Annotated in this window: 95 protein-coding genes and 2 pseudogenes (2 of these 97 only partly in view); 51 read left to right on the forward strand and 46 right to left on the reverse strand. The window is 72.6% G+C overall.

Going from position 1 to position 115,343, the window contains the following annotated elements:
• A protein-coding gene (locus OG823_RS02905) for a SpoIIE family protein phosphatase (RefSeq protein WP_371477217.1) crosses the window boundary here: on the forward strand, positions 1-1,262 show its 3' portion. It extends 1,246 nt beyond the left edge of the window; only the last 1,262 of its 2,508 coding nucleotides appear in the window; its start codon lies off the left edge, out of view; its stop codon occupies positions 1,260-1,262.
• Between the two features lie 205 nt (positions 1,263-1,467).
• Here OG823_RS02905 and OG823_RS02910 read toward each other — a convergent pair whose 3' ends face one another.
• Positions 1,468-1,818 (reverse strand): PRC-barrel domain containing protein, encoded by a 351-nt coding sequence (locus OG823_RS02910; protein WP_371477218.1) that lies wholly within the window; start codon positions 1,816-1,818, stop codon positions 1,468-1,470.
• A 410-nt stretch (positions 1,819-2,228) separates the two neighbouring features.
• Between OG823_RS02910 and OG823_RS02915 the strand changes: the two genes are divergently transcribed.
• From OG823_RS02915 to OG823_RS02935, 5 genes are all read left to right on the forward strand, one after another.
• Positions 2,229-2,432 (forward strand): cold-shock protein, encoded by a 204-nt coding sequence (locus tag OG823_RS02915; protein WP_034090357.1) that lies wholly within the window; start codon positions 2,229-2,231, stop codon positions 2,430-2,432.
• 542 nt (positions 2,433-2,974) lie between these two features.
• On the forward strand, positions 2,975-4,456 hold the full coding sequence (locus tag OG823_RS02920; protein ID WP_371477221.1) for a DEAD/DEAH box helicase: 1,482 nt from the start codon (positions 2,975-2,977) through the stop codon (positions 4,454-4,456).
• A gap of 97 nt (positions 4,457-4,553) precedes the next feature.
• Positions 4,554-8,279, forward strand: coding sequence for a SpoIIE family protein phosphatase (locus tag OG823_RS02925; protein WP_371477224.1), 3,726 nt, complete (start codon positions 4,554-4,556; stop codon positions 8,277-8,279).
• Between the two features lie 196 nt (positions 8,280-8,475).
• Positions 8,476-9,282, forward strand: a complete 807-nt coding sequence (locus tag OG823_RS02930) for an SAVMC3_10250 family protein (protein ID WP_371477226.1) — start codon at positions 8,476-8,478, stop codon at positions 9,280-9,282.
• Positions 9,283-9,963: 681 nt separating this feature from the next.
• Positions 9,964-11,508: a M1 family metallopeptidase gene (locus tag OG823_RS02935; RefSeq protein WP_371477229.1), complete on the forward strand. Its 1,545-nt coding sequence runs from the start codon at positions 9,964-9,966 to the stop codon at positions 11,506-11,508.
• A gap of 231 nt (positions 11,509-11,739) precedes the next feature.
• Here the strand turns inward: OG823_RS02935 and OG823_RS02940 are convergent, their stop codons facing one another.
• The 4 genes from OG823_RS02940 to OG823_RS02955 all read right to left on the reverse strand — a co-directional run bounded on the left by OG823_RS02940 (position 11,740) and on the right by OG823_RS02955 (position 14,105).
• Entirely contained in the window at positions 11,740-12,129 is a 390-nt protein-coding gene (locus OG823_RS02940) for a DoxX family protein (RefSeq protein ID WP_371477231.1), read from the reverse strand.
• Between the two features lie 210 nt (positions 12,130-12,339).
• Positions 12,340-12,597, reverse strand: a complete 258-nt coding sequence (locus tag OG823_RS02945; RefSeq protein WP_371477234.1) for a hypothetical protein — start codon at positions 12,595-12,597, stop codon at positions 12,340-12,342.
• The gene (locus tag OG823_RS02950) at positions 12,594-12,722 is read right to left on the reverse strand and encodes a hypothetical protein (protein WP_371477235.1); all 129 of its coding nucleotides are present in this window, start codon (positions 12,720-12,722) and stop codon (positions 12,594-12,596) included. Before OG823_RS02950 ends, OG823_RS02945 begins: the two co-directional genes overlap by 4 nt.
• Positions 12,723-13,004: 282 nt before the next feature.
• Positions 13,005-14,105, reverse strand: a complete 1,101-nt coding sequence (locus tag OG823_RS02955; RefSeq protein ID WP_371477237.1) for a chemotaxis protein — start codon at positions 14,103-14,105, stop codon at positions 13,005-13,007.
• Positions 14,106-14,316: 211 nt separating this feature from the next.
• On the opposite strand from OG823_RS02955, the gene OG823_RS02960 reads away from it, so the two are divergent.
• Complete coding sequence (locus OG823_RS02960) at positions 14,317-14,919, forward strand: hypothetical protein (protein WP_371477239.1); 603 nt, start codon at positions 14,317-14,319, stop codon at positions 14,917-14,919.
• Between the two features lie 61 nt (positions 14,920-14,980).
• Here OG823_RS02960 and OG823_RS02965 read toward each other — a convergent pair whose 3' ends face one another.
• Positions 14,981-15,238: a hypothetical protein gene (locus OG823_RS02965; protein ID WP_371477242.1), complete on the reverse strand. Its 258-nt coding sequence runs from the start codon at positions 15,236-15,238 to the stop codon at positions 14,981-14,983.
• Positions 15,239-15,430: 192 nt separating this feature from the next.
• Between OG823_RS02965 and OG823_RS02970 the strand changes: the two genes are divergently transcribed.
• From OG823_RS02970 to OG823_RS02990, 5 genes are all read left to right on the forward strand, one after another.
• Positions 15,431-15,640 carry a hypothetical protein gene (locus OG823_RS02970; RefSeq protein WP_371477243.1) on the forward strand — a complete coding sequence of 70 codons (210 nt, stop codon included), beginning with the start codon at positions 15,431-15,433 and terminating at the stop codon, positions 15,638-15,640.
• A 352-nt stretch (positions 15,641-15,992) separates the two neighbouring features.
• Positions 15,993-16,193 (forward strand): ferredoxin, encoded by a 201-nt coding sequence (locus tag OG823_RS02975; RefSeq protein ID WP_371477244.1) that lies wholly within the window; start codon positions 15,993-15,995, stop codon positions 16,191-16,193.
• A gap of 317 nt (positions 16,194-16,510) precedes the next feature.
• Positions 16,511-17,716 (forward strand): cytochrome P450, encoded by a 1,206-nt coding sequence (locus tag OG823_RS02980; protein WP_371484278.1) that lies wholly within the window; start codon positions 16,511-16,513, stop codon positions 17,714-17,716.
• 168 nt (positions 17,717-17,884) lie between these two features.
• Positions 17,885-18,037 (forward strand): hypothetical protein, encoded by a 153-nt coding sequence (locus OG823_RS02985; protein ID WP_371477245.1) that lies wholly within the window; start codon positions 17,885-17,887, stop codon positions 18,035-18,037.
• Positions 18,038-18,329: 292 nt separating this feature from the next.
• The gene (locus OG823_RS02990; RefSeq protein WP_371477247.1) at positions 18,330-18,605 is read left to right on the forward strand and encodes a hypothetical protein; all 276 of its coding nucleotides are present in this window, start codon (positions 18,330-18,332) and stop codon (positions 18,603-18,605) included.
• Between the two features lie 52 nt (positions 18,606-18,657).
• Here the strand turns inward: OG823_RS02990 and OG823_RS02995 are convergent, their stop codons facing one another.
• The 3 genes from OG823_RS02995 to OG823_RS03005 all read right to left on the reverse strand — a co-directional run bounded on the left by OG823_RS02995 (position 18,658) and on the right by OG823_RS03005 (position 22,064).
• On the reverse strand, positions 18,658-19,488 hold the full coding sequence (locus tag OG823_RS02995) for a hypothetical protein (RefSeq protein WP_371477249.1): 831 nt from the start codon (positions 19,486-19,488) through the stop codon (positions 18,658-18,660).
• 582 nt (positions 19,489-20,070) lie between these two features.
• On the reverse strand, positions 20,071-20,787 hold the full coding sequence (locus OG823_RS03000; protein WP_371477251.1) for a response regulator: 717 nt from the start codon (positions 20,785-20,787) through the stop codon (positions 20,071-20,073).
• Positions 20,784-22,064 (reverse strand): sensor histidine kinase, encoded by a 1,281-nt coding sequence (locus tag OG823_RS03005; protein WP_371477253.1) that lies wholly within the window; start codon positions 22,062-22,064, stop codon positions 20,784-20,786. Before OG823_RS03005 ends, OG823_RS03000 begins: the two co-directional genes overlap by 4 nt.
• A 203-nt stretch (positions 22,065-22,267) precedes the next feature.
• On the opposite strand from OG823_RS03005, the gene OG823_RS03010 reads away from it, so the two are divergent.
• Complete coding sequence (locus OG823_RS03010) at positions 22,268-22,960, forward strand: ABC transporter ATP-binding protein (protein WP_371484279.1); 693 nt, start codon at positions 22,268-22,270, stop codon at positions 22,958-22,960.
• Positions 22,957-25,374 (forward strand): FtsX-like permease family protein, encoded by a 2,418-nt coding sequence (locus tag OG823_RS03015; RefSeq protein WP_371477255.1) that lies wholly within the window; start codon positions 22,957-22,959, stop codon positions 25,372-25,374. The genes OG823_RS03010 and OG823_RS03015 overlap by 4 nt, the downstream gene beginning before the upstream one ends.
• Positions 25,375-25,544: 170 nt before the next feature.
• On the opposite strand, the gene OG823_RS03020 is transcribed toward OG823_RS03015, so the two are convergent.
• Positions 25,545-25,781 (reverse strand): DUF6296 family protein, encoded by a 237-nt coding sequence (locus OG823_RS03020; RefSeq protein ID WP_371477257.1) that lies wholly within the window; start codon positions 25,779-25,781, stop codon positions 25,545-25,547.
• 36 nt (positions 25,782-25,817) lie between these two features.
• Positions 25,818-26,042: a DUF2277 domain-containing protein gene (locus OG823_RS03025; RefSeq protein ID WP_371477258.1), complete on the reverse strand. Its 225-nt coding sequence runs from the start codon at positions 26,040-26,042 to the stop codon at positions 25,818-25,820.
• Positions 26,043-26,610: 568 nt separating this feature from the next.
• On the opposite strand from OG823_RS03025, the gene OG823_RS03030 reads away from it, so the two are divergent.
• Positions 26,611-27,864: an MFS transporter gene (locus OG823_RS03030; RefSeq protein ID WP_371477260.1), complete on the forward strand. Its 1,254-nt coding sequence runs from the start codon at positions 26,611-26,613 to the stop codon at positions 27,862-27,864.
• Between the two features lie 269 nt (positions 27,865-28,133).
• Here the strand turns inward: OG823_RS03030 and OG823_RS03035 are convergent.
• The 4 genes and pseudogenes from OG823_RS03035 to OG823_RS03050 form a co-directional block, all read right to left on the reverse strand.
• Positions 28,134-28,472, reverse strand: a pseudogene (locus OG823_RS03035) (gamma carbonic anhydrase family protein); the annotation flags it as partial.
• 74 nt (positions 28,473-28,546) lie between these two features.
• Positions 28,547-30,334, reverse strand: a complete 1,788-nt coding sequence (gene ltrA, locus OG823_RS03040; RefSeq protein WP_371477261.1) for a group II intron reverse transcriptase/maturase — start codon at positions 30,332-30,334, stop codon at positions 28,547-28,549.
• Positions 30,335-30,955: 621 nt separating this feature from the next.
• The gene (locus OG823_RS03045) at positions 30,956-31,177 is read right to left on the reverse strand and encodes a hypothetical protein (protein ID WP_371477263.1); all 222 of its coding nucleotides are present in this window, start codon (positions 31,175-31,177) and stop codon (positions 30,956-30,958) included.
• A gap of 244 nt (positions 31,178-31,421) precedes the next feature.
• Positions 31,422-31,988 carry a DJ-1/PfpI family protein gene (locus OG823_RS03050; protein ID WP_371477265.1) on the reverse strand — a complete coding sequence of 189 codons (567 nt, stop codon included), beginning with the start codon at positions 31,986-31,988 and terminating at the stop codon, positions 31,422-31,424.
• Between the two features lie 274 nt (positions 31,989-32,262).
• On the opposite strand from OG823_RS03050, the gene OG823_RS03055 reads away from it, so the two are divergent.
• Both OG823_RS03055 and OG823_RS03060 read left to right on the forward strand, forming a co-directional pair.
• Positions 32,263-32,808 carry an RBBP9/YdeN family alpha/beta hydrolase gene (locus tag OG823_RS03055; RefSeq protein WP_371477266.1) on the forward strand — a complete coding sequence of 182 codons (546 nt, stop codon included), beginning with the start codon at positions 32,263-32,265 and terminating at the stop codon, positions 32,806-32,808.
• Positions 32,809-33,187: 379 nt separating this feature from the next.
• Positions 33,188-34,450, forward strand: coding sequence for a glycerophosphodiester phosphodiesterase (locus tag OG823_RS03060; RefSeq protein WP_371477267.1), 1,263 nt, complete (start codon positions 33,188-33,190; stop codon positions 34,448-34,450).
• 240 nt (positions 34,451-34,690) lie between these two features.
• Here OG823_RS03060 and OG823_RS03065 read toward each other — a convergent pair whose 3' ends face one another.
• The 7 genes from OG823_RS03065 to OG823_RS03095 all read right to left on the reverse strand — a co-directional run bounded on the left by OG823_RS03065 (position 34,691) and on the right by OG823_RS03095 (position 43,258).
• Positions 34,691-35,758 (reverse strand): hypothetical protein, encoded by a 1,068-nt coding sequence (locus OG823_RS03065; protein ID WP_371477269.1) that lies wholly within the window; start codon positions 35,756-35,758, stop codon positions 34,691-34,693.
• A 55-nt stretch (positions 35,759-35,813) separates the two neighbouring features.
• The gene (locus tag OG823_RS03070; protein ID WP_371477270.1) at positions 35,814-36,113 is read right to left on the reverse strand and encodes an MTH1187 family thiamine-binding protein; all 300 of its coding nucleotides are present in this window, start codon (positions 36,111-36,113) and stop codon (positions 35,814-35,816) included.
• Between the two features lie 176 nt (positions 36,114-36,289).
• Entirely contained in the window at positions 36,290-36,553 is a 264-nt protein-coding gene (locus tag OG823_RS03075; RefSeq protein WP_371477272.1) for a hypothetical protein, read from the reverse strand.
• Between the two features lie 222 nt (positions 36,554-36,775).
• Positions 36,776-37,090: a hypothetical protein gene (locus OG823_RS03080; RefSeq protein ID WP_371477274.1), complete on the reverse strand. Its 315-nt coding sequence runs from the start codon at positions 37,088-37,090 to the stop codon at positions 36,776-36,778.
• Positions 37,091-37,717: 627 nt separating this feature from the next.
• Positions 37,718-38,776, reverse strand: a complete 1,059-nt coding sequence (locus OG823_RS03085) for a LacI family DNA-binding transcriptional regulator (RefSeq protein WP_371477277.1) — start codon at positions 38,774-38,776, stop codon at positions 37,718-37,720.
• Between the two features lie 205 nt (positions 38,777-38,981).
• Complete coding sequence (locus OG823_RS03090; RefSeq protein ID WP_371477279.1) at positions 38,982-41,552, reverse strand: discoidin domain-containing protein; 2,571 nt, start codon at positions 41,550-41,552, stop codon at positions 38,982-38,984.
• Positions 41,553-41,992: 440 nt separating this feature from the next.
• Positions 41,993-43,258 (reverse strand): ROK family protein, encoded by a 1,266-nt coding sequence (locus OG823_RS03095; RefSeq protein WP_371477280.1) that lies wholly within the window; start codon positions 43,256-43,258, stop codon positions 41,993-41,995.
• A gap of 152 nt (positions 43,259-43,410) precedes the next feature.
• On the opposite strand from OG823_RS03095, the gene OG823_RS03100 reads away from it, so the two are divergent.
• The 5 genes and pseudogenes from OG823_RS03100 to gcl all read left to right on the forward strand — a co-directional run bounded on the left by OG823_RS03100 (position 43,411) and on the right by gcl (position 50,087).
• On the forward strand, positions 43,411-44,730 hold the full coding sequence (locus tag OG823_RS03100; RefSeq protein ID WP_371477282.1) for a sugar ABC transporter substrate-binding protein: 1,320 nt from the start codon (positions 43,411-43,413) through the stop codon (positions 44,728-44,730).
• Between the two features lie 34 nt (positions 44,731-44,764).
• Positions 44,765-45,661: pseudogene (locus OG823_RS03105) on the forward strand (carbohydrate ABC transporter permease); the annotation flags it as partial.
• 16 nt (positions 45,662-45,677) lie between these two features.
• Positions 45,678-46,517 carry a carbohydrate ABC transporter permease gene (locus OG823_RS03110; RefSeq protein ID WP_371484281.1) on the forward strand — a complete coding sequence of 280 codons (840 nt, stop codon included), beginning with the start codon at positions 45,678-45,680 and terminating at the stop codon, positions 46,515-46,517.
• A gap of 20 nt (positions 46,518-46,537) precedes the next feature.
• Positions 46,538-47,893: a GH1 family beta-glucosidase gene (locus tag OG823_RS03115; RefSeq protein WP_371484282.1), complete on the forward strand. Its 1,356-nt coding sequence runs from the start codon at positions 46,538-46,540 to the stop codon at positions 47,891-47,893.
• Between the two features lie 406 nt (positions 47,894-48,299).
• Complete coding sequence (gcl, locus tag OG823_RS03120) at positions 48,300-50,087, forward strand: glyoxylate carboligase (protein ID WP_371477284.1); 1,788 nt, start codon at positions 48,300-48,302, stop codon at positions 50,085-50,087.
• A 118-nt stretch (positions 50,088-50,205) separates the two neighbouring features.
• On the opposite strand, the gene OG823_RS03125 is transcribed toward gcl, so the two are convergent.
• Positions 50,206-51,078, reverse strand: a complete 873-nt coding sequence (locus OG823_RS03125; protein ID WP_371477285.1) for a hypothetical protein — start codon at positions 51,076-51,078, stop codon at positions 50,206-50,208.
• A 29-nt stretch (positions 51,079-51,107) separates the two neighbouring features.
• Entirely contained in the window at positions 51,108-52,838 is a 1,731-nt protein-coding gene (locus OG823_RS03130) for a serine/threonine-protein kinase (protein WP_371477286.1), read from the reverse strand.
• 273 nt (positions 52,839-53,111) lie between these two features.
• Here OG823_RS03130 and OG823_RS03135 point away from each other — a divergent pair, with 273 nt between their 5' ends.
• Entirely contained in the window at positions 53,112-53,600 is a 489-nt protein-coding gene (locus OG823_RS03135) for a glutathione peroxidase (protein WP_371477287.1), read from the forward strand.
• Positions 53,601-53,844: 244 nt separating this feature from the next.
• Here OG823_RS03135 and OG823_RS03140 read toward each other — a convergent pair whose 3' ends face one another.
• Positions 53,845-54,765, reverse strand: coding sequence for a LysR family transcriptional regulator (locus tag OG823_RS03140; protein WP_371477288.1), 921 nt, complete (start codon positions 54,763-54,765; stop codon positions 53,845-53,847).
• A gap of 82 nt (positions 54,766-54,847) precedes the next feature.
• On the opposite strand from OG823_RS03140, the gene OG823_RS03145 reads away from it, so the two are divergent.
• The 7 genes from OG823_RS03145 to OG823_RS03175 all read left to right on the forward strand — a co-directional run bounded on the left by OG823_RS03145 (position 54,848) and on the right by OG823_RS03175 (position 62,590).
• Positions 54,848-55,552 (forward strand): succinate dehydrogenase cytochrome b subunit, encoded by a 705-nt coding sequence (locus tag OG823_RS03145; protein WP_371477289.1) that lies wholly within the window; start codon positions 54,848-54,850, stop codon positions 55,550-55,552.
• On the forward strand, positions 55,549-57,513 hold the full coding sequence (locus OG823_RS03150; protein WP_371477290.1) for a fumarate reductase/succinate dehydrogenase flavoprotein subunit: 1,965 nt from the start codon (positions 55,549-55,551) through the stop codon (positions 57,511-57,513). The genes OG823_RS03145 and OG823_RS03150 overlap by 4 nt, the downstream gene beginning before the upstream one ends.
• Positions 57,510-58,244 (forward strand): succinate dehydrogenase/fumarate reductase iron-sulfur subunit, encoded by a 735-nt coding sequence (locus tag OG823_RS03155; protein ID WP_371477292.1) that lies wholly within the window; start codon positions 57,510-57,512, stop codon positions 58,242-58,244. The genes OG823_RS03150 and OG823_RS03155 overlap by 4 nt, the downstream gene beginning before the upstream one ends.
• Positions 58,245-58,558: 314 nt before the next feature.
• Positions 58,559-59,134: a dihydrofolate reductase family protein gene (locus OG823_RS03160; RefSeq protein WP_371477293.1), complete on the forward strand. Its 576-nt coding sequence runs from the start codon at positions 58,559-58,561 to the stop codon at positions 59,132-59,134.
• Positions 59,135-59,220: 86 nt separating this feature from the next.
• The gene (locus tag OG823_RS03165) at positions 59,221-59,463 is read left to right on the forward strand and encodes a hypothetical protein (RefSeq protein WP_371477294.1); all 243 of its coding nucleotides are present in this window, start codon (positions 59,221-59,223) and stop codon (positions 59,461-59,463) included.
• A 329-nt stretch (positions 59,464-59,792) separates the two neighbouring features.
• Positions 59,793-60,092, forward strand: a complete 300-nt coding sequence (locus tag OG823_RS03170; protein WP_371477295.1) for a putative quinol monooxygenase — start codon at positions 59,793-59,795, stop codon at positions 60,090-60,092.
• A gap of 344 nt (positions 60,093-60,436) precedes the next feature.
• The gene (locus tag OG823_RS03175) at positions 60,437-62,590 is read left to right on the forward strand and encodes a restriction endonuclease (protein WP_371477296.1); all 2,154 of its coding nucleotides are present in this window, start codon (positions 60,437-60,439) and stop codon (positions 62,588-62,590) included.
• A gap of 82 nt (positions 62,591-62,672) precedes the next feature.
• Here OG823_RS03175 and OG823_RS03180 read toward each other — a convergent pair whose 3' ends face one another.
• Together OG823_RS03180 and OG823_RS03185 are read right to left on the reverse strand one after the other, a co-directional pair.
• Complete coding sequence (locus tag OG823_RS03180) at positions 62,673-63,320, reverse strand: HNH endonuclease family protein (RefSeq protein ID WP_371477297.1); 648 nt, start codon at positions 63,318-63,320, stop codon at positions 62,673-62,675.
• 341 nt (positions 63,321-63,661) lie between these two features.
• On the reverse strand, positions 63,662-64,135 hold the full coding sequence (locus OG823_RS03185) for a winged helix-turn-helix transcriptional regulator (RefSeq protein WP_371477299.1): 474 nt from the start codon (positions 64,133-64,135) through the stop codon (positions 63,662-63,664).
• A gap of 88 nt (positions 64,136-64,223) precedes the next feature.
• Here OG823_RS03185 and OG823_RS03190 point away from each other — a divergent pair, with 88 nt between their 5' ends.
• On the forward strand, positions 64,224-65,060 hold the full coding sequence (locus tag OG823_RS03190; RefSeq protein WP_371477301.1) for an enoyl-CoA hydratase/isomerase family protein: 837 nt from the start codon (positions 64,224-64,226) through the stop codon (positions 65,058-65,060).
• A 203-nt stretch (positions 65,061-65,263) separates the two neighbouring features.
• Here the strand turns inward: OG823_RS03190 and efeU are convergent, their stop codons facing one another.
• From efeU to deoC, 5 genes are all read right to left on the reverse strand, one after another.
• Positions 65,264-66,157 (reverse strand): iron uptake transporter permease EfeU, encoded by an 894-nt coding sequence (gene efeU / locus OG823_RS03195; protein ID WP_371477303.1) that lies wholly within the window; start codon positions 66,155-66,157, stop codon positions 65,264-65,266.
• 58 nt (positions 66,158-66,215) lie between these two features.
• Complete coding sequence (gene efeB / locus OG823_RS03200) at positions 66,216-67,529, reverse strand: iron uptake transporter deferrochelatase/peroxidase subunit (protein ID WP_371477304.1); 1,314 nt, start codon at positions 67,527-67,529, stop codon at positions 66,216-66,218.
• A 129-nt stretch (positions 67,530-67,658) separates the two neighbouring features.
• A complete protein-coding gene (efeO, locus tag OG823_RS03205) occupies positions 67,659-68,795 on the reverse strand; it encodes an iron uptake system protein EfeO (protein WP_371477305.1) in 1,137 nt (378 codons plus the stop codon).
• Positions 68,796-69,126: 331 nt separating this feature from the next.
• Positions 69,127-70,002, reverse strand: coding sequence for an ABC transporter ATP-binding protein (locus OG823_RS03210; RefSeq protein ID WP_371477306.1), 876 nt, complete (start codon positions 70,000-70,002; stop codon positions 69,127-69,129).
• A 343-nt stretch (positions 70,003-70,345) separates the two neighbouring features.
• Positions 70,346-71,053: a deoxyribose-phosphate aldolase gene (gene deoC / locus OG823_RS03215; RefSeq protein ID WP_371477307.1), complete on the reverse strand. Its 708-nt coding sequence runs from the start codon at positions 71,051-71,053 to the stop codon at positions 70,346-70,348.
• A gap of 353 nt (positions 71,054-71,406) precedes the next feature.
• On the opposite strand from deoC, the gene OG823_RS03220 reads away from it, so the two are divergent.
• From OG823_RS03220 to OG823_RS03240, 5 genes are all read left to right on the forward strand, one after another.
• The gene (locus OG823_RS03220; protein ID WP_371477309.1) at positions 71,407-72,141 is read left to right on the forward strand and encodes a GntR family transcriptional regulator; all 735 of its coding nucleotides are present in this window, start codon (positions 71,407-71,409) and stop codon (positions 72,139-72,141) included.
• Between the two features lie 268 nt (positions 72,142-72,409).
• On the forward strand, positions 72,410-73,558 hold the full coding sequence (locus OG823_RS03225; protein ID WP_371477311.1) for a zinc-binding dehydrogenase: 1,149 nt from the start codon (positions 72,410-72,412) through the stop codon (positions 73,556-73,558).
• The gene (locus tag OG823_RS03230; RefSeq protein WP_371477313.1) at positions 73,555-74,802 is read left to right on the forward strand and encodes a sugar MFS transporter; all 1,248 of its coding nucleotides are present in this window, start codon (positions 73,555-73,557) and stop codon (positions 74,800-74,802) included. Before OG823_RS03225 ends, OG823_RS03230 begins: the two co-directional genes overlap by 4 nt.
• Positions 74,796-76,127, forward strand: coding sequence for an amylo-alpha-1,6-glucosidase (locus tag OG823_RS03235; protein ID WP_371477314.1), 1,332 nt, complete (start codon positions 74,796-74,798; stop codon positions 76,125-76,127). The genes OG823_RS03230 and OG823_RS03235 overlap by 7 nt, the downstream gene beginning before the upstream one ends.
• Positions 76,128-76,129: 2 nt before the next feature.
• Positions 76,130-77,116 carry a Gfo/Idh/MocA family protein gene (locus OG823_RS03240; RefSeq protein ID WP_371477316.1) on the forward strand — a complete coding sequence of 329 codons (987 nt, stop codon included), beginning with the start codon at positions 76,130-76,132 and terminating at the stop codon, positions 77,114-77,116.
• Between the two features lie 206 nt (positions 77,117-77,322).
• On the opposite strand, the gene OG823_RS03245 is transcribed toward OG823_RS03240, so the two are convergent.
• The 4 genes from OG823_RS03245 to OG823_RS03260 form a co-directional block, all read right to left on the reverse strand.
• Positions 77,323-79,548, reverse strand: coding sequence for an FtsX-like permease family protein (locus OG823_RS03245; RefSeq protein WP_371477317.1), 2,226 nt, complete (start codon positions 79,546-79,548; stop codon positions 77,323-77,325).
• Complete coding sequence (locus OG823_RS03250; RefSeq protein ID WP_371477319.1) at positions 79,545-80,231, reverse strand: ABC transporter ATP-binding protein; 687 nt, start codon at positions 80,229-80,231, stop codon at positions 79,545-79,547. Before OG823_RS03250 ends, OG823_RS03245 begins: the two co-directional genes overlap by 4 nt.
• Positions 80,228-80,752: a PadR family transcriptional regulator gene (locus tag OG823_RS03255; protein ID WP_371477320.1), complete on the reverse strand. Its 525-nt coding sequence runs from the start codon at positions 80,750-80,752 to the stop codon at positions 80,228-80,230. Before OG823_RS03255 ends, OG823_RS03250 begins: the two co-directional genes overlap by 4 nt.
• A gap of 202 nt (positions 80,753-80,954) precedes the next feature.
• Positions 80,955-82,553 carry an MFS transporter gene (locus OG823_RS03260; RefSeq protein ID WP_371477322.1) on the reverse strand — a complete coding sequence of 533 codons (1,599 nt, stop codon included), beginning with the start codon at positions 82,551-82,553 and terminating at the stop codon, positions 80,955-80,957.
• Between the two features lie 251 nt (positions 82,554-82,804).
• Here OG823_RS03260 and OG823_RS03265 point away from each other — a divergent pair, with 251 nt between their 5' ends.
• The 3 genes from OG823_RS03265 to OG823_RS03275 all read left to right on the forward strand — a co-directional run bounded on the left by OG823_RS03265 (position 82,805) and on the right by OG823_RS03275 (position 86,095).
• Positions 82,805-83,398 carry a GNAT family N-acetyltransferase gene (locus OG823_RS03265; protein WP_371477324.1) on the forward strand — a complete coding sequence of 198 codons (594 nt, stop codon included), beginning with the start codon at positions 82,805-82,807 and terminating at the stop codon, positions 83,396-83,398.
• Positions 83,399-83,625: 227 nt separating this feature from the next.
• Positions 83,626-83,991 carry a hypothetical protein gene (locus tag OG823_RS03270; RefSeq protein ID WP_371477325.1) on the forward strand — a complete coding sequence of 122 codons (366 nt, stop codon included), beginning with the start codon at positions 83,626-83,628 and terminating at the stop codon, positions 83,989-83,991.
• Positions 83,992-84,856: 865 nt separating this feature from the next.
• On the forward strand, positions 84,857-86,095 hold the full coding sequence (locus OG823_RS03275) for a cytochrome P450 (RefSeq protein WP_371477327.1): 1,239 nt from the start codon (positions 84,857-84,859) through the stop codon (positions 86,093-86,095).
• 443 nt (positions 86,096-86,538) lie between these two features.
• Here OG823_RS03275 and dmpI read toward each other — a convergent pair whose 3' ends face one another.
• The gene (gene dmpI, locus OG823_RS03280; protein WP_371477328.1) at positions 86,539-86,721 is read right to left on the reverse strand and encodes a 4-oxalocrotonate tautomerase DmpI; all 183 of its coding nucleotides are present in this window, start codon (positions 86,719-86,721) and stop codon (positions 86,539-86,541) included.
• 117 nt (positions 86,722-86,838) lie between these two features.
• Complete coding sequence (locus tag OG823_RS03285) at positions 86,839-87,759, reverse strand: LysR family transcriptional regulator (RefSeq protein WP_371477329.1); 921 nt, start codon at positions 87,757-87,759, stop codon at positions 86,839-86,841.
• Positions 87,760-88,624: 865 nt separating this feature from the next.
• On the opposite strand from OG823_RS03285, the gene OG823_RS03290 reads away from it, so the two are divergent.
• Together OG823_RS03290 and OG823_RS03295 are read left to right on the forward strand one after the other, a co-directional pair.
• Positions 88,625-91,996 (forward strand): glycoside hydrolase family 3 C-terminal domain-containing protein, encoded by a 3,372-nt coding sequence (locus OG823_RS03290; protein ID WP_371477330.1) that lies wholly within the window; start codon positions 88,625-88,627, stop codon positions 91,994-91,996.
• A gap of 357 nt (positions 91,997-92,353) precedes the next feature.
• Entirely contained in the window at positions 92,354-93,511 is a 1,158-nt protein-coding gene (locus OG823_RS03295) for an AI-2E family transporter (protein ID WP_371477331.1), read from the forward strand.
• Between the two features lie 83 nt (positions 93,512-93,594).
• Here the strand turns inward: OG823_RS03295 and OG823_RS03300 are convergent, their stop codons facing one another.
• A complete protein-coding gene (locus OG823_RS03300) occupies positions 93,595-95,490 on the reverse strand; it encodes an RICIN domain-containing protein (RefSeq protein WP_371477332.1) in 1,896 nt (631 codons plus the stop codon).
• 491 nt (positions 95,491-95,981) lie between these two features.
• On the opposite strand from OG823_RS03300, the gene OG823_RS03305 reads away from it, so the two are divergent.
• From OG823_RS03305 to OG823_RS03320, 4 genes are all read left to right on the forward strand, one after another.
• Positions 95,982-97,394 (forward strand): ricin-type beta-trefoil lectin domain protein, encoded by a 1,413-nt coding sequence (locus OG823_RS03305; RefSeq protein WP_371477334.1) that lies wholly within the window; start codon positions 95,982-95,984, stop codon positions 97,392-97,394.
• A gap of 34 nt (positions 97,395-97,428) precedes the next feature.
• Positions 97,429-98,613, forward strand: a complete 1,185-nt coding sequence (locus OG823_RS03310; RefSeq protein ID WP_371477336.1) for an alginate lyase family protein — start codon at positions 97,429-97,431, stop codon at positions 98,611-98,613.
• A 589-nt stretch (positions 98,614-99,202) separates the two neighbouring features.
• On the forward strand, positions 99,203-99,832 hold the full coding sequence (locus tag OG823_RS03315) for a hypothetical protein (protein WP_371477338.1): 630 nt from the start codon (positions 99,203-99,205) through the stop codon (positions 99,830-99,832).
• 256 nt (positions 99,833-100,088) lie between these two features.
• Positions 100,089-101,027: an NADP-dependent oxidoreductase gene (locus OG823_RS03320; RefSeq protein ID WP_371477339.1), complete on the forward strand. Its 939-nt coding sequence runs from the start codon at positions 100,089-100,091 to the stop codon at positions 101,025-101,027.
• 94 nt (positions 101,028-101,121) lie between these two features.
• Here the strand turns inward: OG823_RS03320 and OG823_RS03325 are convergent, their stop codons facing one another.
• The 4 genes from OG823_RS03325 to OG823_RS03340 all read right to left on the reverse strand — a co-directional run bounded on the left by OG823_RS03325 (position 101,122) and on the right by OG823_RS03340 (position 105,703).
• Positions 101,122-102,330 carry a serine hydrolase domain-containing protein gene (locus OG823_RS03325; RefSeq protein ID WP_371477341.1) on the reverse strand — a complete coding sequence of 403 codons (1,209 nt, stop codon included), beginning with the start codon at positions 102,328-102,330 and terminating at the stop codon, positions 101,122-101,124.
• 331 nt (positions 102,331-102,661) lie between these two features.
• On the reverse strand, positions 102,662-103,618 hold the full coding sequence (locus tag OG823_RS03330) for a SigB/SigF/SigG family RNA polymerase sigma factor (protein WP_371477342.1): 957 nt from the start codon (positions 103,616-103,618) through the stop codon (positions 102,662-102,664).
• Between the two features lie 277 nt (positions 103,619-103,895).
• Positions 103,896-104,426 (reverse strand): bacterioferritin, encoded by a 531-nt coding sequence (locus OG823_RS03335; RefSeq protein WP_371477344.1) that lies wholly within the window; start codon positions 104,424-104,426, stop codon positions 103,896-103,898.
• Positions 104,427-104,533: 107 nt separating this feature from the next.
• On the reverse strand, positions 104,534-105,703 hold the full coding sequence (locus tag OG823_RS03340) for a YihY/virulence factor BrkB family protein (RefSeq protein ID WP_371477345.1): 1,170 nt from the start codon (positions 105,701-105,703) through the stop codon (positions 104,534-104,536).
• 237 nt (positions 105,704-105,940) lie between these two features.
• On the opposite strand from OG823_RS03340, the gene OG823_RS03345 reads away from it, so the two are divergent.
• The 5 genes from OG823_RS03345 to OG823_RS03365 all read left to right on the forward strand — a co-directional run bounded on the left by OG823_RS03345 (position 105,941) and on the right by OG823_RS03365 (position 111,636).
• Positions 105,941-107,809: a diacylglycerol kinase family protein gene (locus OG823_RS03345; RefSeq protein ID WP_371477347.1), complete on the forward strand. Its 1,869-nt coding sequence runs from the start codon at positions 105,941-105,943 to the stop codon at positions 107,807-107,809.
• The gene (locus tag OG823_RS03350) at positions 107,809-108,762 is read left to right on the forward strand and encodes a YihY/virulence factor BrkB family protein (RefSeq protein ID WP_371477349.1); all 954 of its coding nucleotides are present in this window, start codon (positions 107,809-107,811) and stop codon (positions 108,760-108,762) included. The genes OG823_RS03345 and OG823_RS03350 overlap by 1 nt, the downstream gene beginning before the upstream one ends.
• Positions 108,763-108,867: 105 nt before the next feature.
• Complete coding sequence (locus tag OG823_RS03355) at positions 108,868-109,647, forward strand: phosphatase PAP2 family protein (protein WP_371477351.1); 780 nt, start codon at positions 108,868-108,870, stop codon at positions 109,645-109,647.
• Positions 109,648-109,819: 172 nt separating this feature from the next.
• Positions 109,820-111,016 carry a phosphatidylserine/phosphatidylglycerophosphate/cardiolipin synthase family protein gene (locus OG823_RS03360; protein ID WP_371484284.1) on the forward strand — a complete coding sequence of 399 codons (1,197 nt, stop codon included), beginning with the start codon at positions 109,820-109,822 and terminating at the stop codon, positions 111,014-111,016.
• 185 nt (positions 111,017-111,201) lie between these two features.
• Positions 111,202-111,636 carry a VOC family protein gene (locus tag OG823_RS03365; RefSeq protein ID WP_371477353.1) on the forward strand — a complete coding sequence of 145 codons (435 nt, stop codon included), beginning with the start codon at positions 111,202-111,204 and terminating at the stop codon, positions 111,634-111,636.
• A 109-nt stretch (positions 111,637-111,745) separates the two neighbouring features.
• Here the strand turns inward: OG823_RS03365 and OG823_RS03370 are convergent, their stop codons facing one another.
• From OG823_RS03370 to OG823_RS03380, 3 genes are read right to left on the reverse strand one after another with little or no spacing between them, the layout of a single operon-like run.
• Positions 111,746-112,189 carry a hypothetical protein gene (locus OG823_RS03370; RefSeq protein ID WP_371477354.1) on the reverse strand — a complete coding sequence of 148 codons (444 nt, stop codon included), beginning with the start codon at positions 112,187-112,189 and terminating at the stop codon, positions 111,746-111,748.
• Positions 112,190-112,240: 51 nt separating this feature from the next.
• Positions 112,241-112,582, reverse strand: a complete 342-nt coding sequence (locus tag OG823_RS03375; RefSeq protein ID WP_371477356.1) for a hypothetical protein — start codon at positions 112,580-112,582, stop codon at positions 112,241-112,243.
• Between the two features lie 48 nt (positions 112,583-112,630).
• On the reverse strand, positions 112,631-114,298 hold the full coding sequence (locus tag OG823_RS03380; protein WP_371477357.1) for a sodium:solute symporter family protein: 1,668 nt from the start codon (positions 114,296-114,298) through the stop codon (positions 112,631-112,633).
• Positions 114,299-114,512: 214 nt separating this feature from the next.
• Here OG823_RS03380 and OG823_RS03385 point away from each other — a divergent pair, with 214 nt between their 5' ends.
• Positions 114,513-115,343, forward strand: partial view of an ABC transporter ATP-binding protein gene (locus tag OG823_RS03385; protein ID WP_371477359.1) — the 5' end (the start) only. Its footprint extends 936 nt past the window's final position; the window shows 831 of its 1,767 coding nt (coding positions 1-831); its start codon is at positions 114,513-114,515; its stop codon lies beyond the right edge, outside the window.

Genomic DNA, 115,343 nt, shown 5'->3' on the forward strand with positions numbered 1-115,343 from the left:
TGACCCTGTCCGCGGTGGTCGGCCAGGTGCCGCTGAGCACCGTCGCCGACGTCAGCCTCACCCGTCAGGGCGGCGCGGTCCTGCTGATCTGGCGGATCAAGGACGAGGCCGCCCGCGTCGCCGAACTGCTCCAGCACGCCCAGCGGCTGGGCCGGATCGGCGGTTTCGAGGAGAGCATCAGCACCGGCGAGATCACCTGGAACAGCCCGCTGTTCGATCTTTACGGCCTCAGTGCCTCGGCCGCGCCGATCCCGATCGACCAACTGCGCGCCCACGCGCACGACGACGACGCCGAGGCGATCGGACGCTTCCTGCGCACCCTGCTGCACCGGCAGCTGCCCGCCTCCACGGCCTTCCGGCTGCAGCGTCCGGACGGCATCGCGCGTCACATCCGGGTGGTCGCCGAACCCGTCCTCGACCCGGACGGACGGCTCACCGCGGTACGCGGGGCCTACCAGGACATCTCCGCCCAGCACTGGACGGAGGTCGCGCTGGCCGCCACCCGGGACCAGCTCGCGCAGAGCGAGCAGCACGCGGCCGAGCGCAACCGTCTCGCACGCCAGCTCCAGCACGCCATCATGCCGCCCACCCGGGGCCCGATGGACGCCTCCGGCCTGCGGATCGGCGTCCGGTACCGGCCCGCCGAGAAGGACCACCTGGTCGGCGGGGACTGGTACGACGCGGTGGTGCTGCCCTCCAAGCAGATCCTGCTCTGCGTCGGCGACGTCGCCGGCCACGGCATCGAGGCCGCCACCGGCATGGTCGCCCTGCGCAACGCCCTGCGCGGGCTGGCGGCGACCGGAGCGGGCCCCGGGCAGCTGCTGGCCTGGTTGAACGTGGTGGCGCACCATCTGACCGACAACGTGACTGCCACGGCCGTCTGCGGGCTCTTCGACCCGGTCACCCACACCCTGCGCTGGGCGAGGGCCGGGCACCTTCCGCCGGTCCTGCTCCGGGACGGGCGGGCGGCCACGCTGCCGCTGGTCGGCGGACTGCTGCTCGGCGCGATCGCGGAGGCCGACTACGAGGAGGCCGAGGTCCAGCTGCGGCCCGACGACACCCTGCTGATGTACACCGACGGGCTGATCGAGCGCCGGGACCGCTCCGTCCAGGACTCGCTGGACCGGCTGCTCGTCATCGCCCACGGCGCGGCCGGGCCCGGTGGGGCCCAGGGGCTGGAGAAGCGGCTCGACCACCTGCTGACCCACACCAACTCCGACACCGACGACGACACCTGCCTGATCGGCATCCAGCTGCTCTGAGGGCCGCCCGGCGCGGCCGGGGCCCCGAGCGGCCTGGGTGCCCGGGCCGGGGCTGCCGGGCGGCGGGCCACGCGACGGGGGGCCACGCGACGGGGGGCCACGCGACGGGGGGCCACGCGACGGGGGGCCACGCGACGGGGGGCCACGCGACGGGGGCGCGGTGCCCGATCGGCACCGCGCCCCCGTCCGTCGCCGTCGCGGGCTGCTACAGCACCCGGCCGGAGTAGTAGTCGCCCAGGGTCAGACGGTAGTCCGGGGCCTCGGTGTGGTGGTCCCGGTGGAACTCCGGCGCGCCCTTGACGTCCTCCTTGGTCCGGTTCAGGAACACCGTCCCGTTGGGGTGGTCGACAGCCGAGATGCACCCGGCGGGCAGCAGGATCTCCTTGCCGAAGATCCACACGCCGGTGTCGACGATGATGTTCGCCCCGTCCGCCTCGGCGGTGTGCTTGTCGACCTTGCCGATGTGGCCGTCGATGGCCTCGACCCGGTAGCCGGCCAGGTCGGTCCCGGTGACATAGCCGCTCTCGGGCCGGTGCTCCCACAGGTTCTCGCTCACGACACACTCCCCTTCCGATGCGCTCGGCCCCGCCGGCACCCGGCCGCTCACGGCCGGACGGGTGAACCGCCGGTCCGTCAGAGACCCGCCGGGCGACGGGGATCCGACCGGTCGACTGCCCCGGTTCCTGCGGCGCATGCACGGCCGTCGCCCGCTCGGGGGCCGACCGGTGCCCGCGCCGGGCGCGGAGGCGGCAAGATCCCACAGCCCGGTGATCCCCCGCTCGGTCCGCGATGCTGCTACAGTCGAATCAGTTGCGGTTTTGGTTCCCATGAAATTTGTGTGCGCCTGCTGGTTCCAACCGACAGGCGCATTTTTGTTTCCCCGGATTTCCCCCGGACGTGGCATCATCGCAGCAACGCGAAGTTCGCAAGTGGCGGGCTTCGTACAGTTCTGAAGGAGATTTCTATATGGCTACTGGCACCGTGAAGTGGTTCAACGCGGAAAAGGGCTTTGGCTTCATCGAGCAGGACGGTGGCGGCGCCGACGTGTTCGCCCACTACTCGAACATCAACGCCCAGGGCTTCCGCGAGCTGCTTGAGGGCCAGAAGGTCGAGTTCGACGTCACGCAGGGCCAGAAGGGCCCGCAGGCGGAGAACATTCGCCCCCTCTGACTTCCACTGCACCGGCATCTGCCATCGCAGCAGGGGCCCGTACCGTGTACACGCACGGTACGGGCCTCTGGCCGTTCCCGATGAAACAGCAGGGGCCTTGATCGCCCCGCGATTTCATCGACGCGACATGTTTCCACACGCATCGCACACGCCTCGCGCAGGCCGTACACGCCTTGACCGCGTTTTCGCCTGCGCCGCTCCCGGCGCTCCCCCAAGGACTCCGCTCCCCGGTCGGTGACACAGCCGCCCCGGGGCCCGCACCACCTCCGCGCAGCCGCACTGCCCGCGTACCCGAACCCCGGTACGGCCGGCAGCAGCGCGCCCGGCCCGGTGGACCGGACACGGCCCCGGCCGCCACGAGTCCCCGCACGGAGTCCCCCGCCGCTCCCGTCGAGCGGCGGACGCAGGTGACCAGGTGACGTGCGGCACGGTTCGACCGCCCACGCCCGGCTCCACATCTCCGGCCCGTTCTTGCGGCCTCCCCACGGCTCACTGCCGGGAGTCCCCCTCGTGACGTGCCCTCCGAGGAAGGTCCTCCCGCCATGACCCGTCCCGTCCGCTCGTCCTTCGCCGGATCCGCCCGCAGCGGCTCCGGTGGCCGCCCGTCCGCCGGCCCGCGCCGCTCCGGGGGCCCCGGCAACCGCCACCGCGGTTCCGTGCAGGGCGAGTTCAGCCTTCCCGAGACCATCACCCCGGCGCTGCCCGCGGTGGAGGCGTTCGAGGCGATGGAGCTCCCGGGCCCACTGCTGGCGACGCTGACCCGTCGAGGGGTGAGCGCGCCGTTCCCGATCCAGGCCGCCACCCTGCCCAACGCGCTGGCCGGGCGCGACGTGCTCGGCCGGGGTCGCACCGGCTCCGGGAAGACCCTGGCCTTCGGCCTGGCACTGCTCTCCCGCACCACCGGGCGGCGCGCGGAGCCCCACCGGCCGCTGGCGCTGGTCCTCGTGCCGACCCGCGAGCTCGCGCAGCAGGTCACCGAGGCGCTGACCCCGTACGCGCACTCCGTGCGGCTGCGACTGGCGACCGTCGTCGGCGGCATGCCGATCAGGCAGCAGGCCTACCAGCTCGGCCGGGGTGCGGAGGTCGTGGTGGCGACCCCGGGCCGCCTGAAGGACCTGGTGGAGCGGGGCGACTGCCGGCTGGACGAGGTGTCGGTGACCGTCCTGGACGAGGCCGACCAGATGGCCGACATGGGCTTCCTTCCGCAGGTCACCGAGCTGCTGGAGCAGGTGGAGGCGGACGGTCAGACGATGCTCTTCTCCGCCACCCTGGACCGCAACGTCGACCGGCTGGTGCGCCGCTTCCTCAAGGACCCGGTGACCCACTCGGTCGACCCCTCCACCGCCACGGTCAGCACGATGGAGCACCACCTGCTGCACGTGCAGCACCACGACAAGAACACCGCGATCGCCCACATCGCCTCCCGTGACGGCGGGGTGATCATGTTCACGGACACCAAGGACTCCGCCGACCGCCTGGTGGAGGAGTTGCTCGCGAGTGGCGTGCGGGCGGCCGCCCTGCACGGCGGGAAGTCCCAGCCGCAGCGCTCGCGCACCCTGGAGCAGTTCCGGTCCGGCCAGGTCACCGCGCTGATCGCGACGAACGTCGCGGCACGCGGCATCCACATCGACGGGCTCGACCTGGTGGTCAACATCGATCCGCCGACCGACCACAAGGACTACCTGCACCGTGGCGGGCGCACCGCGCGGGCCGGCGAGTCCGGCACGGTCGTCACCCTCGTCCTGCCCAAGCAGCGCCGGGGCACGGCCCGCATGATGGCCTCGGCGGGCATCACCCCGCACTCGGTGCAGGTCCGCTCCGGCGACGCCGAGCTCACCCGGATCACCGGCGCGTGCGTGCCCACCGGCGTGCCCGTGACGGTGCCGGACCCGGTGATCGAGCGCCCGCGCCGCCGCCCGTACGCCGGTGCGCGTGGCCAGAGCGGCCGCCCGTCCCGCCCCGCCCGCGCGGGCGCGCAGCCCGTGCGCTCCGGCGCCCCGCGGCGCAGCGGGCCCGGCGCGTGACGCCACCGACCGGCCGTCGCCGCCCACCCGGGTGGCGGCGGCCGGTCGGTGCGAAGATGGCAGGGCGGATATTCGACCTCCGGGCGGTTTCCTGGCCATGCAGCGGTACGAGCACACCGACGGACGGGGCGCGCTGACGGGCGCCCGTCCGGCCCGGCCCGACGAGCGGACCGTCCAGGGCGGTCTGCTGTCCGTGCCGATCGCGACCGCTCTGATCGCGGGCGACGGCCGGATCCTGCACTGGAGCGCCGACGCGCAGGCCCTGCTCGGCTACACGGCCGCCGAGGCCGTCGGGACGCCCGCCGCCGACATCCTGGTGACCGAGGAGCAGCGGCCCGAGGTGATCGAGCTGTTCGACAGCATCCTGCGCGGGCGCGGCTGGTCGGGCGTGTTCCCGGTGCGCCACCGCGAGGGCCACCACGTGAACCTGGAGTTCCGTACCCACCCGATCACCGGTCCGGACGGTCGGCCGCTGGTGCTGGCGGTGGCCTCGGACGTGAGCGCGCTGCGGCGGGTGGAATCCGATCTGGCGGTCCTCGACGGGTTCTTCACCCAGTCCCCCATCGGCATGGCGGTCTACGACCGCGAGCTGCGGTACGTCCGGCTGAACGACGCCCTGGCGCGCGCGAACGGCCTGACCGTGCCCGAGCACCTGGGGCGCAGGGTGACGGACGTGCTGCCGGGGATCAACGGCACGGAGATCGAAGCGGTGATGCGGGAGGTGCTGGGCACCGGCCGCCCGGTGATAGACGCCCGCTCGCACGGCCTCACGCCCGGGGATCCCGACCGCGAGCACGCCTGGTCGGCCTCCTACTTCCGGCTGGAGGAGCCGAGCGGGAACGTGCTCGGCGTCAGCTCGACCATCGTGGACGTGACCGAGCACTTCCGGGCCGAGGAGCTGGCCGCCAGCGCCCAGGAGCGGCTGACCCTGCTGGTGGACGCCGCCGCCTCGATCGGCACCACGCTGGACCTGCGGCAGACCGCGCGGGAGCTGGCGCAGGCCATGGTGCCCCGGGTGGCCGATACCTGCGGGGTGTTCGCGCTGGAGAAGCCGGTGCCGGAGAGCGCGGCCGCGACGCTGGGCAGCACCCTGCCGTTGCGGGTGCGCCGGCTCGCGACGGCCGCCTCGGAGGCCGACTACCCGCTGGAGGACCTGCCGACCGACGCGGTGCTGACGATCCCGCCCGATTCGGCGTACGCACAGGCGCTGGCGAGCGGACTGCCGGTGGTGGCACCCTCCTGGGAGCTGCCGCTGCTGGCGGTGGGGATGGCGCCGGAGCGGTTGCGGACCTACCGGGGCCTGCGTCCGCGGCCGGTGCGGATCGCCCCGTTGGTCGCCCGGGGCGAGGTGCTCGGCATGGTCGTCTACTCGCGGCGCGGGGACCGCGAGTCCTTCGCGGAGGCGGACTTCACGCTCGGTGACGAACTGGCCGGCCGGGCGGCGGTGGCCATCGACAACGCCCTGCTGTACCTGCGCCGCGAGCAGGTGCTGAAGGCCAGGGCGCAGGCGCTGCGGGACGCGAAGGCCGCGCAGGAGCGGCTGGCGGTGGTCAACTCGGCGTCCACCCGGATCGGCACCACGCTCGACCTCGGGCAGACCGCCCGGGAGCTGGCCGAGGTCGCCACTCCCCGGCTCGCGGACGCGGTCGTGGTGGAGGTGCTCGACTCGCTGTTGCACGGGGAGCGCGAGCAGTTCAGCCCGGCCGACCGCTCGGCCTCACTGCGCCGGATGGCCTTCCACGCGACGCCCGGCGCGGGGATCGTGCCGATCGCGTCGATCGGTGACGTCCGGCGGTTCCACCCGAGCACGCCCCGGTCGTGGAGCCTGACGCACCGCCGCGCGGTGCTGGTGCCGCGCCTGGACGACGAGGAGCTGGCCTGGCTCGCCGAGGATCCGGTGCGGGCCGCGGCCGCCCAGGAGCAGGGTGTGCACACCTTCATGGTGGTGCCGCTGATCGCCCGTGGCGCGGCCGTGGGCATCGCCGCGTTCTACCGCACCATCACGGCGCGCCCCTACGACGAGGAGGATCTCGCGCTGGCCCGTGAGCTGACCGCGCGGGCGGCGGTCTCGATCGACAACGCCCTGCTGTACACCCGCGAGCGGGACGCCGCACGGCAGCGCCAGCTCGCCCTGGAGGAGGGCGACGCGGCCCGTCAGCGGCTCGCCCTGCTGAACGAGGCGTCCACCAGGATCGGCACCACGCTGGATCTGCAGCGCACCGCCCAGGAGCTGGTGGACGTGGTGATCCCCCGCTTCGCCGACTTCGTGACGGTCGACCTGCTGGACAGTGTGCTGGAGGGGGACGAACTGACGCCGCCGCCGTCGACCGAGCGGGCGGTACGGCTGCGCGCGGTGGCGGTCGGCGAGCTGGCCTCGGACGGGGTGATGGCCAGGGCCGCCGACCCGGTCGGCCAGTCGTCGACCTCCGCCGAGGTCTACGCCGAGAGCCTGCGCACCGGGCGCTCGATCCTGGTGCCGGAGGTGGACGAGGCGGCGCTGCGCCGGATCGTCGCCTCGCCGGACCGGGTGGAACCGAGTCTGGCGGCCGGCGTGCACTCGTACCTGATGGTGCCGTTGCTGGCGCGCGGTGTGGTGCTGGGCGGCGCCGAGTTCATCCGGACCCGCAACCCGGAGCCCTTCACGCCGGCGGACGTCTCGCTCGCGGAGGAGCTGGTGGCCCGCGCCGCGGTCTGCATCGACAACGCCCGGCTGTACCGGCGCGAGCGGGACACCGCGCTGACCCTCCAGCGCAGCCTGTTGCCGCAGGAGGTGCACCACACGGTCGGGCTGGAGATCGCCTACCGGTATCTGCCCAGCAGTGTCAGCAGCGAGGTCGGCGGGGACTGGTTCGACGTGGTGCCGCTCTCCTGCGGCCGGGTCGCGCTGGTGGTCGGCGACGTGATGGGCCACGGCATCCGGGCCGCCGCCACGATGGGGCAGCTCCGGACGGTGGCGCGCACCCTGATCACCCTGGACATGGACCCCGCCCGGGTGTTGCGCAGGCTGGACGAGGCGACAGCGGCGATCGGCGAGGGGCAGTTCGCCACCGGTGTCTGCCTGGTCTACGACCCGGTCGACCGCACCTGCACCGCGGCGAACGCCGGCCATCTGCCGCCGGTGCTGGCCACGCCCGACGGCTCGGCCCGGCTGATACCGCTGCCGCCCGGGGCACCGCTGGGCGTGGGCGGGGTGCCGTTCGAGACCGTCGAGTTCACCCTCCCGCAGGACGCCATCCTGGTGCTGTACACCGACGGGCTGGTGGAGCGCCGCAGGCGCGATCTGGACGAGGGCATCGAGCTGCTGCGCCGCACGATGACCGGGCGGACGTTCTCGCTGGAGCGGACCTGCGACGCGGTGCTGACGGCGCTCGACGCCCCCGCCAGTGAGGACGACATCGCCGTGATCATGGCGCGCTGCCGCCCGGTCGGCGCGGACCGGATCGCCACACTCGCGCTGACCGGCGACCACGCGCTGGTCCGGCACGCCCGCCGGTTCGCCCGCCGGACGCTCACCACCTGGGGCCTGGCCGGCCTGGTTGACCTCACCGAACTGCTGACCAGCGAACTCATCACCAACGCGCTGCTGCACGCGGGCTCGCCGACCCAGCTGAGGATCTTCCGCAACCGGTACCTGACCGTGGAGGTCGCCGACCTGGACGCCCGCGAGCCCCGCCCCCGCCGGGCCGGTGAGGGCGACGAGGGCGGGCGGGGCATGACCCTGGTGGACGAGCTGGCGCATCGCTGGGGCAGTCGGAGCACCGGCCACGGCAAGGTGGTCTGGTTCGAGGTCGACCTGCCCGGTGCGGGCGGGGAGGACGACTGACCGTGCGGCGCCGGCGACGGCCGAGGCACTGGTCCGCCGGCGACTCCGGTTCGGAGCCGGCCGGCGCAAGCAGCAGGGGTTGCCGTGTCCGACCTGCGAGGCGGAGCTGAGGCGGGGCTGAGGCGGGGCTGAGGCCGGGCTGAGGCCGGGCTGAGGCCGGGCTGAGGCCGGGCTGTTGTCGGTGCGAGATGGCAGGATGGGCCCGGCGGAAGCAAGTGCCGATGGGCAGAGCAGTCGGGGGGCTCCAGTGCGTGAGGTTGTCTACTTGTCCGAGGGCAAGCTGAACGAGTTCCTGCCGGAGCCGCGACGCGCTCTCCCCGCCGTCAAGCTGCACGCCGGCGTGTCCCTCGCCGGGATCAACGTGGAGACCCCCGCGTCGAACAGCGTCCAGGATCTGCGGCGCCACCTCAAGCGGGTGGAGAAGGCGATGGCACGCCACACGCCCCGGCACACGGAGTCCGAGCTCGCGCCGGGCCGGTGGGTCAGGTTCGAGGCCGCACTGGACTGGGTCACGCTCCGGGGCAGGTACCAGGACTTGGTGCTGTTCGTGGACCGGGCCCCGGACCGGGCGCGCCCCGACCCGGCCGGGGCCACCCGCCGGGTCCTGCTGCACGGCTCCGCCCGGCACCTGCTCGGTCGTCCGCCGGTCCAGGTCGACGGCCCCGCGCTGACCGGCCTCGACGGCGGCGGCCACAGCGCCGGCACCGCCTTCGTCACCAATGCCGGACACGCCGTCAGCGCACTGGCCGGCGCCAGTGATCCGCTCGAACCGGAGAGCGGGGCGGACGGGGGAACCCCACCCGAGCCGGCCGCTCCCCTGCATCGCGCCGGCATCCGTGACCTCCTGGCAGCCCTCGACGCCGAGAGGACCGAGGTCAGCACTTCTGCCGTCATGACCGGCTACGCCCGGGTCAGCGCGTTGCTGCCCGAGACCGCCACCGAGGCGAGCTGCCTGGTGGCGAGCCCGCTGATCGTGGAATACGTCAATTGGTCCGCACGGTGATCCCGGGTGGCTGCCGGAGACGGGCGGACGGCGCTCGGTCGTGCCACCCCGGCCACGGTGTCCCGACGTCAAACGCCGCTCGGCGCTCGGCGGGTCTTCGCAGCGCGGGTCTTCGCAGCGCGGATCTTCGCAGCGCAGAGTGACCGTCGTGCGGCTGCACGCTGACGACCCGACTCGGGAGCACGTGTGTGCGCGAGCCGAAGCGGAGCTCGGCGCGAGCGGGGGACTGAGCCGCGGGGACTGAGCGAGCGGGGAATGAGCACGCGGGGCATGGGAACGGCCGCCGGACCTGGCCAGGTTCTCCGGCGGCCGTGGCCCCGGCCGTCAGGGGCCGGGACATCTGTGAGCCTACGGACACCGCCGGTCACCCGCCAGACGACTGGGCCGTACGGATGACGGGGGCCGCCGACGGCGCTGTCCTCCGCCCGGCCGATCACCTCCGCGGCCTCCCCCCAGGGGTCCTTTCGGGTACGAAGCGGCGTCGACAGGGGTCGTCCGCCCGGTGCCGCGGGTAGCGATCGAGCACCGGGACCGGCCACTCGGCGAGCAACCGCTCGGAGCCGACCCCTCGGAAGCCGACCCCTCGGAAGCCGACCCCTCGGAAGCCGACCGCTCGACTGCCGACGGTTCGGCACCCGAAGCTCAGAACCGGCCGCCTCGCACCGCGGCCGCCCCGACGAGATGGTGATCGCACTGTTCCTCTCCCGCACCTGTCTCGCCGCCGTCCTCGCACTCACCGCGGCCTGCGGATCCGGCTCACTGCCCGAGGCCACCCGGCCACGACCGACGCCCCCGAACGCCTTCCTCGGCAACCCGCCGCCCGATCCGGGCGACCCGGTCTTCCCGGGGCTCGGCAATGCCGGGTACGACGCCCTGCGGTACGACCTGGCCTTCGACTACCGGGCCGACACCCGGACGGTGGAGGCGAGCGCGACCGTCACCGCGCGCGCCACTCGGGACCTGTCCGCCTTCGGGTTCGACGCCCTCGGCCTGGCGGTGCACGGCGTGCGGGTGGACGGCAGGGCCGCCGCCTTCGTGCTGCACGACGAGAAGCTGGACGTCTCCCCGGCCCGGCCGGTGGGACGCGGCGCCACCATGACGGTGGTGGTCGACTACTCGGCCGATCCGCGCGCCCGGCTCCCCCACACCGCCTGGGTGCCGACCGCCGACGGATTCGCGATCGCCGGCCAGCCCAACGGCGCGCACACCGTGTTCCCCTGCAACGACGTACCCGCCGACAAGGCGTCCTTCAGCGTCCGGATCAGCGCGCCGAACCACACCCTCGGCGTGGCCGGGGGCACCCTGGCCGACAGCGCGGAGAAGGAGGGGCGGACCACCCGCACGTACGTCTCGCGCGATCCGATGGCCACCGAGCTGCTCCAGCTCTCGGTCGGCGACTACACGGTGAGAGAGCGCCGGGGGCCGGGCGGCCTGCCGCTGCGCGACGTGGTCCCGGTGAGCCGTGCCGAGGCCGTGCAGCCCGCCCTGGCGCTCACCGACGGTCAGCTGGCCTGGATCGGGCGGCACCTCGGGGAGTTCCCCTTCGAGACGTACGGCCTGATGCCCGCCGACAGCGACGATCCGGCGGCCTTCGGCTTCACCGGCCTGGAGACCCAGACGCTGACCCTCTACAAGCCCGGCTACCTAGCCCAGCCCGAGCAGCGGATCGCCCCGCACATGATGCACGAGCTGGTGCACGCCTGGTTCGGCGACAGCGTCTCGCCGCGCACCTGGGCCGATCTCTGGCTGAACGAGGGCCACGCCGACTACTACGGCCTGCTGTACCGCTACGAGCAGGGCTGGCCCGACGGTCTCGGCCTGACCTCTCTGGAGGCCGCCATGCGCGACACGTACACCCAGGGCGACCAGTGGCGGCTCGACTCCGGCCCGGTGGCCGCACCGACCGCCGCGAACCTCTTCGACAGCCAGCGCTACGCCGGGGGCGTGCTCGTGCTGTACGCGCTGCACGAGAGGGTCGGCCAGGCGGCCTTCGAGCGGATCGAGCAGAGCTTCCTGGAGCGCTACCGGCACGGCGCGGCCGGCACCCGGGATTTCATCCGTACCGCGTCCGAGGCGTCCGGGGAGGATCTCGGCCCGTTCCTGGAGGAGTGGCTCTACGGGAGCCGGACCCCGCCGATGCCGGGCCACCCCGACTGGCGGGTCGCCCCCGCCGTGCCGCAGGAGCGCGGCACCCCGGCGGCGCCGCAGGGCACGTCCACCCTCTGACCCCGCCCCGTTCCCGGCCACTCCCGCCGCTCTGTGCTCGTGCGCCCCTGTGTACGCCCGTGCCGTGCTGCGCCGCGCCGTCCGCGCGCCGGTACCGGGGCGGCGGCCCGAGGCGCATCGTGGTCGCCACGGCCCGTCCGCCGACCGGCTTCGCTCCGGACGGCGCGCGGGCCGTCCAACTGTGCCGACCAACTGGGCCGACCGGCCGGCGCCCTTGCGGCAGCACCCCGGTCAGACCTTGCGGCCGGCCCGCATCGCCCACCAGACCAGGGGCAGCTGCAACGGCACCCGGGCCCAGGCGATCTCCTTGTACGGCGTCGGGCGGTGGCGCCAGTCGGCCGCCATCTTCACGTTGGCGGGCAGGACCGCGACGAAGAATCCGGCCGCGGCGAGCGCGCCGAGCCGGCGGGTCCTCGGAGCGGCCACCGCGGCGCCCAGCGCGAGTTCGGCGACTCCGCTGGCGTAGGTCCAGGCCCGCGGGGTGCCCGGCAGCGAACGCGGGACGATGGCGTCGAAGGTCCGGGGCCGGGCGAAGTGCGCCGCCCCCGCCACGAGCAGGAGCGCCGCCAACGGGCGCGCGGCCCGGCCGGTCGAGGGTCGGGACGCCTGGGTCGGTGACACGGGTACCTCCGGAATGCGGGCGGACGGAATCCGCCCAGGTTACTGGAGAGTAGCTACCTGGGTGGAGCCCTTGCGTACACATCCGGTGAAGATCGGCTCCGGCGGTGGCCGACCGCGACCCGGCAGGAGTCCTGGCCGAGAGCCCGTCCGGGCCGCGCCGACCGCCCGGTGGACGCCCGCCGCCCGGCACCTGGTCAGAGCGGCACCTGGTCAGAGCGGCTGCGGTTCCCGTTCGGCCGGGCCGGCCGGCAACAACCGCGCGAAGCGCCTGGACTGACTGGCCGCCAGCGGCCCGAGCAGCGCCAGCACGAGGACGTGGCCCGCGATGAACGGGCCCAGTCGGGCGTCCAGCCCGGCGGTGGCGGCCATCGCACCGGGGACGAGGGCGAACTCGCCCCGGGAGAGCAGGGTCAGGCCGATCGCCGCGGCCTCCGCCCGGCCCATCCCGGGGAGGCGCGCGGCGATCACCCCGGCCACCACGCCGCCTGGCCCAGGAAGGTGACGACCAGGAGCTCGTTGTCGTCGGTCGACACCAGCCGGTCGACCACCCCGGTGCCCCAGTGGGCCGGCGCGAGCGCCTCGGCGAGCGCCACACCCGGCAGCCCGCGGCGAGCACCAGCAGGAAGGCGGACGCCTTGCCGACCTGGAGCAGGGCGTCCAGCGGAAGGTGGAACTCCAGCCCCAGATAGAACAGCAGACCGGCGGGGGGGCGCCACCCGGTCGGGCCGAGGGCGGCGCCGACGCACCGCGGTGCCGGACCTCCTCCGGATCGGCACCCGGGGCGGCCCGCCGCCGTCCACCTGGGCGGCGGTCACACAAGTGGCCCTGACGGACGGCGACCGGGGCGCGTTGCCCGCCGCCCGGTGACGCGGCGTTCAGTACCGCAGTACGGCGGCGATCCGCCCCAGGTCGGCCAGCTCGCCGGTCGGCACGAACGTGACCTGCGCACCGGTGTCCAGGGCTCGCTCCACGATCTCGTCGACCATGTCCTCACGGACGTCCGGCTCCCCGGCCGCGGCCGGCACCAGGTGGTCGTCCGTGACCCTGACCGCTTCGAAGTAGTCCTCCTCGACCACCAGCAGCGCGCCCCGGCCCTCCGACACGCTGCGCCAGACCTCGTCGATCCCGGCCGCCCGAGTCTTGGCGCCCTGGGCCTGGTCCAACCGCTCCTTCGCCCGGGCGACCTCGCGCCGTCCCTGCTCCTCGACGGCGCCGCGCACCGCCTCGCGCACCACCGCGGCCGACGCGCGCGCGAGGCCGCCCCTGGGCACCTGGGCCGCGGCCGACTTGGCGGCGGTCCCGACCTCGTCGAGCACCGCGAGGGCCGCGGCCTCGCCGAGCACGTACAGCGGGCGCGGCTCGACCTCCAACAGCGCGGCCAGCGCGGTGTCCGCCTCACGTACGAAGTGGCGGGTCTGCTCGTCGCGGAAGGTGCTCGGGACGTCGCCGATGCGCTCCTTGCGCTCGACGTCCGGCAGGTCCGGTACGTACTCCAGCGGGAATCCGTGTCCGGTGTGCTCGGTCAGCTTGCTTCCGCTGCCGCTGAACAGCGTCGCCCGCTCGGCCGACACGGTGAACACCCAGTACGGGGCCCCGGCGGCGCGGGTCGAGACCAGGTTGCGGGTCAGGAACGTGTCGGAGAAGACCACGCGCGCGGGCACCGCGCGCGGGATGGACCACACCTGGTGCTCGCCCGGAGCGACGAAGATCACCAGGCCGTCCTCCGCGTGCACGAGATCGACGTCGGCCACCGCGCGGTCCAACTGCTCCAGCAGGTCGAGGCGGTCCGCCCGCGAGACCGCCTCGTCGGCGTGCAACCGGCTCTTCGCCTCGGCGACGAGGTTGCGCAGCCGCACCGGGTCCTGGGTGTTCTCGGGCTCACTGCGATGGGTGGGCATCAGTACGGACAGCGCCGGGTAGCGGCGCGGCCGGCGGAGCTCGGCGAGGACGGTCGGCGTGAGCTCGGCAGAGCGCATGAGAAGCCCTTCTTGTCGGAAACATCCCTTGCACTCCTCCCCTCAACCGGTTGGCGATATTCGGGCAAACCAGGAAAACCTCTCCGCAATTTCGCCGGATGCCGACGCCACCCGGTTGGCGGACCAACCCGGGCGAACGCCGGTGATCGGTTGCAGCGTGGTCCCTGCGGGGGCGAGAAGGCCACCCGGACCGCGACATCAGGAGTGCCTCGTGAAAGACACCGGCGGCCGAACGACCGTTCGCACCCACCGTCTCGACCCGCTGCGGATCGGTGCGGCAACGGCCCTGTTGGTCGTCACCGCCACCGCCGTCGCGGCCTGCGGAAGCAGTTCCGACGGCACCTCCACCCCCACACCCGCGCGGCCGACCGTCCAGGGCACCCCGCCGTCCTCCTTGCTGCCGTCGGCCCTGCTCTCCTCCGCGGCCGCCCTCGCATCCGGTGCGTCCGTCGCGGCCTCCGCCTTCCAGTCCTCGGTGTCGGCCGAGGTGTCCAGCGCGAACGCTTCGGCCTCCGCCGCCCTGGCGGGGGTCTCGGGCACCGGGAACGCCCTGTCCGACGTCACCCTGACGGGCGTTCCGACGGCGGACTCCGGAGGCCGCCGGGCCGCCGTGGTGACGATCGTGAACAGCACCGGCTCGGCTGCGTCCTACGCCGTCCAGGTGGATTTCGTCGATGCCTCCGGTGCGGTCGTGGACAGCACCGTCGTCGGCGCCCAGAACCTCCAGCCCGGCGCGAAGGCCTCGCCGGTGGCCTTCGGCGGCAACGAGAGCCTGGCCGCCACACCCAGGGTGGCCAAGGCCCAGCGCTACTGAGCAGCCGCCCGGGCGCCACCACTGTCGGCGGCGTGGACGGCGCCACCGGAGGTTCTCACTGCTAGCCCGGGCCCACGGCGGCCGGCCCGGCGGCGTGGCGGCCGCGCCGCCGACCGCTCGGCGCGGCCGCGGCCCGCGCAGGGCCGAGCGGGACGCTCGGCAGGGCGGCCGACAAACCGCGGACGGCGGGCCGGGCGTGGTGTGCGCCGGGCCGGGACGACTGCGCGCCCCGGCGGGCACCGCGCCCGTCCCGGTGGGCGCCGGCCAGGAGTGCGGCGAGGAGAAGAGGAACGGTCAGCAGGAGCAGGGTCAGTGTCATGCCGGTGCACCTTTCCGATCGGGTCGAGTACGAACGTGTCCATCCCGCCGGACCGGAAACCCCGAGCACGGCCGTTCGGACGATCCACTCACTCCCACGGGTGGGGTCCGGTCCCGTCGAACGGGTGAACCCTTTCCGGGGTCTTCGGACTGCTGGGCGTGACCTCGGACATCCACGGTCGTTGGGACGGGCATGAAGAAGCGCAGCATGCTCGCCGTCGCATCCCTGGCCGCCGGCGTCGTCGCCTCCCTGGTCGCCCCGAGCGCGCACGCGGGCCCCGTGCACGACAACCTGGGTGCCACCGGCCTCCCGAACGCCAACGGCACCCTGGACGCCTTCGCCGACCAGGCGGACGCCGCGGCCGGTCCGACCGTCAGCGGCCTCGGCGACCTCCGGCACTGACACCTCCGACACCCCTTTCCTCGGCCGTCCGTGGCGTCGCCACGGACGCAGCCTCTGCCCGCCTCGGGGCGCGGCGACCGCGCGCGGGCCCGAGCCCGGCGGCGCTGCGCGCTCCGCCGTCCTCCAGTGCCCCCCTCGTAGGAACGCCTTCCCCGCCGGAGGACTTGAACTCCCCTCCCGTCCCCCATGACGGATTCAGCCGATTCGGACCGGACCGCACCGGTCCGAATCGGCCATTCTGCTGTGACCCGCCGCAGCACTCTTCGTGTGCGACACAGTGACGGATAAGTTGGCTGCACCGCAGGGACGAGCGGCCCGCCGAGGCCGCCGCCGCGCCACGGAGGTGTCGGACATGCAGGTGAACGTCGATCAGGACCGTTGTTGCAGCTCGGGACAGTGCGTCCTGGCCGCGCCCGAGGTGTTCGACCAGAGCGACGACGACGGCCTGGTGAGACTGCGACAGCCGAGCCCCGGTCCGGACCTCGCCGCCGACGTCCGGCTGGCCGCGGCGCTCTGCCCCGGCGGCGCCATCTCCGTCACCGGGGACAGCTGAGACCCGGGGCCGCCCCGGCGCGCGCCCCGAGGACACGCCCGCGGCCCACCCTCGACGACCGGATCCCGACGACGAATCCCGACCGCCGATCCCGATTACCGAATCCCGACCGCCGATCCCGGGGCGCAGACCCCCGCCCGGGCTCGGTGCATCCCGACAGCCTCGACGCACGAACCTCGGCCGCACCAACCCTCGGCCGCACGAACCTCCGCACCCGAGCCGCGGTGAACCGAGCCGCCCCACGCGAGCCACCTGAAGACCGCACCGTGCCGCCGGTGGTGACGCCGCCCCGGGCCCGGTCACCGGAAGGAGACGTCATCGTGACGAGCACACCCATCGCGCCGCCCACCGTTCTCCCCGCCGCCCCCGGCGGCGCCTGCCCGTTCGACCCGCCCTCGGCCTATCGGCAGGCCGGTCTGGAGGGCCCGGTCACCGCCGGTGAGCTGCCGGACGGCAGCTTCTGCTGGCTCGTCACCGGCCATCAGGAGGTGCGCACCGTCCTGTCCGACCACCGCTTCAGCGCGGACGCCCGCCGGCCCGGTTTCCCCTTTCTCTCGCCGGGGCGGCGCAGCCTCGCTGTCAACAGTCCGAGCTTCATCCGGATGGACGACCCGGAGCACTCCCGGCTGCGCCGGATGGTGACCAAGGACTTCCTGGTCAAGCGGGTCGAAGCGATGCGCCCCGGGATCAAACTCATCGTGGACGAGGCCATCGACCGGATGACCGAAGGGGCCGGCGCGGCGGATCTGGTCGCCGACTTCGCCCTGCCGGTGCCCTCGCTGGTGATCTGCCTGCTGCTCGGCGTCCCGTACGAGGACCACGAGCTGTTCCAGTCGCGCAGCCGGACACTGCTCGACACCACCGCGTCCCAGCAGGCGGTCGAGACCGCGATGGACGAGCTGCTGGCCTATCTGACCGGCCTGGCCACCGACAAGCACCGCCACCCCGGGGACGACATCCTCAGTCGGCTCGCGGTCCGCGAGGACCTCAGCCCCGAGGAGACCGCCGCCACGGGACTGCTGCTCCTGGTCGCGGGGCACGAGACGACGGCCAACATGATCTCCCTCAGCACGCTGGCACTGCTGCGCCGACCGGAGCAGGCCGCCCGACTGCGGGCCGATCCCGGGCTGGTCAGGGGCGCCGTGGAGGAGCTGCTGCGCTACGTCACCATCATCCAGTCCGGGCTTCCCCGGCTGGCGACCGAGGACGTCGAGCTCGGTGGGAGGACGGTCAGGGCCGGCGACGGCCTGATCTGCATGCTGTCCACCGCCAACCGGGACGAGAGCATGTTCGAGGCGTCCGACGAGCTGGACGTGGAGCGCGACGCCCGTCGGCACCTCGCGTTCGGCTTCGGCGTCCACCAGTGCCTGGGGCAGCCGCTGGCCCGGGTGGAGCTGCAGATCGCGCTGGAGAGTCTGCTGCGCCGCCTCCCGGACCTGCGGGTCGCGGTGCCGCCGGAGGAGCTGGTCTTCCGCACCGACACCATCGTGTACGGGCTCGCCTCACTGCCGGTGGCCTGGTGAGGCGGGCCGGCCCCGTTCGGCCGGGACCAGCCGATTCCCCTGCCGAGCCGGTTGGCCCCGGACCCACCTCGGAGGCACATTGGAGTCAGGCACAGACCCGGCCCGGCGTCCGCCCCTAGCGGCGGGCCGTCCCGGCCGGCCGAGGAGACGGAGCTCGCCATGACGGACATGAGCGCACGATCCCAGGTCAGCGGCGACCAGGAGGAGGACGTCCGCGCGGCGGACCCGGAGGAGGGCATCACCTCGATGCAGAACGTGCACGCACAGGACACCTCGCAGGCCGAGGGTGAGACCTACGACGAGACGGAGGGACTCTCCTGAGCGCGGCATGGGGGGCCACCGGGCGCGGGACCGGGGCGCGGGGGGCCGTGGCGAATGCGGCGGTCCTGCGGGGCCGGGCCCGGCACTGGCCTGGAGCCGAGGCCGGGGCGCGGCGGGCCGGGCCCCGGGGGGATGCGGTACGGGGAGCCACGGCGCTGGAGGCCGGGGCGCTGAAAGCCGGGGCGCGAGCGTGTGCCGTGCGGGCCCCCACGGGGCCGGCGGCCCCTGTCGACTTCCGGGCGGCTCCGGCTTCCCGGACCCACGAACGGCCGGAATCGGATGGTGGGGCCTCGTGAACACCTGGGCGACCTGGACCACCCAGAGCATCATCAGCGGCCCCGGCGGGGTGGAGACCGTCGAAGTCGGACCGATCACCGGGGATCTCACCGTGCACACCACCTGGGTCGACGGTGAGGCACGGCTGACCGTGCAGTACACCGGTGCGCTCGACTGGTACACGGTCGTGGGCAGCCCGGTCCCCGCCGGCGACGAAACGACGGCTCGTGCCGTGCACCAGTCGATGGTGCACGGTGTCAAGGCCGGGCACGGGGCGCACGCGCCTACCTGAGCGCGGGCTGCCGGCGGCGACCCGGCGCGCCGGCCGCGACCGCCCCTGGATCTCAACGCTTGCGCCGGCCCCTGGCTCCGTCGACGACGGGGCCGGGGGCGGCCGCCGTCCAGTACGACGGATCGGCCGGGATCCGCCCGCGCAGGTCGGCCCGGACCGCCTTGGCCAGCTTGCGGGTGTCCCTGCGGTTGATGTTGGCGCCGATGCCCGCTCCGATCAGCAGCGGTGTCAGCGACGGCAGCCGCCGCAGCGAGCTGCGGGTCAGGCGTTTGCGCAGTTGCTGACGGACCTCGCTGCCGACCGCCATCGCGGCCAGCCCCGCGGGCTTGAGCAACGCCGTGCGGTCGATGCCACGCCGGTTGGCCCAGGCCGTGACATAGGCGCCGGCCCGCTGCGTCGCGTTGCCTGCCGCGGGCACCCCGTACGCCTCGTGCAGTTCGGCGATCAGCTTGATCTCCACGGCGGCCACGGCGAGCGTCTCGGCGGCGATCTCCACCGGCATGGCGGGCGGCACCGGGAGCATCGCCGCAGCGCCGACGCCCGCGCCGAGCGCAGCGGACGCCCGGCAGGCGCCGAGGACCAGCAGGTCGGCGAGCTGCTCCGGGTCGGCGACCCCCGGGTGCTGGGCCCGCAAGGTGGCCAGATTGCGGACCGGGATCCGGGGGGCTGCCACCAGGAGGCGGTCGGCCAGCGCGCGACCACCGTGACCGGCTCCCCTGGCCGCCACCAGACCGCCTCGGCCGAGCACACTCATCGTCGACCGGAGCAGTCTGGCCGCCCGCTGCCGCCCGCGCTCCTGCCGGCGGTCCGGCAGGTCGGACGGCTCGGTGCCCGCCGGGCCGCGCTCCATCACCTCGACCAGTCCGGCAAGCTCCTCGGCCAATTCGCCGGTGGCCTCTCCCGAGGCAGCTACTCCCGGGACCAGCTCGCCCCGGCCCGGTTCTCCCAAGACCGGTGCTCCCGCACTGGACTCTCCCGGGATGGGCTCTCTCCGTGGTTGCTCATCCGGCAGGTGGTTCTCGGGCTTCTGCTGTCCCGGGGGCGGCCCATCGGGCGGGCCGGCTGTGCCGTCCGCTGCGCGGTCCCGACGGGACTTCCTGAAGATTGCCATGCCGTGCGCCTACCCGAACTGGTGCTCGGGCACGCCTGGCAGGCGACTGCGGCCGTCGGACACCACCCGGTCGGCAGCGACCGACCCGCCTGTGCGGCGGAAGATCTGCACGGCCGACGATCTGAGCGCAGGTCGACGCTACGCAACGGCCGGCCCGCGCGACCCGATCTGCAGGTCGACCGATCTGTATGTCGACCGATCTGCACGGCTGACGATCTGAGCGGCGACCGGATCCACCGTGGTTGGTGTGACAGCGGGGCGTGTCCACGCGGTCGACGCCACCTGCCCGGCAGCGGCCGATGCGTTCCGGCGGCCTCGTCCGCCCGGACTCCTTTCCGACGGGTACGCCGCCCGTCAAGCCTGCTGCCGACCGACGACGCGGAGCGGGGCCCCGGTACCGGCGGGGACGACCAGGCCACTCTCGTAGGCAGCGACGACCGCCTGGGCGCGATCGCGCAGCCCGAGCTTGCCGAGGATCCGGGCGACATGGGTCTTCACCGTGGCCTCTGACAGTTGCAGGCCGGCGGCGAGTTCGGCGTTGCTCCGGCCCTGGGCGAGCAGACCGAGTACTTCGAGCTCACGCGGCGTGAGGGAGGAGAGGTCGCGGTGGACCGCGACGGCGCCGGCATCGCGACGGGCGAAGCGTTCGACCAGTCGACGGGTGATCGCCGGCGCAAGCAGCGCGTCACCCGCGCGGACCATGCGCACGGCGGCGGCGAGGTGCTCGGGCGTGACGTCCTTGAGAAGGAAGCCGCTCGCACCCGCCGCCAGTGCCGCGTAGACGTAGTGGTCGAGGTCGAACGTGGTCAGGATGATCACGCGGGTGCCCTCGCCACCCGTGTCCGGGGGGCCCGCGAGAATGCGCCGGGTGGCCTCCAGGCCGTCCATCTCCGGCATCCGGATGTCCATCAGGACTACGTCGGGCCTGGTTCGCCGCACTGCATCGATCGCCTCGACACCGTTGGTCGCCTCAGCCACCACATCGATGCCCTCGGCCGTAAGGATCATCCGGAAGCCGGTCCGGACCAGAACCTGGTCGTCGGCGACCACCACGCGCAACGGCTCGCTCACGATGCCTCCAAGGGGATCAGTGCTCTGACGCGGTAGCCGCCTGCCGGGCGGCGCCCGGCCTGCAACGTCCCACCGTAGACAGCGATTCGCTCCCGCAGACCGATCAACCCGCGGCCGCTGCCCACGGACACGGCCACGGCCGGCCGGCCGCCGGTGTCGATGACATCCACCCGGAGGCGGTCGGCGGTGTAGTCGAGGGCCACCACGGCGCTGGCCCCTGCGGCGTGCTTCACCATGTTGGTCAACCCCTCCTGCACGACGCGGTAGACGGCGAGTTCGACACCGGACGGCACCTGCTGCGGCTGCCCGCCCACCGTCAGCTCGACCGGCACGCCGGTGGCGCGGACACCCGCGATGAGGGCCTCCAACCGGCTGAGGCCCGGCTGCGGCACGAGATCGACGTCGCCCGGGCCGGCCGTCGAGCTGTGCTCCACATCCTCCTCCTGATCCATCGTGAGGAGCCCCATCACGTGGCGCAGCTCGGTCATGGCCGTCCTCCCGCCGGCCTCTACCGCGAGCAGCGCCTCCCGGGCCTGGTCGGGGGCGACCTCCAGGACCTTGCGGGCGGCGCCGGCCTGGATCACCATCATGCTGACGTTGTGCGTGACGATGTCGTGCAATTCGCGCGCTATCCGGGCCCGTTCCTGCTCGACGGCCCGTCGCAGCGCCTCGACCCGCTCGCGTTGCAGCGCCTCGACCCGTGCACGCTCCTGATCGGAACGGTCCGTCCAGGTCCGGATCGTGTGGGCCGCCACCACGATCGGGATCAGGACGAGGAACGGAACGTACTTGTCCGGCACGCTGTACGAGTCGGACCCTCGGAACAGGCTGACCAGGAGCGCCACCGCCGGCAGGCTCGCCACCACCGGTACCCGGTACGGGCTGTGCGCCGCCGCGCTGTAGGCCGCGATCACGCCTGCGTAGAAGGCGCCCCGCGGTGCGTCGTGCATGCCCAGCACGGTGGCCCCCATGACGACCCACAGCACGGCCAGCGGGTAGCGGCGACGGAGCAGCAGGGCCGCCGAGGTGACCAGCGCGACCAGCGGCGGGCTCAGCAGGCCACTCGTCGTGGTGCTGCACGGGTGCAGCACCTGGCACTCGCTGCGCGCGACTTCGACGTGGCCTAGCGCGGCGCTGACCGAGAACAGGCCCATCGCCAGCGCCAGGATCGTGTCGAAGGCCAGATTGCGCAGCGTGGGCCTGGGCAGCCGACCGGTCGGGCTCATCGCCCGCCGGGCCTGCTCGCGCAGTCGATCCACCATCCGCAAGTTCGTCACGGGCTCATTCTGGCCGTCGGCCGCCACCGTGGCATCCGCCTCAGCGGGGATTCGTCCTGCGCCCCGGACTACATCGCAAGGATGACATCGCCACGACGTCATCCGGACACGGTACCGGGAATGGCCCGCCCGGCCGACGCGCCGCATCGGGGTGCACTCCTAACGTCGGTCGGGCCGAAACGGAACGAGCGATGGAGACCAGCATGGCGACGCCGCTGATCGAACTGACCGATGTGAGCCGCCGCTACGACGGCGGCCCGCCCGCACTGTCGGAGGTGTCGCTGACGGTGGCGCCCGGCGAGGCGGTCGCCGTTCTCGGGCCGTCCGGTAGCGGGAAGTCGACGGTCCTCAATCTGATCGCCGGGCTCGACCACCCGGACACGGGTGCGGTCACAGTCAGCGGGGTGCGGGTCGACGAACTCGGAGAGGCCGCCTCCGCACGCTACCGGCGGGCCACCATCGGCATGGTCTTCCAGTTCTTCAACCTGCTCGACGACCTCACCGTCGCCGACAACGTCGTCCTGCCGGCCCGACTGGCCGGAATGGCCCGTGGCACGGCGCACCGGCGCGCGACGGAGTTGCTGGAGACGCTCGGCGTCGCGCGACACGCCCGGTCCCATCCCGGCCGCCTCTCGGGAGGCGAGCGGCAACGCGTCGCGGTCGCACGGGCCCTGATGAACCGTCCGGCCCTGCTGCTGGCCGACGAGCCGACCGGCGCTCTGGACTCGGCCGCCGGCGAGGACGTCATGGCACTGCTGGACGATCTCCACGCCGACGGCCAGACCATCGTCCTGGTCACTCACGACCTGGCGCTCGCCCGGGCCTGCGCGACACGGACGGTTCAGCTCGCCGACGGCCGGATCGCCTCGGACACGGCCGCGGAGCCGGTCCGATGACCGCTCTGGGAAGGGTCGTCCGCTCCGGCGTGGGCCACGGCCGGGTCCGCACGCTGGTGACCGGGCTGGCCGCGATGATGGCGGTCACCGCGTCAATTCTCGGCGGATCCCTGCTGGTGGCCTCCAGCGAGCCGTTCGAGCGGGCCTTCGCGGGGCAGCACGGCGCGCACCTGACCGCGCAGTTCGACGCGACCCGGGCCACTGTCGCCGAACTGACGGCGTCGGCCCGGGCGTCCGGTGTCACAGGGGCGTCCGGCCCGTTCCCGGTCACGACGATCACCGCCCTGCTCGTCGCCGACGCCCGGCCGGGCGTCGGCGACGCCCGACCGGAGGCGACCCCGTGGCCGATGACGGTGGTCGGCCGTGCCGACCCGAGCGGCCCCGTCGACGCCCTCACCCTGACTTCGGGCACCTGGCCGACCGGCCCCGGCCAGATCGTGCTCTCTGCCGATCAGCAGGGTCCGCCGGCCGGCCCTGGCGCCGTGGTGACCCTCCCCGACCTGCCGGGCCACCCGCGATTGACGGTGGTCGGCACGGCGCGCTCGGTCAGTGGCACGGCGGACGCCTGGGTGGTGCCGTCCGAGATCAGCTCGATCAGCAGGAACGGCACCGGCAGCGGGTATCAGATGCTCTACCGCTTCGCGGCGGCGAACACCTCCGCGCAGGTCGCCGCGGAGCGGGCCGCGGTGGCGGCGGCGGTCCCGGCGGGAGCCCTGACCGGCTCCCGGTCCTGGCTGGATGTCAAACAGGGCGCCGATCGCAACACCGCACTGTTCGTCCCCTTCCTGCTCGCGTTCGGCGCCCTGGGCGTGGTCATGTCGGTGCTCGTCGTGGGCAACGTCGTCGCCGGCGCGGTCGGCGCGGCGACCCGGCGGATCGGCATCCTCAAGGCCCTCGGGTTCACCCCGTCCCAGGTGGTGCGGGCGTACGTGGGCCAGGCGCTCGTGCCGACGGCGGTCGGCACCGTACTCGGCGTGGTCGCGGGAAACGCGCTCGCCGTCCCCATCCTGTCCGCGACGAATCGGCTGTACGGCACGAACACGTCCGGTGTGGCGCCCTGGATGGACGTGGCGGTGGCCGCCGGTGCACTGGCTCTGGCGGCATCAACCGCCTGGGCGGCGGCCCTGCGGGCCGGCCGGCTGCGCAGCATCGACGCGCTCGCGGTCGGCCGCGGCGCCCGTCCGGGGCGGGGCCGGCGGGCCGCGCAGTTGATCGCACGGCTCCCGCTGCCCAGCGCGGTCGGCCTCGGCCTGGCCCGCCCGTTCGCCCGCCCGGCCCGGGCTGCCTCGACGGCCGCCGCGATCGTGTTCGGCGCCGCCGCGGTCACCTTCGCCATCGGGATCGGGGCCTCCCTCGGCGAGATTCAGGCCGCGAAGAACCACGACACCGCCGATGTCGTCGTCACCACGCGCTCCGGCCCCGGTGGGGCCGTCGCCTCGACCGGCGGAGCCGGCCCCACCCCGGGCCCCACCCCGGGCCTCAGCTCGGCCGACACCGCTGCGATCACCGGGGCGATCGGAGCCCAGCCCGGCACCAGGGCCTACTACGGGACCGGTACGACGGAGGTCGGCGTGGTGGGCGTGACCGGTTCGAGCACCGTCCACTTCTTCACCGGCGACGCCTCCTGGGCCGGCTACCGGATGGTCTCGGGCTCCTGGTTCCAGGGCCCCGGGCAGGCCGTGGTGCCGACGACCTTCCTCACCGCGACCGACACCCGGGTCGGAGACACCATCACCCTCGACGACCACGGCACGGCCGTCCCGGTCCGGATCGTCGGCGAGGTGCTCGACCCGCACACGCAGACCATGGAGGTGCTCACCGACGCAGCGACGCTCTCCACCGCCGAACCGGGCCGGTCGGCAACCGACTACTACGTCGCGCTGAGACCCGGGACCTCCCTGCCGGCGTTCCTGGCCACGGTGAACGAGGCGCTGCGGCCGGTGGCCGGCGTCAGTGCCCGAGCGGACGGGTCCACCGGCACCAGCGGCACGATCCGAGCTCTGAACGCCCTCACCGCCGCCCTCACGCTCATGCTGGTGCTCACCGCCGCCCTCGGCGTGCTCAACGCGGTCGTGCTGGACACCCGGGACCGGATCCAGGAGATCGGGATCCACAAGGCGCTGGGAATGACGCCCCGGCAGACCGTCGCGATGGTCCTCGCCTCGGTCGCCCTGATCGGTCTGGTGGGCGGCGCCGTAGGTGTGCCGGCCGGAGTGGCCCTGCAGTCCATCACCGTGCCCGCGATGGGCCACAGCGCCGGCATCACCCTGCCGGCGTCCGTCGTCGAGGTGTACCACTCCGGCGAGCTGGTGCTGCTCGGCCTCGGCGGCCTGGTCATCGCCGCCCTGGGCGCTCTCCTACCGGCCGGCTGGGCCGCCAGGTCCCGCACCGCCACCGCTCTGCGCACCGAGTAGGAGCAGCGGTCCGGAGGGCGACCCGGCCGGTGGCGCAGCCCGAGCAGCAGGGAGCGGGGGCAGCCGGCCGGCCGAGGGCACGCGAAAGCGCCGTAGACCGTCCCCTCGGGGAACGGCCTCCGGGTTTCGAGGTCCGGGTGGTGGGCCACCGCCGCTACGGACCGGTGCGGTCAGACCAGGGGCTCGGCGTGCACGAGTAGGTGCGGGGACTGGTGGCCACCACTGGCCAGCATCCGAACCTCGCCGCCGTCACTGATCTCGGCTCTGACGATGCCCGAGTCGTCCTCGTACACGGGGTGTCCCCCCGGCCCTGTCGCGCTGGTCCAGGTCACGATCACCACGTCCTGGGGCGCCTGGGTGCCCGGGGTGCCCGGGAACGTCAGCGCGTACCGCTTCTGGTCGCTCATACACAAACCTCCTCGTCGTCCCCGAGCTACGTCCCACTACGCCGCGGGCCGGGTGGCACCACGGACCTCCAAATGCTCGAGCAGCCGGGCAGTGGCCTGCGCCACCTCCTCGACCGCGCGGTCGAACGCCTCACGGTTGTGCGCGGCCGGCGCACGGAATCCGGAGACCTTGCGGACGTACTGCAGGGCCGCCGCCCGGATGTCCTCGTCCTGGACCTCGGGCGTGACCGGTGGCCTCAACGTCTTGATACTGCGACACATGCATCCAGTGTCCCGCCTCGGCGGCCGGACGGCTAGCAGCCTCGCCGAGGCGCGGAAGGCGGCCGGGAGGCCGTGCGGGAGGCCGTGCGGGCCGGGGCCGGCCGAGGCGGCGCCCGAGCGCCCGACGCACGCCTGGCAGGGAGCGCGGGCCGGGGTGCCCCGGCGCGGGCGGGCCCGCGGCCCCGTAATAGAATTTCCACAGAACAAACTGGCCCAAGCCGCCCGCGTTTCGGCTCACCCCGGCTCCGGATCGATCTCCGCATACTTCCCCCTCCTTCCTCCCCCGGCAGCCCACCCGACGACCGTCCCTCGGCGGCCGCCCTTAAGGTGGCTCGCGCGCCAGTCCCGACGGGTTCCGTCACCCACCGTCGCCGCCCCGCCTCCACCACCCGGTATCGCAGCATCACCGCCCCACCACTACTGCACGACCACCACCGCCCCACGACCACTGCACGATCACCGCACGACGACCACCGCCGCGCCGTTTCCGCCGTTTCCGCCGTATCCGTTCCGTCGCCGTCGCCGGAGCCCCGTCCGCCCTCCCCGGGGCGTCACACCGGAGTCCTCCATGCCACTGGCGCTCGTCGCGCTGGCCATCACCGCCTTCGCCATCGGCACCACCGAGTTCGCGGCCATGGGGCTTCTCCCGCAGGTCGCGGACAACCTCCAGGTCTCCATTCCGCAAGCGGGCTGGCTCATCTCCGCGTACGCGATAGGCGTGGTGATCGGCGCTCCGCTGCTCACGGCGGCCGCGGCCCGGGTGCCCCGCAAGACCGTCCTGATCGCCCTCGCGGGCCTGTTCACCGTGGGCAACCTGCTGTGCGCGATCGCTCCGAACTTCTGGTTGCTGGCCGTGGCCAGGCTGATCACCGGCCTCCCGCACGGTGCCTTCTTCGGTGCCGGTGCGGTGGCCGCCGCCGAACTCGCCGCCCCGCACCTGCGCGCCCGCGCGGTGGCCGTGATGTTCTCCGGGCTCACCCTCGCGAACGTGGTCGGGGTCCCCGCCGCCACTCTGCTCGGCCAGCACCTGGGCTGGCGGGCCACCATGCTCGTGGTGGTCGCCATCGGCGCGATCGGCACGCTGGCCATCGCGCGCCTGGTTCCACACCTTCCCGCCCCCGAACGGGCCGGCCTACGGCACGAGCTGACCGCGTTCCGCAGCGGGCAGCTCTGGCTGGCGCTGGGCACCGTGGTGTTCGGCTGCGGTGGCTTCTTCGCCTGCTACAGCTACATCACACCACTGCTCACCGAGGTGTCCGGCTTCGCCACCGGCTCGGTGACGCTGGTGCTGGCGCTGTTCGGTGTCGGCATGACCATCGGCAACGTGCTCGGCGGCTACGCGGCGGACCGCGCGCTGCGGCCGAGCGTCTGCGCGTCCTTCGTCCTGCTCGCCCTGACCCTGGCGGCCTTCTCCGTTACCGCGCACACCCGGTGGACGGCGGCGGTCACCGTGGTGCTGGTCGGCATGTTCGGCTTCGCCATCGTTCCGACCGTTCAGACGCTGGTGCTGCAGAAGGCCCACAATGCCCCGACCCTCGCCTCGGCGACCGTGCAGGGCGCCTTCAACCTGGCCAACGCCCAGGGCGCGTTCTTCGGAGGGGTGGCCGTCGACGCCGGTCTCGGATGGACGGCTCCGCCGCTGGTCGGTGCCGGGCTGGCGGGGATCGGTGCGCTGATCGCCGTCCTGGCATGGGTCGCCGACCGCCGACCCCGGCCGTCCGACCCCCCGGCGGCCCCGGCGGCGGGGACGATCCCGCCCGGGACGGCGCCCGGCTCCCAGCAGGCGGCGCCGGGCACGCCTACGGCCGGAGTGCAGTACTAGCGTCCGACCCGATCCAAACCGCGGTTCCACTGCAGAAGGCGCTCCGCTCAGGGCCCGAAACCCGAACCCGCACCTTCCTGGTCAGCCGTCCTGCACCGCCCCGGCCCGCCCACCCGCCTCGCACCCAGCGTCCGGGAGGGGCCGGGGGCGGTGACGTTCCGGCGTGGAGTCCTGCCGGGGGCGGCGCCGTGCCGGGGGCGGTGACGTTCCGGCGTGAGGACGTACCCGGGGCGGCGCCGTGCCGGGGTGGTGAGGCAGTACCGCCAGCCTCAGCGAACCGTCGGCTCGATGTCGCGGTGGGCCGCCGCGAGCAGTTGATAGCCCTCGCCGTTGGCCTTGATGCCCGCACGCTCCTCCTCGCCGAGCTCGCGCCGCACCTTCGCGGGAACGCCCGCGACCAGCGAACCGGGCGGGACGACCATCCCCTGCGGGACCACCGCGCCCGCCGCCACCAGCGAACCTGCACCGATCCGCGCGCCGTTGAGGACAGTGGCGTTCATGCCCACCAGTACGTCGTCCTCGACCGTGCAGCCGTGCAGCACCGCGTTGTGCCCGACCGAAACGCGCGCCCCCAGGTCGAGCGGGAAGCCGGGATCGGCGTGCAGCGTGGTCGGGTAGCTGGGGCCCGTTACCGGGCCCCAGCCCCCTCAGAACCGGACGTGCGACTTTCACCGCATCCGGCTCAAGCGGGCCACTCGGACCGCGCGTTCGCTCTGTCCTGGCCGCCAGCGTGTAGCTGCTGGTGGCAGGCCGTGTGCCTCAGCTCCAGATTGCTGGGATCGTCAGATCCCCCGTGCTGGCGGTGAATCATGTGGTGCACGTTGAACGGCCTCATGTTCGCCGAGAACCAGTTGACCCACTCGCGTAGGTCGTCGGGCTCAAACCCAGCACCTTCCATCAGATCCAGCCCGCAACCGGGGCAGAGACCCTTCTGACGGACTGCCAGGCCGATGATGAGCTTGCGCTCCAGCGCTGGCATGCCCTTCTTCCGGGACCTCGTGTCCCAGTACTCCGCAAGCGCAGGGTCGTCCTTCGAGTAGCCCCCGGGGACGGCCTTGTGCCTTTGGATCTTGGTCCAGGAGAACTTGGGCAGGCGGGTGGCCTTGTTGCCGAAGACCCACGTGTCCTTCCTCCCTGGTTGATGTTGACCCCAGTATCGGCCTTTCACCCACCGTCGACCTTTTCTGCGGTGCCTCTTAACAGCCCATTTCCACAGCCGTTCAAACATATAGTTATCCAGGTCATGGAACGCGTCACTTGCGCACACGGGACTGTAGTAGGTCGACCAGCCCTTGACGAACGGAGTGAGCTTTAGGACAAGGTCCGTCTGGCTTCCACCACTCCCGGCCTCATCAATGATGGCCCTGATCCTCTGTCTGGCCCTGCGCATTGCCGCTTTGGACGGGGTTGTGAGGGTCGTTCCGTTGGGGTACCGCTTCACGGTGCACCCGAGGAAGTCAAAACCCTCGGTGACGTGAGAGATCTTGGTCTTCTCTTCATTGAAGGTCAGACCACGAGGAGCGAGCCATTCCTCCAGGCTCCTCTTGACCTCCCTTGCGGAATCTTCGGAGTGACACATCACCACGAAGTCGTCCGCATACCTCACCAACGTCGGTGACTTCTGGTTGGTAGCAAGAACTCCCAGGTAGTTCACGTACGTTTTCACCCCTGCGGCAGTTTCCATCCCGTGCAGGGCAATGTTCAAGAGAAGGGGGCTGATGACGCCACCCTGCGGGGTGCCCTCTACCGTTTTGGCGAAGGTCCCATTCTCGATCATTCCCGCCTTGAGCCATCGCCGGATGGCTTCCCTTGCCGGGAATGTCCCGATGGAGTCCATCAGGTGCTCGTGGGTGATCGCGTCGAAGGCCCCAGCCAGATCTGCGTCCAAGATCCACGGTCTCCTTGGGGTGCGGATCTTGCCACCCTTGAGGCTGTTGTAGATCATGGACAACGCGTCGTGACAGCCGAGCCCGGGGCGGAAGCCGTAGCTCCGCGCCTCGAATTTGGCCTCCCACTCAGGTTCCAAGGCGTTCTTGACCCTGGCCTGTTGGACTCGGTCCCGGATCACCGGGATGCCGAGCGGGCGCATCTTCCCGTTCGCCTTCGGGATGTACACACGTTTGACCGGCTTGGGCCTCGGGGGCCCGATCGCGTCGAACTCGATGACCATGAGCCCTCGGTCCTTCGGCGTCAGGGCCCGGTGGCCGTCCACTCCGGCCGTTCTCTTACCCGCGCTCTGTTGTGTCACCCGACGCACGCTCAAGAGCGTGTTCGAGTGCGAGCGGAGCATGAGCTTCTGGAGGTTGCGGACCTTCTTGAGGTCTCCCTCCTGCGCGGCCTTGAAGATCCGCTGGCGGAGTCGCCTTACGTTCCGTTCTTGCTCGGCCCAATCAGTGCTGTGCCAGAGCGAGGCGGGATCGTCCTGAGTTCCGTTCCGGGAGGTCCCATCCTCCGGCTTGTCGTCGTGCATGGACCCTCCTTGTCTAACTTGCGCCCAGGTTGGGGGTGTTCGCTGCTTTTCTTCATTGGCCTACCTGATCCGCGTCAGCACCCTTTCGGGGCCAGGCGGGGCCTGGTATCCGCCGGGTTATAATCGGGGGCAGGGAGACTGCCCTAGTTCCGGTCTTTCCCCTGGGCTTTCACCCTGACGGCCTTCGCTTCTCGGATCATCCTGTTCCCGCAGCGGGGTTGTGCCTTCGTTGCCTCCGGCCTACCCAGTTGGGACCGCTACGGGGTTTCCCTGTTCCTCTCCGGTGAGATACGACCGGGGTGGGAGCCCTCTCTGACCCGGGACCATGGTGATCTCCTCTCGGTTTAACTGACTGCGAGAGCATGTGACACCTTTCAGCGTCCGGTCCTATTCACGCGCCGACTGCTTCCACTGCGCGATTCCACATTTCGGATCGTATGACGAGGGTTCACTTTCGTTCTCCCGTCCGGCCTTCCCCTTGCCTGTAAGTCCATGGTGGTCTAGGACCCCTCGGGCGTTCCCTCCGGCTTAGCACCCCGTCCTTGCGGACAACGCACCCGGAGGCGGGGATCAGCTGTGATCACTCGCTGAGGTCGTTGTATCTCCCTTCCTTTCGACCGCTCACGCGGAGAGGCTTTGCAGGTCGCACCAGTTGTCCTGGATGTTGGTGTCGGGACCGACACTGATCGGACCGGCGTCACCGCGCAGCACCGCGCCGTACCAGATGCTCGCCCCCGCCGCGACGGCGACCGATCCGACCACAACCGCATTGGGCGCGACGAACACCGAGGGATCGAGCTCGGGCGCCAGTCCCGCGACCGCGGCGATCAGCGGCTCTGCCATGTCTTCTCCTCTCGCACCCGGTCCCGCCCGGGCGGCTCCACCCGCTCGGACGGCTCCGGCCGGTACGGTCCTACCGATCGCCATGATCGCATCGGCCGCGACGGCGGCCGCCGGCAGGTCACCCGGCCCGGAACGGACCGACGGGAGGGCTCGGACCGGATACTCGGCCCGGAGAAGGTCGGGGCCGTAGCAGTCGGGCCGGGACCGCCGCGGCGGTCCCGGCCCGACCATCGCTCGCACGGAGTCAGGCCACCGGGGCCTTGACCCGCAGCACCTCGACGAACGCGCGCATCCAGCCCGGGTGGTCCGGCCAGGCACGGGCCGAAACAACCACGCCGTCGACCACGGCGTCGCCGTCGACGTACTCGGCACCGGCGGCGGCGACGTCGGGCTCCAACGCCGGGTAGGCGGCGGTCCGGCGACCCGACAGCACACCGGCGGCGGCCGTGATCTGCGGGCCGTGGCAAACCTGGGCGACCGGCTTCTCCGCGTCGAAGAAGTGCTTCACGATCCGCTGGAGGTCGGCGTTGTTGCGAAGGTACTCGGGGGCGCGGCCACCCGGGATGACCAGGGCGACGTAGTCGGCCGGGTCCACCTCCTCGAAGGCGAGGTCGGCGGGCCAGGTGTAGCCGAGCTTCTCGGTGTACGTGTCGAAGCCGTCCACGAAATCGTGGACCACGAACTGCAGCCGCTTGCGGGCGGGGGCCGCGATGTCGACCTGGTAGCCCTCCTCCTGCAGCCGCTGGTAGGGGTAGAACACCTCCAGCGACTCCGCCGCATCGCCGGTGACCAGCAGGATCTTCGATGCCATCGCTGCGCAACCTTTCATGATTGATCGTCAAACACGCCTGACAGCACGGCTCGGGGCTCTCCCCTGGCCCGTGACGGAGATCAACCTTTCGCACCCGGAGCCCTCGCGCAACAGGGCGCACCGGATCGCGTACGGCGCGCGTAGTGCCCTGCGCGCCCTGCGACGACCGCGCGCGCCCCGTTAGAATCCCCCGGCACAGGTCGCCACTGTCGCCGCCCTCACCGTCGTCACCCACGCCGCAGCCGCCGGCACCGTCGCCACCTGGAGTGTTCCCATGGCTCAGCAGCCCGCCTACCTCCTCCTGCCCGGCTTCCAGAACTCCGACCACGAGCACTGGCAGAGCATCTGGGAGCGCACCGACCCGGCCTTCCGCCGGCTTGAGCAGAAGGACTGGGACCACCCGGATCCGGAGGACTGGACCGAGACCCTGGACCGCGCCGTGCAGGCCCACGACGGACCCCTGGTGCTCGTCGCCCACAGCCTGGGCTGCGTCACGGTCGCCCGCTGGGCCGCCCGTACCCCCGCCCCCCGGACCACTCCGGTCGTCGGCGCGCTGTTGGTCGCCCCGCCGGACATCGACCACGCCGATGTCCCCGAGTTGGCGGGCTTCCGTCCGGTCCCGCTGCGTCCGCTGCCCTTCCCCAGCATCGTGGTGGTCGGCAGCGACGACCCGTGGGCCGCCCCCGAGCGCTCCCGGCTGTTCGCCGAGAGCTGGGGCGCACGGTACGTCGAGCTCGGCCCCTACGGGCACCTCAACGCGACCTCCGGGCTGGGCGCGTGGTCCAGAGGCCGAGAACTGCTCGCCGAGCTGACGGACTGAGCAACCTCGGCAACCGAGGAGCCCACACTGCGAGCACGGCAAAACGCGGCGAACACAGCGAGCACGACGAACACGGCGCAAACGGCAAGCGCGGCGAGCACGGCGAGCACGACGAGCACGGCAAGGCACCGAGCACACCCAGCGCACCACCCCGGACCGCCAGGCGCCGGTCGAGCTCACCAACCACTCTTCGGCGCAGCGGGGTTGACGATCGGCGGGACCGGACAGCCCGGCGGGCAACAGGGGCGAGGCAGAGCGCCGGCCGCCGGCACCGGCCCGCGGCCGAATTCTCCCGCCGTTCGTCGGGTGGCCACCCGGGGAGCGTACGAACCTCCTAGTCTGCGGACGACACCGTCGACACCGCGGACAGGGAGCAGCCATGACGTACCGCCCGATCTCCGGCAGCCCGACCCCAGGCAGCCCGAGCGGCGACGGCGACCCGACTCCGGGAGCCTCGCGGCGCGGCTTCCTGCGCGCCGCGGGCGCGGTGGGTCTGGGTACCGTCGCGGCGGGGACCGCGGGAGCAGGCGTGGCGGCCGCTGCGTCGCCGGACCAGCCCGCCGAGGGCCGCGCCGGTGGCACCACCCCCGCCGTCCGCACCGGCACCGGGCTCGACCGGCTCCCGCACCCGCTGATCATCGGTCACCGCGGCGCCTGCGGCTACCGCCCCGAGCACACCCTCGGCTCCTACGAACTGGCGCTGGAGCTGGGCGCGGACGTGATCGAGCAGGATCTCGTGCCGACCAGGGACGGCCAGCTCGTGGTCCGCCACGAGAACAACATCGCCGAGACCACCGATGTGGCGGACCACCCGGAGTTCGCCGCCCGGCGGACCACGAAGAGCATCGACGGCCAGAGCATCACCGGCTGGTTCACCGAGGACTTCACGCTCGCCGAACTGCGCACCCTGCGGGCCAAGGAGCGGCTGCCGCTGCAGCGCCGGCACAACACGCTCTACGACGGCCGGTGGCCGATCCCGACCTTCCGGGAGGTCGTGGAGTTCGCGGACAAGCGCTCGCGCACGCTCGGACGGGACGTCTGGCTGTACGTCGAGACCAAGCACCCCAGCTACTTCCGCTCCATCGGCCTGCCGCTGGAGGACCGTCTGGCCGCCGAACTGCGGCGCGCCGGACTGGCCGGCAAGCGCGGCCGTGCGATCCTGCAGTCGTTCGAGCCGAGCAGCCTGCAGCAGCTCGCCGCACTGGTCGAGAACCCGCGCATCCAGTTGCTGAGCGACGCCGGGACCCGGCCGTACGACTTCGTCCTCGCCGGTGACACCCGCAAGGTCGCCGACCTGGTCACCCCGGCCGGGCTGAGCTGGCTCGCCGGCTTCGCGCACGGCATCGGCCCGACCACCAACCTGATCGCGCCGGTCGACGGCAGTGGCCGCCTGCTGCCCCCGACCACGCTGGTGGCCGACGCCCACCGGGCGGGTCTGGTGCTGCACCCGTACACCGTGCGTAACGAGAACTCCTTCCTCCCCGTCGACCACCGACGCGGTACCGACCCGAACGCCTACGGTGACGTCATCGGCTGGTCCCGCTACCTCTACGAGCAGGGCGTGGACGGCTTCTTCACCGACCAGAGCGACACCGCCGTGCTCTCCCGGGGCGACTTCTGGGCCGCACACGGCGTGAGCTGACCGGTTCGGACCTCCTCGGTGGGTGCGGGTGCGCGGCCCTCGGCCCGGGCCCGCACCCCGCGCCGCACCCACCGAGGGCACGGACGCGGGCGGGGCGGCGCCGTCGTCGCCGTGGTCGACTGTCGGTCGCGGGCAGGCCGCGCGTGTGGTCGGCGGATCGGCGGGATCGGCGGGATCGGCGGCAGGACGCGTTCCCCCGACGGTCGATCGGACACGCGCGAAAGGCGACCTGACGCTAACTCAGGACCCGTGACGCTTCTTGCGCCAGGACGCCGCCGCCAGCGCGCCCACGACGAGGAACAGCACCAGCAGGCCCCGGCCGGAGACGGTGTCGGACGTCCCGCCGGCCGCCTGGCCGGCGCCGCCGGGCGAAGCGCCGGACGAAGCGCCGCTCGGTGCCGGGGAGGCCGACGCGGTCGGGGTGGCGAGCCGTACGGTGTCGGGGAGTTGCTCCCCCGAGAGCTGGACCCGCCACACCGGACTGTCCTTGCCCTCGCTGCCGAACAGCACCGAGCGGCCGTCCGCCGCGAAGGTGGCGGACTCGCCCTGCCGCTGGAAGGGCAGGCTGACGTCACCCAGCTCCTGCGGCGCGCCACCGTCCTGCCAGCGGTACATCGTGGCCCAGAAGTAGCCTCGCAGGAGCAGCCGGGTGCCGTCCGGTGAGAACGCGCCATCGGTGACCCACGGCACCGCGGACACCTTGCGGAAGGTGTTGACGGCCGTCGTGGAGAGCGTCTGCGGCCCCTGGTACAGGTTGCCGCCGCTCTCCCGCTTGCTCGCGATGTAGAGCCGGCCGGTGACCGGATGCACCATCAGGGCCTCGGCGTTGCGCGACCCGTCCTCGTAACGCACCCGGTAGCGGACGGCGTCGACGGTCTGGTCGCGCAGGTCCTTCGGCTCGGCGAATCGGTAGATCCAGACCTCGGGCCAGGTGCCGTCCAGGTTGTCACCGATGTCGGCGAGATAGAGCTGCCCGTCGGGCCCGAGCGAGATCGCCTCCGCGTCGCGCGGCTTGACGCCGCGAAGGGTGACGGTGGCCACGGTGTGACCGGTCGCGTCGACGGCATAGACGTAGGGGCCGTCGTCGCTGTCGTTGTGGGTCCAGAAGACACCCGGGTGCGCGGCGCTGGCCGCCAGGCCGCTGGACTCGGTGATCCGCGGGTCGGAGATGGTGAACTCCTGGTGCGGCCCGGCGGCCATGGCCGGCGGCGCCGTGACGCCGAGAGTGACGGCGACGGCCAGCAGCGGCGCGACGCCGGCCCGGAGGGTCCGTCGCCGCCACGAGTCTGCCGCAAGTGTGCGCACCACGGTGCGATCATCCCACGACCCGCCCCGGCTTCCGGCCTTCGGCAGGCTCCGGGGCTCAGGCGTCGCCGGCGAGGTGACGCTCCACGGTGGCCACCTTCGCGGTCAGGCCGTCGGTCACGCCCGCCCGGTCATCGATCTTGATCACGGTGCTGACCCGCCCGCTGAACGCCTTCACCGCCTCGATCGCCTCCCGGATGACGGGCATCACCTCGTCCCACTCCCCCTCGATGCTGGTGAACATGGCGTCCGTCCGGTTCGGCAGCCCGCTCGCCCGCACCACTCGCACGGCCGCCGTCACGGCCTCCCCGACGTCCTCGCCGATCCCCAACGGGGTGACCGAGAATGCTGCGATCATGTTCTCCTCCTTCGTCCGGCCCTGGCGGGGCGCAGCACGACGCTACCCGTCTGCCGCACAGGGCGCGCGAATCGGCGCGATCACGCCGTGCGCCCGCACCGGGCGATCACCGCGGGCGTCGGACGTCGGACGGCACCGGCGAGCCCGACGGCAGCGGCGGCCCACCGGCAGAACGGTCAGGGGCTCCAGGGTCCTTCCCCGTCGTCGTTGCAGAAGTTGGTATCGGGGTGCCGAGGGCACTGCTGTCCGGCGTGGAGGATGCCCCATCCGCCGAGTACCAGACCGCCGACGAGCAGGATCCGGCCGAGCAGCGAGGCGCACCACAGCAAGCCGTGGTAGCTGCTCCGCTGCGGGCGCGGCAGGACGAACGCGCAGATGGTCAGCGGTGTAAGGACGAAGGCGAGGTAGAGAACCAGGAGTGCCACCGAAGTGCGCGACATGGCACAGGACTACCCGCGCATTCGCCCGGACATGCGAAGCACGGTGCGCCGGGCAGGGCCGGGGAGGGGAGGGCCCTGCCCGGCGCACCTCACCTCCCACCCGTTCCGACGGGTGGGAGGTGAGGTGCGCCGGGCCCGCGGTGCCCGGCCACCGCGCCGGGGCGGACCGCCGGGCCGAAGGTCGGATCGCGGCGAGCAACGGCGGTGAGCAACCCGCGGCCGTCAGACGGCGGTCGGCCACGGCGGCTCCACCTCCAGCGGCTCGGGGCTGCGCGGTGAGTTCGCGGTCACACTCACCACGCCGGCGAACGCCGAGAGGCCGGGCGCCTGGACCGCCGCCCACAGACCCTGGACCCTGACCCGGGCGACCGGCAGGTCGGCGAGCGCCGTGACGGCCCCGGCCAGGACGACGGCCACCGGCGGCGCCGGCACCACCCGGATCGCGGGCGGCAGGTACCTCCAGAGCAGCAGGACGGCCAGCGTGCCGGCCCCGATCGCCACCGCCGCCGGCTCGATCCGGCCCGAGAGGCAGTCCACGACCGGTCGGGGTGGACCGGCGATCTTGCCCGGCCCCGGAGGCCGGGGCGACACGTCCGCACAGGGTGTGGAGCCGGCCGAACAGCAGGGTCAAGCCGATGCCTGCCAGCATGCGGGCTGGCGGGGGTCCGGGGTCCGGCGGTCCAGGCGAAAGCCGTCGGGGCGAAGGTGGCCGGGGCGAAGGTGGCCGGGAGCCGTGCGTCGGCGTGATCGGCGTGGGGGCGCATGAGCGTCTTCCTTCCGCGCGTCCGCAGGGCGGACGCGCGGGGCGGCGGGAGCACGGATCATGGAGCGAAATGGCGCGGGGACCGGTCCTCGACGGGGCGTACTGGTGCCTCGACAGGTGCCCCGGTCGGCTTGGCCGGGGCCCCGGCCGGTCACCACGACGTGAGCAGGACGTTACGCAGAGCTACGGATTAGGCCAAACCTCATCCATCGTTTCGCCCCGCTTTCCCCTCGCTCCCGACACATCGGGCGCCTGGAGCGCCCCGGAGAGCCGGATGCGCGTTCCCTGTTCGAACGGACGGGCCGGAACGCGCGGGAGGGCCGCCGCACCCGGTCGACGGGCGGTAGCCGCGGGACGAGGCGCGCCGCGGCCGCCGGAGCGTGCCGCACGCCGCCCAGCTCTCAGGCGCTCTGCCGGACGATCAACGTCGGCTCGAATATCACCGACGTCACCGGGCGGGACGGATCCTCCACCCGGGCCAGGAGAAGCCGGGTGAGCTCGGCCGCCATGTCCTCCACCGGCTGGCGGACGGTGGTCAGTTGGGGTCGACTGGCGAGGGCCGCGCTGCTGTCGTCGAACCCGATGACCGGGACGTCCTCGGGGATCCGGCGGCCGTGCTCGCGCAGGGCGAACATGGCTCCCTGGGCCATCAGGTCGTTACTCGCGAACACCCCGTCCAGCTGGGGGTGTTCGGCGAGCAGTCGCTCCATCGCGGCCTCGCCGCCGGGCTGGGTGAAATCCCCCTCCGCGCAGGGGACGTAGGGGCAGCCGTGCCGGGCCATGGCCTCGCGGAAGCCGGTCAGGCGGTCCTGGGCGGCGGGCACTCCGGACGGGCCGCCGATCACCACGACCTGGCGGCAGCCCCGCGCGGCGAGGTGGTCGGCGGCGAGCCGGGCGCCGTCGCGGTTGGCGAGGTCGACGTAGCTGATCGGGATCGGGCGCACCGGCCGCGCGAACAGCACCGCGGGGAGGCCGACTTCGACCAACCTGGCGGGCAGCGGGTCGGCCGCGTCGGTGGAGACCAGGATCGCGCCGTCGGCGCCGCCCTGCTTGAGGTGCCCGACCACCTGGTCCCTGGCCTCGGCCGTGTCGGCGACCATCAGCAGCGGGTGCAGCCCGCGCGGGCGCAGGGCGCCGACGACGCCGCTGAGGGCGCGGCCGAAGAAGGGGTCGGTGAGCACGCGGTTACGCGCGTGGTCCGGGTCCTCCACCGCCGCGCTGACGCCGGAGAGCACCAGCGCGATGGAGCCGGCCCTGCGGGTGACCAGTGAGCGGGCAGCGCTGTTGGGGACGTAGCCGGTGGCGGCGATGGCCTCGCGGACGGTCTCCTGGATGTCCGGATCGACGTTGCGGATCCCGTTGATCACACGGGAGACCGTCGACCGAGAGACACCGGCGACCCGGGCCACGTCCTCCAGGGTCGCGGGCCGGGAGGCGGCCGTTCGCAGGGCATCACTCATAGCGGCTTTTATAGCACGCCGATAGAGCGCTCCCTGCTCCCTTACCGCAGGTGCGCCCCGGTACTGCGGATCCGGTCGCCCGCCGGCGACCGGTCCGCCGGGACGGCCCGCCGGGGTGCGGCGGGCCGTCCGGTGTTCAGTTCCTTCCCTGCCCGGTGACTACCGAGCGGTCAGCGGTGGCCACCGAGAGGTCGGTGGCGACGGATCACGGGTAGGAGACGACGTTCGACGGGGTGGTCGAGGTGCCCGAGGTGCCCGCGCCGGTGTCGTTCACCACGTGGTTGAACTGGCCGTTTCCACCGAGCGAGTTGACCAGGATGTCGTGGAGCTTGACGTTCGGCGTGTTCGGGACCTCGAAGCCGTGGTCCACCACGATGGTCGGGTCGACGTTGAAGTAGCAGTAGCTGCCCAGACCCCACGCCTCGTGCGAGGTCACGTTGTTGTCGACCTTGTAGGCGGCGTAGCCCTTGGTGGCACCGTTCTGGACGGCGGCCTGGTTGGGGGCGTCGTACGCGATCTCGTTCTGGAAGAAGATCGTCTTGCCGCCGTTGCCGGACCACTCGACGTCGTACTTCTTGAAGTGCTCGACGAACAGGCCGGTGGCCAGCACGTCGTTGCCGCCCACGAGCATGCCGTAGTCCGAGGCGTTGACGTCCCAGCCGACGCCGGCGCCGTGGTCGGCGCGCCAGATCCAGGTGTGGTCGATGATGGTGTTGTTGCTGTTGATCACCATGCCCGCGGTGGCCTTGCCCGCGCCGGCGCCGCCGACCCGGACGAAGACGTCCTGCACGACGATCGGGTCGGCCGCGTGGCCGGCACCCGGGCCCGAACCGCCGACCTGGAGCAGCGACGGGGAGTTCACCGTACCGGCGTCCAGCAGCAGACCGGAGAGCTTGACGCCGTCCACGTCCGCGACCTTGACGGCGGTGACGCCGTTGTCCGGCACGATGGTGGCCATGCCGAGGCCCAGCACCACGGTGTCGGGGCGGGTGATGTTGATCGACTGGTCGACGTGGTAGACGCCCGGGGTGAAGAGCAGGTTGAGGCCCTGGGCGAGCGCCTGGTTGATGGTCGCGGCGGTGGCCCCGGCCTTGACCACGTAGAACTGGCTCAGCGGGAGCGAGCTGCCCTGCGGCGCGCCGTTGCCCCAGTCGGTGCCGCGCGCGTTGGTGCGCTTCGCGGGCACGAAGACCTTGTAGTCGTTGCCGTCCAGGTAGAGGAACGGCTTCTCCTGCGAGACCGGGGTGGTGTCCAGGGTGGTGTACGGCGGGTTCGGGAAGCCCTGGGCGGGAGCGCCCTGGACGCCGGAGAACGTCTGGTTCCAGACGCCGTTGCTGAAGCCGCCGATGGAGCTGTCGCGGGTGTACCACTGCTGCTGCGAGTAGTTGCCCACCTGGCCGTCGATCTTGCTGTCGGCGATGTAGCCGCCGCTCGCCCAGCCGTACCCGGAGGGCGCCAGGTTGAGGCCGCCCTCGACGTGCATCCGGCGGAACGGCGCGGCCTGCGAGACGGCCCAGCGGTCGGTGCCGCTGACCGGCTTGAGGTGCAGGTTCTCCGCCGAGCGCCAGAAGTTCTGGGTGGCGTTGCCCTGCATCCAGCCCGCGTCGACGGTGACGTCGCCGTTGAAGGTGGTGTCGTCCGGGTTCAGGCCCAGACCCGCGATCGAGGTGTAGAACCCGATCTGCGCGTTGATGTTGCTGTAGGTACCGGGCTTGAAGAGCAGCGCGTAGCGGTCGGAGCCGAACTGGTTGGACTCCTGCTTGGCGAAGATCTGGTCGACCGTGGCCTGGATGTTGGGCGTGGAGGGGTCGAAGATCTTCACGTTGGGGCCGAGGTCGCCGCCGCCCTGGACCGGCGGGACGGTGCTGGTGCTGCCGGTGTGCACCGCGAACTCCCAGAGGGAGTAGCCGTAGCCGGTGTGGCGGTGGGTGCCGTTCATCCGCACGTAGCGGCCCGTGCCGGAGACGTTGAGGGTCTCCACGCCGCCGGCGCCGGTGGTGGTGGTGTAGACGGTGTTCCAGTTGGTGCCGTCGGGCGAGAGCTGGATCTGGTAGCCGTCGCCGTACGCGGCCTCCCAGTTCAGGACGACCTGGCAGACCTGCTGGCTGGAGCCGAGGTCGACCTGCAGCCACTGCGGGTCGCTGGCGGCGGAGGCCCAGCGGGTGCCGGTGTTGCCGTCGACGGCCGCGGAGGCGAGCGTGCCGCCGTTCTCCGTCGAGGACGCGGTGGCGGTCTTGCCCTGCGCCGCGTTGTCGGTGCCGCAGGTCCCGCCGGTCCCGCCGGTGCCGCCGGTGCCACCGCTGGGGGTGCCGTAGACCTGGAACTCCCAGAGGGAGTAGCCGTAGCCGGTGTGGCGGTGGGTGCCGTTCATCCGCACGTAGCGGCCCGTGCCGGAGACGTTGAGGGTCTCCACGCCGCCGGCGCCGGTGGTGGTGGTGTAGATCGTGGTCCAGGCGACGCCGTCGGCCGAGGTCTGGATCTGGTAGCCGTCGCCGTAGGCGGCCTCCCAGTTCAGGACGACCTTGTCGATCGCGGCGCTGACGCCGAGGTCGACCTGGATCCACTGCTGGTCGGTCGCGGCGCTGGACCAGCGGGTGCCGGTGTTGCCGTCGACCGCGGCGGTGGCCGGGGTGCCGGCGTTCTCCGTGGAGGAGGAGGTCACCGTCTTCCCCTGGGAGAGCAGGGCGTCGGCGGCGCTCGCGGTGGTGACCGGAAGGGCCATCGCCAGACCTGCGACCACGGCTGCGGCCGTGACGGCGGCCGGAACGCGGCGCATCGGGGGCCGGACTCTGGAGCCTGCTGAGGTGAGCCTCACTGGAGCATCTCCTGCATGTGGGTGGGGTGCGGGGGATGGGGCGCTGTCGCGCGACGCCGGTTCGAACCGGTGGTGCGGGACGCGGGGCCGGTGCGGAAGAGAGCACCTGCGGGGATGACGGGGACCGTCGGAAGATCGACCGGTACTGGACACCGGGACTCGGGAGAGCGCTCCCGGTTGGAGTGTTGCGGTGGCGTATCCAGCGTGTCAAGACTTCGGACAGCACTTCTGGTGCGAATCAACTCGGCTCGGCAGCAAGCCTTCTGAGTGATCGGCGGAGCCCAACGGCGGACGAATCAGCAGGTCAGGGACCAGTCTGGGAGAGCGCTCCCCCGAGTCGGCTGGTCCATCGGCCACGATCGCCCCCCACCGGCGATCGGACCCGATCGGACCTCGACGACTCAGCGCAGTATCCGGACCTCCCGCCTGCCGGCCTCGGGCACGTCGCCGCCCGAGTCCAGGAACGACGCCAGCGGCAGCGTCGCGGCACCCATCGTGACGGCGTCCGGCCCCAGCAGGCCGAGCTCGATCGAGGTCTGCTCGCACGGGAAGCGCAGCGCGTACGAGCGGGCCGCCGCCCGGATGGCGGGCAGTAGTCTGGGGCCGAGCAGCAGCCCGGCCCAGCCGCCGATCACGATCCGTTCGGGGTTGAAGAGGTTGATCAGGTCGGCGATGCTCGCGCCGAGGTACTCCGCGGTCTCGCAGAGCAGCGCGTCGGCCACCGGGTCGTCTCGCTCGGCAGCCGCCAGCAGGGCCGCCAGGCCCGCCTTCTCGCTGGAGCTGGAGGCCGCGTCGGCCACGCCCCAGCGCTCGACCAGCGCTTCGGCGCCGACGTAGGCCTCCAGGCAGCCGCGCGCGCCGCAGCGGCAGAGCCGGCCGCCGACGTGGACCTTGGTGTGCCCCCACTCGCCCGCGCTGCTGGTCGCGCCCCGGTAGGGCGTGCCGTTGGCGATCACGCAGGCCCCGACACCGGAGCCGAACAACGCGATCACCGCATGGCTCGCGCCCCGGCCCGCCCCGAACCACATCTCGGCCTGGCCGAGGGTCTTGGCGCCGTTGTCGATGTGCAGCGGCAGATCGGTGCCCGCCCGCAGCAGCCGCCCGAGCGGGACGGCGTCCCAGTCGATGGTCTGGCTGTGCACCACCGCGCCGACGCCACCGGGGTCGTCCGGCTCGGCCGCCGGATCGCCCTGTTCGACGATGCCGGGCACCCCGATGCCGACCCCGAGCACCCGGGAGCGGTCGGTCCCCGTCCCGCTCAGGACCTCGGCCAGGCCGTCCAGGATCAGCTGGACCACGTGCGCGACGTCGTGCCCGTGGTCGGAGAGCGGCTGGTCGCAGGCGGCCAGCTCGGTCAGCGCCAGGTCGTACAGGGCGACCCTGACCTGCGTCTCCCCCACGTCGACACCCACCAAGTAGCCGCGGGCGGCCGCCACTTTGAGCAGGATCCGCGGCCGGCCGCCGTCGGAGTCGACCGAGCCGGCCTCCTCCACCAGGCCGTCCGCCATGAGCTCGCCGACCACGTTGCTGATGGTCCCGCCACTCAGTCCGGTGTCGCGTACCAATTCGTTACGACTGAGCAGGCCCTCGAAGTACAGGTGGCGCAGGACCGCCGATCTGTTGCCCCTTCGCAGGTCACGGACGGTTTGCTTGCTTCGCTCTGCCATTGCGGCTCCCTCCTGGCCCGAAATCTATCGCCGTCGAAGGCCTTGACGCCAGCTTTTCTCACAAGTTAAATCACGGCCTGAAGTAAGCCTCAGTCAGGGCCGATTACTTCACCCAAGGTCGCTCATTCATCCCCTGAGAGGGGAACTACGTCATGCGTACGAGCCGGGTCATCGCCGCAACAGCAGTCATCGCCGCCCTCACCGTCACCGCCACCGCCTGCGGCGGCGGCTCCACCTCCGGCAGCGGCGGGGGCGACAACAGTGCCCCCAAGACGCTCACCTACTGGGCCAGCAACCAGGGCACCAGCATCGAGAACGACAAGCAGGTGCTGGAGCCCGAGCTGAGAAAGTTCGAGGCGCAGACCGGCATCAAGGTCAGCCTCGAGGTCGTGCCGTGGTCCGACCTGCTGAACCGGATCCTCGCCGCCACCGCGTCCGGCCAGGGCCCCGACGTCCTCAACATCGGCAACACCTGGTCCGCGTCGCTGCAGGCCACCGGCGCGCTGCTGCCCTTCGACGAGGCGACCTTCGCCAAGATCGGCGGCAAGGACCGCTTCCTGCCGTCCACCATCGCCTCGGCCGGCGCGGCCGGCAAGGACCCGGCCGCCGTGCCGCTGTACTCGATGGCCTACGGCCTCTACTACAACAAGAAGATGTTCGCGGCCGCCGGCATCGAGAAGGCGCCCGCGACGTGGGACGAGCTGCAGGCGGATGCCGCGAAGCTCACCACCGGCGGCAAGTTCGGCCTGGGCATCGAGGGCGGCAACGTCTCCGAGAACGTCCACCAGGTGTTCACCCTCGGCAAGCAGCACGGCGCGGACTTCTTCGACGCCGCCGGCAAGCCGGCCTTCGACAGCCCGAACGCCGTCGCGGCGGTCAAGCAGTACGTCGACTTCATCGCCAAGGACAAGATCGCCGCGCCCGGCAACGCCGAGTACGCGAACAACCAGACGCTCAGCGACTTCGCCACCGGCAAGACCGCGATGATGATGTGGCAGTCCGCCGGCGCCAACCTCAAGTCCCAGGGGATGAACCCCGAGGACTACGGCGTGGCCCCGGTGCCGATCCCGGCCGGCGCCACCGGCGACAAGGCCGTCAAGTCGATGGTCGCCGGCATCAACCTCTCGGTCTTCAAGAACACCAAGAACCTCGACGGCTCACTGCAGTTCGTCAAGTTCATGACCAGCAACGAGGAGCAGAAGACCCTCAACTCGACGTACGGCTCCATCCCGCCGGTGAAGGAGGCCGGCAAGGACCCGGTCTTCGCCACTCCGGACCTCACCACGCTGAACGACGTGCTCTCCAACAGCTCCGCGCCGCTGCCGCAGGTGGCGAACGAGAGCCAGTTCGAGACCCTGGTCGGCACCGCCGTCAAGAACCTGCTCGCCGCGGCCGCCGCCGGCAAGCCCACGACCGACGACAGCGTCAAGGCCGAGCTCACCAAGGCCCAGCAGCAGATGCCGGCGTCCTGACGTGAAAGAGCGACTGCGCCGACTGCGCCACCCCCGAGGGGCCCTGCCCTACCTGCTCCTGCTCCCCGCCCTCGCGCTGGAGCTGCTGATCCACCTGATCCCCATGGTGGTCGGCATCGTGATGAGCTTCAAACAGCTCACCCAGTTCTTCATCCGGGACTGGTCGGCCGCACCCTGGACCGGCCTGGGGAACTACCGCACGGCGGTGGACTTCAACGCTCCGGTCGGCCAGTCGCTCCTCAACTCGTTCTGGACCACCTGCAGTTTCACCGCACTGTCCGTCGGAATCTCCTGGCTCCTGGGCACCGCAGCAGCCATCTACATGCAGGACACGTTCCGCGGACGAGGAATCCTGCGCGCCCTGTTCCTCGTCCCGTACGCCCTGCCGGTCTACGCCGCCGTGATCACCTGGTCGTTCATGTTCCAACGCGACACCGGCCTGATCAACCACGTACTGGTCGACCAGCTGCACCTGATGTCCGACAAGCCGTTCTGGCTGATCGGCGACAACAGCTTCACCGCCCTGGTCGTCGTCTCGGTCTGGAAGTCCTGGCCCTTCGCGTTCCTGACCCTGATGGCCGGCCTGCAGAACATCCCCAAGGAACTCTACGAAGCCTCCGCCATGGACGGCGCCGGCGTCTGGCAGCAGATCCGCAAGATCACCCTGCCCTCCCTGCGCCCGGTCAACCAGGTCCTCGTCCTGGTGCTGTTCCTCTGGACGTTCAACGACTTCAACACCCCCTACGTCCTGTTCGGCAAATCCGCCCCCGAAGCCGCCGACCTGATCTCGATCCACATCTACCAGTCCTCGTTCGTCACCTGGAACTTCGGCGTCGGCTCGGCGATGTCCGTCCTGCTCCTGCTGTTCCTGCTCCTGGTAACGGCCGTCTACCTCTTCCTCACCTCACGACGGAGGGACGCCGATGCCTAGGACCCCCCTCTCCCCGATGGCACCCCCCACCTCCTTCACATGGTCACGCCGCATCTTCCTGCTGCTGCTGTCGATCTTCGTCCTCACCCCGCTGTTCGTGATGATCAGCTCGTCGATGAAGCCGCTGCAGGACGTCCAGGGAGCCTTCTCCTGGATCCCCTCCAGCTTCACGCTCCAGCCCTACATCGACATCTGGACCACCGTCCCGCTCGGGGACTACTTCGTGAACTCCCTGATCGTCTCCGTCAGCGCCACCGCGCTGTCGGTGGTGATCGCGATCTTCGCCGCCTACGCCGTCAGCCGCTACCGCTTCCGCGGCCGCAAGCTGTTCACCGTCACCGTCCTCTCCACCCAGATGTTCCCCGGCATCCTGTTCCTGCTCCCGCTGTTCCTCATCTTCGTGAACATCGGCAACAGCACCGGCATCGCCCTGCTCGGCAGCCGAGGCGGGCTGATCCTCACCTACCTCACCTTCTCGCTCCCCTTCTCCATCTGGATGCTCGTCGGCTACTTCGACTCCATCCCCCGCGACCTCGACGAGGCCGCCGCGGTCGACGGCTGCGGACCACTGCGCACCCTCCTGAAGATCGTCGTCCCCGCCGCCGTCCCCGGCATCGTCGCCGTCTCCGTCTACGCCTTCATGACCGCGTGGGGCGAGGTGCTCTTCGCCTCGGTGATGACCAACCAGACCACCCGCACCCTCGCCGTCGGCCTCCAGGGCTACGCCACCCAGAACAACGTGTACTGGAACCAGGTGATGGCCGCCTCCCTCGTCGTGAGCCTGCCCGTCGTCGCCGGCTTCCTCCTCCTGCAGCGTTACCTGGTCGCCGGCCTCACCGCCGGAGCCGTCAAGTGACCCTCCCCGAAAGGCTCTCCGTGAACGACCTCAGCGCTCTCCCCGACGACTTCGTCTGGGGCGCGGCCACCGCCGCCTACCAGATCGAAGGAGCCGTGGACGCGGACGGCCGCGCCCCCTCCATCTGGGACACCTTCTCCCACACCCCGGGCAAGGTCGACAACGGCGACACCGGCGACGTGGCATGCGACCACTACCACCGCTGGCCCCAGGACCTCGCCATAGCAGGCCAACTCGGCCTCGACGCCTACCGCTTCTCCATCGCCTGGCCCCGCGTCATCCCCCACGCCGACGGCCGCGTCAACCAAGCCGGCCTCGACTTCTACGACCGCCTCACCGACACCCTCCTCGACAAGGGCATCACCCCCTTCCCCACCCTCTACCACTGGGACCTCCCCCAGACCCAACAGGACCGCGGCGGCTGGCCGCAGCGCGAGACCGCCGAACGCTTCGGCGAGTACGCCCAGGTCGTCGCCGGCGCCCTCGGCGACCGCATCACCAACTGGGCCACCCTCAACGAGCCGCTCTGCTCCGCGTGGATCGGCCACCTGGACGGCAACATGGCACCGGGCCTCAAGGACCTCACCGCCGCCGTCCGCGCCTCGTACCACCTGCACCTGGGCCACGGCCTGGCCGTGCAGGCACTGCGGGCGACGATCCCGAACGCGAACATCGGCATCGTCAACAACCTCAGCCCGGTGCACCCCGCCACCGACAGCGAGAGCGACCGCCTGGCCGCCCAGTACGCCGACGGCCACATCAACCGCTGGTGGCTGGACCCGGTGCTCGGCCGCGGCTACCCGCAGGACATGCTCGACCTGTACGGCGTGGACCTGCCCGTCCAACCCGGCGACATGGAACTCATCAGCGCCCCCCTCGACTGGATCGGCCTGAACTACTACTTCCGCCAGATCGTCACCGGCGACCCCACCGGCCCCGCCCCCCACTTCCGCCAGGTCCCCGGCCCCAACGTCGAACACACCGCCATGGACTGGGAGGTCCACGGCCCCGGCCTCGAACAACTCCTGCTGCGCCTGTCCGACGACTACGGCGTCCAGAAGATCTACGTCACCGAGAACGGCTCCGCCTACCACGACACCGTCGGCGCCGACGGCCAGGTCCACGACCCCGAACGAACCGCCTACCTCGAAGAACACCTCGCAGCCTGCGCCCGCGCCGTCGCCAAGGGCGCACCCCTCGCCGGCTACTTCGCCTGGTCCCTGCTCGACAACTTCGAATGGGCCTACGGCTACGACAAGCGCTTCGGTCTCGTCCACGTCGACTACAAGACGCAGCAGCGCACCGTGAAGACCAGCGGACACCGCTACGCGGAGATGATCGCGAACCACCGCCGACGCACCACCCACACCCCCTGACCCACCCACAACGACCCCGACGCCCACGCGCCGGCCACCCCCCACCCCCGGGGAGCGGCCGGCGCGTCGACGTTCACGCCACGGACAACAGCTCGCCCCGGGCGGCCCGCGACCAGGGGCGGGGCTTGCACGCGGGACGCCCCGGCGCACCCCGCGGCGCTTGCGTCAACCGACGAGAGGAAGGCGGTATTCACTCCCCCGGCCTGGAGGAAGGCCCTCTGGAGGGGTGCGGAAACGCGTGACAGCCTGGCTCGATCCACCTCTACAACATTCTGTTGAAGAGACCCTTGACGGCCGCGCGAGCCTCGCCGTACGTTGTTTCCGCATACTAAAACCATTCTTCCGCATCGTGGAACCCAGGAGATGAGCCCTCCGACCCACAGCGGGCCGACGCAGGAGAAACCCGATGCCTCGTATGACAGCCGCCCGCGCGGCAGTGGAGATCCTCAAGCGCGAAGGCGTCGACGTCGCGTTCGGCGTGCCGGGCGCTGCCATCAACCCGTTCTACGCGGCCCTCAAGGCCTCGGGCGAGATCCGCCACACCCTCGCCCGCCACGTCGAGGGCGCCTCGCACATGGCCGAGGGCTACACCCGTGCCAAGGCGGGCAACATCGGCGTCTGCATCGGCACCTCGGGACCGGCCGGCACCGACATGATCACCGGGCTCTACTCGGCGATCGCCGACTCGATCCCGATCCTCTGCATCACCGGTCAGGCCCCGGTCGCCAAGCTGCACACCGAGGACTTCCAGGCCGTCGACATCGCCTCGATCGCCAAGCCGGTCACCAAGGCCGCGACCACCGTCCTGGAGGCCGCCCAGGTGCCCGGCGTCTTCCAGCAGGCGTTCCACCTGATGCGCTCCGGCCGTCCGGGCCCGGTCCTGATCGACCTGCCGATCGACGTGCAGCTGACCGAGATCGAGTTCGACCCGGAGACCTACGCCCCGCTGCCGGTCTACAAGCCGGCCGCGACCCGGGCGCAGATCGAGAAGGCGCTCGGCCTCCTGCTGGCCTCCGAACGCCCGCTGATCGTGGCCGGCGGCGGCATCATCAACGCCGACGCCACCGACCTGCTGGTCGAGTTCGCCGAGCTGACCGGCACGCCGGTCATCCCCACCCTGATGGGCTGGGGCATCATCGCCGACGACCACGAGCTGAACGCGGGCATGGTCGGCGTGCAGACCTCGCACCGCTACGGCAACGCGACGTTCCTGGAGTCGGACTTCGTCCTCGGCATCGGCAACCGCTGGGCCAACCGCCACACCGGCTACAAGCTCGACGTGTACCGCGGCGACCGCACGTTCGTCCACGTCGACATCGAGCCCACCCAGATCGGCCGGATCTTCGCCCCGGACTTCGGCATCGCCTCCGACGCCAAGGCCGCGCTCGAACTCTTCGTCGAGGTCGCGAAGGAGCTCAAGGCCGCCGGCAAGCTGCCCGACCGCAGCGCGTGGGCCGCCTCCGCGCAGGAGCGCAAGGCCACCCTGCAGCGCCGGACGCACTTCGACAACGTGCCGATGAAGCCGCAGCGCGTGTACGAGGAGATGAACAAGGCCTTCGGCCCGGAGACGCGCTACGTCACCACCATCGGCCTCTCGCAGATCGCCGGCGCGCAGATGCTCCACGTCTACAAGCCGCGGCACTGGATCAACTGCGGCCAGGCCGGCCCGCTCGGCTGGACCATCCCGGCCGCGCTCGGCGTCGCCACCGCCGACCCGGAGACCCCGGTGGTCGCCCTCTCCGGCGACTACGACTTCCAGTTCATGCTGGAGGAGCTGGCCGTCGGCGCGCAGCACCGGATCCCCTACGTCCACGTCCTGGTGAACAACGCCTACCTGGGCCTGATCCGTCAGGCGCAGATCGGGCTGGACATCAACTTCCAGGTCAACCTGGAGTTCGAGAACATCAACTCGCCCGAGCTGGGCGTCTACGGCGTCGACCACGTCAAGGTCGTCGAGGGCCTGGGCTGCAGGGCCATCCGGGTCACCGAGCCGGACCAGCTGCTGCCCGCCTTCGAGGAGGCCAAGAAGCTCGCCGCCGAGTTCCGCGTGCCGGTCGTCGTGGAGGCGATCCTGGAGCGGGTCACCAACATCTCGATGAGCCGGACGGCCGACATCAGCGACGTCAGCGAGTTCGAGGAGCTCGCGACCGAGCCGGGCCACGCCCCGACCGCCATCAGGGCGCTTCGCGCCTGACCCACGCCCGATCCGGGCCCGCCCCGGACCGACGGCCCACCGGGCCCCCGCCGGTGCCCACCGCACCGGCGGGGGCCCGGACGGCTTTCCGCAGCGGGATGCCGCGGGAGAGCCGGGCTCAGGGGCAGGAGTAGGTGAAGGTGGCGGCGGCGCTGCGCTGCTGCCCCGGCGCGAGGATCTCGACCGTCGCGGTGGCCTGCATGGTGCCGTGGCCGTCGAAGGTCCAGCGGAGCACCAGATCCGCCTGCCCGCTGCCCCGCGGGACGGACTGCGACAGCTCTCCGGACGACGTGCCGTCGCTGCGCTGCCAGCGATAACGGACCGTTCCGGCATGACCGTTGGTGGCGACGGTGGCCTTGACGACGGCAGTGCCGTCGCAGCCGGGGCCGGCCGGGGCGGTGGTGACCGTGACACCGGTGACCGCGAGGGGCGGGCTGTACCGGCGCCAGGCGAGCAGGGCGAGCACCACCAGCAGCAGCAGCAGTCCGACGACGATCCGGAGCCGCTTGCGCCGCCGGGGTCGCTCGGGCTCGCCGCCGCCGTGCCAGACGGCGGCGGCCGCCGCCGGGATTCCCGGGCCGAACCGCCGCAACTCGCCGTCCGCGAGCGGCCGTTCGTCCTGCGGGGCGCCGACGGCTGGTTCGGCCGAGCCGACCGCGTCGAGGGGCTCCGGTGCGTCCAGCGGCTGGGTGGCGTCGACCGGCCGAGGTGTGTCGAGCGGCGGCACGGGCGGAGGGGCGGCCGGGGTGGCCGGGGTCGCCCACGCCGCCGGGTCGAGCATGGTGGCGACGGCGTTCTCCTCGGCCTCCGGAGCCGGGGCGGGCACTGCCGCGGCTGCCGGGAGCAGCTTCACGGTGCGCTCGGCCTCCGGAGCCGGGGCGGGCACTGCCGCGGCCGCCGGGAGCAGCTTCACGGTGCGCTCGGCCTCCTCGCCCAGCCGCACGGTCACTGTCTCGTCCGGACCCGCCGGGGGCTTGTTCGGTGTGGTCATGCTGCCCTCCTGGGCATGGGCGGTCCGGCTCAGCGGATGACGGGGGCGCAGTTGGCGGCGGGGAGCTGGAGATAGCTGTTCCGGGTCAGCTGCGCGGCGGGAGTGGTCGACACCTGTACCGCCCAGATCGGGTTGGGGTCGTTCGGACCGAAGACGTAGCCGTGGTCCGCCGTGACCGCCTTGCTCCCCTTGGGGATCACCACGGTCTGGGTAGCGACGACCGGGTTGCCGACGGTCCTGGCCGTCTTGTGGATCCAGCTGAGCGTCAGGGTGACGTCGGCGGCGCCGTCCGTCTGCACCGTCACCTTCGCCGTGGCCCCGTACTGGCCGGCGCAGGTCAGTCCCTCCAGGTTGAGGAACGTGACGTGCGCGACGACCGGGGGCGCCGTGGTGGCCGCCGTGGCACTGGGAGTGGCGGATCCCGACGGCGGCGCGGCCGACGAGGCCGAGGGCTTGTCGCTCGCCGGGGGCGAGGCCGTGGGCGGGTGCGCGGAGCCCGTCGCCGAGCCGCTCGGTGTGGCCGGGGCGGAGCCCGGGGCCGAGGGAGATTCGGAGAGCGAGGCCGAGGGCGAGGGTGACAGCGAGGGCGATGGTGTGGCAGAGGGTGGCAGGCCGGGACCGAGCGTGGTGGTGGCTTCGGGCGCCGGCTGCTGCGCCGGCACCGTCCGGACCTCCCGGTCGCTCGCGCCGGCGACGGCCACTCCGGCGAGCGACCCGGCCGCGAGCACTCCGGCAGCGACGCCGGCCAGGATCTTCGCGCGCCGGCCGACCCGCATCCGGCGCAGGCCCTGATGGGTCCGTCCGGGGCCGGGCACGGGCGGCGTGCTGGACGCCAGTGAGGTGTGCGCCAGCGAGGTGCCCCCGTCGGCCGGCCCGCCGGCCCCGGGCAGCAGCGCCGCGAACAGGCCCACCAGCGCGGCCAGTTCGGCCAGCCCGCGATCCTCCCAGTCCGGTCCGTAGCCGGCCGCGGCGACCGCCTCCAGCTCCGAGACGAAAGCCGCTGCGCTGTCCGGACGGCCGGCCGGGGTCTTGGCGAGCCCGGCCCGGATGAGCGGGCGCACCTCCGCGGGCGCGAGCTCGTCGGGGATCGGCGCCTCGGTGTGCTGGACGGCCAGCTCGGCGACGGTCGCGCCGTCGAACGGGCGGGCACCGGTCAGGCACTCGAAGAACGTCACGGTCGCCGAGTAGACGTCGGCGGCCGGCGAGGCCGGCTTTCCGGCCCACTGCTCGGGGGCGAGGTAGGCGGGGGTGCCGGAGATGTCGCGGTCGTCGCCGCTGCGCACCGCGATGCCGAAGTCCACCAGTTTGGAGGTGCCGTCGGCCGCCACCAGGACGTTGCCCGGCTTGTAGTCGCGGTGCACGACGCCCGCCGCGTGGGCGGCCGCGAGTCCCAGCAACGAGCCCTTGAGCACCACGAGTGCGGCTCTCGGGGTGGTGGCGCCCTCCTCGCGCAGCAGCGTGCGCAGCGCCACGCCGTCGACCAGCTCCATCACGATGGCGCAGCCCCGGTTGCTCTCCACGTACTCGTGGAGCCGGGTGACGTGCGGCGAGCGCAGGCCGGCGAGCACCTCGGCCTCGGCGCGCAGATCCCCGCCGTCGGCCGCCCGGTTCAGGTACTTGATCGCGACCGGCGTGCCGGTGGCGTCGTGCCGGGCCAGCACCACCCGTCCGCTCGCGCCCCTGCCCAGCTCACGGCCGTGCGTGTAGCCGGGCAGCAGCCAGCCGCCCGGGTCCCTGCCCGCAGTGTCGGCGTCCGTCACGACCGCCCCCCGTTCCATCCCGGCGCACGATGGTGCGGCCTCTGCAATCGACGCCTTCGCGAGCCGCCGGGTTCCCCGATACGGCCTACCGGTAGGTCACGATTTGGGCGATTCGCACACCATCTCAGCTGTTCCCCCGGGCAAGCATCCGGGGCGTGTACCCACGACCGCCGGAACCCGGCCCCCGCGCCAGGAACAGGTGGTCCGCCGACGCGGTTGTGCCCTGTGGCAGCATCCGTAGCGACACCGACCGACCTATCGAAGGACACCCTCGTGAGCCTGTACGACATCCCGCTGCGCACCCTCTCCGGCGAGGCCGCCTCGCTCGGCGACTACAAGGGCAAGGCGCTGCTGATCGTCAACGTCGCCTCCAAGTGCGGCCTGACCCCGCAGTACGCGGGCCTGGAGCGCCTCCAGGAGCGCTACGCGGCTCGCGGCTTCACCGTGCTGGGCTTCCCGTCGAACCAGTTCGCGGGTCAGGAGCCGGGCAGTTCGGAGGAGATCCAGACGTTCTGCTCGACCACCTACGGCGTCTCCTTCCCGCTGTTCGAGAAGACGGACGTGAACGGCGAGGACCAGCACCCGCTGTACGCCCGGCTGAACCTGACGGCCGACGCCGAGGGCCAGGCCGGTGACGTCAGCTGGAACTTCGAGAAGTTCCTGATCGGCCCGGACGGCACGGTGGCCGCCCGTATCCGCCCGCGCACCGAGCCGGAGGCCCCGGAGGTCGTGGCGGCGATCGAGGCACTGCTGCCCGCCTGATCCGACCCCGTCCGATCCGGACGGGGCGAAGGCCCGGGGCACTCCCCCGGGCCTTCGCCCCGTGCGCCGCGAGAATGCGATGACGGGCTCCGGCTCGGACGTCATATCGGGAGCTGGCACGTCCGCCCGAAGATGCGCAACCCTGTGGTTGCGGATCAGGCGGTGCGGCCGGTCAGGAGGACGCCCGCCCTGGGACGGCGCCCGGCTCCGGTCCGGCCGCACGGCGGCGGCGGCCGGGCCGGCCTCACTCCAGCAGCAGGCGGGTACCGGGGGGCAGCCCACCCGCCCGGGCCGCGTCCCGCAGGTGCTCCAGCAGGCCGGCGCGCAGCGCGGCGGCGGCCCTGGTCGGCGGGACCTCCTGGCCGTGCGCGAGCGCGATGGTGCGCCCCAGGCCCGGGCCCGCGAAGTGCGCCACGGCGAGCCCGGAGAGCGCGGCGACCATGCCCGGCAGGACGGCCGGGCCCAGCCCCGCCCTGACGAAGCCGAGCACCGCGTCCATCTCGCCGCCCTCGACCGCGAAGGCCGGTTCGAATCCGGCCGCGCGGCAGGCCCCGATGGTCGCCTCGCGCAGGTCGTAGCCCTCGCGGAACATCACCAGCGGCCGGTCGCGCAGCTCCGCCACCCGCACCCTGCGGCGCGGCAGGTCACCGGCCGACACGAGCACCAGCTCCTCGTGGAGCAGCTCGGTGACATCCAGCGCCGGATCCTCGGCCGCCGGCGGGGAGATGATCAGCGCGAGATCCAGCTCACCCGCCGCGAGGGAGCGCACCAGATCCCGCGAGCCGCCCTCCCGCACCAGCAGGGTCACCTCGGGGTACCGGTCGCGGAACACCCGCAGGATGTCCGGGACGAGGCTGGTGCACAGGCTCGGCGGCGCCCCGAGCCGGACCCGGCCGCGTCGCAGCCGCACCGTCTCCTGCACCGCGAGCCTGGCGCTCTCGGTGTCGGCCAGGATGCGCCTGGCCAGTGGCAGCAGCGCGTCCCCCGCATCGGTTAGGGCGATGTTGCCCCTCGTGCGGTGGAACAGCTCGGCCCCCAACTCCCGCTCCAGAGAGCGGATCTGCTGGGAGAGCGAGGGCTGCGCCACATGCACGGCCTCGGCGGCCCGGGTGAAGTGGCGGGCGTCGGCGACCGCGACGAAGTAGCGGAGTTGCTGGAGCTGCACGCATCCACCATAGGCCAGAACTATCGTGGTGAGCCGCAGCATGTCTTGGACGTACCGTCCGGCGGTTCCTACCGTGGACGCCATGGCACTGGCGACTCGGACGGGCCGTAAACCGTCCACCCTCACGACCCTGTGGCGGTCGACCGTCGGCAAGAAGGCGGTCATGGCCGTCAGCGGACTGGTCATGCTGCTCTACCTGGTCTTCCACATGCTCGGGAACCTCAAGGTCTTCTTCGGTCCGGACGACATCAACGGGTACGCGGCGTGGCTGCGCACCCTCGGACAGCCCTTCCTCGGGCACGGCTGGTTCCTCTGGATCGCCCGGGTGGCGCTGCTCGCCGCGGTGGTGCTGCACGCCGTCGCGGCGTACCAGCTGAGCCGGCGCGACCTCGCCGCCCGCCCGAGCCGATACGTGCACCGGCGACGGCGGGCGAGCTACGCGACCCGCACGATGCGGTGGGGCGGGATCATCCTGGCGCTGTTCATCGTCTGGCACATCCTCGACCTGACCACCCTCACCGTGAACCCGCGCGCCGAGGAGGGGCACCCGTACCAGAACATCGTGGCCTCCTTCTCGCACTGGTACAGCGCCGTCTTCTACATCCTCGCGATGCTGGCGCTCGGGCTGCACATCCGGCACGGCTTCTGGAGCGCGGCGCAGACCCTGGGCGCCAACAACGCCCGCCGGGACCGCGTGTTGAAGGCGATCGCCAACGGCCTGGCGCTCGTGCTGACCGCCGGCTTCCTGTCCGTACCCGTGGCCGTCCTGACCGGAGTGGTGAGTTGAGCACCCAGAACGCCCCCGCCGACTACAGCGACTACCGGGTCGGCGCGCCCGTCACCGACACCCGCGCCCCCGCCGGGCCGATCGAACAACGGTGGGACCAGCGGCGGTTCGAGGCGAAGCTGGTCAACCCGGCGAACCGGCGCAAGCACACCGTGATCGTGGTCGGCACCGGGCTCGCGGGCGGCGCGGCCGGTGCGACGCTGGCCGAACAGGGCTACCACGTGGTGCAGTTCTGCTTCCAGGACTCCCCGCGCCGGGCCCACTCGATCGCCGCGCAGGGCGGCATCAACGCGGCCAAGAACTACCGCAACGACGGGGACTCGGTCCGCCGGCTGTTCTACGACACCGTCAAGGGCGGCGACTTCCGGGCCCGCGAGTCCAACGTGCACCGCCTGGCGCAGGTCTCGGTGGAGATCATCGACCAGTGCGTCGCGCAGGGCGTCCCGTTCGCCCGCGAGTACGGCGGCCTGCTGGACACCCGGTCCTTCGGCGGCGTCCAGGTCTCCCGGACCTTCTACGCCCGGGGTCAGACCGGGCAGCAACTCCTGCTCGGCGCCTACCAGGCGCTGTCGCGGCAGATCGCGGCCGGCACGGTGGAGATGCACCCGCGCACCGAGATGCTGGATCTGATCGTGATCGACGGACGGGCCCGCGGCATCGTCGCCCGCGATCTCGTCACCGGCCGGATCTCGGCCTACACCGCCGACGCGGTGGTGCTGGCAAGCGGTGGGTACGGCAACGTCTTCTACCTCTCCACCAACGCCAAGAACTCCAACACGACGGCGATCTGGCGGGCCCACCGCCGGGGTGCCCACTTCGCCAACCCGTGCTTCACCCAGATCCACCCGACCTGCATCCCGCGCAGCGGCGACCACCAGTCGAAGCTGACTCTGATGAGCGAGTCCCTGCGCAACGACGGCAGGATCTGGGTCCCGAAGGCCGAGGGCGACACCAGGCCGCCGGCCGAGATCCCCGAGCACGAACGGGACTACTACCTGGAGCGGATCTACCCCTCCTTCGGCAACCTGGTGCCGCGCGACATCGCCTCGCGGGCCGCCAAGAACGTCTGCGACGAGGGCCGCGGCGTCGGCCCCGGCGGCCAGGGCGTCTATCTGGACTTCGCCGACGCCATCGCCCGGCTCGGCCGCGACCAGGTCGAGGCGAGGTACGGGAACCTCTTCGAGATGTACGAGCGGATCACCGCCGAGGACCCGTACCGGGTGCCGATGCGGATCTACCCCGCGATCCACTACACCATGGGCGGGCTCTGGGTCGACTACGACCTGCAGACCAGCCTGCCGGGGCTGTTCGCGATCGGCGAGGCCAACTTCTCCGACCACGGCGCCAACCGGCTGGGCGCCAGTGCACTCATGCAGGGCCTGGCCGACGGGTACTTCGTGCTCCCCGCCACCCTCAACGACTACCTGGCGCGAAGCGGCGCGAAGCCCGTACCGGCCGACGCACCGGAGATCGCGGAGGCCACCGCCGAGGTGACCGACCGGCTCGAACTCATCCTCGCGGTGAACGGCGACCGCACCCCGGACTCCTTCCACCGCGAGCTGGGTGAACTCCTCTGGGAGGAGTGCGGGATGGCCCGCGACGAGGCGGGGCTGCGGCGCGCGCTGGAGCGGATCCCGCAGCTGCGCGAGGAGTTCTGGCGCCGGATCAAGGTGCCCGGCACCGGCCAGGAGCTCAACCAGTCGCTGGAGAAGGCCAACCGGATGGTCGACTACTTCGAGCTCGCCGAACTGATGTGCCTGGACGCCCTGCACCGAACCGAGTCCTGCGGCGGACACTTCCGCGAGGAGAGCCGTACACCCGAGGGCGAGGCGGCCCGCAAGGACGAGGAGTTCTCCTACGCCGCCGCCTGGGAGTTCACCGGAACCGGCCTACCGCCCGTGCTCCACCGCGAGTACCTGGAGTTCGAACACGTCCACCCCACCCAGCGGAGCTACGCATGAACCTCACCCTGCGGATCTGGCGCCAGGCGGGCCCCGAGGCCGCCGGCTCGATGACCACCTACCAGGTCACCGGCATCAGCCCGGACATGTCCTTCCTGGAGATGCTGGACACCCTCAACGAGGAGCTGATCCTGCGCGGCGACACCCCGGTCGCCTTCGACCACGACTGCCGCGAGGGCATCTGCGGGGCCTGCGGCATGGTCATCAACGGCCAGGCGCACGGCCCCGAGCGCACCACCACCTGCCAGCTGCACATGCGGCACTTCCGGGACGGCGACACCATCGACGTCGAGCCGTGGCGCGCCGCCGCCTTCCCGGTGGTCAAGGACCTGGTGGTGGACCGCTCCGCGTTCGACCGGATCATCGGCTCCGGCGGCTACATCACCGCCCCCACCGGCAGCGCACCCGAGGCGCACGCGACCCCCGTCCCCAAGGAGGCCGCCGACACCGCCTTCGAACACGCCGAGTGCATCGGCTGCGGTGCCTGTGTGGCGGCCTGTCCGAACGGCTCCGCGATGCTCTTCACCTCCGCCAAGGTGGTGCACCTCAACATCCTGCCGCAGGGCGCGCCCGAGCGCGCCGACCGGGTCCGCTCGATGGTCGCCCGGATGGACGACGAGGGCTTCGGCGGCTGCACCAACACCGGCGAGTGCGCCACGGCCTGCCCGAAGGGCATCCCGCTGCCGAGCATCGCGGCGATGAACCGGGAGTTCCTGCGCAGCCTCGGGTGACCGGGCGCTCCGTCCCGGCTCCGGAGGCCGGGTTCCTCGCCGGGTGGGAGCGGACTCGCCGACGGGTCGGCGTTCGCGGGTCGGCTGGTCGGCGTTCGCTGGTCGGCTGGTCGGCTGGTCGACGTTCGCGGATCGGCGGGTCATGAGGTCGATCATCGCGAGGGAACACGGGACGGTCGGCGGCGACCCGGCCGGCAGCCGACGATCTTCGCGTGGGACGGGGAGATCCGAGGGAATCCCCGCGAGCCGGGACGAGTCCCGCGGCGATCGGCGGCCGACGGCCGTAGGGTCGGACCTGTTCCCGAGGAGGACTTATGCGCAGCGTGACCTACTCGATGGGTGTCTCCCTCGACGGCTTCATCGTCGGGCCGAACGGCAGATTCGACTGGACGGCGCCCGACGAGGAGGTCCTCCGTTTCGTCACCGACGAGATCCGGGGGATCGGCGTCTACCTGCTGGGACGACGGCTGTACGAGACGATGCTGTACTGGGAGACCGCCGATCAGGATCCGTCGCTCGACGACTCGATGCTCGAATGGGCGGCGGTCTGGAACCCGCTCCCGAAGGTGGTGTTCTCCAGCACGCTGTCGACGGTGCAGGGCGAGGCCCGCCTGGCCGTCGGTGGTCCGGCGGAGGAGATCGAGCGGTTGCGGGCCGAGCCGGGGCAGGGCGACATCGCGATCGGCGGTGCGACGCTCGCCGCCGAGGCGGCCGCGTCCGGTCTGATCGACGAGTACCGGGCCAGGGTCTACCCGGTGCTGGTCGGCGGTGGCACGCCGTTCTATCCCCAGCACGAGCGCCGGGTGGATCTCGAACTCGTCGAGACCCGCACGTTCAGCTCAGGAGTCGTCCACCTCCGCCACCGCGTGGCGCGCCGGGCCGTGCGCTAGACGTCGCCGATGCGCGGGCAGGTGAGCGACGACGCCGCTCGGACGGCCGCCGCGCTGACCGCAGCACCACCTTCCCGGTGACGGCGGTGACGCTCAGGCCGAAGCAGATCGCGAACGCCGGTAGGGAGTACAGCGACGTCAACACCGAGGTGTCCGCGTCCGGCCGGCGCGTCTGCGGCGTGACCGGCACGACGGCCCAGGTGATCCTTCCCGACGAGACGCAGGCCAAGCAGGTCAAGGTGACCGGCGGGGTCGACCACGGCACGCTGAACATCTGCGACAGGCCCACCGTCCAGCCGTTCCAGGGCGTCCCGGGCGCCAACGGCTGAGCTCGCGGAGGGCGGCCGCCTCCCGCCCGGTCCCGGCCGCGCGGATCGGACGGACGGCGAGGACTGACAGCGAGGACGGGACCGGCCGACGGCGGACCGCAAGGACGGCACCGGTGGGGACGAGGCCGGTAAGGACGGGCCCGGCGAACGCCGAGGACCGCACCGGCGGCCGCGGGGCCGTTCCGGTGGTTGTCGGCCGCCGGCGGCATGTCCGCCGGAGCGGGCTCCCGGCTCCGTGGTGGGCTGGTGCGGTTCACCGCCGCACCGACGCGTTCATCCGCAGGAGCGGGTGCCGGAGCTGGCTCACCACGAGACCGGGAGAGAACCGAATGTCCGACGTCGCACTGCTCGCCAGGATCGAAGCCAAGCCGGAGTACGCCGACACCGTGGCCGCGATGCTCCGGGACGCGGTGGATCTGGCCCGGCAGGAGAGCGGAACCATCACCTGGTTCGCGTTCCGCGAGGACGCCACCACCTTCGGTATCTTCGACACCTTCGCCGACGACCAGGGCCGCGACGCCCATCTCCAGGGCCGGATCGCCCAGGCCCTGATGGCCGTCGCGACCAGCCACCTGGCCTCGCCGCCCGACATCCGCAAGGTCGGCGTCCTGGCGAGCAAGCTTCCCTGACGCCCGACCGGCCCCGGTATCGGCCGGCCCCGGTATCGGCCGGCCCCGGTCCCGACCGCCCCGCCACCGGCCGGGCCCGCCCCGGGGCCGGAGCGACGCCACCGAACCCGGCAGCGGCGCCCCCGGTCTCCTTCGCCCACGAAGGGGCGGTGCCCCGCCGGTCACGTACACCCCGGCCACGGACCGGATCACGCCGTCACGCCGTCAGCCGGCGGCGCCCCCGCGGCGGCGCGGGCCGCGACTTGGCCGATTCACCCGTCCACGTTCTATTCTGTCCCGCGCGGCCAGTGCGCGGCCGGGCGGCCGACGGGGGCGAGGGGCGGCCGTGGACCGAAGGGGTGGACGTGGCGGGGCGGCGGAACAGCGGAGTGCTGGCGGTCTGGGCGGAGGCGCAGCGACAGCAGCAGCGCCGCGAGGAGGCCCGATGGCGGGCGCAGGCCGCCGAACAGCGCCGGCAGGAGCGCGAGTCGCGGGAGGCGCAGCGGACGGCCGCCCGCGGTGAGCGGGAGGAACTGAAGGCGTACCAGCAGTCCCGGGAGGCCGAGGTGGCCCGCCGGACGGCTGAACTCGACTCCCGGGTGGTGGAGTTGCGAGAGGTGCTGCGCTCCGGCCTGGAGCAGCCGGCGTTCCGTCCGACGGCGCTGCTGGATTCCCGTACGCCGCCGCCGTTCGAGCCCGGCCGGCTCGGGGTACCCGTCCCGATGCCCGACCAGGCGGCGTACCACGTCCAACCGCCGACCGCCGCCCAGGCCGTCGACCCGGCGATCCGGCGCCAGTACGAGGCCTACCTCGCGCAGGCGCGGACCCGCTTCGAGCAGGACTGGTACCGGGCGCAGGCGGCCGAGGCGGAGCGGCAGCGCCAGCTCGCCGAGTACCACGGGCAGTACCTGGCCTGGGTGGCGGACCACCGCCGGCAGGACGACGAACGTACCGCCGGTACCAGGGAGTTGCTGGATCGCCTGCGCCGGGGTGAGGCGGAGGCGGTGCAGGAGTACTTCACGGCGGTGCTCTACGCGTCCGCGCGGTGGCCGGAGGGCTTCCCGCACAATCTGGTGGCGGCCTGGGAGGCGTCGAGCCGGCAGCTGGTGGTGAACTGGGAGCTGCCGGGCGCCGACGTGGTACCGGCGAGCTCCCGGGTGCGGTACGTCAAGTCGGACGACCGCGAGGCGGAGGTGGCACGGCCGGCGGCCGAGCGCAGGACGCTGTACCGGGAGGTGCTGGCACAGAGCGGCCTGCGGGTGGTCACCGAGCTGTTCCGGGCGGACGCCGACGGGTTGTTGGCGTCGGTCGTGCTGAACGGTTTCGTGCACGGCATCGATCCGGCGACCGGACGCGAGGCGGAGCGCTTCCTGCTGACCGTCACGGTGTCGCGGGCGGAGTTCTCGGCGCTCTCACTGGACCGGGTGGCGGCCGTGGAGTGCCTGCAGGGCCTCGGCGGGAAGCTCTCGGCCCGCCCGGAGCGGCTGGACGAGGTGAAGCCGGACCGGCTGCCCGAGACGGTCGGCGTCAGTCTGGCGGGGCAGGGCGGCGAGGACGAGCCGGACCTCTTCGAGATGGATCCGATCGAGTTCGAGGAGCTGATCGCCGAGCTGTTCCGGGCGCGCGGCTACCGGGTGATGACGACGGCCCGCAGCGGCGACGCCGGGGTGGACGTGGTCGCCGACGACCTGGATCCGGTGACGGGCGGCCGGATCGTCATCCAGGCCAAGCGCTACCGCTCGACGGTCTCCCCCACGGCCGTCCGGGATCTGCACAGCACGGTGCAGCACCACGGCGCGATCAAGGGCATCCTGGTCACGACCGCGGGCTTCGGGCCCGGCTCGTACGACTACATCGCCAACAAGCCGCTCAGCCTGGTGAGCGGACCGGAGCTGGTCGAGCTGCTCGCCGAGCACGGGCTGCGCGGGCGGCTCGGTCCGGCCCCGCGGGCCGCGGCGGCCGCGCCGGAGGCCGGGTCCGTCGGGGCCGCTGCCGCGCCGGGCGCCGCGGGGCGGCTGGAGATCAGCTGGCAGAGCCGGACGGTGGCCGGGGACGCGGTCGAGCTGGACGTGTCGGCCTTCCTCTGCGCGGCCGGCCGGGTGCTGAGCGACGAGCACTTCGTCTTCTTCAACAATCCGCAGGACCCGGACGGCGCCGTGCAGTTGCACCCGACCCGCTCGGTGGCCGGGCAGCCGGCCCGGGGTGCGGCGCTGAGCGTCGACCTGGCCCGGATCGCGGCGGGCGTGGACGAGGTGGTGATCGCCGTCTCGACCGAGGAGGAGGCGGCGCCGGCCCTGCCACTGGGGTACGTGCACGGGCTCACGGTGCGGGCGGCGCTCGGGGCCGGGGCGAGCGGTCCGGACGCCTGGGAGGGCGCCACAGCCGGGATCCCGGACAGTGCGATGGCGATCGGCTCGATCCGCCGCTCGGGCGGCGGCTGGCACTTCGAGGCCGCGCCCTGCCCGGTGCGCGGCGGGCTGGCGGGCCTGGCCGCCCGGTGGGGCGTCTCGGTGGAGTGACGCGCCCCGGGTTGGAGCGTCTCGGTCGAGCGACGCGACCCGGGTGGGGCGGCCGGAGCCGGAGCCCCACCCGGGCGCGGGGTCAGCAGCCGCTGAGCAGCGAGGTGAGGGCGCTCTTCTCGGCGCTGTCGACGGTCAGGCCGTAGTAGTACTTCACCTGCACCCAGGCACGGCTGTAGGTGCACCGGTACGAGGTCTGCGGCAGCCAGTTGGCCGGGTCCTGGTCGCCCTTGCTGCGGTTGGAGGAGGCCGACACGGCGATCAGCTGGGGGCGGGTCAGGTCGTTGGCGAAGGCCTGCCGCTGCGCGGTGGTCCACGCCCAGGCGCCGGAGCGCCACGCCTCGGCAAGCGGGACGAGGTGGTCGATGTCGAAGCCCGACGCGGTGGTGGTGGTCGCATTGTCGTAGGCGGAGGTCCAACTGCCGCTGACGGCCGCACAGGCGGAGCTGGTGACCACGTTGCTGCCGTCGCGCTTCAGCACGGTCTCGCGGGTGTCGCAGGTGCCGGAGATGGTGATCCAGTGCGGGAACAGCGTCCGGTCGTACGTGGTGGTGTGGGAGTCGGCAGCCACGGTGAGGGCGGCCAGGTAGGTGCGGGCGGTCGCGGCCGACACGGGCGTCGGAAGGGCGGCCTGCGCGCTGCCGGCGCCGGTCAGCAGGGTGGTGGCGGCGAGCAGGAGGGCGCCGAGGGCGGCCACCAGGGCACGGCGGAGCGAGCGTATCGCGGGCATGCGGAACTCCAGGGGGTGCGGCAGGACATGCTGAGGAGCCCGGGCTCAGGCACCGCCCGGGTGAACAACCAGCTTGCCGCTTCAGGGGTTTACGCGGGTAGACCCTGGAGGTTAACTTTTGACCGCTCCTCAACAATGAAGTGTGTGGGAGGCGGTGGGCATCCGGCCCCCGGCGGTTCCGGCCCACGGCCGGGGGCGCGCCGCTTTCCCGGCCGACGGGACGGCCGGCGGCACGACCGGCGGCGCGACCGGCGGGACGGCCGGCGGGACGGCCGGCGAGGCGGCCGGCGAGGCGGCCGGCGAGGCGGCCGGCGAGGCGGCCGGCGAGGCGGCCGGCGGCGTCAGTCCCCGGTCGGCCGGGTGCGCAGCGAACCACCCGGTAGCACCGCGACGTCCGACGGCGCGCACACCTCGGAGTCGTCCGTGACGACGGCGGCGACCACGGGCCGGCCCGACCTGCGGTCCACCAGCCGGACCGGCGGCCCGTCACTGTCGGCGAGGTAGCGGTCCCCCCACTGCATGAGCCCGACCATCACGGGGTAGAGCCCCCAGGCCTTCTCGGTGGGCAGGTACTCGTACCGTTCGCGCCCGGCGCCCTCGCGGTAGGGCACCCGGTCGAGCAGGCCGTCGTCCACCATCTCGTTCAGGCGCCGGCTCAGCACCGAACGCGAGACCCCCAGGTGCTGCTGGAGGTCCTCGAAGCGCCGTACGTCGTTGAACGCCTCCCGGAGCACGGCCATCGCCCACTGCTTGCCGATGACGTCGAGCGCCCGGAGCACCGAGCAGTTTCCCAGGTCGACCGTCGTCCATTCCACGAACGGAGTCTAGCCCGCTTGAGTTCGGATCGAGAACTCAGCTACGGTCTGAGTTCTCATCAAGAACCCTGCCGAGGAGAACTTCCGCATGTCCTACGACGGATACCGCACGCTCGACGTCCGACTGGACGACGGGGTCGCCTTCGTGACGATCGACCACCCGCCGTTCAACCTCCTCGACCGGCACCTCGCCGCCGACCTCGACCGGCTGCACGGCGCCCTGAGCGAGGACGCGAGCGTGCGGGTCGTGGTCGTCGGGAGCGCCGATCCGGACTTCTTCCTCGCCCACGGCGACATGACCCTCGCCCTCGATCCGGGCCTGGTCGAGCAACTGGCACTGGCGGCCCCCGGAGCGCTCACCCCCGGGCAGGACCTGCACGAGCGGTTCCGCACCCTGCCGCAGATCACCATCGGCAAGCTGGCCGGCCGCGCACGCGGCGGCGGCGCCGAGTTCCTGCTCGCCCTCGACATGCGCTTCGCCGCCGTCGGGCGGGCCCGGCTCGGACTCCCGGAGGTCAGCCTGGGAATGATCCCCGGCGGAGGCGGCACCCAGTACCTGCCCCGGCTGACGGGCCGGGCCCGCGCGCTGGAGATCATCCTCGGCTCGGAGGGTTTCGACGCCGAGACGGCCGAGCGCTACGGCTGGGTCAACCGGGCCCTGCCCGCCGACGAGCTGGACGGGTTCGTGGAGCGCCTGGCACTGCGGATCGCCCGCTACCCCGCCGCCGCGCTCCGGGCGGCCAAGCTGGCCGTCGAGGCCTCGGAACTGCCCCTGCGCGAGGGCCTGATGGTCGAGAGCGGGTTGATCCAGCAGGTGTTCTCCGCTCCGGAGACCACCCGGCTGGTCCGGGACGCCCTCGCCGCCGGGGCCCAGACCAGGGCGGGCGAGCTGGAGCTGGAGGGACTGCTCGCCGCCAGCCGGTAGCCCGCCACCCGGGACGCCGAGGACACGCCGGGACCGCAGGCCATACGGACCGGCCGGACCGGGCGGGCGGGGCGGGCGGGGCGGCCCGCCTGGTCCGCCGGGACCGCCGGGACCGCCGGGACCGGCCGGTGTCCGGCACCGAACGCGACGCGCCCCGCACGGCGGTGGGCCGGGCGGGGCGCGGAGCGCGAGCTGCGGGAGCGTCAGGCGGTGGACTCCGCCGAGCCGGCGCCCTTCGCGCCGCTCTGGCCGGTTGCCCTCGGCGCACCGGAGGCGGCCGGGGCACCAGGACCGGAGGTCCGGCTGAAGAGGCCGAGGAAGAGGATCAACGTCGGGACCAGGTACGCGGCCCAGACCACGAGCTGGAACACCGTCGGGTCGGGCTGGAAGTTGAACACTCCCTTGAGCAGCGTTCCGTACCAGCTGTCCTTGGGGATGGTGCTGCTGATGTCGAAGGCCTGGCTGTGCAGGCCGGGCAGCCAGCCGGCCTCCTGCAGGTCGTGCACCCCGTACGCGAGCACACCGGCGGCGACCACGACCAGCATCGCGCCGGTCCAGGTGAAGAACTTGGCGAGGTTGATCTTCAGGGCGCCCCGGTAGAACAGCCAGCCGAGCACCACGGAGGTCAGCAGCCCGAGGGACGCGCCGATCAGCGGGTTGTAGCCGTCGCCGGTGGCCTGGACGGCGGACCAGATGAACAGCGCGGTCTCCAGGCCCTCCCGGCCGACCGCCAGGAACGCCGTGGTCACCAGGGCGAAGGTACCCATCGCGATCGCCGCGTCCAGCTTGCCGTGCAGCTCGCTCTTCAGGTGCCGCGCGGTGCGGCGCATCCAGAAGACCATCCAGGTGACCAGGCCGACCGCGATGATCGACAGCGACCCGCCGAGCGCCTCCTGGGCCTCGAAGGACATCTGGCTGGAGCCGAACTGCAGGACGGCGCCGAACGCCATGCTGAGCACCACCGCCGCCGCGATGCCCGTCCACACCGGAGCGAGCTTCTCCCGGCGTCCCGTCTTCACCAGGTAGGCGATCAGGATGCAGACGACGAGGCTCGCTTCGAGGCCCTCACGCAGACCGATCAGATAGTTGCCGAACACGGGGTGCTCCTGTGGGGTGGGGAGGTGGTACGGGCGGGGAGGGGGGCCTGGCGCCGGCTCAGCCGAACAGGGCCTGCCCCCACCACTCGCCGGGCTTGCGGACGCCGGCCGGGCAGGCGAAGTGGGCCGAGCCGACGTGCTGGATGTACTCGTTCAGCTTGTCACTGGCCGCGAGCCGGTTCTGCAGCGGGACGAACGCCTTGCGGGTGTCACGCTGGTAGGCGAGGAAGAACAGACCGGCGTCGAGCCGGCCGAGGCCGTCGGTGCCGTCGGTGAAGGAGAAGCCGCGGCGCAGGATCATCAGACCGTTGTTGGAGTCCGGGTGCGCCAGGCGCACGTGCGAGCCCGCCGGCATGGCCTTGAGATCCGGGGCGTCGCGCTCCTTGGCCTTGCCGTACGGCGCGCCCTCGCCCTTGTTCCGGCCGAAGACGTCCTCCTGCTCCTTGAGCGAGGTGCGGTCCCAGGTCTCGATGTGCATCCGGATCCGGCGGGCGACCAGGTACGAGCCGCCGGTCATCCACTCCGGGCCGTCCCCGGGGGCGGCCCAGACGTGGTCGGCGAGCGCCGCCGTGTCGGTGCCGGCGATGTTGTGGGTGCCGTCCTTGAAGCCCATCAGGTTGCGCGGGGTCTGCGCGTCCGGCGTGGTGGAGGAGGTCTTGCCGAAGCCGAGCTGGGACCAGCGGATGCTCGCGGTGCCCATCGCGATCCGGGCCAGGTTGCGGATCGCGTGCACGGCCACCTGCGGGTCGTCGGCGCAGGCCTGGATGCAGATGTCGCCGCCGCTGCGGGTCGGGTCGAGGTTGTCGTGCGGGAACTTCGGCAGGTCGATCAGCGCGTCCGGGCGCTTGGCCTTGAGGCCGAAGCGGTCCACGAGTTGTCCGTCCGGGGTGGACGTCTCGAACAGCGAGGGGCCGAAGCCGATGGTGAGGCTGAGCCGGGAGGCGGGCAGGCCGAGCGCCTCGCCGGTGTCGTCCGGCGGGGCCTCGGGCAGGCCGGTCGCCGCGCCGGTGCCGACCTCGCGGCCACCGGTCATCGCGGCCGCCGCCTTGGTCCAGTCCTTCAGCATCTTCACCAGGGCGTCGCGGTCCGTGGTGGAGACGTCGAACGCCGCGAAGTGCAGGCGGTCCTGGACCGGCGTCGCGATACCGGACTGGTGGTCGCCGTAGAAGGGGATCTCCGCTGCCCCCGGGGCGGCGGGCGCGGGGGCGCCCTTGTCGTCCATCGTGGCGGCCGCGACGGTGCCGACACCGGCGGCACCGATCGCCACGCCGGCGCCGGCCCAGCCGATCACGGCCCGCCGGCTGAGCCCGGCGGACGGTACGGTCTGCGGCCCGGTCGACTGCTCGGTCGGCTGCTCGCGCTCGGCATCCATGGAGACGGCCCTTCTCTGTGCTGACTCACGTGTGCCGTGGCGACCGCTGGGGCCGCCACGGCGTGGTGGTGGAGGGTGGTTCGGCAGGAGTCCCGCCGCGACGCCGAAGCGTCGCGGCGGTTGGCGGGACTACTTGACGACGACCGCGGCGGCGAGCTTGGAGAGCGGCTCGGCCAGCGCGTTCACGGCGTCCGAGAAGGTCTTGCGGTCCGCCTCGCCGACCGTGTCGTAGGAGACGTAGGCCTCGCCCTGCTTGTACTTGGCGAGCAGCGTCTTCAGGTCGGCGAACTCGGTGTCCAGGCTCTTGGAGAGCTCCGCGTCCTTCTCCGCCGCGACGGGCTTGAGCAGCTCGTAGGCGTACTCGGCCCCCTCGACGTTCGCCGCGAAGTCGGAGAGGTCGGTGTGGCTGTAGCGGTCCTCCTCGCCGGTGACCTTGCCGGTCGCGACCTCGTCCAGCAGCTCCTTGGCACCGTTCGCCATGCTGGTGGCGGTGATGTCGGCGGTGCCGACCCGGGTCTGCCAGTCCTTCAGGTCGGTGACGAGCTGGTCGGCGAGCTTCTTCTCGTTGTCGCCGATGGTGTTGTCGGCCCAGAGGGACTTCTCCAGCTTGTGCCAGCCGGTCCACTCCTGGCCGGCCTCCAGGCCGTCCTCACGGGTGTCGGTCTTGGGGTCGATGTCACCGAAGCTCTCGGCCACCGGCTCGGTGCGCTCCCAGCCGACCCGGGAGGCGGCGAAGAGCGACTTGGCCTTCACGGTGTCCCCGGCCTTGATCGCGTCGGCGAACTGCTGCACGACCGGAATGGTGGCGTCGGCCTGCTCCTGGGCGTACTTGCGGTACGAGGCCACGGCCGCGTCCAGACGCGGGTCGCCCTTGGCCGGCGCACCCTCGCCGGTCACGGTGATCTTCTGGCGGATGCCGTCACCGGTCATACCCGGCTTGCAGGCGACCTCGTAGTCGCCGGCCTTGATCTCGGCGGCGATGGCGGCCTTGGTGCCGGGACCGATGTTCTCGCGCTCGGTGACGATCTTGTCGCCCGGGGCGTACACGTAGACCTCGGTCGCCTTCGAGCCCTTGTTGTGCACCTCGAGACTCACGTGCCCGGCCGGGAAGGAGGTCTTCGACAGCTCGCAGGCGGAGTCGGAGGCGTTCACCTGGATGGCGTCGGCGGAGGCCGTGTCGTCCTTCTTCTGCGAGCAGCCGGTCAGCACCACGGCGGCGACAGCGAGGGTGAGCAGCGAGGCTGCGGTCGAACGACGGGCGGACATGAAAACTCCACGGGAAGGGCCGGCGTGCACGAGGGCAGGACGATGCATGAGCGAGTGGACCGGCGACGCCGACCCCCCACTCACTTAGCTAAGGCATACCTTAGAGAATTCTGTTTTGACCGTCTACACCACCCCCCTCCCAGGCGCCCCGGCGACACGCCGCGGGGGCGGACGGCGTGCCCGGCGGTCCGCCCCCGCGCTCCCGTACGCGTCGTCAGAACGCGGGCGGCGCACCGCCCGACGGCACTGCCCGGCACACGCGGCGCATCCCCGGACGGCGGGGACCGAGGCACGCGGCGCATCCCCGGACGGCGGGGACCGAGGCGCGCGGTCACCGCTGCCAGGCGCCGCCGGCCCGTCCGAGCGCCTCGTCCGCGCCGGGCAGCGGGGCCCGCCGGGTGGCCGCGCGCGCCGTCCAGCGGCCGTCCTGCCGGGAGATCCTGATCGGGTGGCCGAAGCACGCGCTGATCAGCTCGGTGGTCAGGACGTCGTCGGCCTTCCCCGCCGCGACGCACTCGCCGTCGCGCAGCAGCAGGGCGTGCGTGGTGCTCTCCGGCAGCTCCTCCAGGTGGTGTGTCACCAGCACGCTGGCCAGCTCGGGGTGCTGGTGGCGCAGCAGGTCGAGGCTGTCGAGCAGCAGTTCCCGCGCGGTCAGGTCCAGTCCGGTGGCGGGCTCGTCCAGCAGCAGCAGGCGGGGGCTGGCCATCAGGGCCCGGGCGATCAGGGCCCGGCCTCGCTCGCCCTGGGACAGCGTCGGCCAGCTCGCGGCCGCCATCGGCGTCATACCGAGGGTGTCGATCAGCCGGTCGGCCCGGGCGAGGTCGGCGGCGCCGGGGAGCTTCTGCAGGTCCGGCTCGATGCTGTTGGTGAGGCCGGTCAGCACCACCTCCCGGACGGTCAGCGGCGAGCGCAGCGGATGCCGGGGGTTGACGTGCCCGAGGTGCGCCCGCAGGTCCCTGATGTCCACCCGGCCAAGCCGGCGGCCGAGCACGTCCACCTCGCCCCGGGTCGGGTGGGTGACCGCACCGAGCAGGCCCAGCAGGGTGCTCTTGCCGGCGCCGTTGGCGCCCAGCAGCGCCCAGTGCTCGCCGGGCTCGATGGCCAGGGTGATGCCGCGCAGCAGGTGGCGGCCGTCGCGCACGACGTCGACGTCCTGGGTGCGCAGCAGCGGGCCGTCGGGGAGGGGAGTGAAGGCGGACGTACTCATGGGGTGGTGCTCTCCTGGCGCTCGGCGTGACCGGGACGGCCGACGGCGGAGCGCTCCGGTCGATCCCCGGTCCCGGCCGGGGCGGCGCTCCGGTGCGGCCGCGCGAGCCGGCCCTCCCGTCGTCTGCGTGCAGACTAGCTCCGCCCTGCGGCTGGCTCGCCGGGGGTCCGGCCTCGGACGGCGGCCCGCAGCAGCCGCGGCCGCACGAGGCGGACGGCCGGAACAGGGCCGACGCCGGAACAGGGCCGGGGCCGCCCCGCCGAGGTGTCAGGTCGACGGCGGGGCGGCCCCGGAGTGCGGGGTGCGGCACGGCGGCGGGCGGGTGCGCCCGCCGCGGCCGGTGTCAGGAGGTGGCGACGGCGAGCCGGGCGGCGAGGTCGTCCAGGATGGTGGCGGTCGCGGTGGCCCCGAAGCGCTCGGCTCCGGCCTCCACCATCTCCAGCAGGAGGTCGAGGGTGCGCACCCCGCCCGCCGCCTTGACCTTCATGTGCGCGGGGACCTGGGCCCGCATCAGCCGGACGTCCTCCAGCGTGGCTCCGCCGGGCGCGAACCCGGTGGACGTCTTGACGTACTCGGCCTCCGCCAGCTCGGTCAGCCGGCAGGCCCTGATCTTCTCCTCCGTGCTGAGGTAGGCGTTCTCGAAGATGACCTTGACGATCCCGCCGGCCTCGTGCGCCACCCGGACCACGCCCCGGATGTCGTCCACCACCGCGGCGTCGTCGCCGTCGCGCAGGCGGCCGATGTTGAGCACCATGTCGAGCTCCCGGGCGCCGTCGGCGAGGGCGGCGCCGGCCTCGGCCGTCTTCACCGAGGCGAGGGACGAGCCGTGCGGAAAGCCGACCACCGTGCTGATCAGGACGTCGGTGCCGGCCAGCTCCTTCACCGCCCGGCTCACGTCGGCCGGTTTCACGCAGACCGACGCCACGTCGTAGCGGGCTGCGACGGCACAGCCCGCTACGAGGCCCTCGGTGGTCAGCTCGGGGCGCAGCAGGGAGTGGTCGATCATCTTGGCGACCCGCATGACGTCGGGGCTGGTGCTGATGCGGTCCATGTGTCCGTCCCTTGGGTGGGCGCGGCGGGCCGGTCCGCCCCGAGGACGCCGGGGCGGCGGCCGTCCGCCGACAGGTGTGGGGAGGCAGGAACCGCCCCTTCGCACGGGGTGCTCGGGGGAGCGGCTGGTTCCACCGTAGCAAGCAGCTGTCTATACGGCTAGACAGCTTGCACGGAGCCGGCCCCGAGACCGCCGCGCGCGGGCGTCAATGGCCGTGCACGCGAAGTGGGCCAGATCACATCACTCGGAGCCCACCGGGCATGACGCTATGCTCCCAATCGATGTGCTATGTCCTAGCTTAGGGCTAGTTGACTATACAGCTGCCCGGCATATTCTTTTTGACGGAGGCCCCCATGGAAGCGGATTTCGCACCGCGGTACTACCGGATCGAGCAGGCGCTTCGAGGACGAATCGCCGGGCTGCGACCACACGACCCGCTTCCGTCGGAGACCGAGCTGTGCACCGAATTCGGGGTGAGCCGGATGACCGCCCGCGCGGCCGTCCAGAAACTCGCCGCCGAGAATCTTGTCTATCGGGTGTCCGGACGAGGAACCTTCGTGGCCGAGCCCCCGACCCATCGCAGGGCGGAGAATCTGGTGAGATTCAGCGAGGAAATGCGTCGACGCGGCCGCAAGCCCTCGTCGAAACTGATCTCCGCGACACTTCGCGCGGCCACCGAGGAGGAGACCGCCCGGCTCCTGCTCCGCCACCCGGCCCAGGTGGTGGAGATCAGCAGGGTCCGGCTCGCCGACGACGTGCCCACCGCGCTGGAGAAGGCCGTCTTCCCGGGCGAGTTGGCCGGGCTCCTGGAGGCCGACTTCGCGGTCGCCTCGATGCACGAGGCACTCGCGGCGCTCGGCAAGTCACCCACCCGCGGCCACTCGTCCATCCGGGCGGCCGAGGCCCGTGCTCAGGAGGCCGAACTGCTGGCCGTCGCACCGGGTTCCGCGCTGCTCACCGAGGAGCGGCTGATCCTGGATCAGCACGGCCTGCCGCTCGAACTCACCGAGTCGCGCTACGTGGGCGACCGGTACGCCCTCGACGTGGCCTTCGAGGTCGACTCCGCCGGGCCGCCGCCGCCCCGGTAGTCACCGCCGGGGCGTCGACCCCGCGCGCACGACCTCGTACGGCCGCACCCGGCTCACCGCCCGACGAATACCGAATGCCGAATTCCGAACAACCGGATGTCCGAACAGCCGGATCACGGAATCCGCGGAGACAGTGCCGCGGGATTCCGGTGATCGGCGACGCCCCACCAGGCAACGAGGCCTGCCCGGAACGGCCGTTCTCGGCACTGCTCCCGCCGTACGGCACGTGTTCCCGTTTTCCCCTCGAAGACGCGAGAAGGAGTGCCCCGTGTACGCCTACCTGATGAACGCACCCGGCGAACTCGTACGGACCCTCGTACCCGATCCGGACTGCGGAGCGGACGAGGTCCTGCTGCGCACCGAGGCCGTGTCGATATGTTCCACGGACGTCTCCTACTTCCGTGGACACCTTTTCCCCGAATCCTGGCCGATCATTCCCGGCCATGAATACGTCGGACGGGTGGTCGAGGTCGGCCACCGGCTGCGCGACAGCGTGCAGCCCGGTGACCGGATCACCTACTGGGGGCAGACCGACTTCGGCGGCATGGCCGAATACCGCGCGCTGCGCCCGTTGTTCCCCGGCCGGGTCGGCCTGGAGACCTCCTGGTACACCGAGCGCAACTTCTACGACGCGGACCAGGCCGCCGCCGTCGTACTGCCGCCCGGTGTGCCCTCCGACCTCGCGTCGGTGGTCGAGCCGCTCACCTCGGTGCTGCGCTCACTGCTCCTCAACCCGCCGAGGCCCGGCGACACCTGTGTCGTCCTCGGCTGCGGCCCGAGCGCCCTGCTCGCGGTACAGGTGCTGGACCGCTACCTCGGCGCCGGCTCGGTCATGGTGCTAGACCGCAACGGCCTGCGGCTCTCCACCGCGCTGGCCCACGGCGCGTCCTTCGCCTTCAACACCGACACCCAGGCCGCCGAACTGGAGGGCTTCGTCCGCGAGCACCACGACCAGTACGCCGACTACGTCTTCGACGCCCTCCCGCACGTGGACGCGCCGGGCCTGGCCGCCGGCAAGGACATCCGCGAGCAGGCGATGGGACTGCTGCGCCCCGGCGGGGTGTACGTCATCTACGGCGCGACCGCCGTGCCCCAGCGCATCAACACCTGGATGATCCTCGCCAAGGGGCTGAAGCTGCGCTCCACCCCGTTCGACGTCCGGCTGTTCCCGATGGCGCGGTCGGCCAACGTGACGAGCGTGGCGCTGCGGCTGATCGAGACCGGACTGGTCGACGCCCGCCCGCTGATCACCAACCGGGTCGCGCTCGACGACGAGCAGGGCGTGCACCGGGCGTTCACCCACTACGGCGAGGGCGCCTCGATGAAGACGTCCATGCTGAGCGCGGAGGCGCTGCTGGAGTCCGCCGAGCGGCAGAACCGGACGGCCCTCGCCGGACAGGTCGGGACCTCGGCGTGACGACCGCGACCGCCGGGCAGGTGTTCGTCCGGGACCGGCTGACCGGCATGGCGTACGGCGGTCTGGCGGTCTACGCCTACCTGCTGTACGCCCTCGGCCCACTGCTCCCCCTGCTGCGCCAGGACCTGCGGGTCGGCTACACGGTGATGAGCCTGCACTCGACGGCCTTCGCGGCCGGAGCCGTGCTCACCAACCTGCTGTTCGAGCGGCTCCGGGGGCGCGCCGGCCACCGCCGGCTGTACTGGGTGGCGGCCGGCGGCCTGGCCCTCGGGTCGGTGCTGCTGGCCGCCGGGTCGACCGTCGCGGTCACACTGACCGCCGCGGTGGTCGGCGGGATCAGCGGCTCGCTCCTGCAGACCACCGCGCTCGCCGCCCTCGCCGAGCACCACGGACGGCTGCGTGAGCGCGCCCTCGTCGAGGCGAACGCCGGCGCCAGCGCCACCGCCCTGGTCGCACCGCTGGCCATCGGGGTCCTCCAGGGCGCCGGCGCCGCCTGGAACTGGAGCCTGCTCCTGCCGCCGGCGGCGGTCGCCGTGATGTACGTGCTGTTCCGCCGGGAGCCCCTGCGGCCCCGGAGCCCCGCCGACGACGCACCGGGCGGGGCCACCGGCCCCGGGGGGCGGCTGCCCGCCGTCTTCTGGATCCGAGGGGCGCTGTGCGGCGTCGTGGTCGGCGCGGAGTTCTGCCTGGTCTTCTACGGCTCGCCCCAGCTGACCGGTGCCGTCGGCCTGACCACCGGTCAGGCCGGAGCGGCGATGGGCCTCTTCTACGCCGGCGAGCTGATCGGGCGGCTGGCCGGGAGCCGCCTGACCGGCGCCGCCGGCCGGCCGGTGCCCCGCCTGGTACTCGGGGCCCTGGCCGTCGGCGGAGCCGGCTTCCTGCTCCTGTGGACCGCCGGCAGCGCCTGGACCGCTCTGGCCGGCCTCTTCGTCGCCGGTCTCGGCATCGCCAACCTCTTTCCGCTCACCCTCTCGCTCGCGGTGGGCGCCGCCCCGGGGCGGACGGGCCGCGCCACGGCGCACGTCCAACTGCTCGTCGGCACCGCCATCATGATCGCGCCGCTGCTGCTCGGCTCCCTATCGGACCGGATCGGCGTCCGACTCGCCTTCGGCGTCGCGGGACTCCTCCTCCTGCTCGCCCTCGTACTCCTGCGCCTGGGCACCGGATCCACGCCCGGGACCGTACCCGCACCCCGGGCCGCCGCCCCGCACGCCGAACCCCAAGGAGTGACGGAACCATGCTGACCGGCACCATCGGCTCTCTCGCCGCCGACACCGCGCGCGACACACTGCGCGCCAACCGCAGGAGCGGTTACTCCAAGGGCGCCCAGCGGCGCTACGACTTCACCTGCCCCTCCCCCGAGACGTACCCCTTCCAGTGGGCGTGGGACAGCAGTTACCACGCCATCGCGCTGACCCACACCGACACCCGCCGGGCCCGTGAGGAACTGCGCTCCCTGGTCGGCGCGGTCACCCCGTCCGGGTTCCTGCCGCACATGGTCCTGTGGCAGGACGAGCTGCGGGCGAGCGCCACGGCCGAGTTCAGGATCGACGTCTGGGAGGGGTGGCGGTCGGTCACCATCGCCCCGCCGGTGGTCGCCCGGTCCCTGGAGCGCGTGTACGCCGCCACCGGGGACCTGCTGTGGCTGCGCAGGGTCCTGCCGCCGGTGCTCGCCTTCTTCGGCTGGCTGAAGGAGCACCGCACCAGCCCGGCCACCGGCCTGATCGAGATCTACCAGCCCGACGAATCGGGCCTCGACTGCAGCCCCAAGTACGATGCCGCGCTGGGTATCCAGGACCTGCCGCAGTCCGCCGTCCACGGCGGCTGGCACGCCGCCATGCGTACCCTGATCGATTCGTACTCCACCGGACGCACCCCGGAGTCGCCGCTGCGCACCCGGGACCGCTTCGTCTGGAACGACGTCCTGCTCAACACCGTCTACGCCGACGGGCTCGCCTGCCTGTCCCGGCTGGCCAGGATCGCCGGCCTGCCCGAACGGACGGCCGGGCGCCTCGCCGAGGACGCCGGCGCCATCGGCGCTGCCCTGGTGAGGCACTGCTGGGACGAGGCCACCGGCGCCTTCTACGACATCGACCTGGTGGCCGGCCGGCGGGTGGAGATCCTCACGGCCGGCTCTCTGTTCCCCATCCTGCTCGACTCCGTGCCCCGCGCGACGGCGGAGCGCGTGATCGAGCAACACCTTTTGAACGAACGGGAGTTCTGGCGCCCGTATCCGATTCCCAGCGTCGCCGCGACGGAGCCCTCCTACGACCCGACCTTCGCCACCGGGGCCATCTTCCGCGGATCGAGCTGGGTCAACCTCAACTGGTACCTGTACTGGGGCCTGCGGGGGCGCGGCTACCACGCCGAGGCCCGGACGCTCGCCGACCGCACCTGCGAACTCGTCGCCTCCTGCGGCACCCGGGAGTGCTACGGCCCGGAGGAGCCCACCGGGCACGGCGCCCGCTCCTTCGGCTGGAGTTCGCTCGTCCTGGACCTCGTCGCGGCCGAGGGCCTGGACGCCGGGAGCGCAACCGACGGCGGCCCGACCGACCCGGACCGGGGCTGACCATGGCCAACTGGGGATTTCTCGGGGCCGGCTCGATCGCCGGATCGAGCCTCGCGCCCGCCGTGCACGCCTGCCGCGGAGCCACCCTGCACTCGGTGGCCTCCGCCGGCCCGGAGCGCGCCCGCGCGCTGCGCCCACTGCGGACCCACACCTCCTACCAGGAGTTGCTCGACGACGAGGACGTCGAGATCGTCTACGTCGCCCTCCACAACAGCGCCCACCGCCGGTGGGCCGAGCGGGCGCTGCTGGCCGGCAAGCACGTCCTGTGCGAGAAGCCCCTCGGCCTGTCCGCGGCCGAGGTCGACGCCATGATCGACACCTCGGCCCGGACCGGCCGACTGCTGGTCGAAGCGGCCTGGAACCGCTGGCACCCGCGCACCCGGGCGATGGAGGACCTGCTCGCGGCCGGCTCCGTCGGTACCGTCACCGAGGTGACCGCCCGGTTCGACGGCCTGGCTCCCGCCCCCGGGAACTACCGCCACGACCCCGCCCTCGGCGGCGGCGCCCTGTACGACGTCGGCTACTACGCCGTCTCCGCCACCCTGGCCGCGTTCGGCTGGCGCACCCCGCGCGTCACCCGGGCCGTACAGGAGTACTGGTATCCCGGCTCGGCCGACCGCGCGGCCGCGTTCCGGCTCGAATTCCCCGGCCGGGGCTCCGCCGAGATCCGCTGCTCGCTCGTCGGCGACGTCGCCGAGGAGTTCACCGTCACCGGCACGGCGGGCGTGCTCGGCCTCTCGGCCCCGGCCTTCTGCGCGGGCGCCGCCCCCTCCAGGCTCACGGGTGGCGACGGGGTGACCAGGGTGTTCCCGGCCGTCGACCCGTACCGGCTGATGGTCCAGGCCGTGGAGGACGCCGTCGCGGGGCGCCCCCACCACCTCGTCCCGCTCGAACAGACCCGGGCCGTCGCGGCCACGCTCGACGCCGTCCGCAGCGCCTGCGGGCCCGCGCCGGTGGGGGTCGGCGCCGCCAACGGGCCCCTGGGCTGACCGGTCGGCCGTTCGGTCCCTCGGCCGGGTGACCGGTCGGCCGTGGGCCGGCCGGTCGACCGTGGCCGGCCGGCTCGGTGCTCCACGGCGGTCGCGGCCCGATACCCCGGGCCGACCCCGTCCACGAACACCGCGTCGGAGCTGGAGTGGCCGGTGCGCAGCTCCAGGATCTCCCGGTAGGCGGGCGAGCAGCCCCGGCCTGCGACTCAGCCGTTTCGGGCCGCCTCCGGTCCGGTGATCCGCCGGAGCAGGGGCAGCGTCGAGGCGATGATCCCGAGCGACGCCGCCAGCCCCAGGGCCACCAGGGCGTAGTACCCGACGCCCGGCGACACCAGCTCGTAGTGCATCTGCGCCCGGAGGAACAGATCCGCCGCCAGCAGGCCCGTACCGGTGGCGACCAGCGCCACCACCAGCAGCGGCAGCGCGCTCTCCAGGCCGATCACCCGCTGCAGCAGCCTCAGCGGGGCGCCGGTGAGCCGGAGCATCGCGAAGGGGCGCCTGCGGTCCGACAGGCCCGCCACCACGCTCACCGCGAGGCTGCAGCCGGCGATCGGCAGCGTGGTCAGGAGCACCACGTTCGCCAGCTGGCGCCAACCGGCCAGCTCCCGCTGCGCGGCGGAGCCCCAGTCCTCGACGGTCCTGGACATGTAGCCCGGATAGGCGCGGGTCAGGACGGTCCTGGTCCGTTCCATCGCCGCCGTCGAGCCGTCGGTGGTCGCGTAGAGCATCTGGACCGGCAGTTGCGCGAGGGCCTGCGTCGAGATCGGCGCAGCCGGCCACTCCTTGTCCGGCGTGGCCCGCAGATCGAGGAAGCCGGCCAGCGGGACGGCGGCGACGCTCGCCCCCGCCGCGCAGTGGCCGACCGCCGGAGTCAGCGCCAGGTCCGAGCAGAGCACCAGCCCGGGCGCCCAATGGCCGCGGGGATCCACGTCCAGGGAGATCCGGCCGGGGTTGGCGTGCACCACTGCCAGCCCCACGGAGCCGGGCACCGCGCGCACGGTGGCCAGCACCTGCTCCGGCACGGTGGCCGCCATCGGCGGTTCGTCCAGCAGTGCGCCGTGCTGCACCGCCGTCCGGGTCAGCGCGTCACCGCCGAGCCCGCCGCGTTGCACGTTGATGGTGCCGATGATGCCGACCGTCGCACTGGTGACGAACAGGGCGAGCACGAGGCCGCTGACCGAACGGAACCCCGCCTTCGGGTCGTCCGCCAACCGCCGAACGGCGATCAGTGTGGCCGGTCGACCGGTGCGCCGGGCCACCGCCCGCGCGGTCGCCATCGTGAGCCACGGCCCGGCGATCACCAGGCCCGCCATGATCATCAGGAATCCGGTGAGGAACGCGGCGGTCTGCCCGTTCGTGCTGGGCGGGCGCCGCCCGACGAAGCAGGCGAGCTCGGCGAGACCGGCGAGCAGGAGGATCAGCCGCCGGGCCCGGGGCGGACGCGGGGTCACCCGGCGGGTGACCCCCAGCGGAGAGACGGTGACCCGCCGCAGCGCGAGCCGGGCCGCCGCGGCGGCCGCCACCGGGACGCCCAGCGCCACCGCCAGGGCCTGTGTGCCACTGATCGTCAGATCGCCGACGAAGAAGCGGTCACCGGTGAACGGGACGGTCGCCACGACCGGCCGGAGCAGGAGGAAGAGTCCGAAGCCGATGACGGTCCCGGCCACGGCCGCCACCGTCGACTCGACGGCGGAGATCACCGAGATCTGCGCCGGTGTGGCACCCACCAGCCGCATCGCGGCGAACCGCTGCTCCCGGCGGGCCGCGGACAGGCGGGTCGCGGTGCCGATGAAGATGAGCACCGGGAAGATCAGCGCACCGGCCACCACCGAGAGGATGAGCGTCATGGCGTCGCCGCGCACTCCCGAACCGAGGCAGTCCTGGCAGTCGGCGGGGAGCGTGGTGGAGATGGCGGTGACGGTCCTGGCGCCGGGAAGGTCCTTGATCTCCTCCGGCGTGCGACCGATGACGGCGACCAGCGAGTCCGGTGACTGCAGGGCAGCGCCGGCGAGTTCACCCGCCAGCGTCCCCGGGAACCGGTCGGCGAGCTGGGCCGCCGGGGTCGCGCGGATCAGCGCGGCCAGGCCCGGCGACGCGTAGTACTCGCCGGCGGCCGGCACCTTCGTGAGCCCCGGCGGGACGGGGGCGGTGGGCCCCGTCGCGGCGACGTCCGCCTCGAACAGGGAGCGCCCGTCGTAGTTGTCCTCGTGTCCCCTCCACCAGAGCGGGTCCACCGGGGCCGTCTGCGCGTTCTGCACCGAACCGGTGTTGAACCACAACTGACGTTCGTTGGCGCGGCCCACGGCGTTGATGGCGGCCAGCGTCGACAGCAGGAGGGCCACGCCGACCGCCACCGCGGCGGCGATGACCACCAGTCGGGCCACCGCCTCCCGCCCGCCGCTGACCGAGAGGCGCAGTGCGAAGCGGATCACGAGGCCACCCGCCCCACCGAGAGCGCGGTCGCCGTGCCGTCCCGGACGATGGCCTCACGATCGGCGTACGCGGCCACCCGGGGCTCGTGGGTGACCAGGATGACGGTGGTGCCCTGCTCCCGGGCGGCACCGACCATCAGGTCCATCACCTGCTCACCGGTGAGCGAGTCGAGCGCGCCGGTCGGCTCGTCCGCGAACAGCACCTGCGGTCGCGCCACCAGGCCCCGGGCGAGGGCGACGCGCTGCGCCTGACCGCCCGACAGTTCGCCGGAGCGGCGTTTCTCCAGGCCGTCCAGCCCGAGTCTGGCGAACCACGGCCGGGCCTCGGCGAGCGCGGCGGCCCGCCGTGCGCCGCCCAGCAGCAGCGGCAGGGCGATGTTCTCCTCGGCGCTCAGCTCGGGGACGAGCTGGCCGAACTGGAAGACGAAGCCGAACCGGTCGCGCCGCAGGGCACTGCGCTCGCCCTCGTTCATGGTGTCGACCCGCCGGCCGTCGAAGTGCACCTCGCCCGCGTCGGGGGTGAGGATTCCGGCCAGGCAGTGCAGCAGGGGCGACTTGCCGGAGCCGCTGGGCCCCATGATCGCGAGCACCTCGCCGCGCTCCACCGCGAGGCTCGCGCCGCGCAGGGCCGGGGTCTCGCCGAAGGCGAGTTCGATGGCGCGGGCCTCTATCAGCGAGCTCATGGCCGCACCTCCGCTGCCAGTGCGTCCAACCGGGCGGCGGTCAGGTCGATCCACCGCAGGTCGGCTTCCAGATGGAACAGTCCGTGGTCGGCGAGCAGCGCGTCGACCAGCTTGCCGTTGCGCCGCAGCTCCGTCAGTTCGCGCATCCGCTGCAGGTGGGCGGCGCGCTGGGTGTCGAGGTACCGCTCGGCGTCCCGGCCGAGCATCAGGGCCAGCACCACCTTGGTGAACAGCACCGACTGCAGGTTGGGCTCCGGCGCGACGGGGTCGGTGAGCCAGTGCTCGAACTCGGTCACGCCCGCTTCGGTGATGACGTAGCGCTTGCGGTCCGGTCCGTCGCCCGGCTCCGCCTCGCCCACCACGACCTTGCCGTCGCGGGCCAGTCGGCCGAGCGTGGAGTACACCTGGCCGTACGGCAGGGGCTTACCCCGGCCGAAGACGGCGTCGTAGTCGCGCTTGAGGTCGTAGCCATGGCTGGGCTCTCGCTCCAGCAGCCCGAGAAGGGTCAGGGGAACACTCATGAGAGGACCATACACCGGATGTATACCTCGGGTGTATACCCGCGGCGAGTAAGGCAATCTGCGCACGTACGAGCGGCTCGGCCGGGCCCGGCACGGTGGTGCGGCCGGGTGTCGCCGGGCCCGGCACGGTGGTGCGGCCGGGTGCGGCCCGGTGCGGGGTGTCGCCGGGCCCGGAGTTCGCGGGCCTTCAGGACCGAGGCGGCTAGCCCCGGCCGGTGGGCCCGGACGGTACGGACGTCGCCGTCGGCGCCGGCGTCGACCCGGGCTGCGCGGGCCGACGCCAGATCAGCGGCAGGAGCACCGCCGCCAGGACCGCGAGCAGGCCCGCCAGGGCGATGGCGCGCCCCGCGGCGACCGCCTCGACCTCGCGGAAGGCCGCGTTGATCGCGTCGGCGGTCGCCTGGTCGACGGAGCCGAGGATCTGGGCGGCGAGTTTGGAGTCGGTGACGGCGTTGCTCAGTTGCTGGGCGTCCGCGTCGGACAGGCCGGCCGCCTTCGCCCGGTCGAGCGCCTGGTTGGTCTCGACGGCCTGCTGGACGGCGACCGTCACGGCCACCCCGAAGGCCCCGCCGAGCATGCTGGTGACCTTGAACATGCCCGAGGCCGTACCGGCCAGTTCCTCGGGCGGCCCGGCCACCGCGGTGTCGGAGAGCGGGATCGACATCAGGCCCAGGCCGGCCCCGAGCACCAGGAGTCCGGCGGCCAGGATCGCGTAGTCGTAGTGCCGCCCGATGCTCGCGGCGAGCAGGGTGCCGGCGCCGAGCAGCAGTACGCCGGTCACGACCGGCAGCCGGGCACCGCGCCGGGCGGAGACCCGGCCGCCGAACGGGTTGAACAGCAGGATGGTCACGGTGGACGGCAGCAGCAGGAGCCCGGCGGCCACCGGACCGTACCCGCGCACCTCCTGGAGGTAGAGCGTGAGCAGGAAGCTGACCCCGGCGAAGACGATGTTCATCACGGAGTTGGCCACCAGCGCGCCGCAGAACGGACGGGAGGAGAAGAGTCGCAGGTCCACCAGCGGGTCCCGGACGTGCTTCTCCAGCAGCACGAAGAGCCCGGCCAGCAGCAACGAACCGACCAGCAGAGCGATGATCACCGGGTCGTCGAAGCCCTTCTCCTGCCCGGCGGTGCAGCCGTACAGCAGGCAGAACGCGGCCAGCGCGCTGGTGAACAGCCCCGGCAGGTCGACGTGCCGGGTCGCGTTCGGGTCGGTGGACTCGACGGCGGAGCGGCGCACCAGCCACAGGGCGACCAGCGCCAGCGGGGCGTTGATCCAGAACGTGGAACGCCAACCGAGGACGCCGGTGAGGATGCCGCCGACGGCCGGCCCGGCGGCCTGACCCACCCAGGCGACCGCCATCCAGGCACCGAACGCCCTCGGCTGCTCGTCCTCGGGGAACATCGGTGGGATCAGCGCCAGGGTGGCGGGCAGGATCATCGCGGCGCCGACCCCCATCGCCGCCCGGCCCACGATCATGCCGGTGACTCCCGGGACGAACGCGGCCGCCAGCGAGATCGCGCCCATCACCAGCAGGCCGATCTCCAGCATCCGCTTGCGTCCGAACACGTCACCGAGGCGACCTGCGGCCAGCACCAGCGCCCCGGTGGACAGACTGAAGGCGTTGTTCGCCCACTGCAGGGCGGCCAGCGAGACCGACAGCTCCCGGGAGATCGTCGGGACGGCCACCCCGAAGTCGGCGAACGACAGCCAGACCATGCCGGCCGCGACACACATCCCGGCCAGCGCCTTCCAGCGGTGTTCCGAGTAGCCGTCACGCGGTGCAGCGGTCGAACGGGCCATGCGCCGGGCTCCCGAAGGTCTGGCCGGCCTCGCGCCGGGACGATCCAACCGATCATCGGGGAGCCGGGCCGTCGGCCGGCGTCCGACACCCCGGAACCGGCCGCAGCCGAGCCGGACGGCCCTGCCACCGGCCCAGCCGGACCGGGGCACGGGCCGGAGCGCGGACCGGAGCGGAGGCCGGTGCGAACCGGAGCCGAAGCGGGATCTACGATCACCTTCCAGTCACCGTGGTTCGTCCAAGGAGTATGCCGATGAGTGAGCACGCCGTCTCCGTGACGACCTGGCACCTGGAACAGAGCTCCGCCGACGAGGTCCGCCCCGGCCGGGCCCCGGCCGACCTCGGGCTGAGCCTCGTACGCGCCGAGTCGGCCGGCCCGGAGTTCGCCCGTTTCCTCTACACCGCCGTGGGCGGTGCCTGGTCCTGGACGGACCGCCTGCCGTGGACCTACCGGCAGTGGGAGCAGCACCTCGCCAGGGAGGGTGTGGAGATCTGGGTCGCCTGGGTGCACGGCTCCCCCGCCGGCTTCGCCGAACTGGAGCCGCACGCCGACGGCGTGGTGGAGATCGCCTACTTCGGCCTGCTGCCGGCCTTCGTCGGCCGGCGCATCGGCGGACATCTCCTCGGCCGGACCCTCCAGCGGGCCTGGGACCTCGCCGAACGCCACCCCACCCTGCCCGGGACCCGCCTGGTCACGGTGCACACCTGCTCACTGGACAGCCCGGCGGCGCTGCGCAACTACGAGGCCCGGGGCATGCGGGTGTGCCGCACCGAGACCGCCGAGCAGCAGATCGGCACGGCACCCGGCCCCTGGCCGGGAGCACACCGCGACGAACCGACCGAGTGAGCGAGCGACGGCACGTCCCGCGCGAGCCGGCGACCGGCCCGGGAGCACCTCGTCGAGGAGCGGAGATCCGTTGTCGGCCGGGCGCGCGCCGGGGAGGGTGCCCGGCGGAGGGGCGCGCGGGCCTCGCCCGGCGAGGGCCGGAAACCCACTTTCGATCGTGGGCATGCCAGGTTAGGAAGGATGCGCGCACACCATCCGGCGCTGCCCCGACGACGAGGAGCCCACCCATGCCCCGCATCCGTACCCTCTGCATCGCCCTGGGCGGCGCGGCGACCCTGCTGGCCCTCACGGTGCCGCCCGCGCAGGCGGCCCCCGGCGACGTCACCACGGTGTGCGGGAGCACCCTGACCCCGAGCGGGTACGTCGACGTGTCCTGGGGCAACAGCTCCAGCTGCGGCTCCACCTTCAGCCCGAACATCAAGCAGATCAAGCAGCTCACCGGCCTGCCGGTCGGGACGGTGGTCAACGCCTGCGGATCCACCTATCAGCCGTCGGGCTGGATCCAGGTGAGCTCGTACTACAGCAGCAGCTGCCGCTACTCGGCCGTCCCGAGTCTCAACGACAACGCCTGGCAGCTCAAGCGCGTCTCCTGACGCCGAGACCCTCCCCCGGCAACCCGCCCATCCCGGCCGACGTGGCCCCGCCGGGGCCACGTCGGCCGGCCGGGGAGACCTGAACGGCGGACAGGAGCCCGGACGGGAGTCCCTCCGAGTCCAGCGACAGCTCCACCGTGAGCGGCCGGTGGTGCGGGATCGGCGCCCGCGGCGTCTGCACGGCGCCCACCGCGCCCCGCCGATTCCGGTCGCGAGCACGTGATCGAAGCGCACCGCCGGGGGGTGCGCGGAAGAGGTCGGGCGCGGGCCGGATCCCGCCGCCCGCCCGGCGGCCGCGGTCCCCTCGGACCAGCAGCCCGCCGATGTCCCGGCCCGACACGGACGACAGGTGCACCACCACTGCCGTGAACGGGCCACGACGGCATTGACCTCGGCCGCAGGACGCACTCCGCGTCCGGCGCCGGAGCGGCGCCGGACTGGCTGATGGTGTACGGATTCTGACATTTCAGCAGCTCTCCACCAGTTCGGATATGACGGATTATCAGGTTCCGATTGGGGGTGGCGGCGGTGGCAGGGCTCACGTAGGGTCGGATCTTGGCACGAGTATCCAGCGCCGGAGACGGGCGGGTACGAATGGGACGACGCTCAGGGGGAGAGCCGTGGTCGAATGACGCCTCCCGTCGAGGAAGCGGGGCCGGAGCGGCCCACGGGGTTATCGGCGGGGTCGGCCGTTGCGGCTCGACCGCCTTCGCCTCTCGATTTCACGGCAGTTGAGCCAGGAGTTCCTCGGCTCCACCCAGGGGATGCAGGCCGGCCCAGGTCGAGTCGGACACGGCCTGGGAGCCGGTCGACGTAATTCAGTTCCGGACAGGGCCTCAACGGGGCACGGAGGGGAGCCAGTCGTATGACTCAGGAATCCATCACCGCAGGGGAATCGGTGGGCGAGGAGACCTCGGGGCGAAACAGGGAGCAGCCCGGGCCGGTCTCCCGCTGGGAGTTCGAGGGCAGTCGGTGGCTGGTGACGGGCCACGAGGCCGTCTGCGCCGCCGCGAAGAACCCGGGGACGTTCTCGTCCCGTCACGATCTGCCGAACGGGTCCAGCCCCTACCTGGGGGTCATGGTTCCCGCCACTCCCATCCGCGGGGTGCCCACGGAGATCGATGCGCCGCTGCACCAGGAGTACCGCAAGATCCTCAACTCGCAGTTCTCGCCCACCGTGGTCCGGGCGATGGCTCCGCGCATCCTGGAGTTCACCGACTGGTGCATCGACCAGTGGGTCGGGACCGGTGAGGCCGACCTCTTCCACGGGCTGGCCAAGCTCGTTCCGACGATGACCGTGCTCGACCTCCTGGGGCTCCCGGTCGCCGACGCGGCCATCGTCGCCGACGCGGCCAACCTGAGCGGCGACGACCGGTTCGAGCCGAACAAGGCGTTCGAGCTGCTGTTCGCCCGGATCACCGAGACCATCGCCGCCCGCCGGGAGAAGCCCGAGGACGACCTCCTCTCCAGGCTGGTGACCGCCGAGATCGAGGGCCGCCCCTTCACCGACATGGAGTTGGTGGAGCTGAGCTTCACCATGGTCATCGCAGGCGTGTCCAGTACCGCCCGCCTCGTACTCGGCACCCTCTCGTATCTCGGTGCCCACCCCGACCGGCGAACGGTGCTGATCGAGGACCCGAGCCGGCTGGCGACCGCCATGGAGGAGTTCCTCCGCTTCTACAGCCCGGCGCCGTTCCAGTCCCGGACGGCGACCGAGGACGTGTGCTTCTACGGCCAGGACATCAAGGCCGGCGAGTGGGTGGCCCTCAGCTGGGCGGCGGCCAACCGGGACCCCGAGGTCTTCGAGGATCCGACGCAGATCGTCCTCGACCGCACGCCGAACCGGCACCTCGCACTGGGCCACGGGATCCACTTCTGCCTCGGCGGTGGCCTGGGCAAGGCGGAGGCCCTCACCATGGTCGAGCGGGTTCTCAGCCGAATCCCCGACTACCGCGTCCGCGAGGAGAACCGGCCGGCCGACGGCGACGGCGGCCTCGACGGCGCCATCGACTGGGAGGCTCGCATTTCTCGCGCGCTTCCGGTCTCCTTCACGCCGGGCACTCCTGTCGGCACCGCGTCCTTCAGGCTGAACTCCCTCTTCTGAGGGCAAGGTCGGCCGATCGGCGGTTCTCCGACCACGGACGATCGCCGGTTCGCCGACCACGGACCGTCCGGCCGCGCGGGCCGCCGACCGCAGGAACGCCCGACCGCGGATCGGTTGACGGTCCGGCGTATTCGGCGAGACGACCTCAACCGCCGTGGAACGGCCGCGTGGCAGTACCGGGAGGATTCGCGGTACTGCCACGCTTCTGCGTCTCCGGAGAACGGGTCGCCCGATCGCCGGGCACGTTCACGGTGACGTCCGACAGGCGCATTCCGGAGTTCACCGAACGACCGACCGGTGAACTGCGCACCGCGCCGCCGGGGAATGCCGGCACCGCCGCGCTCGCTCTCGAAGAAGTACACCGCGCCGCCGTCCGGTCGACCGCCCGCCGGAACGGCCGCACACGCATGCGGACGGCCGTCGCACGTGGTGAGGGCGAGCGGTCACTTGTCCGCGATGAGCTTGCCCGCCGCGGCCCAGCTGTCGGCGGGCACCTCGTGGATCCACACCTGCACGGTCTCGGCCGGGATCTGGTAGGCGTCCACGAAGGCGTCGGTGATCCGGGCGACCAGGTCGCGCTTGAGCTCGACGGTACGGGGGCCCTGCTGGACGGTGACGATGGGCATGGTCTGCTCCCTGATCGGTGGCCGGCGCCCCGGTCGGTTCCGGTGCGCTCTGCCGTCTGGTGCAAGTTCACCGCGGGACACCCCGCTCGACCCAGACCCGAATCACTCTCGCGACGATCACCGATCCTGATCGTCGCAGGCCGCAGGTCTCCTGACCTCCGCGCGGCAGGCCTTCAACAGCAGGGCGACCGGGGCGGCGGGGGCGCCGGAGCGGACCAGCAGCGAGGTCGGCAGCGAAAGACCCGGCGGGGCGAACGGAACGAAGGCGACCCGGGGGATCCGCAGCATCCGGGCGTTGGCTCCGTACACCACCGTCCACATCGGGGTTCCGGCGCCGATCGCGGCGAGGGTGTCCTGCAGCGATCCGGAGACCGGCCCGGGGATCGGCTCGAACCCGGCCTGCCGGCAGCCGCCGAGCACCAGGTCGACCAGCGCCGGGTGGTTGCGCCGCTCCGTCAGCCGCAGCGGCAGCGCGGCCAGTTCGGCGAGCGTGACCGAGGGCCGGCCGGCCAGCTCGTGGCGGGCCGGCACGGCGGCCACCAACTCGTCCTCCCAGAGCGGATGACGGTCGAGGCCCGGGTTCTCCCGGGAGTCCGCGCCCCGGACGAAGGCCGCGTCCAGGCGGCCGTCGGCGAGCCGGGTCAACCGCTCCTTCAGTGGCAGCGCGTCCAGCTCCACCCGCACACCGGGGGCGCGCCGCTCGAAGACGTCCAGGACGCGATCCAGGCGCTCGCCGAGGCCGGTGATGGTGGCGAGCCGCAGCACTCCGGCCGTGCCGGTCAGCAGGGCGCCCGCCACCGCACGGGCGGCGTCCTCTGCGGAGAGCACGGCGCGGGCGGCGGGCAGGAAGGTCTCCCCCGCGGCGGTCAGCCGCACCAGCCTGGGCCCCCGGTCGAACAACTCCAGCTTCAGCTCGCGCTCCAGGCGGCGGATCTGCTGGCTGACGGCGGGCTGGCCGATCAGCAGCCGCTCCGCCGCCCGACCGAAGTGCAGTTCCTCCGCGACCGTGACGAAGTACCGCAGCTGCCGAAGTTCCACCGGCCCCTCCCCCGTTCCCGGCCCCGACCGTCCGGACACCGTCCCCGGGCCGCCGCCCGCCGGCCGCCCCCCGACATCCTGCCGTACACCACAGCGGGTGCCCGACCGCCCGGACGCTTCGTGCGGGGCGCGACCGGCGCCGCGCCAGGACCGCACGACGCGGACGGCCGCCGCTCCCCGCGGATGCCGACGCCCGAAGGTCGGCCCGGCTTGTCCGGCACCTCGAAGCCGCGGTCCATCACGATGGTCGGGTCCACGATGTAGTAGCAGTAGCCGGGCCGCCGGGGTCGACACCGGCGCCGCCCCCGGACCTCCGGAGGAGAGCGCTCTCCTCCCACTGGTCGCCCCGCCTCGCGGGGCAGCACCGAAGCCCGCTGGTGAACCGGGTGCCGCCGGCCGGCAACGGTGGCCTTGGAGTTCTCCGGCGAACCCGGCAGTCGCCGGACGTGACCGGATGCCGGAACCCGTGGCCGGACGGGAGATCCGTGGCTGCCGAGGGGCCCGTGACCACCCGGAGTGGGAGCTGCCGCCGGGAGAGGGAGAAGCCACCGACCACGCGAGGAGGGCGGGAGGTCTTGACAGGCCCGCCGCGGTAGGGAAATCTCCGTACCGTCAGGAGAGCGCTCTCCTCTCCGATCGTCCAGCCCGTCCCTGCCGCCGGCCCCACCCCGATCCCCGGCACCCGCACCGCCGTCCCACCCCGGCGCAGCCGCCGCCACCGCCGCACCGCCGTCCCACCCCGACACCGGCCCCCACCCCACCGCCGTAGCGGGTACCGGCGCGACGCGCCGGAGCGGCCGTCAGGACCAGCTGTCAGGAGAGCGCCCGGGCCGCCCCCACGTCCGCACCGCCGTCTGGAGTTCCCGTGCCCCGCTGGAAACGCCGGTCCACCCTTCCCGCAGCTCTCGCCGCCGTCCTGGTCGCCGGAGTCGTCACCGCCGCCGGTGCTCCGGCCCGTGCCGACGCCCAGCCCTGGACCAACGCGGCCCAGACACCGGCCCAGCGGGCCGACGAGCTGCTCGCCGCGATGACGCAGGCCGAGAAGCTCACCATGCTGCACGGCGGCCCGTCCTGCGGGTACGCCGGCTGCGTTCCCGCCAACACCCGCCTGGGCATCCCCGCGCTGCACCTCCAGGACGGCCCGGTCGGCGCCGGGGACGGCTGGACCGGCGTCACCCAGTTGGCGGCGCCGGTGGCCGGGGCCGCCAGCTGGGATCCGGCGCTGATGCAGAGCTACGGCCAGGTGCTCGGCTCCGAGCAGTGGGCCAAGGGCACCAACGTCGTGCTGGCACCGACCATCAACATCGTCCGTGACCCGCGCTGGGGCCGGGCGTTCGAGTCGCTGGGCGAGGACCCGTACCTGGCCGGTCAGCTCGGGGCGGCCGACATCCTCGGCATTCAGAGCCAGGGCCCGATGGCCCAGGTCAAACACCTGGCGGTCTATAACCAGGAGACCAACCGCAACACCACCGCCGACAACGCGGTCGTCTCCGACCGGGCCGAGCGGGAGATCTACCTGCCGGCCTTCGAGGCCGCCGTCAAGCAGGGCCAGGCGGCCTCGGTGATGTGCTCGTACTCGGCCGTCAACGGCCCCTTCGCCTGCGAGAACGGGCCGCTGCAGAACAGCGTCCTGAAGGGTGATCTCGGCTTCACCGGCTTCATCACGTCGGACTGGGGAGCCACCCACTCCACCGTCGCCTCCGCCAACAACGGTCTGGACATGGAGATGCCCGGCGCCGACTACTACGGCACCGCGCTGACCACCGCCGTCGCGAACGGACAGGTCTCCCAGGCCACGGTCGACGACCACACCCGGCGGATCCTGGTCTCGATGTTCCGCCAGGGCCTGTTCGACCGTGCCAACACCGGCTCGACCGACGCGGTGGTCACCAGCGACGCGCACGCCGCGGTCGCCCGACAGGTCGCCACCGAGGGCAGTGTCCTGCTGAAGAACGCCTCCTCGGTCCTGCCGCTCGCCTCCTCCGGCCACTCGGTCGCGGTGATCGGCGACGACGCCGGCGCCGGCGCGATGACCCAGGGCGGTGGCAGCGCGAACGTCAACGCCCCGCACATCGTCACCCCCTACCAGGGCATCAGGGACCGCGCCGGATCGGGCAGCACGGTGACGTACGCCCAGGGCGTGACGCCGGCCGGCGGGGCACTGCCCGCCGTGCCCACCGGCTACCTCAAACCGTCCTCGGGCAGCGGCACCGGCCTGTACGGCGAGTACCACAACAGCACCGACCTCTCCGGTCCGGTGGTCACCGCCCGCGTCGACCAGACGATCGACAACGTCTGGGGCGGGCAGTCCCCCGCCCCCGGGGTCAACACCACCAACTGGTCGGCCAAGTGGACGGGCACCCTGACACCGCCGACCAGTGGCAGCTACCAGTTCTCGCTGAACAGCGACGACGGCAGCCGGCTGATCGTGGGGGGCCAGCAGATCGTCAACAACTGGTACAACCAGGGACCGACCACCCGCACCGGCAGCGTCACGCTCACCGCCGGCCAGCCGGTGAGCATCGAGGTGGACTACTACCAGGCGGGCGGCGGCAGCAACGCCTCGCTCGGCTGGCAGGTGCCCGGCCAGAACGCGCACGACCAGGCCGTGGCGGCCGCCCGGACCTCGGACACCGCCCTGGTCTTCGTCAGCGACTTCCAGTCCGAGGGCAGTGACCTGCGCACCATCGACCTGTCCGCCGAGCAGAACCAGCTGGTCACGGACGTCGCGGCCGTCAACCCGCACACGGTCGTGGTGGTGAACAGCGGCTCGGCCGTGACCATGCCCTGGGCCGACTCCGTCCAGGGCATCGTGGAGAACTGGTACCCGGGTCAGGAGGACGGCGCGGCGATCGCCGCGCTGCTGTACGGCGACGCCGACTTCTCGGGCAAGCTCCCCGTCACCTTCCCGAGGTCGCTCGCCGACGTACCCGCCTCGACCACCGCGCAGTGGCCCGGGCAGAACGGCACCGTGCAGTACTCCGAGGGCGTGGGTGTCGGGTACCGCTGGTACGACGGGCAGAACAGGACCCCGCTGTTCCCGTTCGGCTACGGGCTCTCCTACACCACCTTCGGGTACGGGAACCTCGCCGTCTCCGCGCCGGACGCCTCGGGCAACGTGAGCGTCGGGTTCGACGTCACCAACACCGGCACCCGGGCGGGGGCCGAGGTCGCCCAGGTCTACGTCGGGCAGCCGGCCGCCTCCGGCGAGCCGCCGAAGAACCTCCGGGGCTTCCAGCGGGTGACGCTGAACCCCGGCCAGACCCAGCACGTGAGCGTGACGCTGGACGCGCGCAGCTTCCAGTACTGGAACAACGGCTGGACCACCGCGACCGGCAGCAACGCCGTGTACGTCGGTGCGTCCTCCCGGGACATCCGGCTGACCGGGCAGACCACCGTCGGCGCCGGCGATCCGGGCACCGGCAACCCCGGCGGCCAGAGCGCCCTCACCCGGACGGGGTGGACCGCCACCGCGTCCACGGGCACCGAGGCGCCGGCGAACATGCTCGACGGGAACGCCGCCACCCGCTGGTCCTCCGGGACCGCCATGGCGAACGGCCAGAGCATCACCGTCGACATGGGCGCCACCCACAGCATCGACCAGATCGGCCTGGACGCCGGCACCAGCGCCGGCGACTACCCCCGCGGCTACCAGGTCCAGCTCTCCACCGACGGCACCACCTGGACGAGCCCGGTCGCCACCGGCACCGGCACCACCGCCCTGGTCACCGCGAGCTTCCCCGCCCAGAACGCCCGCTGGATCAAGGTCACCCAGACCGGGACCAACTCCTCCTGGTGGTCCGTAAGCGAGTTCAACGCCTACACCGCCGGAGGGGTCCCGGCCCCGACCCAGCTGGCCCGCACGGGGTGGACGGCCTCGGCCTCGACCGGGACGGAGGCGCCGGCGAACATGCTCGACGGGAACGCCGCCACCCGCTGGTCCTCCGGCACCGCCATGGCGAACGGCCAGAGCATCACCGTCGACATGGGCGCCACCCACAGCGTCAGCCGGATCGGCCTGGACGCCGGCACCAGCGCCGGCGACTACCCCCGCGGCTACCAGGTCCAGCTCTCCACCGACGGCACCACCTGGACGAGCCCGGTCGCCACCGGCACCGGCACCACCGCCCTGGTCACCGCGAGCTTCCCCGCCCAGAACGCCCGCTGGATCAAGGTCACCCAGACCGGGACCAACTCCTCCTGGTGGTCCGTCAGCGAGTTCAACGCCTACGGCTGACTCATGTGAATGCCCGGGAACGCCTATGGCTGACCCGTACGAATGCCCGGGCCGGGCGCCGCCTTCGGGCGGCCCGGCCCGGGCATTCGCCCATCCTCCGGGACACCGCTCCGCCGGGCCCGCACCCGGCGACACGGCACACCGAGCCCGGCCGGTGCACCGGATCGGCCGCCGGGGTCACGTAGCCTCGGCGACGGGCGGCGCGGTCGCGTCGGCGGCGGCCGGACGGCCGGGGCGCGAACGCACAGGTCGGGGCGAGGCCGCGGGTCCGACCACGACGGGCGACCAGGCCCCGATCCGGCCGGAGCGGTTCGACCCGACGCGACTCGGATGGCTCGGATGGGAAGGCGCACCGGTATGAGGTCAGAGGCGGCAGCCCGGCGGGCCCGGCGCACGGCCCTCGCTCGCGTCCACCCCCGGCCGGCCGGACGAGGGGGGCGGGACGCCCCGGCCGGGGCGCACGTCAACGGCTCTGCGGTCGGCCCCGTACTCCAGCGGGTCGCCGGGTACGCCTGGCGACTGCTGCTGGTCGGCGCGCTGGTCTACGCGGTGCTGGTGCTGTTGGGCAAGCTGGTGCTGCCGGTGGTGGCGGTGTTCGTGGCGCTGGTGGTCACGGCGATCCTGCGCCCGGCGACGGATCTGCTGGCCCGTCGGATCCCCCGCCCGCTCGCCGTCGCGGTCGTCGTGGTCGGCTCGCTGCTGGTGGTGGCCGCCGCCCTGTCGTTCGTCGGCGAGACCGTGGCCGATGAGTGGACGAAGGTGGGCAACGACTTCCGGGGCGGGCTCGACCGGATCGAACGCTGGCTGGAGGGGGCTCCCTTCCACGTCCGGCCGGGCGCCGTCACCGACCTCCGTTCGAAGATCACCTCCTTCATCTCCTCGCACCGCTCGACCCTGGTCAGTACGGCGGTCGGCGAGGCCACCCGGGTGGTGGAGATCGTGACCGGCGGTGCGCTGGCCCTCTTCTGCTCGATCTTCTTCATCCACTCGGGCGACGGCATGTGGCGGTGGGCGGAGGAGCTGCTGCCGCGCGGCGGGCGGGCGTCCTGGGACGCGGCCGGGCGGGCCGCCTGGCGGACCTTCGCCGGCTACACCCGCGGCATCATGATCGTCGCGGCCACCAACGCGACCCTGGTCGGCATCGCCCTCGCCGTTCTCGGGGTGCCGCTGGCGCTGCCGCTGACCGTGCTGGAGTTCTTCGCCACCCTGGTACCGCTGATCGGGTCGCCCGTCGCGATGGCGATCGCCGCCGTGGTGGCGCTGGCCGCGAAGGGGCCGGTCACCGCGCTCGTCGTGCTGGCGCTGATCGTGGTGATCGGCCAGATCGAGGGCCATCTGTTGCATCCGCTGGTGATGAGCTGGGCCGTGCGGCTGCACCCGGTCGTGGTGGCGTTGTCGGTGACCGCGGGCGGGATCCTGGCCGGGGTGATCGGCGCGGTCGTCTCGGTCCCGACGGTCTCGGTGATCTGGGCGGTGGTGAGCGAACTGCGTCGCCGGCACGCCGGTACGCCGTGAGCCGGGCCGGCCGGGGCGGGCCGGGGCGGGGCGGGGCGGGCCGCCGGGATCCGTCCCCGGCCGCCCGCCCAGCTGTGCGAGGGTCAGCCGGTCGGCGCGGTCCACTTCTGGTTGGCAGCGCCGGTGCAGGTCCAGATCTGGGTCGCCGTCCCGTTGGCGGAGGTGTTGCCGGTGACGTCCAGGCACTTGCCCGCGGCCGGGTTGACGATGTCGTGCGAGCCGGCGGAGTACGTCCACTGCTGGGCGCCGGAGCCGTTGCAGTCCCAGAGTTGCACCTTGGCGCCGTCGGCGGTGGAGCCGCCGCTGACGTCCAGGCACTTGCCGAGGGCGCGGACGGTGCCGTCGCCGCCGAGCGTCCAGTTCTGCGCGGCACTGGCGTTGCAGTCGTAGAGCTGGACGGCGGTGCCGTTGGCCGTGGCGGCCGAGGCGACGTCCAGGCACTTGCCGGCCAGGCCGGTGATCGCTCCGCCGGGGCTGCCCGATCCGCTCTGACCGCCGTTCCAGGTGAAGGTGGCCGAGGTCTTGGCGGGCAGGTTGTAGCTGAAGTTCTGGCCGCCCCAGTTGACCCGCACATTCTGCGCGGAGCCGCTGTCGTTGTAGGCGATCAGCGCCTTGGAGCCGTCGGGGTTGCGCCAGGCGACGTTCGGCACGGCCGAGTTGGCGGTCGAGGCGATCCGGTAGGCACCCGGCTTCACGAACTTGGTCAGGTGGCCCATGGTGTAGTACTCGACGGTGTAGTCGACCTGCCCGCTGCGGGAGTCGCCGTTGTGGACGGTCACGAACCCGGTGCAGGTGCCGCATCCGCCGTAGTGCGGGCCCATGTTCTGGTCGACGGCCAGGCTCCACTTGGTCACCGACTTACCCCAGTTGCGGGTGTAGTCGATGATGTTGCGCATGTCCTCCTGCTGCTGGTTGCCGATCCAGGTGCCGCCGGAGTGCTCGGTGTCGAAGGCGTCCGTCGCCGGGTACTGGTTGTGCACGGTGGTCTGGGTCCCCACGTCGCCGCCGTAGCCGTGCCAGGCCACGCCACCGAAGTTGGGGTGGTTGCGGATCGCGGCGTCGTCGACCGAGGGCGCGGCGTAGGCCGCGTACTGGTCCCAGTTCCAGTCCAGTGCGAGGACCTTGGTGCTGAGGCCGGCGTTCGCGAGCGCGGGCAGCAGGTTCGTCCCGGTGAAGTACGCCAGCCCCGAACCGTTCCAGCTCATCGACGGGTAACCCGCGCAGCAGGTGGGCTCGTTCTGCACGGTCAGGTAGTTCACCGGCACGCCCTGGGCCTGGTATGCCTGGACGTACTTGACGAAGTACTGCGCGTAGGCGGCGTAGTCCTCCGCCTTGAGCCAGCCGCCGTTGAGGGCGCCGCTGTCCTTCATCCAGGCCGGCGCCGTCCACGGTGAGGCCAGCACGCTCAGCGCGGGGTTGAGCTGCTTGGCCTGCTTGGTGAGCGGCAGGACGTCCGCCTGGTCGTGCGCCAGGCTGAAGGAGGCCAGCGCGGGATCGCTCTGGCCGGCCGGGACGTCGTCGTAGGTGTACCCGTAGCGGGCCAGGTCGGAGGCGCCCATCGGGTTGCGGACGAAGGAGAGTCCGATGCCGTCGGTGGGCGAGAACAGCTTGCGCATGGTGTCGTCGCGGGTGGCCGCGCTGAGCGCGCCGCTGCTGTTCAACAGCCAGGCTGCGGTGTCGGTGAAGGAGGCGCCTCCGCCGGTGAACTGCTGGTAGCGGGTGTTCTCGTCGACGCTGATCAACTGGCCGCCACTTCCCGCGCCGCTGCTGAACGCGGTTCCGGCCTGCTGTTGCAGACCGCGGGTGACGTGCCGGCCGCCGGCGTCGTCCGTGGTGGTGAGCCAGACCGAGACCGGTTCGCTCGCGGCGGAGGCCGGGGCCCCCGCGCTCAGCAGGCCGGCGGCGGCGAGGGTGCCGGCCAGCAGGCCGGCGGTGAGGCGGCCGGGACGGGAACGATGGGCAGATCGGTGCCTGGGCATGGTCGGCTCCGCATTCCGGTGGGCCGAGAGCGTACGGGGCCGCGCCCGTGGGCACGGCCGCCTCGCCTCGGGGTGGGGGGATTGGCGCCGGCTGCTGGGCTCTGAGGGGAAAGGCCGGCCGGTGTCGCGGTGAGATTCAACTCCTGGACACGACAAGGCGTCAAGGCTTTGGTCTCTACCAATCATCGTCAACTTGTGAAGGCATTGCGGGGGCAGCCCGGGGCTTGATCGTTCGGTAGTTGACGATATGACAGTTAGGAAACCTTCCATTCAATACTCTTGACGGCGGCTCGGCAGGTCTAGTTGACTCCGGTGCCGAACCGAGCGGCGTGCCGCCCAGGGCGCCGCACCGCCCGGGGCACCGCACGGCACCGCCGCGGGCACCGCGCTGCCCCGGCCCCGCACCCGCCTTCCTCTCGGCGACGTCCGAGCAGCCGTCAGGCCGCTCTTCCGCACGACCGAACCCCCACATGGTCCCCAGGAGGACAGTCATGCCACGCCCCTCCCGCTTGGCCGCACTGGTCACCCCGCTCGCCCTGGCCGCCGGCGCCCTGCTGGCCGCCGCACCCCAGGCGAGCGCAGCCGCCAACCCCGGCCCCGGCTTCCCCGCGCAGTACGCCGCGCCCTACGTCGAGACCTGGAACTCCCCCAACGCCCTCGCCAACGCCCGTACCGCGACCGGGCTGAAGTACTTCACCCTGGCCTTCGTGATCAGCGACGGCAGCTGCAACGCCACCTTCAACGGCAACACCGCCATCACCGACGCCGGGTGGACGTCCGCCGTCAACAGCCTGCGCGCGGCCGGCGGTGACGTGATCGCCTCCTTCGGCGGCGCCTCGGGCACCGAACTCGGCCAGGCCTGCACCTCGGTGAGCAGCCTGAAGGCGCAGTACAAGAGGGTGGTCGACACCCTCAACCTCACCAAGATCGACCTGGACGTCGAGGGCGGCGCGCTGGGCGACACCGCCGCCAACGACCGGCGCAACCAGGCGCTCGCCTCGCTCCAGCAGGACTACGCGGCGGCCGGGCGCAACCTCGCCGTGCACTACACCCTGCCGGTCAACCCGACCGGCCTGGAGGCCGATTCGCTCAGCCTGCTGAACAACGCGAAGAGCCGGGGCCTGAACGTCGGCGTCGTCAACATCATGACGATGGACTACGGCGCCACGCTGGACATGGGCAAGGCCGCCACCGACGCCGCGAGCGCCCTGCACACCCAGCTCGGGCAGATCTGGACCACCAAGACCTCGCAGCAGCTGTGGGCGATGGAGGGCAACACCCCGATGATCGGGGTGAACGACTCGACCAACGAGGTGTTCAGCACCGCCAACGCCACCACCCTCACCAACTTCGCGCGCGGCAACGGCATCCAGCTGCTGGCGTACTGGGCCCTCGGCCGCGACAAGGCCTGCGCCTCGAACGGCACGCTCTCCGACTCGTGCAGCGGGACCTCGCAGAGCGCCTACCAGTTCGCCACCACCTTCAACGCCGTCACCGGCGGGGGCACCACCACCCCGCCGCGCACCGGCCGGATCACCGGCTACGGCGGCAAGTGCGTCGACATCGCGGCCGCCTCCAGCGCCAACGGCACGGCCGTCCAGCTGTACGACTGCAACGGCACCACCGCGCAGAACTGGACGGTGGCTACCGACGGTTCCCTCCAGGCTCTCGGCAAGTGCCTGGACGCCACCAGCGCGGGCACCGCGAACGGCACCCTGCTCCAGTTGTGGGACTGCAACGGCACCGGCGCCCAGAAGTGGCAGGCCGGCAGCAACAACACCCTGGTCAACCCGGTCTCCGGACGCTGCCTGGACGCCACCGGTCCCAGCTCCGCCAACGGCACCCGGCTCCAGCTGTGGGACTGCTTCGGCGCGGCGAACCAGCAGTGGCTGCTGCCGTCCTGACGTACTGCCGGCACTCGAGCGGAAGGGACTCGACATGAACCGACGCCTCCGGCAGCTGCCGGCCGTCGCCGGCCTGCTCACGCTGCTCGCCTCCGGCCTGGGCGCGGCCCCCGCGGCCGAGGCCGCACCGGCCGCCTTCACCCACCCCGGGGTGCTGGTCAGCCGGGCGCAGCTCGACTTCGTCCGGGCCAAGGTGCAGGCCGGCGCGCAGCCGTGGAAGGCCGCGTACGACCAGATGCACGCGAGCAAGTACGCCTCGCTCAGCCGTACGCCCAAGCCCCGGTCGGTGGTCGAGTGCGGCTCGTACTCGAACCCGAACTACGGTTGCACCGACGAGCGGGAGGACGCGCTGGCGGCCTACACGCTGGCGCTGGAGTGGTACATCACCCAGGACAGCCGTTACGCCGCCAAGGCGGTCCAGATCATGGACGCCTGGTCCGGCACGATCACCGACCACACCAACAGCAACGCGCCGCTGCAGACCGCCTGGTCGGCGTCCACCTGGCCGCGGGCCGCGGAGATCATCAGGTACACCTACTCCGGGTGGGCGGCCGACAAGGTCAGCCGGTTCGGCGGCATGCTGCGAAACGTCTACCTGCCCGAGGTCGTCAACGGCTCGAACAGCAACGGCAACTGGGAACTGAGCATGACCGAGGCCACCATCGGCATCGCGGTCTTCCTCGACGACCGGACGGTCTACGACAAGGCGGTCGCCAAGTTCCGGGGCCGGGTGCCGGCGTACGTCTACCTGGCCTCGGACGGTGCGCTGCCGAGGACCGCGCCGGGCAGCGGTCTGACCACCCGCGACCAGATCGTCTCCTACTGGCAGGGCCAGAGCACCTTCGTGGACGGCCTCACCCAGGAGACCTGCCGGGACTTCACCCACACCGGCTACGGGCTCTCGGCGATCTCGCACGTGGCCGAGACCAGCCGGATCCAGGGGCAGGACCTCTACCCCGAGGTCGCCGACCGCCTGCGGCACGCACTGGGCCTGCAGGCCAAGTACGAGCTGGGCGCGGCCGTGCCGTCCTGGCTCTGCGGAGGTGTGCTGAACCGCGGGCTCGGCCCGGTCACCGAGGTGGGCTTCAACGCCCTGCACAACCGCCTCGGATACGCCATGGACAACACCCAGGCGCTGACCGAGCAGCAGCGTCCGGCCGGCACCGACAACCTGTTCGTGGCCTGGGAGAGCCTGACCCACGCGGACAACCCGGCCTGACCGGCGCCCGACCGGCAACGGAGCGCGGCGGGCCCTGCGACGACGGGCGGATCGCAGGGCGCCGGGCAGTGCCCCGGAGGGGTGACGTACCCGCAGGGTGCGTCACCCCTCCGGGCGTCCGCGACCGGCGGGGCCGCCCGGTCCGGATCGGGTCGGCCCCGGCCCACTGGTCGGCGGCGACCCGGCCGGTGCGGACCGCCGTCCCGAGGGCGGCGCGCTCGCCGGGTGTCAGGGCGGACGCGGACCGGGCGACGGGTTCGGTGGACATCGGAGGTCTCCTCGCGGAGCGCGGCCGGGCGGCGGGTGCCGCCCCCGGGGACCGACGGACCGGTGTGCCGGGTGGCTCCTCCCTCGATCATCGCGGCCGTCCGCGGGCCGGGCATCAGGAGCGCGGGCCCCGGCGGCGGCGCCGGGCGGATCGGCGCGTCGGCGGCGCGGCCGGGAGCCCGGCGGGCGGGCGGCCCGTACGGGGGGGGTCGTCGGGCCCTGACCGCAACCACCCGAACGAGCGCCTCGCGCTCCGGAACCATGCGCTCCGGAACCGCCGTCCTCCCGGGTGGGGGTTCACGCACTGCCCGAGGAGGCAGCCATGCGACGTCGGATCATCGTTACGGCCGTGTTCGCGCTCGCCGCGACCCTGGCGGCTCCGGTCACCCTGGCCGGGGCCGGGCCGCTCCCCACCGCCGCACCGGCCCCGGTCGCGCCGGGTTCCGCGCCGGCACGGACGGCACAGCTCTGCCCGACCGGCTGGGGCAGCCTGCCGGAGGAGCTGGAAGCGCCAGGGGCGTCCCAGCCGCTGCAGAACGTCCGTACCGGCGCGCACCCGTGCTACGACCGGCTGGTGCTCGACGTCCCCGGCGCCTCGCCGGGCGCGTCGCTCGGCCACCACGTCCGGTACGTCGACACGCTTCACCAGGACGGCTCGGGCAAGCCGCTGGCGGTACGCGGCGGCGCGGTCATCGAGATCGTCGTGGACGCACCGTCCTACGATCCCGTCGACGGCTCCGTCACCTACCCCGGCCGGCCCGGTGCGCCACTGCCCGGCGTCGATCTGTCGGGCTACCGGACGTTCGTCGAAGCCCGCTTCGCGTCGAGCTTCGAGGGTCGGACGCAGATCGGCCTCGGCGTGCGCGCCCGGCTGCCGTTCCGGGTGTACCAGCTCGACCACCGGCTGGTGATCGACGTGGCGCACGGCTGGACGGGAGCCCCGGCGCGCTGAGCGGGCGCGGCGGCCTCGCGCGGTCGGCCGGACGGACGGACGGGAGCCGGGCCGGACGGGAGCCGGGATCGGTGGGCAAGCGGTGGACGGGGCCGCCCGGACGGCCACGCCGCGGACCTGACCTCCCCGTTCGGCGCAGTGCCGGTCGGTCGCGGCGTCGAGGACGGGGGGAGCGCTTAGAAAGTAACGGGCGCCCGGGCGCCCTGCTCGCCCCCTGCCCTGCTCCCCCTCCCCGCGCACCCGTCAGGAGTCTCCCGTGAAAGCCCTCGTCGCGACCGAGTACCAGCCGCTCGACCGGATCACCGTGGCCGATCTGCCGACCCCGACCGCCGGGCCGGGCCAGGTCGTGATCAAGGTCGCCGCGGCCGCGCTCAACCCCCTCGACCTGGGGCTGATCACCGGCACGATGAAGGACTTCTACCCGGTCGAACACCCCTTGGTGATCGGGATGGACGCGGCCGGCACGGTGGCCGAGGTGGGCCCCGGGGTCACCGGCTACGCGCCGGGTGACCAGGTGCTGGCGTTCACCGGCACCACGGCCGGCGCCGTCGCGGAGTACACCGTGGCCGAGGCCGGCCCCGGACTCGCCCGGCGGCCGTCGGGCCTGGACGCCGCCGACGCGGCGGCCCTCCCCGAATCCGGGATGACGGCGGTCTGCCTGCTGCGGGCCGCCGGGGTGAAGGCCGGCGACACCGTTCTGGTGATCGGGGCGACCGGCGGGATCGGCCTGTACGCCGTGCAACTCGCCACCGCGCTCGGGGCCCGGGTCGTCGCGACCGCGAGCGGGGACGACGCGGCGTACGTGCGCCGCCTCGGCGCCACCGACACGGTCGACTACCGCGAGGCGGACGTGGTGGCGCAGACCCTGCGGCAGGTGCCCGGTGGAGTGGACGTGGTCGTCGACCTGATCAACCGCGGCGAGGACCTGGCCGGTTCGGCCCGGGCCGTGCGGCCCGGCGGCCGACTGGTCTCGCCGCTCTTCGGGCCGGCCGAGCTGGACGGTGACGTGACCCCGGTCTACATCGGCTCCTTCGAGCCGCGGCCCGGAGACCTGGAGGACCTCGCGGAGCGGGCGGCGGACGGCCGGCTCCAGGTGGAGATCGGCGCCCGCTACCCCTTCACGGACGCGCCCCGGGCGGTGGCCGACTTCGCCGGCCGGCACATCCGGGGCAAGGTCGTCGTGACCATGGGCTGATCCGGCGGCCGGCCGGTGCGGTCGGTGCGGCGTGTGCGGTCGGTGCGGTCGGTCGGGTGCGGCCGCACCGGCCGGCCGGTGCGCGAGCGCCCGGTCAGTCCGCGATCGCCTGGTAGGCCGAGGTCAGGAAGTCGCGGCAGACCTCGGGCGGGACGGGGGACGTCCAGGCGCGCTGGGTGAACAGGGCGGTCACCATGTCCTCCCGCGGGTCCACGTACCAGGACGTCCCGAGGCCGCCGTCCCAGCCCGCCCGGCCGACCGTCTCGGCCGGGTCGGTGCGGCGGGTGACGACCGAGAGTCCGAAACCCCAGCCGTGAGTGTCGAAGTAGTCCCCGACCCAGGACGTCGCCCGCTTCTGGGCGGGCGTCAGCTGGTCGCTCAGCATCAGTTCCACGGAGGGCCGCGACAGGATCCGCTCACCGCCGCGGCGGCCGCCGCCGAGCAGCATCCGGCCGAGCGCGAGATAGTCGTCGACGGTGGAGACCAGTCCGCCCGCGCCCGAGGGGAAGGCCGGCGGGCGGCTCCATTCACCGCCCTCGGCCTCGTCGTACACCGGAAGCACGCCGTCCACCGGCGTTCCGCCGTACGCGGTCGCCAGCCGGTCGAGATCGGCGGCCGGCACGGCGAAGCCGGTGTCCTTCATGCCCAGCGGCTCGAAGACCCGCTCGTGCAGGAACGCTTCGAACGGGAGGCCCGAGGCCCGGGCGATCAGCACGCCCAACACGTCGGCGCTGGTGTTGTACATCCAGCGCTCACCGGGCTGGTGGATCAGTGGCAGGGTGGCCAGCCGGCGGATCCACTCGTCCGGGGCCGGCACCGCGCCGGGCCGCGGCGGGCCCTGGCCGAGCGCCGGCTCGTCCATCGCCCGTTGGATCGGGTGCGCGCCCGGGGGCGTCGGCAGGATGCCCGTCCCGGCCCGGAAGGTGAGCAGGTCGCGCAGGGTGATCGGGCGCTCGGCGGGCACCGTGTCGTCGAGCGGTCCGTCCGGGCTGCGCAGCACGCGGCGGTCGGCGAGCTCCGGCAGAAAGCGGTCGACCGGGTCGTCCAACCGCAGCCGGCACTCCTCGACCAGGATCATCGCGGCGACCGCCGTGACCGGTTTGGTCAGCGAGGCCACCCGGAAGATCGTGTCGCGTGCCATCGGCCGGCCGCCCAGGGCCGCCCGGCCGTGCACCTCGACGTGCACCTCGCCCCGGCGGCTGACCAGCGCGACCAGACCGGGCACCCCGCCGTGCTCCACATGTCCCGCCATGGCTTCGCGCAACCGCGCCAGGCCGCTGCCCGAAAAGGCCTCACCACTCACCGAACACTCCCGGTCCGCCGCCACGACAGGTGCGCTGCTCCGGGGCCATCGTGCCAGCCGGCTCGGACAACGCACCGCAGGCAGGCCGGGCACGGTCGGATCCACCTCCCGGCGCCCCGGGGCCGCGGCACCGCAGGGGGCGTGCAGCGGCCCCGGACCTGGGGGATGGTCCGGGGCCGCATTGCCGGATCGGCGCGCGGGGGGGGGTGGCACGCCGTCCTGACAGGACGTCTGACCCGTGCTCCGGCGGGCAAACACCCTCCGCCGGAGGAGTTGCGTACCGGTCTCCTCGGACCGGGCCGACGACACCGGGCCGGTGTCCGGGCCGGTGTCACTCCTCGACGAGCAGCCCGGCGCGCAGTCGACCGAGGATCCGGGTGAGGAGGCGCGAGACGTGCATCTGGGACAGCCCCAGCCGCTGGCCGATCTCGGACTGCGTCAGCTCCTCGCCGAAGCGCATCGCGAGGATGGCGCGATCGCGCGGGGCCAGGGAGGCGATCAGCGGCTTCAGGCTCTCGTGGTTCAGGGTCGCGTCGAAGCCGCTCTCCTCCACGGCGAGCTTGCGGGTGAGGGTGCTCTCGGCGTCCTCCGTGTCGGCGGGCGCGTCCAGCGAGCGGGTCTCGTAGGCGTTGCTCGCGCTGAGGCCCTCGATGACCTCCTCGTCGGTCAGACCGAGACGGGAGGCCAGTTCGGCGACCGTGGGCGAGCGGTCCAGCTCCTGTTCGAGCGCGTCCGAGGCCTTCGCCAGGGCGAGGCGCAGTTCCTGCAGCCGCCGGGGGACGTGGACCTTCCAACTGGTGTCCCGGAAGAACCGCTTGATCTCGCCGATGATGGTCGGCAGCGCGAAGGTGGAGAACTCCACCGGCCGCTCGGGGTCGAACCGGTCGATCGCCTTGATCAGGCCGATGGTCGCGACCTGGAGGATGTCCTCCATCGGCTCGCTGCGCCGCCGGAACCGCCCGGCGGCGAACTTCGCCAGCGTGAGGTTCATCTCGATCAGCGTCCCGCGTACGTAGGAGTACTCGGCCGTGCCCTCCTCCAGCGTCCGCAGCCGGACGAAGAGTTCCTTGGAGAGCAGGCGCGCGTCGGACGGGCTGACCGCTCCCGGGGCCTGCGGGGCCCCGGCCGAGCGCTCGTCCCCGAGGCCGGGGAGGGGGAGGGTGTCGGTGTCGGTGTCGTGGGCGGGGTCGATCGGGTGTGTGGTGTCCGTCTGGTGGGTGAGGTCGGTGACGTCCCTGAAGTCGGTGCGTACCGCGTGTGCTGCGTCGGTGAGCTGCAACGCTGTCATGGAGAGCCTTCTCCCTCGATCTCGCCGGCCTGGGTCCGGCCCGCTGGTCCACCCTGCTTACCCCGGTTCTCCGGGACGACACACCGAACTGAGGACTCGTCCGATTTCCATCGATTAGTACGATTTGTCCGGCCTTTCCCGAACCTCGGTCGACCCGTCACCGCGCGGTCGACGCCGGCCCGAGCCGTGGGGCACCCACGGTCGGGCCGGTCGTCGGGTCAGGTGTCCGGTCGGTAATCGGGTCAGGTGTCCGGTCGTCAATCGGTCGGGTGTCGGGTCAGTGGTCGGCTTCGAGGAAGGTGAGCATGTCGTCGGCGTGCTCCTCCTCGCGGGCGAGGATCTGCTCCAGCACCCGCCGGGTCGTCGGGTCCCCGGAGCCGATCCAGCCGATCATCTCGGTGTAGGAGGTGATGGCGATCCGTTCGGCGACCAGGTTCTCCTCGATCATCTGGGTGAGGTCCCGGGACGGGATGTACTCGGAGTGCGCGCGGCCGACGAGACCGTTCGGATCCAGCTCGGGCGTACCACCGAGCTGGACGATCCGGGCGGCGAGCAGGTCGGCGTGCTGCTGCTCCTCGTTCGAGTGCTCCAGGAACTCCTGGGCGACCGGCTCGGAGTTCATCCCCTTCGCCATGAAGTGGTGCTGGCGGTAGCGGAGCGTACAGACGACCTCGGTCGCCAGCGCGGTGTTCAGCATCTCGATCACCCGGGGCAGGTCCGCGCCGTAGGCGTCGGTGACCGGTCCGTCGGTGATGTCGCGACGGGCCTTGGCACGCAGCGCGTGAACGTCGGTCAGAAATTCCGGCATGGAGGTCCTCCGGTGGTGGGGCGCCCTGTGCGACGCGCGGTGAGTGCGGACGCGATCCGCCTGCCCCGGTGGTCCGTCGGCAAACGACCCTTCGCGGCGACGGACGCTCAGAGGCCGCCGGCCTCCGGGGAGGGGGCGAGTCCGGGTCGCGGCGGGAGCACCGGCCGCTCCCGCGCCGGAGCGGTATCGGTGCCGGTGCCGGTGCCGGAGGGGGCCGGCGACGGCGGCTCCGAGGGAGGTGACGGACGCGCCGGGCCGCCGGGGTCCGGCGGATGTGACGGCCCCTCCTGCTCCGCCGCCCGCCCGGGACGCGGCTCGTCGAACCGGACCCGGACCTCCTCGAACGGCTTCTGCGCGGCCGCCGTCGCGTAGGAGGTGAAGGCCCGCCGGTCGGCCCGGGTGAGCCGGGCGTCGTCGGAGAACGGCGCGGCCAGGTTGCGCGGGTGCAGTCCGCGATGCCGTACGGAGGCGCTCTCGGCGCACATGACCAGGGTGAAGGCCCCGAGGTAGAGCCAGGCGATCAGGCCGAGGACGATCCCGAACAGCCCGTAGGTCGCGGTCGCGCCCCGGAGCTGGTGCCCGACCACGTAGGCGCCCACCGCCTGCAGGACCTGCCAGACCACCGCTCCCGCGAGCGCCTCCGGCCACAGCGCGGCCGGCGGCAGGGCACGCGCCGTCAGTGCCTTGAAGGTCAGCACGATCAGCGCCGCGTTGACGGCGACCGACAGCAGCATCCCACCGCCCCGGACCCCCCAGGCGACCGCGGCCCCGTAGCTGTGCGCGCTGGTGGCGAGGGCGGCCAGCACGGTGGTGACCGCGACGCCCAGGCCCAGGACGACCAGCAGCAGCAGACTGCGCAACCGCGAGACCAGGGGATTGGGCCGCTCGTGCTGCGGAACCGCCCAGATGCTGTTCAGCGCGTTCTGGGTCGCCTGCGCCACACCCAGCGCTCCGTACAGCACCCCGCCGATGCCGACCGTCAACGCGAATCCGCTGCCGTGCAACGAGTGGATGTTGTCGCCGAGCTGGTCCCCGAGGACCGGGAACTGACCGAGCGCCGAACTCAGCACCTCCGCCTGCAACCGGGCGTTGCCGTTCAGGGCGAAGCCGAGGACGGTGACCAGCAGCAGGAGCATCGGGAAGAGCGAGAGGAAGCCGTAGTAGGTGATCAGCGCGGCCAGGTACGAGCCCTGGTCCTCGACGAACTTGTAGACCACGGCGACGGTGTGGCCCGCCCACCGGTGGCTGCGCTGATAGCGGTCGAGTCTGCCCAACATGCCCAAGCCCGTCGTCCTGTCTGGTCGCAGCGCCACCCGGTACGGCCGGGGCGGCTCGCCCGCCGGCCGTCGCCCCGGCCGCCCCTGGCGGCTACCCGCCGGCGGCGCCCGCATGCCGCCGGGCCGGTCCCCGCCCGTCGCCGCGGCCCCGGCCGGGGCCGCCACGTCGCGCGGCGGCCGGCGGGGGGCCGCCGGTGGACGACGGATGCCGCCGGGAATCCGGGGCAGACGACCCGCATGACTGCGGAGGAAAGACATCCCCGATGGCGCACGGCGCTCTACCTGCCGGCGCTGGCCGCCGTGCTCGTGGCCGCGGGCCTCGCGCTGGCCGGGCGCCCCGGTCCGGAGGACGGCGTGAACCGGTTGCTGGCCGCGCATCGGGGCGCGCTCGCGGACCAGCTCAGTTCGTGGTTCTCCGCCCTGGCCGCCACCCCCACCGTGATCGGGGTGGCGGCGCTGTGCGTGCTGGCGCTGCTGGTGGTGCCGGCCGAGGCCCGCCGGTGGGAGGCCGCGTTCCTGGGCGGCGCGGTCGCCGTCCAGTCGCTGGTGTTCCTGCTGGTGACCCTCTGCGTGGAGCGCCCCCGCCCGGACGTCGTGCGGCTGGACGGCGCCCCGCCGACCTCCAGCTTCCCCTCCGGCCACACGGGCGCGGCGCTCGCACTCTACGGCGGGCTCGCCGTACTGGCCTGGCTGCACCTTCGGCGCCCGTGGCGGGTGCCGGCGGCCGGGATCCTGCTCCTGATCCCCCTCCTGGTCGGCGCGAGCCGGCTCTACCGGGGCATGCACCACCCCACCGACGTGGCCGCCGCACTGCTCAACGGCGGCGTGGTGCTGTTCGTCGCGGCCCGGCTCTGCCTGACCGACCGGGGCCCGGTGCACACCGTCGCCCGCGCGGGCGGCGGCAGCGACAGCGACGACCCCGGGGCGGCGGGGCGGCCCGGCGCCGACACCTCCGCCGTCTCCTCCGCCTCCGCCACCGATTCCGGCCGGCGCGTGACCGTGGTGGTGAACCCGCTCGTCACCGACCGCGCCACCCGCGAAGGGGTCCGGCGCCGGCTGGAGCGCTCCGGCCACCACCGGCCGGAGTTCGTCGAGACCACCGCGACGGACCCGGGCGGGCAGGCCGCGGCCCGGGCCGTCCGGGACGGCGCGGGCCTGCTGGTGGCCTGCGGCGGGGACGGGACGGTGACCGCCTGCGCGGGCGCGCTCGCGGGCACCTCGGTACCGCTGCTGGTGGTGCCCTGTGGGACGGGGAACCTGCTGGCCCGCAACCTCGGTCTCCCCCGCCACCCGGGACGGGCGCTGGACGAGGGCCTCGCCGCCCCGGTCTGGTCCGCGGACCTGCTGCTGGCCGGTGGCGACGGCCTGCCCGACACCTGTGTCACCGCGATGGCGGGTGCCGGGCTCGACGCGGAGATCATCGCCGGTACGGGCCGCCGGCTGAAGAACCTGATCGGCTGGCCCGCCTACGCAGTCGCGGCGCTGCGCCACCTGGGTTCGCCCCGGCTCCGGCTGACCGTCACGCTCGACGGCGGCGCACCGCTGGAGCGCCGGGCCCGCATGGTGCTGGTCGGCAACGTCGGTGCCATCCAGGGCGGCCTGCGGCTGCTGCCCGACGCCCGGCCCGACAACGGCCTGCTCCAGCTCGCCCTCTTCGACCCCCGGGGCCCGGTCGACTGGCTCCGCGCGCTGCGCCTGCTGGGCCCAGGTGGCCCCGCCACCGCCGCCGTCGAGCACACCGGATCCGCCACCGCGGCGGCTCATCCCCTGGAGTACCTCCAGGCCCGGCGCGTGGAGCTGGAGTTCGACCGGCCCGTCCGGCGCGAGCTCGACGGCGAGGCGGTGCCCGCCGGCCGCACGCTGCGGCTGACGGTACGCCCCGGGGCCCTGCTGCTCAGGGCGCCCCGGCCCGCCACGTCGGACGACGATCACCCTTCGGCACGGCCGGTGCGTCCCCGCTCCGGGCCGGCCCGGCCGACCCGTCCCACCCCTCCCGCGAGCATCGCCGGCACCACCGGCACCGGGGCTGCGGTGGCCCCGGTGGCGGCCCCCGTGACCCCCGCGACCCCCGCGGGCGTCGCCCCGTACGGCGAGAGGAGCCGGTGATGGGTACCGCGACACGGGTCAAGCGCTCGCGGGACCCGCACGGCGAGGAGCTCGCCGGCGACGAGGCGCTGTCGGCGCTGCGCGACTACGGCCGGTGGCGGCTGGTCCGCGACGCCTTCGTCCGCTTCCGCTACGCCGACGGTTTCAGCCACGCGCGGGCACTCGCCTTCCAGACCGTGGTGGCCCTGCTGCCGTTCCTGATCGCCGTCGTCGGACTCTCGGCCTTCCTGCACACCGAGGGGTTCGGGCGGGTCGCCGAGCTGACGCTCAGGCGGCTCACCAGCGGTCCGAGCTCGGGCGTCGTCCAGCAGGTGCTGGACCGCAGCCGTGACCGGGCCGACGACGGCGGCCGGCTCGCGCTCTGGCTCGGCGCGCTGTTCTCCCTGCTCAACGTCGCCACCGCGATGTGCCAGATCGAGCGGGGCGCGAACCGGATCTACGGCCTGGAGCGGGACCGGCCGTTCCGTGCGAAGTACCTGCGCGGGCTGCTGATGGCCCTCACGGCCGGGCTCCCGCTGGGCCTCGGCTTCGTCCTGATGGTCGCCGGGCAGCAGATCGCCCGTTCGGTCAGCGAGGTCTACGGCATCGACTCGGGCACCGTCGACGTCTGGGCGCTGCTGCGCTGGCCGGTGGGTGTCCTGCTGACCCTGATCTCCGCGAGTGTGATCTTCCGGCGGGCGCCGAGGCGCAGCCAGCCCGGCTACACCTGGCTGGCCTTCGGCGCGGCCGTCTACCTCGTCCTGTGGACGACGCTGACCTGGGCGCTCAGTCTCTACCTGCGCCTCAGCGGTTCCTTCGACGCGGTCTACGGCCCGCTGAGCGCCTTCGTGTCCCTGCTGGTCTGGGCCTACCTGACGGCCATCGCCCTGTTCCTCGGGCTGGCGTTCGCCGCACAGCTGGAGGCGGTCCGAGTGGGCCGCGGGGAGCCGATCCTGCCCGACCCGGGGGCCTGAGCGCAGCGGCGACCCCCGGGGCAGAGGGAGCGGTGCGGCCCCCGGCGGACAGCAGGGCGTCGTGCCAGGGCTGATCCGGTGAAATCGGGGTAGCCGACCGACATCATGGGATCGATCACGACCGACCACGCCCCGCGCCCGCCGCGCCCCGACAGCGACCGGCGCTTCGGCACCCGCCTGCTGCTCGCCCTGCTGGGCTTCGCCGTCGCCGCGGTGCCCTGCGCGATCCTGCTGGTCCTGGTGGAGTCCCACTGGGGCCCGCTGCAGCGACTCGACCGGGACGCCGCCGACAGCCTGCACCGGACGGTTCTGGCCCACCCCGCGCTGGTCACCGTGCTGCGGGTGTGCACCGACGTCCTGTGGGGACCGTGGACCATGCGGCTGATGATCGCCCTGCTGGTCTGCTGGCTGGCCGTCCGGCGGGCCTGGCGGCTCGCGCTCTGGGCGGCGCTCACCACGGCGGCCTCCGCGCTGATCGGCCTGCTGGTCAAGGAGGCCGTCGCCCGTGCCCGCCCCGCCCTGCCCGAGCCGGTCGCGCACGCCGGCGGGTACTCCTTCCCGTCCGGCCACGCGATGACCGCCATGACCTGCTGCGCCGTCGCCCTGCTCGTCCTGCTCCCCGTGATCCCGCGCGGGTGGCGCCCGGTCGCGTGGCTCGCCGCGCTCGTCCCGGTGATCGGTGTCGGCTTCACCCGGGTCGCGCTCGGCGTGCACTGGGTCAGTGACGTGGTCGGCGGCTGGCTGCTGGGACTCGCGCTGGTCGCCGCCACGGCCTGGGCGTTCGAGACCTGGCGGATGGAGGCCGGCCGGCCCGTCCTCCCCGTCACCGAGGGTCTGGAGCCCGAACTCGGCGCGTCCGGACCGCCGGAACCCCCGGCCGCCTGACCGCTCCGGCCTGCCCCCGCTCGCTCGCCCCGACCGCCTGCTCCGACCGCCTGCTCCGACGGCACGCCCTGACGCGGGCCTCGACACGCGTCCGCCGCCCGCCCGCCGCCCGTCCGTCACCCCGACCCGCCACCACGAACCAGGAGAGACCGTGATCGACGAGATCGCCACCTTGCAGGCCGGCGACGGCAGCACGCAGGCACAGGACGTCGCCACCCGCAAGCAGGAGCTGCGCAGGCGACTGGAGCGGCTGATCGGGATCGCCGCCACCGAGGGCAACGAGATCCTCCCGCTGCGCAACGGCGACCAGATCTTCCCGGCGATGCTGCGGGCCGTGGAGGAGGCCGAACACACGGTGGACATGACCACCTTCGTCTACTGGCGCGGGGACATCGCCCACCGCTTCGCCCACGCGCTGGCCGCCAAGGCACGGCAGGGCGTACGGGTCCGGCTGCTGCTCGACGGCTTCGGCAGCAGGCTGATCGAACGGGAGCTGCTGGACGAGATGGACCGCTCCGGTGTGGACGTGGCGTGGTTCCGCAGACCCGTCCGGCTCTCGCCGCTCAAGCAGAACCACCGCTGCCACCGCAAGGTACTGGTGGTCGACGCGACCACCGCGTTCACCGGCGGCGTCGGCATCGCCGAGGAGTGGTGCGGCGACGCCCGCAACCCGCAGGAGTGGCGCGACACCCACGTCCAGGTGCGCGGCCCTGCGGTGGACGGCATAGCCGCGGCCTTCGCTCAGAACTGGGCCGAGTGCCGCGAGGACGGCCTCTACGACGCGGCCGACCGCTTCGAGGAGCACCGTCAGCCCGGGACCTCGGTGGTCCAGGTCGTCCGGGGATCGGCCAGCGTCGGGTGGCAGGACATGCAGACGCTGCTGCGGGTGGTCATCTCCTCGGCGCAGCGGCGGCTGCGGCTGGCCACCGCGTACTTCGCGCCCGACCGCTACTTCGTCGATCTGCTCATCGCCGCCGCCGAACGCGGGGTGGACGTCGAGATCCTGCTCCCCGGCCCGCACACCGACAAGCGGGTCTGCCAGCTGGCCGGCGAGCGGTTCTTCGAGGACCTCACGGCCGCCGGCGTCCGGATCTGGCAGTACCAGCCGACCATGATGCACGCCAAGGTGCTCACCGTGGACGGCATCGCGGCCCTGGTGGGCTCCACCAACTTCAACCGGCGCTCGCTCGACCACGACGAGGAGATCATGCTCACCGTGATCGACGAGCGGTTCACCGCCCGGCTGGACGCCGACCTCGACCAGGACCTCACCGTGAGCGAGCGGCTCGACCCGGGCCGCTGGCGTCGCCGCTCCCCCGGGCGGCGCGCCATGGAGGCGGCCACCGCGCCGATCCGGCACTTCCTCTGAGCGCGTTCTCCACCCCGGGTGGCGGTCGGGCGGGCGGGTTCTCACGTCCTCCCGACCGCCACCCGGGGTTCGGTGGTTCGGGCCCGTGCGATCGTCGCCGGCGGTCCACCGGGACCGACGACCGTGGCGGCGTGCCGGTCGCCGGCGCGCCAGGGGTTGTCGGAGGCACGCAGTACCGTCCTGTCATGGCCGCCAGAATCGATCTGACCCTCGACTGCGCGAACGCGCGGCTTCTCGCCGACTTCTGGAAGGCGGCGCTCGGCTACGTCGACGAGCCGCCGCCCGCTCCCTTCACGACCCGTGGGGAGTGGCTCGCGCGGTTCGACCTGCCGGCGGACGGCTCCGAGGACGACGGGGCGTGGCTCTGCGATCCCGACGGCATCGGGCCCCGCCTCTCCATCCTCCGGGTTCCCGAGCCCAAGAGGGCGAAGAACCGGCTGCACATCGACGTCCGGGTGCCGGGGCACGGCGGTCCCGGTGAGCGGTGGGACCGGATCCGGGCGGAGTCCGAGCGGCTGGTGCGGGCCGGCGGCCGCGTCCTGGAGGAGTTCGACGGGCACCACGTGCTGATGGCCGATCCGGAGGGCAACGAGTTCTGCGTCGCCGCGGCCCCGGCCTGACGTCCCCGGTGCCGGCCGCGGTGCCGGAGGGCGTCGCCCCCCGGCACGACCACCGCACGCGCCGGGGGCGGCCGAGGCTCTCCGCCTCGGCCGCCCCCTGGCGTCCGTGTCATCCCTCGCAGGTGACCACGGTCAGCCCGCCGGAGACCGTGTTGGTCGCCAGCACCTTCCCGTTCTCCGAGATACGGCAGGTCATCGAGCCGAGGGCGCCGGTGTTGTGGGCCGACAGACGCACCCGCCCGTCGTGAGCGGCCGTCACGTGCAGGCCCGGCCGGCCGGCCGCGCTGAGCGGCAGCGGCTCGCCCCGCATGCTCACCGCCCGGCCGTGGCCGTCGGTGAGTTCGAGGTCGGCCCGGTCGGCCGTACCGGTCAGCTCGTAGACGATGTCCCGCTGGCCGTCCGGCGCCGGCTCGGCGACCGCGGTGGCCGCGGAGGCGGCCGGTGTCGCCGGGTCGGCCGCCGGTGCCCCGCAGCCGGCGGCGGCGGCCGCCAGCGAGAGGGCTGCGAGCAGGAGCGGTCCGGGGGCTCGTCGGCCCAGATTTCGCTCGGTCATCCCGTACTCCTTCCGATCGGGCCGCCGGTCGGGGCGTCCCTTCGCGGGCGGTCAGTTGCCGCTCTGCGCGGCCGACTCGGGTGTCCCCGACACCTCCGGTCCCTCGGGTACCTGAACCGGGCTGAGCCACATCCAGAGCAGGAACGCCCCGCCCACCAGCAGCATGCCGAGGCCGGTCCACAGGTTGATGTTGATGCCCTGCGCCTTGGCTATCTCCTCCGGGGAGTCCAGGGCACCGGTGACGGTGAGCACGACGCCGTAGAGAACGAACAGGCCACCGATCACCCTGCGGATGTCGAACAGCCTGGAGGCACTCGCCGAGGCGCGCTCCAGCTGCTCCGCGCTCTCCTGGTCTCCCGCGCCGTGCGGGTGGGGTTCCTGCTGGTCCGCCATGGTGATGGCTCCTTCGCTGAGGGTGCAAGGACGGTCGGGGGTCATGCGTCAGGCCCAGAACGGCAGGTAGCAGCCGGCCGCCAGGATGATCGCCGACCAGCCCAGCAGCGCCGGGCGGCGGTACCACTTCTCGTCGCCGGCCTCGGGGGCCGCGTCCATGCCCGCGGAGCGGGTGCCGTAGACCAGGCCCTCGATCTCCTCGGCGGGCTTGGGCCGGGTCAGGAAGGTGACCGCCACGCTGACCGCGATGCCGACCACGAAGGCGACGATCGAGGAGACGAAGTTGGCGCCCTGGTCGCTCGGGATGGCGATGACGCCGCCCTTGTAGAGCCAGAAGTAGTTCACCATCGCGGCCACCGTGCCCGCCAGCAGACCCCAGAAGCCGGCCGCCGGGGACATCCGCTTCCAGAACATGCCCAGGATGAAGGTGACGAACAGCGGCACGTTGAAGAAGGAGAACAGCGTCTGCAGGTACGCCATGATGTTGGTGAACGAGGACGCGATGAAGGCGGTGCCGATCCCGATCAGGACACCGGCCACGGTGACCACCCGGCCGACCTTCAGGTAGTACGCGTCGGCCATCCGGGGCTTGATGTACGGCTGCCAGATGTCGGTGGTGAAGACGGTGTTGAACGAGGAGATGTTGGCGGCCATGCCCGCCATGAACGCGGCCAGCAGGCCGGTGACGGCTATCCCGAGCACACCGTTCGGCAGCAGCTGACCCATCAGCAGCGGGACGGCGTCGTTGTACTGGAGGTCGCCCTTGCCGAGGTTGGGCTCGACCACCGCGGCGATCAGACCGGGGATGACCACCACCGCGGGGATGAAGATCTTCGGGAAGGCGGCGATCAGCGGAGTGCGCCGGGCGGCCGAGAGGTTCTTCGCGGACAGGGCCCGCTGGACCTCGGCGAAGTTCGTCGTCCAGTACCCGAAGCTCATCACGAAGCCCAGACCGAGCACGATGGTCAGCCAGTTGGCGCCGAGCGGGTTGGAGCTGCCGATGCCGGTACCGCCCCAGGCGGTCGTGAAGTCGTGGCCGTGCGACTCGTTCAGGCTGTCGCTCAGGCCGCCCCAGCCGCCGACCCGCTTGAGGCCCACCACGGTCAGCGGGATGAGGGCGGCGAGGATCACGAAGAACTGCAGCACCTCGTTGTAGATCGCCGAGGACAGCCCGCCGGCCAGGATGTACGCCAGCACGAACGCGGCGGCGACCACGATGGACAGCCACAGCGACCAGCCCAGCAGCGCCTTCATCACGATGGCGAGCGCGTAGAGGTTGACGCCGGCTATCAGTACGGAGGAGATGCTGAAGATCACCGAACTGAGCAGGTGGGAGGAGGGCCCGAAGCGCTGGAGCAGGAACTCCGGGACGCTGCGGACCTTGGAGCCGTAGTAGAACGGCATCATCACGATGCCGAGGAACACCATCGCGGGGATCGCGCCGATCCAGTACCAGTGGACGGTGTAGAGGCCGTACTGGGCGCCGTTGGCCGCCATCCCGAGGATCTCGGTGGCGCCGAGGTTGGCGGCCACGAAGGCCAGGCCGGTGACCCAGGCGGGCAGCGAACGGCCGGAGAGGAAGAAGTCGAGGCTGGTGCGGATCGAGCGTCTGGCCGCGAAGCCGATGCCCAGGACGACCACGAAGTAGGTGGCGAGGATGGCGTAGTCGAGTCCATCCACCTTCAGACGCATCGCGTCGGCCAACTGGCTCGGCATACCGGTGCTACCCCTGTCACCTGGAGACCCGGTCGGAGCGCCGGGTGATGATCGGACGGAACGAACATCGCCACGTCTGTTCGCTCGTCGCGTTCCCAAACCTGCGACCGCCCGAGCGCTCCCAAAACCGCTGTCGCCCCCGCGGCGCGCGCTGGGACAATGGCGCCACCCTCGCTCCCTGCTCCGCACCACCCTCCGTCCCCTGGAGACGTTCATGGCGTTGCCGCAAGGCCCGCTCAGCCACCGCTACCGCGGTGAGCACCCCATCCGTACGCTGCTCTACCTCTTCCAACCGGACCGCAAGCGCGTCGCGGGCGCCGTCCTGGTCTATCTCGCCAAGCACACCCCGGTCTGGCTGCTGCCGCTGATCACCGCGAACATCGTCGACGTGGTGGTGCAGCACCGCGGGATAGCCACGCTCTGGTGGAACGCCGCCGTCCTGCTGGTCATCCTGTTGCTCAACCTTCCGCTGCACCTGCTCTACGTCCGCTGGATGCACGGCAGCATCCGCCGGACCGGCACCCGGCTGCGCTCCGCGCTCTGCCACCGGATGCAGCAGCTCTCCATCGGCTACCACTCCCGGGTGAGCGCCGGGGTGCTGCAGGCCAAGGTGGTGCGGGACGTCGAAGGGATCGAGAACGCCACTCAGCAGACCGCCGACATGGGCCTGGGCGCGGTCGCGACGCTGACCGGCGGCGTGCTGGTGATCGCGATCCAGGCGCCGGTCTTCCTTCCGGTGTTCCTGGTCATCGTGCCGGCCTCCGCGCTGCTCGTGGTGCGGCTGCGCGAGCGGCTGCGCGACGACAACGAGTCGTTCCGCGTCCAGGTCGAGCAACTGTCTTCGCGGATCAACGAGATGACGACGCTCATCCCGATCACCCGTGCGCACGGGCTGGAGCGGACGGCGCTGCGCAGGGTGGACCGCACCCTGGGCTCGGTGCTCAGCGCGGGCCTTCGGCTGGACCTGCTGAACGGACGCTTCGGCGCGCTCACCTGGATCCTGCTGAACGCGATCGGCGTGAGCTGCCTGGCCGGTTCTGCCCTG

This window comes from Kitasatospora sp. NBC_00315 (genome assembly GCF_041435095.1).
GTDB lineage: Bacteria > Actinomycetota > Actinomycetes > Streptomycetales > Streptomycetaceae > Kitasatospora.

Bases quoted from the DNA above. Each gene is read 5' to 3' on its own strand.
- OG823_RS03170 (WP_371477295.1), top strand. From the start codon at position 59,793: ATGTCCGACGTCGCACTGCTCGCCAGGATCGAAGCCAAGCCGGAGTAC.
- OG823_RS03100 (WP_371477282.1), top strand. From the start codon at position 43,411: ATGCGTACGAGCCGGGTCATCGCCGCAACAGCAGTCATCGCCGCCCTC.
- efeO (WP_371477305.1), bottom strand. From the start codon at position 68,795: ATGTCCGCCCGTCGTTCGACCGCAGCCTCGCTGCTCACCCTCGCTGTC.
- OG823_RS03030 (WP_371477260.1), top strand. From the start codon at position 26,611: ATGCCACTGGCGCTCGTCGCGCTGGCCATCACCGCCTTCGCCATCGGC.
- OG823_RS03095 (WP_371477280.1), bottom strand. From the start codon at position 43,258: ATGGCAGAGCGAAGCAAGCAAACCGTCCGTGACCTGCGAAGGGGCAAC.
- OG823_RS02920 (WP_371477221.1), top strand. From the start codon at position 2,975: ATGACCCGTCCCGTCCGCTCGTCCTTCGCCGGATCCGCCCGCAGCGGC.
- OG823_RS03335 (WP_371477344.1), bottom strand. From the start codon at position 104,426: ATGCCGGAATTTCTGACCGACGTTCACGCGCTGCGTGCCAAGGCCCGT.
- OG823_RS03085 (WP_371477277.1), bottom strand. From the start codon at position 38,776: ATGAGTGATGCCCTGCGAACGGCCGCCTCCCGGCCCGCGACCCTGGAG.
- OG823_RS03090 (WP_371477279.1), bottom strand. From the start codon at position 41,552: ATGCGCCGCGTTCCGGCCGCCGTCACGGCCGCAGCCGTGGTCGCAGGT.
- OG823_RS03365 (WP_371477353.1), top strand. From the start codon at position 111,202: ATGGCCGCCAGAATCGATCTGACCCTCGACTGCGCGAACGCGCGGCTT.
- OG823_RS03240 (WP_371477316.1), top strand. From the start codon at position 76,130: ATGGCCAACTGGGGATTTCTCGGGGCCGGCTCGATCGCCGGATCGAGC.
- OG823_RS03125 (WP_371477285.1), bottom strand. From the start codon at position 51,078: ATGACCACACCGAACAAGCCCCCGGCGGGTCCGGACGAGACAGTGACC.
- OG823_RS02985 (WP_371477245.1), top strand. From the start codon at position 17,885: ATGAGCGCACGATCCCAGGTCAGCGGCGACCAGGAGGAGGACGTCCGC.
- OG823_RS03020 (WP_371477257.1), bottom strand. From the start codon at position 25,781: ATGAGCGACCAGAAGCGGTACGCGCTGACGTTCCCGGGCACCCCGGGC.
- dmpI (WP_371477328.1), bottom strand. From the start codon at position 86,721: ATGCCCATCGTCACCGTCCAGCAGGGCCCCCGTACCGTCGAGCTCAAG.
- OG823_RS03210 (WP_371477306.1), bottom strand. From the start codon at position 70,002: ATGAGTACGTCCGCCTTCACTCCCCTCCCCGACGGCCCGCTGCTGCGC.
- OG823_RS02930 (WP_371477226.1), top strand. From the start codon at position 8,476: ATGGGCCCGGCGGAAGCAAGTGCCGATGGGCAGAGCAGTCGGGGGGCT.
- OG823_RS03110 (WP_371484281.1), top strand. From the start codon at position 45,678: ATGGCACCCCCCACCTCCTTCACATGGTCACGCCGCATCTTCCTGCTG.
- OG823_RS02955 (WP_371477237.1), bottom strand. From the start codon at position 14,105: ATGCGCTCTGCCGAGCTCACGCCGACCGTCCTCGCCGAGCTCCGCCGG.
- OG823_RS02970 (WP_371477243.1), top strand. From the start codon at position 15,431: ATGAAGAAGCGCAGCATGCTCGCCGTCGCATCCCTGGCCGCCGGCGTC.
- OG823_RS03010 (WP_371484279.1), top strand. From the start codon at position 22,268: ATGGCGACGCCGCTGATCGAACTGACCGATGTGAGCCGCCGCTACGAC.
- OG823_RS03350 (WP_371477349.1), top strand. From the start codon at position 107,809: ATGGGTACCGCGACACGGGTCAAGCGCTCGCGGGACCCGCACGGCGAG.
- OG823_RS03295 (WP_371477331.1), top strand. From the start codon at position 92,354: ATGAGGTCAGAGGCGGCAGCCCGGCGGGCCCGGCGCACGGCCCTCGCT.
- OG823_RS02935 (WP_371477229.1), top strand. From the start codon at position 9,964: ATGGTGATCGCACTGTTCCTCTCCCGCACCTGTCTCGCCGCCGTCCTC.
- OG823_RS03050 (WP_371477265.1), bottom strand. From the start codon at position 31,988: ATGGCATCGAAGATCCTGCTGGTCACCGGCGATGCGGCGGAGTCGCTG.
- ltrA (WP_371477261.1), bottom strand. From the start codon at position 30,334: ATGCACGACGACAAGCCGGAGGATGGGACCTCCCGGAACGGAACTCAG.
- OG823_RS03370 (WP_371477354.1), bottom strand. From the start codon at position 112,189: ATGACCGAGCGAAATCTGGGCCGACGAGCCCCCGGACCGCTCCTGCTC.
- OG823_RS03270 (WP_371477325.1), top strand. From the start codon at position 83,626: ATGCCCCGCATCCGTACCCTCTGCATCGCCCTGGGCGGCGCGGCGACC.
- OG823_RS03235 (WP_371477314.1), top strand. From the start codon at position 74,796: ATGCTGACCGGCACCATCGGCTCTCTCGCCGCCGACACCGCGCGCGAC.
- OG823_RS03255 (WP_371477320.1), bottom strand. From the start codon at position 80,752: ATGAGTGTTCCCCTGACCCTTCTCGGGCTGCTGGAGCGAGAGCCCAGC.
- OG823_RS03265 (WP_371477324.1), top strand. From the start codon at position 82,805: ATGAGTGAGCACGCCGTCTCCGTGACGACCTGGCACCTGGAACAGAGC.
- OG823_RS02915 (WP_034090357.1), top strand. From the start codon at position 2,229: ATGGCTACTGGCACCGTGAAGTGGTTCAACGCGGAAAAGGGCTTTGGC.
- OG823_RS03345 (WP_371477347.1), top strand. From the start codon at position 105,941: ATGACTGCGGAGGAAAGACATCCCCGATGGCGCACGGCGCTCTACCTG.
- OG823_RS03220 (WP_371477309.1), top strand. From the start codon at position 71,407: ATGGAAGCGGATTTCGCACCGCGGTACTACCGGATCGAGCAGGCGCTT.
- deoC (WP_371477307.1), bottom strand. From the start codon at position 71,053: ATGGACCGCATCAGCACCAGCCCCGACGTCATGCGGGTCGCCAAGATG.
- OG823_RS03250 (WP_371477319.1), bottom strand. From the start codon at position 80,231: ATGAGCTCGCTGATAGAGGCCCGCGCCATCGAACTCGCCTTCGGCGAG.
- OG823_RS03330 (WP_371477342.1), bottom strand. From the start codon at position 103,618: ATGACAGCGTTGCAGCTCACCGACGCAGCACACGCGGTACGCACCGAC.
- OG823_RS03380 (WP_371477357.1), bottom strand. From the start codon at position 114,298: ATGCCGAGCCAGTTGGCCGACGCGATGCGTCTGAAGGTGGATGGACTC.
- OG823_RS03375 (WP_371477356.1), bottom strand. From the start codon at position 112,582: ATGGCGGACCAGCAGGAACCCCACCCGCACGGCGCGGGAGACCAGGAG.
- gcl (WP_371477284.1), top strand. From the start codon at position 48,300: ATGCCTCGTATGACAGCCGCCCGCGCGGCAGTGGAGATCCTCAAGCGC.
- OG823_RS02965 (WP_371477242.1), bottom strand. From the start codon at position 15,238: ATGACACTGACCCTGCTCCTGCTGACCGTTCCTCTTCTCCTCGCCGCA.
- OG823_RS03300 (WP_371477332.1), bottom strand. From the start codon at position 95,490: ATGCCCAGGCACCGATCTGCCCATCGTTCCCGTCCCGGCCGCCTCACC.
- OG823_RS03160 (WP_371477293.1), top strand. From the start codon at position 58,559: ATGCGCAGCGTGACCTACTCGATGGGTGTCTCCCTCGACGGCTTCATC.
- OG823_RS03305 (WP_371477334.1), top strand. From the start codon at position 95,982: ATGCCACGCCCCTCCCGCTTGGCCGCACTGGTCACCCCGCTCGCCCTG.
- OG823_RS03145 (WP_371477289.1), top strand. From the start codon at position 54,848: ATGGCACTGGCGACTCGGACGGGCCGTAAACCGTCCACCCTCACGACC.
- OG823_RS03045 (WP_371477263.1), bottom strand. From the start codon at position 31,177: ATGGCAGAGCCGCTGATCGCCGCGGTCGCGGGACTGGCGCCCGAGCTC.
- OG823_RS03310 (WP_371477336.1), top strand. From the start codon at position 97,429: ATGAACCGACGCCTCCGGCAGCTGCCGGCCGTCGCCGGCCTGCTCACG.
- OG823_RS03190 (WP_371477301.1), top strand. From the start codon at position 64,224: ATGTCCTACGACGGATACCGCACGCTCGACGTCCGACTGGACGACGGG.
- OG823_RS03340 (WP_371477345.1), bottom strand. From the start codon at position 105,703: ATGTTGGGCAGACTCGACCGCTATCAGCGCAGCCACCGGTGGGCGGGC.
- OG823_RS03180 (WP_371477297.1), bottom strand. From the start codon at position 63,320: ATGCCCGCGATACGCTCGCTCCGCCGTGCCCTGGTGGCCGCCCTCGGC.
- OG823_RS03070 (WP_371477270.1), bottom strand. From the start codon at position 36,113: ATGATCGCAGCATTCTCGGTCACCCCGTTGGGGATCGGCGAGGACGTC.
- OG823_RS03355 (WP_371477351.1), top strand. From the start codon at position 108,868: ATGGGATCGATCACGACCGACCACGCCCCGCGCCCGCCGCGCCCCGAC.
- OG823_RS02925 (WP_371477224.1), top strand. From the start codon at position 4,554: ATGCAGCGGTACGAGCACACCGACGGACGGGGCGCGCTGACGGGCGCC.
- OG823_RS03055 (WP_371477266.1), top strand. From the start codon at position 32,263: ATGGCTCAGCAGCCCGCCTACCTCCTCCTGCCCGGCTTCCAGAACTCC.
- OG823_RS02975 (WP_371477244.1), top strand. From the start codon at position 15,993: ATGCAGGTGAACGTCGATCAGGACCGTTGTTGCAGCTCGGGACAGTGC.
- efeB (WP_371477304.1), bottom strand. From the start codon at position 67,529: ATGGATGCCGAGCGCGAGCAGCCGACCGAGCAGTCGACCGGGCCGCAG.
- OG823_RS03155 (WP_371477292.1), top strand. From the start codon at position 57,510: ATGAACCTCACCCTGCGGATCTGGCGCCAGGCGGGCCCCGAGGCCGCC.
- OG823_RS03015 (WP_371477255.1), top strand. From the start codon at position 22,957: ATGACCGCTCTGGGAAGGGTCGTCCGCTCCGGCGTGGGCCACGGCCGG.
- OG823_RS03275 (WP_371477327.1), top strand. From the start codon at position 84,857: ATGACTCAGGAATCCATCACCGCAGGGGAATCGGTGGGCGAGGAGACC.
- OG823_RS03075 (WP_371477272.1), bottom strand. From the start codon at position 36,553: ATGTCGCGCACTTCGGTGGCACTCCTGGTTCTCTACCTCGCCTTCGTC.
- OG823_RS03025 (WP_371477258.1), bottom strand. From the start codon at position 26,042: ATGTGTCGCAGTATCAAGACGTTGAGGCCACCGGTCACGCCCGAGGTC.
- OG823_RS03260 (WP_371477322.1), bottom strand. From the start codon at position 82,553: ATGGCCCGTTCGACCGCTGCACCGCGTGACGGCTACTCGGAACACCGC.
- OG823_RS03315 (WP_371477338.1), top strand. From the start codon at position 99,203: ATGCGACGTCGGATCATCGTTACGGCCGTGTTCGCGCTCGCCGCGACC.
- OG823_RS03060 (WP_371477267.1), top strand. From the start codon at position 33,188: ATGACGTACCGCCCGATCTCCGGCAGCCCGACCCCAGGCAGCCCGAGC.